Genomic DNA, 112,139 nt, shown 5'->3' with positions numbered 1-112,139 from the left:
CAGACCATGCTTACTGAAGGCATCGCCAGGTCCTGGAACACCGGAGCCGAAAACCTCAGCAGCGCCGACGGCGTCCAGGTCATCGGCCAAGGCACTCCGGGCCCCACCGAGAACGCCCCCGCCCCCACCATCTTTGGCACCGGCGTTACGGAATTCACCAGCAACCGCGTCCTGCACGAGGAAATTTTCGGCGCCGCATCCCTGGTGATCCGCTACACCTCCGTCGAGGATCTGCTGCAGGCCGCCACCCGAATCGAAGGCCAGCTCACCGCCTCGCTGCAGCTCACCGAAGAGGATTACCCGACGGCGGCACGCCTCCTTCCGGTCCTTGAGCAGAAGGTGGGCCGCATTATCGTGAACGGCTGGCCCACGGGCGTTGAAGTAGGCCACGCCATGGTCCACGGCGGCCCCTTCCCCGCTACCTCCGACTCCCGCACCACCTCCGTGGGAACCCTCGCCATCAACCGTTTCCTGCGGCCCGTCGCGTACCAGAACCTCCCCCAGGAACTGCTCCCGGAGGCGCTGCAGGATGCCAACCCCTGGCACCTCAACCGGCGGATCGATGGCGAAGTAGTAGCTGCTGCAGAAAAAGCCGAGGTCAGCGCATGAACAACCAGCCCACCGTTGCCCGCGTAGAAGTAGTTCCGGTTGCCGGCCATGACAGCATGCTGATGAACCTCAGCGGCGCTCACGGCCCCTTCTTCACCCGCAATATCGTCATCATTACCGATTCTGAGGGCCGCACCGGCCTGGGAGAGGTCCCGGGCGGCGAGAAGATCCGCACCACCATCGAGGAAGCCGGCGCGCTGATCAACGGGAAACCGGTGGCCCGCTACCGCTCACTCCTCCGGGAGGTTGCGGCCGAGTTCGCTGACCGCGACGCCGGTGGCCGCGGCCTGCAGACCTTCGACCTCCGCACCACTGTCCACGCCGTCACCGCCGTCGAATCGGCCCTGCTGGACCTGCACGGGCAGTTCCTCGGTGTACCCGTGGCGGAACTGTTGGGTGACGGGCAGCAGCGCAGTTCGGTGCCGATGCTCGGCTACCTGTTCTTCATCGGCGACCACGCCCGCACGGACTTGCCCTACCTCGTGGAGGACGCTCCGGCTGACCGCTGGGAAAAGCTCCGCCGCCAGGAGGCAATGACGCCGGACGCCGTCGTCGCGCTGGCCGAAGCTGCCCAGGAACGCTACGGCTTCAGCGACTTCAAACTCAAGGGCGGCGTACTGTCCGGCGACGACGAGGTGGATGTTGTCACGGCGCTGGCCAAGCGCTTCCCGGACGCCAGGGTGACACTGGACCCCAACGGCGGCTGGCTCCTGGACGAAGCAATCCGGCTGGGCAAGAGGATGCAGGGCGTCGTAGCCTACGCAGAGGACCCGTGCGGCGCCGAAGGCCGCTTCTCCGGCCGCGAGGTCATGGCCGAATTCCGGCGTGCCACCGGGCTGAAGACGGCCACGAACATGATCGCCACGGACTGGCGGGAGATGTCGCACGCCATCCGCAGCAACGCCGTGGACATCCCGCTGGCCGATCCGCACTTCTGGACCATGCACGGCTCGGTCCGGGTGGCCCAGATGTGCCACGAGTTCGGCCTCACCTGGGGATCGCACTCGAACAACCACTTCGACATCTCGCTGGCCATGTTCACCCACACGGGTGCCGCCGCTCCTGGTGAGATCACGGCACTGGACACGCACTGGATCTGGCAGGACGGCCAGGGCCTTACCAAGGAACCGCTGCAGATCAAGGACGGCGCCATCGAGGTTCCGGACGCCCCCGGCCTCGGCATCGATCTGGACCGCGAAGCCCTGGACAAGGCCCACCAACTGTACCTGCAGCACGGCCTCGACGCCCGTGACGACAGCATCGGCATGCAGTACTACATCGACGGCTGGTCCTTCGACCCCAAGCGGCCCTGCCTGGTCCGCTAGCAGCGGTCAGGCAACCAGCCGGGCAGCAGCGTTCGGGAACTGACTGCTGCCTGCCGTCCAGTAAAGTAGTGGGGTCGCTGTGACCGGCCCCACTACTTTCAGGAACCCGCAGCCGGCCTGCGTTACCTATTCCAAAGGAAACATTAAATGATGTCTGTGGACAATGCTGTCGCGGACGTGGCCTCGGCCACGAAGAAGTTCTTCAAGCGCGTCCTGCCCATCATGCTGGTCATGCTGGTCTGCAACCAGCTCAACCGGTCAAACATCGGGTTCGCGCAGGAACACCTCCAGGCTGACGTCGGCATCGGTGCCGCCGCCTACGGGTTCGGCGCCGGGCTGTTTTTCATCGCCTACGCCATTTTTGAACTTCCCAGCAACGTGATGATGGAGAAGTACGGCGCCAAGGTCTGGCTGGCAAGGATCATGGTCAGCTGGGGCATCGTTTCCTTCCTGATGGCGTTCGTGCAGAACGAGACCATGTTCTACGTCCTGCGCTTCCTGTTGGGCGCGGCCGAAGCCGGGTTCTTCCCTGCCGTCATCTTCTACTTTGCCCGCTGGGTCCCCGCCGGCCAGCGCGGCAAAGCGACCGCGATCTTCATCGCCGGCTCGTCCATCGCAGCAGCGCTGTCCGGCCCCATCGCCGGTATGCTGCTCAGCCTCCACGGCGCCTTGGGCCTGCGCGGCTGGCAGTGGCTTTTTGGCTTCGAAGGCGCCCTGTCCGTCGTTGTGGGCATCACCGTGTTCTTCCTCCTGGACGCCAAAATCAAGGACGCCAAGTGGCTCACCGCCTCCGAAAAGGATGCCCTGTCCACGGCCATAGCCGATGAGGACGCCCAGCACACCACGGCCGACAGCGGAAAGATCAACCGCTGGAAGATGCTCCTGAACCCGCAGATCCTGCTGCTGTGCGGCATCTACTTCTCCGTACAGCTGTCCATTTACGCCAACACCTTTTGGCTGCCCAGCATCATCAAGCAGATCCCCGGCACCACCGACCTCACGGTCGGCTTCCTGTCCTCCATCCCCTGGATCTGCGCCGTGTTCGCCATGTACTTCGCCGCCAAATGGCAGGACAAAGCCAAGTCCAAGCGGCCGCTGCTGGTGATTGCACTCCTGGTCGCCGCAGTCGGCACCTTCGCGGCAGCCATCGCCTCGCCCGTCATGGCCCTGGTGTTCCTGGCCGTTGCCGCCATGGGTTTCAAGAGCGCTTCCCCGCTGTTCTGGACCATCCCGCAGTCCGGGCTGCACCCGCTGGTCCTGGCTCCGGCCATCGCCATCATCAACTCGCTGGGCAACCTGGGCGGATTCGTTGCCCCGTTCGGCTTCGGCATCATCAAGGAGCAGACCGGAAGCGTCATCCCCGGCCTGTTTGCGCTGGCCGCAGCCTCCACCATCGCTGCCGGCCTGGTGTACTTCGTGAAGGAACGCCGCACCGAAACTGAGCCGGCCGCCGAGGACCTTAGCGTGGAGGCGCGGGTTCCGAGCCGGGCCTAGGGACGGACCGATTGCGCCGGAGTCGCCGGAACGGTGCCGGGACGCTGTAGCGTTCGGGCGTCCCCGCACCGTTGCGGCGACCGGCTGAACCGTCCCGGGCGTTTGGGCTACGAGCCCGTAATCACCAAAGCAACGCTGTGCCCGCCGAAACCGAAGGCGTTCACCAGTCCGGCCGGGGCATTGTCGGGCTGGAGCTGGCGGACGTCTTCGGTGACGACATTAAGGTCCACCTCGGGATCCAGCTCCTGGACGTTGAGCGTTCCGGGGAGCATCCCGGTGCGCAGGGCCTCAACCACCACGACGGCCGCGAGCGCACCGGCTCCGCCCAGCAGGTGGCCGGTATGGCCCTTGGTGGACGTGACCGGAATGCCCGGGCCGAAGATCGCATTGATGGCCTGGCCCTCGAGCCGGTCCCCTACAGGTGTGGACGTGGCATGGGCATGTATGAACCCAATGTCTTCGGCAGCCAGGCCGGCGGACTCAAGCGCCTTCTGCATGACCCTCCGCTGCATGGCAGGATCAGCGGCCACAATATCGTTCGCGTCGGACGTCACCGCTCCGCCTGCCACGGCACCCAGCACTGCTGCGCCACGGGCACGGGCGTGCTCTTCACTCTCCAGCACCACCACGCCGGCGCCCTCCGCGAGGACAAAGCCGTCGCGGCCGCCGTCGAACGGGCGTGACGCACGCTGCGGATCCCCGGGGCGGGTGGACAGCGCACGGATCTGGGAAAAGCCGGTGATCACCAGGTCGTTAACCGAGGCGTCAACGCCGCCGGCAATTACGACGTCGGCTGCACCGGAGCGGATCATCTCGGCTGCCTGGACAATAGCCTCCGCCCCGGACGCGCAGGCGCTGACCGGGGTCCGGGCGCCACCGCGGGCACCGAGGTCGATGGAAACCCAGGCCGCCGGGCCGTTGACCATCAGGCGGGTGAGTGTGTGCGGCGAAACCTTGCGCGGGCCCGATTCCGCAAGGGTGCGGTCCTGCTCCAGCGTGGAGCCGAGCCCGCCGTAAGCGGAGCCGATCACCACGGCGAAGCGCTCGGGATCCACCTCAGGGGCGCCTGCCTGTTCCCAGGCTTCGCGGGCGGCGATAAGTGCAAGCTGCCCGCAGCGGTCCATGCGCTTCATCTCGCGGGTGCTGAGGTGCCCGGAGAGATCAGTGGTGACCTGCCCTGCAATCTTCACGGGCAGCTGTTCCGCCCACGGATCCTTGAGCGGTGCAATGCCGGACTTGCCGGCAACCAGCGCGGACCAGGTTGCGGCCACGGAGGAACCGAGCGGATTAATGGTGCCGGCGCCGGTGATCAATGCGCGGGGTTGAGCTGCGCCGGGTTGCACTGGGTTCACGGTTCCTACTTTGCAGGGTTGTGCGTGCCGATGGGCACGAGGGTGAGGTCCGGGTGGTTTTTTTCGATCCGGCGAAGGGCCCAAACATCGTTGAACAACGCCAAGTACTCGCCGTCGGACCGCAGGAGCACCTCGGCGCCCGGTACGTTCGCCAGCGCGGGCATGGCGTCCGCCGTCGAGATCCTGGCCAGGGAGTAGGGCAGGCGTTCCAGCCGCATGGGTGCGCTGAAGTCGTGCGCCATCCGGTCCTCCACCACTTCGAACTGCATGGGGCCGACGGCGGCGAGCACCGGCGCCTGGTCCCCGCGGACGTCGGAGCGGAGCACCTGGATAACGCCCTCGTGTTCGAGCTGTTCGATGCCGCGGCGGAACTGCTTGAACTTGCTGGGGTCCTTGGAGCGGGCCACCTGGAAGTGCTCCGGGGCAAACAGCGGGATGGCGGGGTATTCCACGGCGTCCTCGAGGAAGAGGCTGTCTCCCACACGCAGGGAAGATGCGTTGACCAGGCCCACGACGTCCCCGGGGTAGGCCTCGTCGATGACTTCACGTTCCCGGCCGAACACCTGCTGCGCATACTTCGTGGCGAAGGATTTTCCGGTGCGGGTCTGGGTCACCACCATGCCGCGCTCGAAGACGCCGGAGCAGACTCGGATGAAGGCCACGTGGTCCCGGTGGGCCTTGTTCATGCCGGCCTGGACCTTGAAAACGAAACCGGAGAACGGGGACGCCACCGGACGCAGGGAGCCGTCGACATCCGGCCGCGGAGCTGCCGACGGAGCGAAGTCCACCAGCGCGTCCAGCAGTTCCTTGACGCCGAAATTCAGCGCGGCGGAGCTGAACAGGATGGGGGTGGCCTTACCGGCATGGAAGCTTTCGACGTCGAACTCCAGGTTCGATTCGATGACCAGACCGGCCTCGTCCACCGCGTCGGACCAGTTGCTGCCCTGGCTTTCGGCTGCTTCCTGCGGGGTGAAGTACTCGGTGAGGGCAATCTGCGCGCCGGCATTGTTGCGCTGAAAGCGGGCGAAGCGGTCATTGCGAAGGTCCCAGACGCCGCGGAAGTCGCCGGAGATGCCCACGGCCCACGTCAGCGGCATGGGCTGCAGCCCGGTGCGCTCGGTGATTTCGTCCATCAGCGCCAGCGCATCCAGGCCCGGACGGTCCCACTTGTTGATGACGGTGATGATGGGCAGGTTCCGCTGCTTGCAGACCTCGAACAGCTTCATGGTCTGGGTTTCCAGGCCCTTCGCCGCGTCCACGAGCATCACGGCGCAATCAACGGCCGCCAGCACCCGGTAGGTGTCCTCGGAGAAGTCGGCGTGGCCGGGGGTGTCCAGGAGGTTGATGACGGTGTCCCGGTAGGAGAACTGCAGCGCCGCCGAACTGATGGAGATGCCGCGGTCTTTTTCCATCTGCATCCAGTCCGAGACCGTTTCCTTGCGGTTGGCCTTGCCGCTGGAGGCACCGGCGGTGCCGATGACTTTGGCGTGCAGCGCGAGCGCCTCGGTCAGCGTGGACTTGCCGGCGTCAGGGTGCGAAATAACAGCAAAGGTCCTGCGTCGGCCCGCTTCTTTGTGAATCTCCGAGATTCGGGCGGGGGTGAGGACATCTTGGGACACGGTGCTACTTTCGCTGCGGTTTGGGCAACCCCGGGCACTGCCTCATCAGGCGCTGCGGCTGGGGGCCGGGGAACGGGCTGGCGAACAGCCAAGTTCCAGTTTATCGCAGGGCTGCAACCGGCAGCGGCAAAGCCTTATGCTCCACCCGCTCCCACTCCGCCCGCCTGTTCCCCCCGGCCAGCAATCCGGCTGGAAACCGGCACCATGATCAGGGAATGAGCTTCTCTGCCCGGTAGCGGTCGAAGAGTGCGGTGAACGCGTCCAGCGTCCGCCGGTATCCGGTGAACCCGGCATCCCGGCTCTTGCCCATGTCTGTCACTACCTCGATGTTGCGTCCCAGGTCGCCGTCCGTGTGCCACCAGGACGCCAGGCGATCCAACTCCGGCTCGCTGAGGTTGTAGCGCCCGGCAAGTTCCCTCCACTGGTTCTGGCGCCCTGCCATGGACTGTTCAAGGGTCCGGGGTTTCCCCTCGAACCCCTCCCACTCCACACCGAAGTAGGCCGCAAGCTTCGGCCACATCCAGCGCCAGCGGAACACATCGCCGTTGACGATGTTGAAGGCCTCGTTGGCGGCCTTCGGTGTGGTGGCTGCCCAGATCATATGCTCGGCGAGCACGCCGGCCTCCGTCATGTCGGTCAGGCCGTTCCACTGCGTCTCGGATCCTGGAAAGACGAACGGCTCTCCGTTCTCCCGGCAGAGTGTCGCCTGTGCGGCGAGGGTGAGGCCCATGTTCATGGCATTGCCCACCGCGTGCCCGATGACCGTATGCGCGCGGTGCACGGACCAGGTAAATCCTTGATCAGCCGCTGCGGCCCAGAGCTCATCCTCCTGCGCGTAGTAGAAGTTCCGCACCGGCAGGCGCGGCTCCTCCTCGTGGAAGGGCGTGTCAGCCATCTCTCCGGCTGCGTACGCCTCAAAGGGTCCGAGGTAGTGCTTGAGCCCGGTCATCAGCGCAACGTGGGCCACGTCCTTGCCACGGAGTGCCGCGAGGAGATCACGGACCATGCCGGCATTGACGGTGATGTTTTCTTCCTCGGTGTCACGCCGCGACCATGCCGTGAAGAAGACATGCGAGGGATTCTCCGGCCCCAGCACGGTTGTCAATGACTCAGCCGAGGTCAGGTCTGCGGAAAGCCAGCGAACACCGGGACGCTCCGCTCCGGGGTTGCGGGACAAGGCAAGGACGGACCAGCCCCCGGCAGCCAAGTTGTCCACAAGGGCTGACCCGGCGATGCCGGTGGCCCCTACTACGAGAGCCGTGCGCCCGGTACCTGTTGTTGTTCCTGTGCCGAAATCCATGGTGCTCCTACTGGTCGGTGCCGCTCGTGCCCCACCTCAGCCAGGTGGTCAGGCTCCGGCGGGGACGAACGCGGCGGGCACGGCAGTGGTAAGCCGCCGTCGGTCTAATAGCGACAAGGCGCTGACCCCGGCAGATATTCCTTGCCGCCGGCGCTGCTGCACGGCATCCCGGGAGGTTTGGTTCCTTGGGGCGGGAACAGGCGGCAAGCCAGGATCTGTTCTGCCACGGTAAATTTATGGGCCCCTTAACACCCGCGAAACAGGAAGTTCAATGCCGCGAAATCCCGCCCGGCTAGCGTGGCCGCATGATGACGTACGGCAGTCCGATGCACCGCCAAGTTAGGGCCTGAGCAGCAGTGCAGGGCGTTTCCTTCTCCGGCACCCTGTTTTTTGATCCTTTGGCCACCGGCCTGGCTCCCGCCAGAATCCAGGTCCGCAGCGCCGTCCGGCCCGCGGAAACCTCCAGGCTGCGCGGGACCCAGTCAGCTGCCGAACAGAAGGCCCTCAGGGCAGCGTCCCTTACCGAGGTCAGCAAAGACCTGGAGCGGATGCTCGAGGAGCGGACCCGCTGACTCCCCGCGGCAAGCCCACGAAGCGGATACCCAAAAGTACCCACCCAGCCACCCGCCGTCGAACACGTTCCCGGCCACTTCCGCACGTCCCCTAATGGGGCACTTTAGGGCCTGACCGTGCGGAAGTTGGCTTTCTTACCCCTATCATTGAGCTTGCGGGAAAATGAGTACTTTTGTTCCTGCCGGCCAAGCGTGAAAGCCGGCATTTTCTGCGGGCGCCAGTCCGCACCTTTGAAGGGAAACACCTAATGGCGCGGAGCCCCGAAGAATCTTTAAGGGCAACTCTGGGCAGGGTGGCACCCGGAACACCGCTCCGCGACGGCCTTGAGCGCATCCTCCGCGGGCGGACCGGGGCGCTGATTGTATTGGGCTCGGACCGGACCATCGACTCCATCTGCTCGGGCGGTTTCGACATCGGCATCGACTTCTCCCCCACGCGCCTGCGCGAGCTCGCCAAGATGGACGGCGCCATCATCTGCGACAAGGACGCCGGCAACATCCTCCGCGCCGCCGTCCAGCTCGTCCCGGACTCCAGCATCGAAACCCACGAATCCGGCACCCGCCACCGCACAGCCGAACGCGTGGCCATCCAGACCGGAGTGCCCGTCATCTCCGTCAGCCAGTCCATGCAGATTATTGCCCTGTACGTGAACGGACTGCGCCACGTCCTGGAAGGATCGGAGACGGTCCTCGCGCGCGCCAACCAGGCCCTAGCCACACTGGAGCGCTACCGCTCACGCTTGGACCAGGTCACCAGCTCACTGTCTGCGTTGGAAATTGAAGCGATGGTGACCGTCCGGGATGTGGCGGTCACCCTGCAACGGCAGGAAATGGTCCGCCGCATCTCGGAGGAGATCTCCCAGTACGTCCTGGAACTGGGCGAAGACGGCCGCCTCCTCTCGCTCCAGCTTGATGAGCTCACAGTGGGCCGCGGCCCCGGAAGCGACGTCATCATCCGCGATTACGCCTCGCCCCATGCATCCCCTGAGGACATCGAAAAAGCCGTCAGCGCCCTGGTGAACCTTGGGCCCACCGAGCTGATTGACCTCGGCAAGATCTCCGGGATCGTCGGCTTTGCGGGCGGCGAGGCAAACCTCGACGCCGTAGTGCAGCCACGCGGCTACCGCCTGCTCTCGGGACTGAAGGCAGTTCCCAAAGCCGTTGCCGACCGCCTGGTGGACCACTTCGGCGGTCTGCAGTTCCTGATGGCGGCCACCATCGATGATCTGATGACGGTGGACGGCATTGGCGACCAGCGCGCGCGGACGGTGCGGGAAGGCTTGAGCCGGATGGCGGAAGCAAGCCTGCTGGACCGCTTCCTCTAGTCCCCAGTGGCCTCCTCGCGGGCCCACCGCAGCACCCGTCAGTTCAGCTGGAAGACTGCCTCCGGACTGGCCCTGGATCCGAGTTTGGCCGTGAAGATGTAGTACGCCCCGCCGCCTCCGGGTTTGGCTTCCACGGGCTGGCAGCCTTCAATGCTGCGGTTCCGGGACCACGGGAAGTTGGCGGTTTCGCTGGCGCCGGGCCCGATGATTTTCACCAGGTCCTCGCTCTTTGCCTGGCAATCCCGGGACGAAAAGATCCGGTCCGGCCCGCTCGTCACCAGGTACTCCATCTGGGACGTTCCGATGTTGACCTGGCACGGCATGGTGCCGCCGTTTGTCACCTTAAGCGTGAGCAACGGATTTTCCCCGGGCCCGTAGGCGGCCTTGTCCGTGGACGCGGAGACTGTGACCAGATTCTGGTTGCAGGTGGGCGTGGCTGAGGGCGTTGGTGTTGGTTCCGGGGCCGACGGCGAGGCCTGGCTGGAGGGATCAGCGGACGCCGTCGCAGCGGCAGCAGGATCCGTGGCGGACGCCTGTTCGGATGTGCCGCTGATGGCGCCGGCCAGGGCAAAGCCGCCGGCCACCATCGCGATGACCATAAGCAGCGCCGCGCCGAGGAACAGCCGACGCCGGCGGTACACAGCGGGGCTCGGCTTGCGGACGGTGCTCGAACCGGATACTGCCGCCCTGCCACGTGATGCTGAATCGCCTTGCCTACCCATCCTTCTAGGCTAGAGAACGGGCGCGGATCTGCTTCACCACCACGCCGCCGCCCTGGCAACGCTCTGGTCACATCCCGTTTCCAGCCCCGCAGGCGGATCAATTACAGTGTTGGGATCGACACTCAAGCCCCCACCACCGCTGCGCCTGCCCTCGTTCCCGCCGGGGCGGAACTGCAGATGCTGCACAGCCAAATCAACAACTGGTTCGCGGGGATCGCCCGGGACCTCCCCTGGCGGAAACCTGAATGTTCACCCTGGGGCGTGCTGGTCAGCGAAATCATGCTGCAGCAAACGCCGGTGGTGCGGGTGCTGCCCGTCTGGCAGGAATGGCTGAGGCGTTGGCCCACTCCCGCAGGCCTGGCCGGCGAACCAGCCGGCGAGGCCGTACGTTCCTGGGGCAGGTTGGGCTACCCCCGCCGCGCGCTGCGGCTGCATGCGGCGGCAGTGGCCATCGTTGAGCACCACGGCGGCAGGGTGCCGGACAACTACGCCGAACTTCTGGCGCTGCCCGGTGTGGGCAGTTACACGGCCGCGGCGGTGGCTGCATTCGCTTATGGACGCCGCGAAACGGTGGTGGACACCAACATCAGGCGGGTCCACGCCCGCCTTGTTTCCGGGGCTGCGCTTCCCGCCCCTGCGCTGACCGCAGCGGAAATGCGGCTGGCCGCCCAGCTCCTGCCGGACGACGACGGCACCTCCGTGCGCTGGAACGCTGCGGTGATGGAACTGGGGGCACTGGTCTGCACGGCCCGGGCACCCAAGTGCAGCGACTGCCCGGTCCGCGACTCATGTGCGTGGCGGGCAGCAGGCGAGCCCCCGCCGTCGTACGTCCCCAAAGGCCAGGCCTGGCACGGCACAGACCGCCAGGTGCGCGGGGCCGTGATGGCGGTGCTGCGCGAGGCCGAGGCGCCCGTGCCGGCGGAGATGTTCCAGCGGGAGCCAGCGGACCTTGGTTTCGCGCCCGCGGGGATTGGTGTGCCGCTGGGCGTTCTGCACCGCTTGAATTCTGCTCCCGAGCAGCTGGAACGTGCCCTTGCAGGGCTGCTCGCGGATGGCCTGGCCGAGCTGCACGACGGCGGATTCCGGCTCCCCGCCTAGGCCCGGCCGGGACCACCGTCCAGTTCACCGAGCATAACGATGTTTGCATCACTTCGCCGCTGGCTGCGGGGCGCCTCCGCCCCGGCCGTACCCTGAAGTATGGGCAAGCGCGGGCTGCTTTTGGCTCTCATCACGACGGCGGGACTCGCCTCCGCCTGCGGCCCCGGCCCCGGCGCGGTCCCCTGCCCGGCCATCGCACAGGCCACGGCCGTCTCCGTCACGATTTCGGCCAACTACGCATCGCAGGTGGCCACGCTGCACCTAAAGGCCTGCCAGGACTGCACGTGCACCGAAGAGGATGTGGAGCTTCACCCGGGCAGCGCCTCAATCGACCAGGGTTGCACTCCGGAAGGCGTCTGCTCCGCCACCGCTTCCCCGGACGGGACAAAGCTTGGTGTCCTGTTCCTGCAAACCCTCACCGAGTCGCCCATGTCGGTGACCGTATCGGCCACTGGCACGGACGGATCATCCCTGCCCGTGCGGACCCTGGACTTCCGCCCCCGGGGCAACTATCCCTACGGTGAGCAGTGCGGGAGGTTCGTCACCGCATCGGTGCTGCTCGACGCCGACAGCCTGCACGAGCAGACCTGACGGTCAGAACAGCGCCGGCTGGCTGAAGCTTTCCGCCGTCGCAGCCTCGTCTTCGCGTCCCCCGGCCCCTGGTTCAGGCCGCCACTCGAAACCCAGCTCGGCAAGGATTTCCTCAACGGACATCTGCCCCTCCAGCACTTCGATATCCGGGGAGTTGTCTTCGAGGTCGAGCCGTTCCATGGCATCGAGCATATTCGCAGGAGTCCCGTGCGGTGCTGTGAACACACCGCCCAGGCACCATTTGGGTTGTCCGGGCGCCCTAGGGTTCCCCGAAGCCCGCCTGCACCAGGCCCCCGACATAGTTCACTGCCCGTTCCGCGTCCGCTCCCCATGCTTCAACGTGCAGCACTGATCCCTTTCCGGCCGCCAGCGTCATTAGAGCGGTCATGGACGCACCCTCAACCCCGTTGACCTTCACCTCGGCGTCCAGCGACGACAGCCCGCCGGCGATTTTCGCAGCGGGACGCGCGTGCATGCCGGCTTGGTTCACGAGCTCAAAGTCCCCCGTGAAATCCGGGCCGGAACCGGTGACAGAGCCTTCCCCGACAGCCTGCAACGCCGGGCTCCCGGCCGGCTGGGCAGGGCCGCGCACAGCTTCCGCCGCCCGTTTGACCGCATGGACGTCAGCGCCACCCTGTGCAGCGACGGCAGCTGCCACCAGTCCCTCCACCAGGGGTGCATCCGCCAACATCATTTCGGACGCGTTTTCCGCAAACTCCAACGCGGATTCGGCGGTCATCACAGCGGAGCCCAAATCAGTCATGATCACCGCGCCATCACCGCTGGCCACCTTGTCCAGAGCGGCCAGAACCTTCTCCAGGCTCGTGCCGATCCTTCCGTCCATGGTGCCGCCCGCTGCCAGAAACACGACGTCGGGCGCCATCTGCGCGGCAAGCTCCACGGCGCCGTCGGCGATTTTTTCGCTATGGGAAACCACCACAATGCTGACGGTCACGCAGCCGCCTTCACGGCGGCCCGGAGGATCAGGGCGCTGGAAGCGGCACCGGGGTCGCGGTGGCCGGCGCTTCGCTCGCCGAGGTAGCTGGCGCGTCCCTTCCGGGCTACCAGCGGATCAGTAGCCACGGCGCCCGCTTCGGCAGCCTCTGCCGCGGCCACCAGAACGGTCAGAGCATCCGGACTGCCGTCTGCCGCGGCCTGGCTTGCTGCTTCTGCCGCAGGCGTCCAGGCATCCACCATTGTTTTGTCCCCTGGCTCCGCTTTTCCGCGCGCCACTATCCCGTCACGCGCGGCAGTCAAGGCACCCGCCCAGGCGGCAGGCGCTATTTCCGGAGAGTCCCCGAGGGACGTGGCTGCACGAAGGAAAGCCGTGCCGTACAGCGGGCCCGCCGCACCACCCACTTTGGACATCAGGGTCATCGCGGTCAGCTTCAGCGCAGCGCCGGGCGTTTCCGGCGGGGAGTCGGACAGCTTGTCCAATACCGCCTGGAAGCCGCGGTCCATGTTTTCGCCGTGATCAGAATCCCCGATGGCCCGGTCCAGTTCGATCAGCTCCACCCTGTGCTCCGCCATTGCCTGCGCGCACAGGGTCAGCCACTTGACGGTCCAGTTCACGTCCAAAACCACAGCTACACGCCCCAGCGCAGTGCTGCAGTGTGCACCGGCGCGTCCCAGAGTTCGGTGAGTTCGTCATCCAGCCGCAGCACGGAGATGGAGCAGCCCTGCATCTCCAGCGCCGTGATGTAATTTCCCACCAGGGAGCGCTCGACGGCGACTCCCCTGTCCGCGAGCACCTGGGCGGCCCGCCGGTAGACGATGTACAGCTCGCTCAGGGGGGTACCGCCCATTCCGTTTACGAACAGCAGCACCTTGTCCCCCGAAGTGATCCTCAGATCAGTCAGTACGGGCTCCAGCAGGCGGTCCGTGATGCCGTCTGCGTTTTCCATCGCAATCCGGTGCCTGCCCGGCTCGCCATGGATTCCGATGCCGATCTCAATTTCATCCTCGGCCAGGTCAAAGCTGGGCGAGCCCGCGTGGGGTACGGTGCACGCAGTCAGCGCGACACCCATGGTGCGGACGTTGCTGTTGACGCGTTCGCCTATTGAGGCCACGGCGTCGAGGCCGTCCCCGCGCTCAGCAGCGGCTCCGGCGATCTTTTCGACCAGCACCGTCCCGCCCACTCCACGCCGGCCTGCTGTGTACAGCGAGTCCTCTACCGCAACGTCATCGTTGACCAGGACGGTGCGGACGTTGACGCCTTCCGCTTCGGCGAGTTCGCCTGCGGTCTCGAAGTTCAGGACGTCGCCGGTGTAGTTTTTGACAATATGCACGACGCCGGCGCCCGAGTTCACGGCGAGCGTCGCCGGGAGGATCTGGTCCGGTGTCGGCGAGGTGAACACCGCGCCGGGCACGGCGGCGTCCAGCATGCCGCGCCCAACAAATCCGGCGTGGAGCGGTTCATGGCCGCTGCCGCCGCCCGAGACGAGGCCTACTTTCCCACTGACGGGCGCGTCTTTGCGCGTGATGTACGTGGGATCGGCGCTGACGGTGACAAGGTCTGCATGCGCCTGGCCGAAGCCCTGCACGGATTCGTCGACTACCGACTTTGGATCGTTGATGAGCTTCTTCATGGCGGTACTCCTGGTTTGCTTCCTGGAGGATGACATTCCGACCCTACTACCGGCATGCGGGGCGGCGGTAGGGCTGCCCTTCCGTCGAGTACGGAAAAGGGACAGCCCCCAATGACTGTCCCTTTCCTTGGGCCCCCAATCCCGGCCGGAGACAGTTTATCCATCAAATCGAGTAAAAGAAAGTGCAGTTCAGGCCTGTTTTGGCGGTGCTCCGCAAATCCGAAGGGTTAGAGGAACTTGATCATGCGCGTGTTTCCGAGGGTGTTTGGCTTTACCCTCGCCAGATCGAGGAACTCGGCCACACCTTCGTCGTGGGACCGGAGCAATTCCGAGTACACCACGGGGTCCACGGCGGACTGGTCCGCCATCACGTCGAAGCCGTGACGCTTGAAGAAGTCCACTTCGAACGTAAGGCAAAAAACGCGGGCGACACCCAGGGCGCGCGCCTCCTCAAGCAGGCTCTCCACCAAGACGTGCCCCACGCCTTTTCCCCGCCAGTCCGCAGAAGCGGCAAGGGTCCGCACTTCGGCCAGATCTTCCCACATAACGTGGAGCGCCCCGCAGCCGATAACGTCGCCGTCCGCGGACTCTGCGATCCGGAACTCCTGCAGGCTCTCGTAGTAGGCCACCGTCTCCTTGGCCATCAGAATCCGCTGCTCCGCCAGCGGCGCCACCAGTCTCTTGATCGCGGAAACATCACCGGTACGCGCTGGGCGGATATGGAAGGAGTCAGTCACAGAGCAATCCTAGTTGGCCCGGTTGTAGACACACGCGAGGGCATAGTTCGGCGCCGTCCGCCAGACATTTGCCGGCGCCTGCTCGTTCCTCGCTTTGACGGCGTCTACACAAATGCCTGGCACCCAGCACCTCGTGCCATTGTCACCAAACGGAGGCAAAGGAGGCTGGGACATTTATATAGCGTGCGTCAAAGCGACGAAGGAGCAGCACGCGGGAAATGTCCCAGCCTCCGAGTCGGACCGAGCCGGCGCGCCCCGCGCTACAGCCCCAGCTCACCGGGGACAGGCAGGTCCTGGTCCAGGACATTGCGGGCCAGGAAGCTCTCCACGACGCCGTACCAGACCTTTGCGTGCTGCGGCTGGAGGACCCAGTGGTTCTCGTCCGGGAAGTACAGGAACCGGTGCGGCGTCCGGCCGTCCTGGTCAGCCGCCAGCTGCGACTTGGACAGCAGCTCGTACCAGAGCCGCAGGCCTTCCCCAATAGGTACGCGGTAATCCTTGTCCCCGTGGATCACCAGCATGGGCGTACTGATCTTTTCGACGTGAAGATGCGGCGAGTTCTCCAGCGCCATCTCCTCAGTCATTTCCTTCAACCAGTACTGCGAGGCGTCCGTGGTGGGACCGAACTGGTCCAGCGCCCAGAGGCTCGCATGGGTCACTATGGCCTTGAACCGGTCCGTCTGCCCGGCAACCCAGTTGGCCATATAGCCACCGAACGAGCCGCCCATGGCTGCTGTGCGGTCGGCATCAATATCAGGGCGGTCCACGGATGCATCAGTCACGGTCATAAGGTCGGTAAACGGGCCTTTACCCCATTGGCCCCAACCACGTTGGATGTAGTTCTGGCCATAGCCTGTGGAGAGGGCAGGATCGGGCAGGAGCACCGCATACCCCTTCGCGGTCAGCAGCCAGGGGTTCCAGCGCCAGGTCCAGGCGTTCCAGGATCCCAGCGGGCCGCCATGTATCCAGAGCAGCATCGGCGCCGGGGAATCCGCAGACGCACCCTCCGGCAGCGCGAGGTACGCCGGGACACGTGAGCCATCCGCTGCCGTCGCCGCAATCCGTTCCAGCCTGCCGGGACGGGTGGGCCGTTCCGCCGGCGCCGGCAACCGGGTGGTTTCCCCGGTTTGCAGGTCGATGCGTACAGCCTCCGGCGGGAACTCATAGGAACTGCGGAGGGCGTAGGCGCTGCGTCCCTCAGGCGAAACCACGACGTCGGTGTAGGCCGCCGCGTCCTGCGTCACCCGTGTGACACTCACTTCAGCGGCAGATGCCGGGACGCTGATCCGGAAAACCGGCGACGCGCCGTCGTCGTCCGCTGTAACCAGGAGGGCGGAACCGTCGGGCAGCCAGGCGGCCGGCTTGGCCCAGCGGTCCCAGTCATGCGCCAGGGGCGTCAGTTGCTCACTGCCGGACGAGGATGACGCGGAGACATCCAGGAGGTGCAGCTTTACCTGGGGTGCCTGGTGCGGGGTGGTGTCGCTCTCGCTGAGCACCACCAAGGTGCTGCCGTCCGGGCTGACCGGACCGGGAAAGTAGCTCAGGCCCTCGTGGTCCAGGAGCACCCTGGTGTTGCCAGAGTCCACGTCGATGGCCAGCAGGACGGAGCGGCTGTCCGCCCTGGCCAGCGGTTTGGTGTAGCTCGCGTAAATGGTCCGGCCGTCGGGGCTGACGGCAGTTTCCGCCTCGCGCAACCGCGCACCTGCAGCGGGCGTGAGGTTCCGGAGGTCCAACGGGGCCGTGGCGTCCACAGTGGCGGGTTTGCCGGGATCCTTTTCCTTCCCGGGCTCGACAGCGAAGATCCGCGGCTGGCCGGGCCCAAGGTCAGCGTCCCAATACCGAACCGGATATTCGCTGTGCAGGATGGCTGAGACCTTGTTGTCCTTGCGGGACTTCCGCCGTTCCGCATCGTCATCTTCATCGGCCGAGCCCGCCAAAACCTCCGCAACAACGAAGGTGGCGTCCGCCGACTTGGCTGTCATCACGGCACCGACGCCGCCGGGCCGGTTCAGTACCACGCGCGCCTCGCCGCCGTCGGCGGGCAGGAGCCAGAGGGCGCTGACAGGGTCGCCCTCGGGGCTGTCAGGATCGGGCCGGGCGGAGGTGAAGTAGACGTCGCCGTTGGCCGCGAACGCCGCTCCTGCCTCACCCTTGGCGCTGCGGGTGATGCGTCGCGCCTGCTTCTGCCCTGCAGGATCAAGCTCCCACAGCGCGGTGCCGAATTCGGTTCCCTTGCCGTTAAGGGTGGCCACGGTAGTAACCAGCCGGCGGCCGTCGGGGCTCATTGCCAGCCCACTCACCCGCGGGATGGACAGGTAATGGTCAAGGTCATGGAAGGGGGTCAAAGGTTGCTCGTCCGGGATCGCCGGATTCAGATTAGCCATGCCCCCGATTCAACCCGAACTGTGCTCCCCGTCACAACCACTTCACTACCGGCGAAACGCCAGGACTGGGCCTCGGGACCGGGCGAAGGGCAAGCGAAAGCCCCGCCGGCTCCTTGCTGGGAGCGGGCGGGGCCTTCGTTTTAGCGCTTAGACGCTCGGAGCGATTTCCGGGATGCGCGGCTTGGCGTTACCGGCGAACGTGAACTTGGCGTCGTCTCCGTCGCCTTCCACGTCCACTACAACGATGTCGCCGGCGTGGATTTCACCGAACAGGATCTTCTCGGACAGCTGGTCCTCGATCTCGCGCTGGATGGTGCGGCGCAGTGGCCGGGCACCCATTGCGGGATCGTATCCGCGGGTTGCCAGGAGCACCTTGGCCTTGGGCGTGAGCTCGATGCCCATGTCCTTGTCCTTGAGGCGCTTCTCGAGGCGTCCAACGAACATGTCCACGATCTCGATGATCTCGTCCTGGGTGAGCTGCGGGAACACCACAACGTCATCCACACGGTTCAGGAACTCGGGACGGAAGTGCTGCTTGAGCTCCTCGGTCACGCGTGCACGCATGCGGTTGTAGCCGGTCTGCGTGTCGGTGCCGGACTGGAAGCCGGTGGCGACACTCTTTGAGATGTCCCGGGTGCCCAGGTTGGTGGTCATGATGATCACGGTGTTCTTGAAGTCCACCACCCGGCCCTGGGAGTCGGTCAACCGGCCGTCTTCCAGGATCTGCAGGAGCGAGTTGAAGAGGTCCGCGTGGGCCTTCTCCACTTCGTCGAACAGCACCACGGAGAACGGACGACGCCGGACCTTCTCGGTCAGCTGGCCGCCTTCCTCGTAGCCCACGTAGCCCGGAGGGGCACCGAAGAGCCGCGAGACAGTGTGCTTCTCGGAGTACTCGGACATGTCCAGCGTGATGAGGGCGTCCTCTTCACCGAACAGGAATTCCGCGAGCGCCTTGGCGAGTTCCGTCTTGCCGACGCCGGTGGGGCCGGCGAAGATGAACGAGCCACCCGGACGCTTGGGGTCCTTGAGTCCTGCACGGGTGCGGCGGATTGCCTGGGACAGTGCCTTGATGGCCTCGTTCTGGCCCACGACGCGCTTGTGCAGTTCGTCTTCCATCTTCAGCAGTCGCGAGGACTCTTCCTCGGTCAGCTTGAACACGGGGATGCCGGTGGAGTTGGCCAGCACCTCGGCAATGAGATCCTCATCCACCTCAGAGATGTCGTCCATGCCGCCGGACTTCCAGTGGCGTTCCTTCTCGGAGCGCTCGGTGATCATCTTCTGCTCTTTGTCACGGAGCGCGGCTGCACCTTCGAAGTCCTGCGCGTCAATCGCGGACTCCTTTTCCATCTTGAGCTTGGCGATGCGCTCGTCCATGGCCTTGAGCTCCGGCGGAGCGGTCATGCGGCGGATGCGCAGCCGTGCGCCGGCTTCGTCGATCAGGTCGATCGCCTTGTCCGGCAGGAAGCGGTCAGAGATGTAGCGCTCGGCGAGGCTGGCAGCCGAGGCGAGGGCGCCATCGGTAATGGTGACGCGGTGGTGCGCCTCGTAGCGGTCACGCAGGCCCTTGAGGATCTCGATCGCGTGCGCAACCGAGGGCTCCTTGACCTGGATCGGCTGGAAGCGGCGCTCCAGGGCGGCGTCCTTCTCGATGTGCTTGCGGTACTCGTCCAGCGTGGTGGCACCGATGGTCTGCAGTTCACCGCGGGCCAGCATGGGCTTCAGGATGGACGCAGCATCGATGGCTCCTTCGGCGGCACCGGCACCGACAAGGGTGTGGATTTCGTCGATGAAAAGGATGATGTCACCGCGGGTGCGGATTTCCTTGAGGACCTTCTTCAGGCGCTCTTCGAAGTCACCGCGGTACCGCGAGCCTGCCACCAGGGAACCTAGGTCCAGGGTGTACAGCTGCTTGTCCTTGATGGTTTCCGGGACGTCACCGCGGACAATCGCCTGGGCAAGGCCCTCGACGACGGCAGTCTTGCCGACACCAGGCTCACCGATCAGCACCGGGTTGTTCTTGGTGCGGCGGGAGAGGACCTGCATAACGCGTTCCATCTCCTGCTCGCGTCCGATGACCGGGTCCAGCTTGTTCTCGCGGGCAGCCTGGGTCAGGTTGCGGCCGAACTGGTCCAGGACAACTGATCCCGCCGGCGTACCCTCGGGCTGGCTGGAGCCGACGCCGGCGCCGCTGGTTTCCTTGCCCTGGTATCCCGACAAGAGCTGGATGACCTGCTGGCGGACCCGGTTAAGGTCTGCGCCGAGCTTGACCAGCACCTGGGCGGCAACACCCTCACCCTCGCGGATGAGTCCCAGCAGGATATGCTCCGTGCCGATGTAGTTGTGGCCCAGCTGGAGGGCTTCGCGCAGCGAGAGTTCCAGCACCTTCTTGGCACGGGGGGTGAAGGGGATGTGGCCGGACGGCGCCTGCTGGCCCTGCCCGATGATCTCCTGCACCTGCTCGCGAACGCCGTCGAGCGAAATGCTCAAGGACTCAAGAGCTTTGGCGGCAACGCCCTCACCCTCATGGATAAGACCCAAGAGGATGTGTTCGGTACCAATGTAATTGTGGTTCAGCATGCGTGCCTCTTCTTGGGCAAGCACAACTACGCGACGGGCACGGTCCGTAAATCGCTCAAACATTTCGCCACACTCCTAGCTACGACGTACTTTGATGCTACGTGGCCTGCCCATACTTGTGGAGCGTGTTCGCCACGGGGGAAACCGCGATGATCTATTCGCGTGTATCAGTCACCAGCCAAGCCGGCTTCGGGGGCCGCAGGGACGGACTGCCGGCGGCGGTATTCCTGGGGGCTCACGCCGTACCTTTTCTTGAAAGCCGTGCTGAAACTGAAGGGACTGGCGTAGCCGACCTGGCGGGATATGGCGGCGAAGGTGAGCCGCTTGTCGTCCATCATGTCGGCCGCCTTGGCAAGCCGCCACTGGTTCAGGTAGGCCATCGGTGGTTTACCCACCCGATCATGGAAGCGCCGGGCCAGTGATGCCCGTGAAACTCCTACCCGTCGAGCCAGGGTTTCCACCGTCCATGGCCTGTCCGGCGAGCTGTGCAGCAGCCGGATGGCCTGCTGGATTGCCGGATCCTGCTCTGCCGAAAGCCAGTTATGGTCCGTACTGGAAGGCTTACCTGTCCCCTCACGGACGGCGTGAATCAGCAGGAGGTCCAGAAACCGGTCGAGGACGCTCGCGTGGGCAATGCCGTTGCTGTCCATTTCCTCCAACAGGAGGCTGACAATCGGATTGCTGGCCTGCTCAACCACGAGGTGGGGTGGCAGTGAGGACAGCAAGATGTCGCCCACTTCCCCACTGCTTCGATAAGTTCCAACCAGCATGACGTCCCTGCCGTCGGCGTTATTGCCCCAGGTCCGTAACCCTGTACGCAGTTCCTGGGCCAGATCTCCTCCGTTGGAACCTGAACAGGTCTGGTCAATTCCGATGAAGTAGGTGGGCTTTTCATCAGGACTAGCCGACAGTATGTATGGGGAGGAATTACGGATTAACAGCAGATAGCCCGATTTGAGGAGCACAGACCTGCTGTCCCGCTGCCGGAAATGCGCTGAACCGCGCAGCATGGCGACGACAGTCAGCGGCGCATCGTCCTCAACTTTGATGGACCACGGCGGGGACATCTTGACCTGCAGTAGAAAGGCATTGCGGGCCCTTGGCCCGTCGAGGAAATCTGCAAGGGGATCCATAAGCCCGATTTCTGGACGCTGGGGCATGTAAATGAGTGCCAGGATCATGGCGGGTCTTCGCCCACCCTGCCAGGCTTGACTCTAGCTAAGGACCCCCGAGCAGGAGAACCATATGGCATCCGTCCCCAAGTTCCTCGTTGTTAGTGCCGGCATGGGCTCCTGCGCCGTCTGCAGCGCTGCTTCCGCGGCTGCGCCCGATGCGGGCAGGGCGTGAACATGCTGGTAATCACTCTTCTCATGACCGCCTCCACCGTGGCCCTTGCCGGGATCGGGGGGCTCTATTACTCCTACGCCTGTTCAGTGATGCCCGGACTGCGGACATCCGATGACGCCACCTTCATCAGCGCGATGTCCCGGATGAACGCCGCAATCCAGAATCCGATGTTTGCGCTGAGCTTTTTCGGTGCATTCCTGTTTCTGTCGGGCGCGGCAATATTTTCCTGGGCTAATGGGCTGGGCAGTGCAGTACCCGCGTCCGTGGCCCTGGCGTGCTACACAGCCACGCTGGCCATCACCGGCAGCATCAACATCCCCTTGAATAACCGGCTTGCCCAGGCTGCGGTGTCTGAAGATACCGCAGTCGCCAGGCGTTCCTTCGAAGGCCCTTGGACCCGATGGAACCTTTATCGGACCTGGCTGTGCCTGGCAGCCCTCGTAGCGCTGTGCGCCGCATGGGTGGCCTTGGGGCAGTCGTGAGGTAGCGATAAACCGGGACTTGTCCGCAAGTGCTCCCCGGCGTCGTTGCCGAACGGGGAAAATACGGCACTGCCCGCTCTTTCGGGTCGGAAACCGAAAAGGCCCTGCCTCCCAAAGTGGGAAGCAGGGCCTTTTGGCCGATAGCGGCTGATACTAGGAATTGGCCTTTTGGTAGGCTTCCTGGATTTCGGCCTGAATTCGGCCACGGCTGTTAACGGTGTAGCCGTTATCCCGGGCCCATTGCCGAATCTGTGCCGAATCGTGGCTGCGGCCTCCGCTCGATGCTTTGGTGCGTGTAGCCCGGCCACTGCTGCCCGAAGCCTTACGCGAAGCACCGATAAACCGTTCCAGTGAGGAACGGAGTTCCGCGGCATTGGCGGCCGATAGATCAATCTCATAGTTGACCCCGTCAAGGCCAAACTTTACATTCTCGTCTGCGGATCCCCCATCCAGATCATCAACGAGGATGATGTTTACTTTCTGTGCCATTTAAAGTCTTCCTCTTGGAAAGGGTTCGGTTTGCAGAAAAGCAGGATGTTTCCTAAAAAGTATGACCCTCTTTATGGCAACGCGTCAAAGCGTCAATTGGTTCCTGGGGATAAAAGCGGAAAGTTTGGGGGTTTATCTATTCGATTCGGGGTCGGTGCGGTCCCCCGGAGATGCAGCCTGCGCTTCGGCTTCAGCCTGCGCCTGGGCTTCCGCCTGGCGTTCGGATTTGTCCGCGTTGAAGATCGATTTCATGGCGAACCAGAAGAGCAGGCCCACCACCAGGGAAGGCAGGAGTACAGCTACATACTCCATAATCAGTGCCCTTCCGGCTTCAGCAGCGGGAAGAGGATGGTTTCGCGGATTCCGGCACCGGTGAACAGCATCACCAGCCGGTCGATCCCGAGCCCAATGCCGCCCATCGGCGGGGCGCCGTATTCGAGCGCGCGCAGGAAGTCCTCGTCCAACTGCATGGCCTCATCATCGCCGGCGGCTGCATGGCGTGACTGCTCGGTGAGCCGTTCCCGTTGGATAACGGGGTCGATCAGTTCGGAAAACGCGGTGCCGCGCTCCATGCCGCCGATAATGAGGTCCCAGGCCTCGATCAGCCGGCCGTCCTCCCGGTGCGGGCGGGCCAGCGGCTGGGCAGAAGGCGGGTAGTCGTAGACGAAAGTGGGGTTCAGCAGGGTGGGCTCCACAATTTCGCCGAAGAGCTCCACCGCCAGCTTCTCGGCGTCCCACTTGGGATCAACCTTGACCTCGTGCTTTTCGGCAATTTCGCGCAGTACCTCCAGCGAAGTCTCCGGCGTGACTTCCTGGCCAACGGCGTCGGACAGTCCGGGGTAGACGGAAACCCAGGCCCAGTCGCCGTCGAGGTTAATCTCCCCCGCTTCGGTCTGCAGGACGCGGCCGGCGCCCACGGCGTCCGCGGCGTCGAGAATGATTTCCTTGATGCGCTGCGCCATAACGAACTGGTCCGCCCACGCCTCGTAGCACTCAAGGGTGGTGAACTCGGGGCTGTGGGTCGAGTCCACGCCCTCGTTCCGGAACACGCGTCCCATATCGTAGACGCGGTCGATGCCGCCCACCACGGCCCGCTTGAGGTAAAGCTCGGTGGCGATGCGCAGGGTCATCTTCTGGTCGAAGGCGTTCATGTGGGTCTCGAACGGGCGTGCCAGCGCACCGCCGTGGACCAGCTGGAGGATGGGGGTTTCAACTTCCACGTAGTTGTGGCGGAAGAGCGACTCACGGATAGAGCGCGTGATGGCGGCACGGGTGTAAACCATTTCGCGGGCTTCGTCGCGGACCATCAGGTCCACGTAGCGCTGGCGGACGCGCGTTTCCTCATTCAGCTCTGCGTGGAGTACCGGCAGCGGGCGGAGCGCCTTGGAGGCCATGGACCAGGAGTCGGCCATCACTGACAGCTCGCCGCGGCGGGAGGAAATGACCTCGCCCCTGATGAACACGTGGTCACCGAGGTCAACCAACGCCTTCCAGTCGGCGAGCGCTTCCTCACCCACGTTGGCGAGGCTGAGCATGGCCTGCAGGCGGGTTCCCTTGCCGTCGGTGCCGCCCTCCTGGAGGGTGGCGAAGCACAGCTTCCCGGTGTTGCGCACGAACACTACGCGGCCGGTGACGCCGACAATGTCGCCAGTGGTGTCGTCCGCCTCGAGGTGGGCGTACTTTTCGCGGACCTCCGCGAGCGAATGCGTCCGCTCCACACCCACCGGGTACGCCTCGGCGCCGCGCTCGATCAGTTTGGCGCGCTTCTCCATGCGGATCCGCATCTGTTCGCTGGAGTCGAGCGGCTCAGGGGCGTTCTTGGGCGAGGGGGTGTTTTGGGAAGTCACAATCATCAAGTTTACCGGGAGTTGGGCAGGCCCGGCTTCGCAGGCGGCAACGGGCTGCTGCCTAGGATGGGGTGGTGAAAGAACAGGTACTTCCAACGCACGACGGCGGCCGCCTGGCCTTATACAGTTCCGGCACGGAGGACGCGCCAGGAGAGCGCCGGGTGCTCCTGATCGGCGGAGCGTTCCTCACTGCCCTCATTTACCGCCCGTTTTCTGTCGCGCTGGCCAAAGGCTTGGGCGAGGGGTGGGCGGTGGACGTCCATGACCGCCGCGGGCGCGGGAGCTCCTCCGAGCAACCGGCAGGCTACTCCATGGCCACTGAGATCGCCGACGTGCGTACGGTCCTGGACGGGACGGGGGCCAGGAACATCCTGGGCCACAGCCTGGGAGGCTCGGTGGCCCTCAACGCAGTACAGGAGTTCAGCGGAACGCCTTACGTGCCGGACAAACTCGCTGTGTACGACGCCGCCGTCAACTTCGACGGCAGCATCGATACCGACTGGCTGGACGGCTTCGAGCACGCCGTGAACAGCGGCAAGGTGGGCCACGCCCTTGCGCACATGAAGAAGGCAACGAGCCCCGGTTCGGCGATGGCGAAGATCCCCGAACCTGTCCTTGCCGGTCTGATGGCATTGTTGTCGCGGACCAAGGTCAACAGGATGTTCCGCGAGGTGATGCCGAGCGGCGTTGGCGAACTGCGGGCCGCCTACAACGAAGCGGACCACGCCAGGGATTTCAGCGTGCTGCCTGCCAACACTCATTTTATGGCCGGTGGCAAGAGCCCCAGCTACTACAAGGCCACGGCGGAGCGACTGCACGCGGCCGTTGCCGGCAGCACCTACGAGCTCTCCCCCAAGGGGTTCCACGGCTCCATCCCCGCTGCCGTGAACGAACTGGTTACCGACATTTCCGAATACTTCAAGGGCTAGGTTTTTCCGGTGGCGCGGGCGGCGCCCGGGTTGAGAGCCGCTGGCGCCGCCTCCCGCCCGAATCACCCCCGTTCGCCGCGGCTGAAGCCAGCGAGGGCGGCCTCCCCCAGGTTCTGCCACACGTTGCGGGGCACGTGCTGATCGTTCCGGCTGGCGGGCTTATTCCGGTCTGCCAGCCAGTCGCCGTAGCGCGTGATGTCTTCCCCGTGCGCCGCCGCGACAGCATCGCAGGCGAACCCGACAGCCTTCGAACCATCCGCCAGCTCCACCGACCCGAGCAGCATGGGTTCGGGGAGGGAAGCCAGGAACGACCCCAGCCCGGCTTCGGACACCAGCCAACGTTCACCTACAAGCTCGGCGCCGTCGTCGTCGGAGCGGTACACCCCCGGCTTGGGCGGCACAGTGTGGAGGGACACCATCCGGTAGCGGGCAGCAGTCCGCACGGGGCCGACCCAGGCAGCTCCAAGTCCCTCCAGCTGCGGCGCCAGCGGCTGCCCCTTGCGGTGTGCGCCCACCACTACCAGCGGTACAGCGACGGCGCCTGCAGCTACAGGCCACGGGCCCGACGGCGACTGGCGCGACGGGTGCGCTGCTGTTGGTGCCGCGCCCTCGGCGAAGAGCGCAGGCGAGTCCGGAGTGACCTCAAGCAGGCGGGCAATGTCAGCGGCAACAGCGTCATCGAAGGTGCGGCCCACCACTGTCAGGCCGAATTGGGCGCCGTCCACCCCGCCAGCCGGGACAGCAACGGCACACAGGTCGAACAGGTTGCAGAAGTTTGTGTAGGTGCCCATCCGGGAGTTCACCCCCACCGGGTCCGCCGCCACCTCCGCCAGTGTGGGGTGGAAGGGGGCGGTGGGGATCAACAGGGCGTCGAAGCCTTCGAGCCCTGCCATCGCCTTGTGTTTCAGGTCTTCCAGCTTGGCGGTGTCTGCGACATAGCGGTGGGCAGGCACCTGGCCCGCTGCTTTGATGATGCGCTCCACAGTGGGGTCGATGCCCGCCTGCGTCTCCGCCCCGCCGTCGGCAGCTTCGATGAAACCACCGACGGCGGCGTATCGCTCCGCCACCAGGCCGCCGTCGTACAACAGCCGGGCAGCGTCAAGGAATACATCGAATTCGATGGATACGGCTTCCACCCCCACAGCCTGCAGCCGGTCAACATGCCGGTGGAACTCCGCAGCCCAGGCTTCGGGCAGCGCCGGTAGTGAGGCCGGGTAGGCGACGCGCGGCTTTTCCGGTGCGGCCAACCGGATGTCGGCGGGCCATGCCCGCGCTCCCCCTGCCATCACGCCCATGGCGAGCTCGGCGGTGGACAGGTTTCGGGCGAAGACGGTGACGGCGTCCCAGGACTTGCAGGCCGGCACAACCCCTGCGGTGGACACAACATGCAGGGTGGGCTTGATGCCGACAATTCCCTGCAGCCCGGCGGGCACTCGGCCTGAGCCTGCCGTGTCCGTCCCGATGGCGATGTCCACGAGCCCCAGGGCCACGGCCACGGCGGAACCGGAGCTGGAACCGCCGGAGATGAATGCCGGCCGGCGGGAATCGCGCACAGCACCATGCGGGCTCCGGGTGCCCACCAGGCCTGTCGCGAACTGGTCCAGGTTGGTGGCTCCGAGCACCAGGGCACCTGCGGCACGCAGCCGTGCCACCGCTTCGGCGTCCTCCTCAGGGAAGTAGGCGAATCCGGGACACGCCGCCGTCGTTGGGATTCCTGCAACGTCAACGTTGTTTTTGACGGCGAGCAGGAGGCCGGCGAGCGGCAGGTCCGCGCCGCCCGCGACGGATGTGTCGATGGCAGCAGCCTCGGCCAACAGTTCGTCTGCCACGCGGAGGGTGATCCAGATTTCCGGGCGATCGACGGTTTCCAGGGCGGCGAGGGCAGCCTGGGCCCGCTTGGTGGCCGGGCCTGCGGCTCCGTTGCTCATACTGATGCCTCTTCCAGTTCCTGTGCTTCCAGTTCGCCACCCGGAGCAACGGGTTCAAGCTCAACACCCGCGCCGCCCAGCACCACTACTGCCTCGCCCGCGACTACCTGGGATCCCGCCGTCGGCAGGACCTGCACCACCACGCCGTCGCAGGGCGCTTCAAGCACTGTTTCCATCTTCATCGCTTCGAGGGATACCAGCGGCTGGCCCTGCACCACCCGGTCACCAACCTTCACATCGACTTTCCAGACGCTCGCCGCGAACGGCGCGGCGACGAGGGAACCGCCGTCCGGCACCGTCACCTCGTCCGCAACCGGTGACACGACGGCGGCAAGCGCTTCGGCGCGGTCAAACTCTCCGGCGTCGGCCCATGCCTGCCGTTCCACTGCGAACGCCGCGCCCTGCTTTTCCCGGAATGCCGTGATGGACTCCCGGTTGTCCTCAAGGAATACCTCGTGCTCTGCCAGCGAGAACGTGCCGTCTTCGATCTCCACTCCGCGGCCCCTGCCGGCGGCCATGTCGGCGCGCAGGTCCAGGAGTTCCTCGGGGCTGACGGGGTACCAGGAGATGCGGTCAAAGAAGCGGAGCAGCCACGGCGAACCCGGTTCAAACGGAGCGGAGTCTGCGTAGCGCGACCAGACCTGCGTGGTGCGTCCAACGAACTGGTAGCCGCCTGGTCCTTCCATACCGTAGATGCACATGTACGCGCCGCCGATGCCCACCGCGTTCTCCGGCGTCCACGTGCGGGCCGGGTTGTACTTGGTGGTGACCAGCCGGTGGCGTGGATCCAGCGGGGTTGCCACCGGGGCGCCCAGGTAAACGTCGCCCAGTCCCAGGACCAGGTACTCGGCGTTGAAGACGGTATCGAACACGTCGTTCACCGAGTCCAGCCCGTTGATCCGGCGGATGAATTCGATGTTCCAGGGGCACCAGGGAGCGTCGTCGCGGACACCTGCCATGTAGCGCTCGATCGCTTCACGGGTAGCGGGGTCGTCCCAGGACAGCGGCAGCCGGACGGTGCGGCTGGGAACCACCAGCTCTGAACTTGCCGGCAGCGCCGCTTCGATCTCTTCGACGATGTCCAGCAGGCGCTTGGTGGACAGCACGGAGGGATCCATTTTGATCTGCAGGGACCGGATGCCCGGGGTGAGGTCCACGATTCCCGGCACCCGAAGCTGCTCGATGTGCTGGTGCAGGGCGTGCACCCTGGCGCGCAGCCCGAGGTCCAGCACCATCTCGCCGTACTCCACCAGCAGGTTGTCATCGCCGGACCGGCGGTAAGTGACCGCGGGCCTTCCGGCGCCTTCCGGCACCCGGCCCAGCACGCCGTCGTCGCCATCTCCCCGCGCAAGGCGGACAGCGGGAGCCGAGGCGACTGCCGATGCGGCCGCGGTGACCGCGGAGATGTCACCGGACCACCCGGCGTCGCCCGGCAGCACCAGCTGACGGCCGGGTCCAAGATCCCGGGCCGACGGCGCCTGGCTGACGCGGATGGGAACGAACCGGACCTTGTCCCCCGGCCGAAGCTGCCCGAGCTTCCAGCGGTCCGCCGTCACCACGGTGACGGGGCAAACGAAGCCGCCCAGGCTGGGCCCGTCGGGGCCGAGCAGGATGGGCGTGTCACCCGTGAAGTCGAGGGCGCCAACGGAGTACGCGGTGTCGTGGATGTTGGACGGGTGCAGGCCCGCCTCGCCGCCGTCGGTCCGGGCCCAACGCGGCTTGGGTCCGATCAGCCGGACTCCGGTGCGGGCGGAGTTGAAGTGCACTTCGTACTCGGAGGCGTAAAGCTCCTCGATGTCGTCACGCTGGAAGAATTCCGGGGCACCGTGCGGCCCTTCCGCCACGCTCAGTTCCCACGTGGAGGTAAGGGCAGGCCTGCTGTCCAGCGGGACTGCTGCCGCCGGCGCTTCTTCGCCGGAACCTGCCCCAGCTTCGGTAGTACCAGCCGACGTCACTGCACGGAGCACGTCACCTGCGCGGAGGACCCGCCCGGCGTGGCCGCCGAACTGGCCGAGGGTGAAGGTGGAGGCACTGCCCAGGTACTGCGGTATGTCCAGGCCGCCCTGGAAAAGGATGTAGCCGCGGAGCCCGTTGCCTCCGGCCGTGCCGACGTCGAGCGTTCCTCCCGCGGGGACGGTGACGGGAGCCCAGGTGGGCACCTTCGTCCCGTCAACTGTCACGGTTACCTCCGCGCCGGTAACGCAGATGGTGGTGGGGTGGGTGAAGGTCAGGCTGGGGCCGGTCATGGTGAATTCCAGGCCGGGGGCGCCTTCCTCGTTACCGAGTGAAGTGTTTCCGAGCCGGAAGGACACGTCGTCCATGGGTCCGCTCGGCGGTACACCGATCTGCCACAAGCCTGTCCGGCCGGGCCAGTCCTGGACGCTTGTCTGAAGGCCGGGACGGCCCACGGTGATGCGTGGCTCGGGGTCGCCCACGTTGTCCAGGGTGCTGGTGGAGTGCTGGACGGTGCGGACCACTTCCAGCCCGGTGGCGGCGCGGAGCATCCCGAGGTTGGTCTCGATCCCGTCGATCCGGGTGCCGGCGAGCGCGGCGGCAAGCCGGTCAAGGGCTTCGCTGCGGTTTGCGCCGAAGGTGATGATCTTGCCCAGGAGGGGATCGTAGTTGGTGGAAACTTCGGTTCCGGTTTCGGCCCAGGCGTCCACACGGACGTCCTCCGTGGCGGGGTAGACCGCGTTGGTGACGGTCCCGGCGCTTGGCTGGAAACCACGGGCAGGATCCTCGGCGTAAACCCGCGCTTCCACGGCGTGGCTGGAAACAGGCAGGCTGTCCGGCAGTCCTTCGAGGACACTTTCGGCCTCGCTGCCGCCTTGGGCCAGGCGCAGCATCCACTCCACCAGGTCCACGCCCGTAACGGCCTCAGTGACCGGGTGCTCCACCTGGAGGCGGGCGTTGACTTCAAGGAAGGAGGCCTCGCGGCGGGCGGAGTCGTAGACAAACTCGACGGTTCCCGCGGAGCGGTAGTTGAGGGATGCGCAGAGTGCACGGGAGCTGCGGTGAAGTTCTTCGCGCAGTTCCTCCGGCAGGTCCGGAGCAGGTGCCTCTTCCAGGACCTTCTGGTGGCGGCGCTGGAGGGAACAGTCGCGGTCCCCCAGGCTGACAACGCGGCCTTCGCCGTCGCCGAAGATCTGGACCTCGACGTGGCGGGCATTCTCCACGTACCGTTCGGCGAAGACACCGGCGGTGCCGAAGCTGGCACCGGCCAGGCGGGCGACGCGCGGAAAGCTTTCCACGAGCTCGGCCTCGGTGCGGCAAACCGTCATGCCGATACCGCCGCCACCGCCGGTGGCCTTGAGCATCAGCGGGAAACCAATCGCGGCGCTTGCCGCGACGGCGTCGTCCACGTCCGCAAGAAGCCCGGAACCGGCGATCATCGGCACTCCGGCGGCCCGCGCTGCGTCCCTGGCGGTGTGCTTGGTGCCGAAGATGCGCAACTGCTCGGCGGTGGGGCCAATAAACACAAGGCCTGCAGCTTCCACAGCCTCGGCAAAGGCGGCGTCCTCGGACAGGAACCCGTACCCGGGGTGGATGGCTCCGGCCCCGGTGGACCTGGCCGCTTCCAGGAGCGCGTCCACCCGCAGGTAGGACTCCTTTGCCGGAGCGGGTCCCAGGAGCACAGCTTCGTCCGCCAGCCGGACATGCTTGGCGCCCCGGTCCGCTTCGGAGAACACGGCGACCGTGCGGAGTCCGAGCTTCTTGGCAGACTCAATAATGCGGCAGGCGATCTCGCCGCGGTTGGCAATCAACAGGGTGTCAAAAGTACTCACTTGTCAGCCTCCGGCCGGGTGACGATCATGCGGACGGGGGTGGGGTTGAAGCCGTTGCAGGGGTTGTTGATCTGCGGACAGTTGGAGACGAGCACCAGGGTGTCCACTTCTGCCCGCAGCGCAACGCGTTTTCCGGGTGCCGAGAGGCCGTCCACAATCCCTAGTGCCCCGTCCGGGTCCACGGGTACGTTCATGAACCAGTTGATGTTGGATACCAGGTCCCGTTTGCCGAGGCCCCAGCGTGAGCCCTCGATCAGGAAGTTCTCCACGCAGGCGTGCTGTTCCCGGGTGTGCTGCCCGTAGCGGAGCGTGTTGGATTCCTGCGAGCAGGCGCCGCCGATGGTGTCATGCACACCCACCTCGTCTGCAACGACCGTCATGAGGGGCGCTCCCGTTTCCGCGCGCAGGACGGAACCGGCGGTCAGGACGATTGACTGCTGCCGGGCTACCGTGACCGCGGCGGAGTAGCGCACGGCGGTGTCGCCGGCGGCGTACAGCAGGCAGTCCACGGCCTGGTTGCCTTCGAGGTCCACGATGGTCAGCACGTCTCCGGCTGCCACGACGGCGGACCAGGGGCCGCGGGCCTCGACAAACTCGTCCAGGACCACGTCGCCGGGTGTCAGCGCAATGTCGCGGGCAGCCGCGATGGGATCGGTGTAGGTGGCGGTGTTCATCGGGCGTTCCTTGCGGTCAGGTCGTGTTCGGTGTTGTGCAGTGCCTGCAGGTGTTCAGGAGCCAGGGTGCCGGTGAGCGTCCCCATTTCGAGTGCTGCCAGGTCCTGCGGGGCGTGCCAGGCGACAATATCGACGGCGGTGCCGGTAAAGGCGGCGCGGGGGTCCAGCGGGTGGGCGGTGTTGGCGAGGACCAGCACCGCATCCATCTGGAGGAGAAGTTCGACGGCGGCACCCGGCCCGGCGCTCCCGGTGAAGGTGATGCTGCCGGCCGGGTCCACGTTGATGCCCTTGAACAGGGACAGCGACGGGGCCACGTCACTCGGTCCGAGCCCGCTTTTGAGGGCTCCGAGCGTGAGCAGTTGGCGGGCGGCGGGTGACGCGCTGTGGGCGGTACCGGCGCCGTACCGGGCCGTGTTTCCCTCCAGCGTGGTGGCACCGGTCAGGGCGTCGTGGCGGGCGGAAGTGTCGGCCACAATCGTGGCCATCAGGCGGCCGGCGTCGGAAACGAGCGGGTGGCCAGCCGCCGGGTATGCCTGCCAGGGGACCTTGACGGTGTCCGCAATATTGAGCCGTTCGTGCAGGGCTCCGGCGCGGTAGAGGAGGGTGTGGACACAGGCATCACCGGCGGTGTCGGTGAGCCTGATCCTGGTGCCGCGGGCCAGGTTCAGGGTGGTGTAGCGGCCAAAGGCGAGGGATTCGGCCCAGGTGAGATTGGCGGTTGCTTCTTCAGCCAGGCCGGCCGTCAGGCGTGCCGGGGCGGTAGCGGCGGGCACGTAGCGCATGGTGTCCACTGTCCTGCCGTGCTGCTCCCTGGCGTGGGCGCGGGCGCCTGCCGTCGTGGCGGTGCCGGCTGTTGCTGGACTTTCGGTTACTTGTGTCATGTCGATCCTGTGTTGGTTCTGACGCTCGGTTGGTATTGAAGAGGGTGATGCTGTGGAAGCTTTGTGCTGCTCAGGCGTTGGCTGCCATGTTGCGGCGGCGGACCCAGAGCCCCAGGAGCAGGACCACCGTCACCATGAGCGGTGCGGAGTAGAGGAGAAGTCCGTTTTCGCCGGAGGGGTCGTAAACCTCGGGCCGGGGCCAGGCGAGGTTGACCACCATCAGGGCCCCGTACAGGACGGCCAGGATATTGACGGGGAGGCCCCAACGTCCGAGCGAAAAGAGTCCCGCCGGAAGCGTCTGCCCCACGCGGTTCCAGTCCCCCCGGAGCCGGTTGAGCAGCTGCGGCACGGTGACCAGCAGGTAGGCGAGGTAGACCATCACGATGCAGACGCTGGTCAGGGTGGTGAACAAGGCTGCGTTGCCGACGTTGATGGCCAGCACACCAACTGCCAGGGCGCCGATGACGATCGACGGCCACATGGGTGTCCCGCGGGTGGGGTGGACGGAGGACAGCAGCGCCGAAGCGGGAAGTTTGCCGTCGCGTGCCATGGAGAACACCAGGCGGGAACCGGCCGTCTGGATGGCCAGTGTGCAGACGAAGATGGCGATGGCTACATCCACCAGCAACACCTTGCCCCAGAAGGTGCCCAGGACGGCGGTGAGGACGTAGGGCAGGCCCTCGGTGGCGAGCCGGCCGTCGTCGAGGCTGGGTGCAGCCATCAGCGCCGTGATGATCATCAAGGCTCCTCCAATGCCGGAGATGAGCAGGGCGGAAAGGATGGTCCGCGGAGCCGTCCGGCGCGGGTCCTTGGTCTCTTCGGAGAGCTCACCGGCGGAGTTGAAGCCCACCATGACGTAGGCGGCCATCAGGCCGGAGACCAGGAAGGCTCCCACTGCGCCAAGGTCGGAGCTCTGCAGCACGGTGGTATCGGCCACGACGTCCGGCCCGCGCTGGGCAGCGCTGATAAGTGCAAGGATGACGGCCACAACGCCGACGATCTCGCAGGTGACGCCGACGGAGTTCACGTGGGCCATGAGCTTGACGCCGAGCGAGTTGATGATGGTGGTCGCCACCAGGAGCCCTGCACCGAGGATCACGGCGTTGGCCGCTCCGGACACGGTGTTGAGGGCTGGATCGCCACCCACTACCTGGAAGCCGTCCCACAGTTGGGGCAGCACCACCTGCAGGGCGATGGCGGCGGCCGCTGCCGTGACCACTTGGGCGATGGCCATGAACCATCCGGCGAACCAGCCCACGCCCTCTCCCCCAACCCGCCGTGCCCACTGGTATACCGCTCCGGAAAGCGGGTAGCGGGCAGCGAGTTCCGCGAAGTTCAGTGCAACGAGCAACTGGCCCACCAGCACTACCGGCCAGGTCCAGAAGAAAGCCGGGCCCGCGAACGAGTAGCCGAAGGCGAACAGCTGGAAGATGGTGGTGAGGATGGACACGAAGGAAAAACCGGCGGCGAAGGAAGCGTAGCGGCCGAGTTTCCGGTGAAGGGTGGGCTCGTAGCCAAGGGACGTCAGATCCGCATCGTCCGCATGGACGGTGGGAAGAACGGTTGAGGTCATCGGATTCTCCGGGGGCTGGAACGGCATCTGGATCGAGCTTCCCGGCAATGCAGCACCCGGCCGAGGGCTGCGGAATACCGGTCACTTGATAGTTTTCCAGTGGGATGTCCCCAAACAGTTTCGCCTCTGTAAAAGGCGCATAGACATCTTGTTTCCGCTTCATTTCCTTCCCCTCACCGTCCAGGTAGGCGCCGCGGAGGCTGGAAGGAGAGTGTAAGAATGAGGCGGTGACTTCAGCCGGACCAGGGAGACCCCGCAGCCAGCAGCCCTCCAGGCCGGGGGCCACCGCCCGCGACGAGATCCTGGACGCAGCGGCAGAGCTTTTTACCACCCAGGGGTTTGCGAACACCTCCACCCGTTCCATTGCTGATGCCGTGGGAATCAGGCAGTCATCCCTCTATCACCACTTCAAGACCAAGGACGACATACTCGAGGACCTGCTTGAGGGCACGGTGCTGAGCGGACTGACGTTCGCACGCGCGGTGGCGGCCCTGCCGTTGACTGAAGGCCCGGACGCGGGCCGGCTTCACGCCGTCGCGCTCTACGACGGAACGCAATTGTGCAGCGCCCGCTGGAACCTCGGCGTCCTGTACCACCTGCCCGAGGCCCGCAGCGCGCGCTTTGCCCGTTTCCTTGCAAACCGGCAGGAGCTGCGCAACCTCTACGGGGATCTGGGAGCGGCACTGTCCCTTGCCGGCCCGGCAGTCGAATTAGGGGCCAATCCCGGCGACCTTGCCTTCCGTCTCGTCGAATCCCTCATCAACCTTCGGGCAGACGGAATGGCCACGCCCAGCTCTCCGCTGCAGGCGGCCGATGCCGGACTTATCCTCTGCGGGCTTGGCCGTGAGCTGCCCGCCATCCGCGAGCAAAGCGCGGCGCTCATCAAAAGTTTCGCCTGACAGTCCATGTGCGGCGTCGGGCCGCGGGCGACGCCATGGTGCCCGCGTTCAGGTTGCTCGGCTAGGCTCGGATCATGACGCGTGAGAACATCAGGACCCCCGACGGCGGCACTCTGGAGCTCTTTTCCACGGGCACGGAGCTCGCTTCCGCCGGTTCGGGCGTTGTTATTGTCGTGCCCTCCATGGTTACGGCTGCGGACTATACCAAGTTTGCCCAGAAGTTGAGTGCAGCGCTGGGCCGTCCGGTCCACACGTTCAACCGGCGGGGCCGCGGATCCTCATCCCCCCAGCCGGAGGATTACACCCTGGACGTGGACATCCGCGACCTGGCTACGGTCATGAAGCATACGTCCAGCACGGACGTGTTCGGGCACAGCTTCGGCGGCGCCGTCGCCCTCCACGCCGCCCGCACGCTCCCGGTGGAACGGCTCGCTGTCTACGACCCCGCCGTCTCCGTGAACCACAGCGTGAAGGCCGACTGGACCACCGAGTACGAGCGCGCCGCCGCTGCCGGGGATGATGACCGTGCCCTGGCAGTCCTGCAGCGCGGCCTCGAGGCCGGCGGCGCATTCTCGTCCCGCATGCCGCTTTCCATGCTGACCCTGGCCAACAAACTTACGGCCGGGACGTCAGAGGGCAAGCAGCAGCGCGAGCTGATGAGGACCGGTGTCCGGGAAATCAAGGCGATCATCGCGGCGGACATGCCGGCGGAGCCGTTCCTGGAACTGCCGCTGGAAACCCTGATCGTGGTGGGCGAAAAGAGCCCGGCGTACTTCGGGGTGGCCTGCGGCCAGATCCACGACGTCCTCTCCGGCTCCAGTTACACCATCCTGCCCGGGCACGGCCACGACGGTGTCATCAAGGCCCCGGACAGGCTTATCAAGGAGCTCGCAGACTTCTACGCCGGCTGACCTGCCGCCACTCCACCCAAGTAGCTCGCAGTTGACGTCGCGAAAAAGGGTTTTCGCGACGTCAACTGCCAGTCAGTTGGGCTAGTGGGCGCCGTGGGCCGGGCCGTCGCCTTCGGTCTTGCGCATCATTGCTGAAAGTACGACGGCGGCGAGGGCTATGACGGTCGCCGTCAGGAAGGCTGCGCTCATCCCGGCGACGAGGCCTGACGCCGCTGAAACCACCGCGAAGATGGATACAAGCAGGGCAGTGCCCGCGGCGCCGGCAACCTGCTGGGTGGTGCTCATGATCGCGGAACCGTGCGAGTAGAGGTGCGGCGGAAGCGGGTTCAGGCCGGTGGTGAACGCCGGAGTGAAGAGCAGCGCCAGGCCGAAACTCAGCCCCACGTGAAGGGTGACGATCCACGCGATGGAGGTGCCGGCGTCGAGCATTGAGAACTGCCAAAGGGCCACCACCATCAGGATGGACCCGGTGACAGTAAGCGGCAGCGGCCCTACCTTGTCGAACAGCCGGCCGATGACCGGTCCCAAAAGGCCCATCGCCAGGCCGCCGGGAAGGAGCGCCAGGCCGGTCTCCAGGGACCCAAGGCCGCGGACTTCCTGCAGGTAGAGCGGCAGCAGGATAACGCCGCCGAACAGCGCCATCATTGCCACCACCATCAGCAGGACCGAAACGGTGAACATGCGGATCTTGAACGCGCGCAGGTCCAGCAGCGGGGCTTCGGCCTTCTGCAGCCGCAGCTGGCGAAGGACAAAGGCCGTGAGGCCGGCAACGCCAATGACCAGCGCGGTGATCGCCACGGGACCCGGGCCGGCCTGGCCGCCGTGGCCGCCGCCGATCTGGCTCAGGCCGTAGACCAAGCCGCCGAACGCCGGGACGGTGAGGACCACCGAGAGCGCGTCAAGCTTTGTCTTTTCCGTTTCGCCGATGTTGGTGAGGTACTTCGCGCCGATGGCGAGGGCAGCGAGGGCCACCGGGAGGACGAACACAAACATAAAGCGCCACGTGAAGTGCTCGAGGATCAGCCCGGAAACTGTGGGGCCCATGGCCGGCGCCACGGAAATGGCGATGCTGACGTTACCCATTACCGCGCCGCGCTTGGCCAGCGGGACCAGCGTCAGAATAGTGGTCATCAGCAAGGGCAGCATAATGGCTGTGCCGCCGGCCTGGACGATGCGGGCCAGCAACAGGATCTCGAATCCGGGAGCCACTGCGGCAAGTGCAGTACCACCGGCAAAAAGCCCCATGGCCAGCATAAACACGGCACGGGTGGACAGGCTCTGCAGGATAAACCCGGTGGTGGGAATGACCACTGCCATGGTGAGCATAAATCCAGTGGAAAGCCACTGGACCGTGGGCGCATCCACCTGGAGTTCCACCATGAGCCGCTGCAGGGCGACGTTCATGATGGTTTCGTTAAGGATCACCACAAACGTCGCCACCAGCAGCGTGCTAATGACGGTCACCGATTCGCGGGACATCTTCTCCGGCGCAGCGGGCTTGGTTCCGGGAGCTTGTACGGACTGGCCGCTGGCGTTCGGAGAGACTTCGGTAGACATGCGTGTTCCCTCAGGGAGTTGTGTAAGTGAGTGGTGCGCGATCAATGCCGCTGCAGACTCCAACACTCTACCGCTTGGAGTAATTCCTCCGAGCGGGATTTTTCTTTAACCCTGAGGGAACAGTGGGGGGTCAGGAGGGGCTGCCGAGGCTGCCCGCGCCAGACTGCCTAAACCGTCTGACCGGCGTGCTGACCCTCCGATATTTCTTCCACCAGTTTGTTGTTGAAGGCCGGGAGGTCATCCGGGTTGCGGCTGGTGACCAGCCCCTGGTCCACCACCACTTCCTCGTCGGTCCAGTTGGCGCCGGCATTCTTCAGGTCCGTGTGGAGTGTGTGATAGGACGTGAGGTTCCGTCCGCGCACCACGCCCGCTTCAATGAGCAGCCACGGTCCGTGGCAGATGGATGCAACCGGCTTGTGTTGTTCGAAGAAGCTCCTGGTGAAGCTCTGGGCGTCCTTGTCCACGCGGAGGGGGTCTGCGTTTACAACGCCACCGGGGAGCACCAGCGCGTCGAAGTCCGAGGCGTTCGCCTCTGCGACTGTCAGGTCGACGTCGAACGTGTCGCCCTTCTCAGTCCCCTGGAATCCCTGCAGCTTGCCGCTTTTCAGGGCAACCAAAGTGGGCTGGCCTCCGGCGTTCTTCACTGCATTCCACGGGCTGGTGAGCTCAACCTGCTCGACGCCGTCGGTCAAAAGGAATGCGACTTTCTTCCCTGCGATGCTGTGTTCTGACATTTTTCCTCCTCGCTTGAGACGGATTCCCACTCGTCAGCTGTGGCGTGCGCCGGGACCGCTTAGAGAGTTGTTTGCCTGACACGTCAAGCCTAGGAAGGGGGAAAGTAATAAGCAAGCTGAGTATTTTTGCGGTGCCCGGTTTTGACGAGCTCAACCACCGGGGGTCAGTTCCGGTGGTGCTCGATCAGCCAGCCTGCCATCTGCTGGGCCCGCTTGGCCGCGTGCATGTCACCCTCGGTGGCGGAGATGATCGACCCTTTCATGAGGATGTGCCAGGATCGGGCAAACTCCTCCGGCCGCCGGAGCCCGGCTTCTTCAGCCAGGGCCTGCACGTGCCCGCGGATCCTGGCGAGGTAATCGATGCTCGCCTGGCCCAGCGGATGGGCGGGCCCCATCTCCAGCAAGACGTTGATGAAGGAACAGGCTTCGAAATCCTCGCGCAGGAACCAGTCCCCGAAGACGTCGAAAATGGCCAGCAGCTGTTCCGTTGGTGTTTCCCCCCGGCGGCGCGCCTCCGAGACTATGGCGTCCACGGTCCACTGCTTGTCCCGCTGTTCGAGGAAGGCAAGGACCAGGGAGTCCTTGGACGGGAAGTGCCGGTAGAAGGTGGCCTTGGCCACCCCGGACCGTTCAATCAGCTCGTTGACGCCCACGTCACGCACGCCGCGGCGCGAGAAGAGCTCATAGGCCACGGACATGATCCTGGCAACGGACTTGACGGCCGAAGTTTCCGGCGCAGGTGCTTCGGCCACCATGGGTGAGGGAGTCACTACGGAGGGCATGGCTGACGGTGCGTGGTCAGTCGCACTGGCCGGTGGAAATTCCTCTTCTGGATACATGGCATTTCCAGCTTACCGCCGCAGGGGGAAGACAGACCGGTCTTTCCCCCTGTAATGTCTCTTCTAGAGCAGTGCGTACGACACCGCAGGGGCCCCGGCCGCTTCGGATTGGTGCAAGGAGGCCCCGATGTCAGCAGAGCGGATGTTCAAGCGTGTGCCCTCGGACCCGCGTCCCTGGATGTCCAGTGATACGCCGGTCGAGATTCGCCAACTCGCCCTCGAGTCGCTCCGGTGGCAGGCCCAGGAGATCATCGACGAAGTGCTCTGTGACAAGTCGCCCGGCGAAGAGCTGGCACGGGCAAGGTTGCGCCGCTGCGTCGCACGGCATCCGGGTGAACCGGAGCAGGCATTGCTGGAGCAGCTGGCGTACAACCGGGATCTGCCGAGCATCTAGTTTTCAGGCTGTCCGGCCCCCTACGACCTCAAGGGCATGTTGTCGATCAAGCGCACCGGCCCCACCTTGGCAGCTATTATCGCCAAGGCTTCACCGCCGAACGGGGTCTCGCGGCAGTTCTCGGCCAGTGGGTCCAGGGTGTCCGGATCCACCACATCGAAGTAGTCCAATGCCACCAGCGGCTGGGACTCCACCAAAGCCTGTGCCGACTCCAGGTCGAGCGGTTCCCGGGATTTCGCCCGCTCCTCAAGCAAACGCAGCGCACGGGACAGCACCAGCGCGGCCTCCCGCTCATCCTCATCGAGGAAACGGTTGCGGCTGGAGAGCGCCAGCCCGTCCACCGCCCGGACGGTGGGCACGGCCACGATGTCCACCGGAAAGTTCAGGTCGGCCACCATCCGCCGGACCAGAGCCAGCTGCTGGGCGTCCTTCTGGCCAAAGTAGGCGCGGTAGGCCGGAAGGCCGCCCTGGTTCATTTCGGAAGCCGGCAGCCCCGCCCCCGGAATCCCATAATGCAGCAGCTTTGCCACTACCGTCAGGGCGCCATCGAAGTGGCCGGGACGCGAAGCGCCCTCCCACTTCTCACCGAGCATCCCGGACGTGACCCGCACCAGCGGCTGGCCGCCCGGGTACACCTCGTCCACCGACGGGGCAAAGACGAGGTCCACACCTTGCTCTTCCAGCAGGGCAACATCGGCCTCGAGCGTACGCGGGTAGCGGTCCAGGTCCGTGGCGTCGCCGAACTGCAGCGGGTTGACGAAGATGCTGGCCACCACAACGTCGTTCTGTTCGACGGCGGTGCGGGCCAGGGCCGCGTGCCCCGCGTGCAAAGCGCCCATGGTGGGGACGAGGCCCTGGGAAGCGCCGCCTTTCGAAGCGAGGAGCCGCGCGCTTTCCGCGCGCAGGTCAGCAACAGCAGTAACGAGTTTGATGGGCATCTTCAGTCTTCCTCCGGTTCCAGGGCCTTGCGCAGCTCCCCCAGCTGGTTCGGTTTCAGCAGCCCGCGGCCCTCGGCGCGCAGTGCGGTGGCGCGCGCCATTGCCAGGTAGGCCGCCAGCACATCGCCGTGCCCGCCGCCATCGAACTCCCGCAGTGCCTCCGCGTGGGCTTCCACCGTTCCTATGTCGCCGCGGGCCACGGGTCCGGTAAGTGCGGACTCCCCGGAGGCCAGCGCGTTCTCGAGTGTTGCCCGCAACAGCGGACCCAGCATGCGTTCGGGTGCCTCCACTCCAACCTCACGGAGCAGCTCGGAAGCCTGCGCCACGAGGGTCACGAGGTGGTTGGAACCGTGCGCCAGGGCTGCGTGGTACAGCGTCCTGTCCGCCTCGGCAATGGCCACGGGCTCGGCCCCCATCTCCACCACCAGCGCCTGCGCGATCGGCAGCATGGCCGCATCCGCGGTGACACCAAAAGTGCAATCCAGCAGGCGGGTCAGGTCAAGGCTCATCCCGGTGAAGGTCATTGCCGGGTGCAGGGCCAGCGGAACTGCGCCCGCGGCCCGCACCGGGTGCAGCACCCCCACACCAAAGCGGCCGGAGGTGTGTGCAACCAGTTGGCCCGGCTGCCAGGCACCCAGTTTCGCGAGGCCGTCCACCAGGCCCGGCAGGGCGTCGTCGGGCACTGCCAGCAGCACCAGCTCCGAGCGCTCCATGATCTCCTGGACTTCCAGGATGGGCACGCCGGGGAGCAGGGTCTCGGCCCGTTCACGGCTCGCTTCGGAAACGGCTGAGACTCCGACGACGGCGTGCTCGGCCGCGCGAAGTGCTGCGCCGAGCACGGCGCCCACCTTTCCGGCACCAATGATTCCGACGCCGAGGCGTCCGGGTTTAGCCATGCTGCTGGCCTTCCTGCGTTGGGGCCGGGGCTTCGGCGGGCATCAGCTCCGGGGCGCCTGGTGCCACCTGGGCCAGCCACTGTTCGGTGGTCTGCCGCTTCCGCGCCAACCGGGCGCGGGCGGATTGTGCGTCAAAAAGCGCCAGCGCCTGCTCCACGCCTGCCTGCCGAAGGCGCGGCACAACGGGTCCGGCTGTGGTGTGCAGCACCAGGTCAGCCACTTCGAACCGGCGCGCCAGCGGGCCCTGGTGCAACGCCATGGACTGGGTCCGCTGATGCGGCACCACCACGAGCTCGCGCCACCAGCGGCCGGAGCGGATCAGCAGGGCGGTGTCTGTGGCGGTGAATCCGTTCCGGCGCCATCCCAGCGGTGCCAGGAGGCGGGCGCGGCGCGGAGTGGTGACGAATCCACCGTCCGAATCCAGCCCATGGAGCCCGGCACCGAACACAACCGCGGGCTGCTGCGTGCCTGGGTCCGGGAGCACCAGCGCGAGGATCGACATCACATCCTCGAGCCTGCCCACCGGCAGGAGCGTGGTCCGGCCCGAACCCTCGCCGGCACCCTCAAGGGCGCCGTATCCGGCCACGTTCACGTGGATCCGGTACCAGCCCAGCGCCCGCCACATCGGCGGCTGGGCTACCTTCAGCGCCTGGATCCTGCCGGGCGGAAGTGTTTGCGCCTGGGTATCAAGCAATCCGTAACGGAGCCGGATGCCATCGGGCGAGATGGCCGCGGTGAAGTTGTACCCCTTGTTGAACAGGCCCCAGTAACTGGCGGCCAGGCCGAGGGCGGCCGGGATCAGGTAGAGGTAGAACGCGGCGTTGCCGGTGGTGGCGGAAAGGACCACTGATGCCACCGCGCCCACCACCACAAAGATGCTCTGTTCACTGAGCAGCAGGGAACCGACAAGGCGCGACGGCGGCACGGACAGTACCGGAAATTCCGGCGCCTCGGGTGCCGGCTCCTGAGGGCGGGACGGGTCCAGGGTCACCCCGGCGGCCCGGGCCAGGATGGTGGCGCGGAGCTGCCGGGCGTCGTCCATCTTCAGGTAGGCCAGCCGGACGGCGGACTCCCCCGCGTCGGCCACCTCGAACTTGAGCTCGGCCAGGCCGAAGATCCGGGCCAGCAGGGGCTGCACGATATCGATGGCCTGGACGCGGTCCAGCCGCGCCTGGCGCTGCTGCCGGAAGATGAAGCCGGTGTTGACCCGGACGTAGCCTCCCGACACCTGGTACTTGGTGAAGTACCAGGTGAGGATAAAACCCAGCACCGCGATGAGCAGCACCACTGCGCCCCCGGCCAGCAGCAAGGGCGCCCGGCCCGCAAACTGGTCTTCAAGAATGGGCCGGCCCTGCAGCGCCCGCTCGAAGACGTCCCGGCCGAAGAAAAAACCTATGGCGGCCAGGGCCACCCAGCCCCGCACGAAAGGCGACGCCGGGTGCACCCGCAGCCATTCGCCGTCGGCAGCGGTCCCGGGCGAAGGGTTCGGCGCGCCATTTTCGGAAGCAGGGGCAGTGACAGGGCCCCCGAGCTCCGGACGCGGCCCCTCTGCCGTCACAGTCCTGCCAGCCTGGCTTCGCCCCGGGCAGCGAGTTGCTCACGCAGCCGTGCGCCCTCGGCCGCCGGCAGCCCGGGGATCTGGGCGTTGGTGCCGGGCGAGGCCGTGTGCAGCTTCAGGGTGCACAGGCCGAGCCCGCGTTCCACGGGGCCAACTCCGATGTCCACGTACTGCATCCGGCCGTAGGGAACGGCCATGGTGCGCTGGAAGAAGATGCCGGTCCTGATGAGGAGGTCGTCGTCCCGCTCGGCGTAGCCGATGGCCCGTACCTGGCGCGGAATCAGCACCAGCCGCCAAATGGCGAGCACCAGCGCCGCGGCCGGCACGGCAACGGCCAGCCACAGCGGCGGCCAGGCCCAGACGTCCAGGAGGACAAGCAGCAGGGGCAGGGACAGGACAAGCACGGTAATCAGGTTCCCCAACGCCCACTGCACCAGCCGGACAGTGACGTACTTGGGTGACACCCGCTGCCAGGCGATTCCCGGCGGGTCAATCGCCTCGGTATGCATATTCGCCTTCCCCTGTGGCTTCGCCGCGTACCCCGCGGCCCGTTTTGCCGTCTGCGCCGTTTGTGTCGCCGTCCTCGGGCGGGATCCGGCAGAACCGCTCAACCAGCAGGCCCACTATGATCATCAGCAGCCCGCCGCCGGCCATGGCCAGCGCCAGCCAGGTGATGCCCTGGTTGCTGCGCAGGCTCCAGATCCGCAGCTGGTCCAGGAAGATGCCCACATGCCAGCCGAGCAGGACCGTGCCCGCGTAGGCGCATGCCTGGGCCAACACCAATGTGCGGGCTGCCAGGAGCGGATCGAGGACCCGTTTCTTTTGCTTGCTGTTGGGCTTGATGCTGTTGCGCCACCTCAGGACCCTGATGCCGAGGACAAGGGTTATGACAACTATGACGGCCATGGTGGCCAGCGCCGTGAGCGGAAGGACCGGAGTGGCCATACCGTAACGGCTGGTCACCACAGTGGCGGACCAGCCCGCGACCGCCAGGATGAAACCGATCAGCAGGAGACGCAGCGGATTGAGGGGTTTCATCGCTCCTCCACCGTCCCCGCGGTGGGCAGGCCGTCAAAGTCACCGAATCCGTCGAACGGGGCAAGGCCGCCAAAATCCTCCGCCCGCGCCGCCAAGGTGCTGATGCGTTCACCGTTCAGGGTGGCAGCCGGCTCGATCAACGACCAGGGGTAGAGGACGAACGCCCGGGAAGCCGCACGGGGATGGGGAAGGGTGAGGGCAGGGTCATCGCTGCGGAGCTCGCCGTAGGTGATGATGTCGACGTCGAGCGTGCGCGGCCCCCAGCGCACCTCCCGCACGCGGTGGTGCATGTTTTCCACGGCCTGGCAGTGTTCCAGCAGTTCGTACGGCGTGAGGTTGGTTTCGACAGTGATGACCATGTTCAGGAAGTCAGGCTGGCCGGGGGGACCGCCCACGGGTTTGGTCTGCACTATCGGCGAAACAGCGAGGAGGCGGATTTCGGGCGGGTCAACGAGGTCCGCAACCGCCTCGGTCAGGGTCTCGTTGCGCTCACCCAGGTTGCTGCCCAGGGCCAGTACCACTTTGGAATAACCGAAGTTCATCGCGTCTCCCCCTGGACTGGTCTCTCCCCGTTGCTCCTGGCACGGTGGACGCTGACGGCCACGTCGCCGAAGGGCACCTCGATGGGTGCCTCCGGTTTGTGCACTGTGACGTCCACGGCCTGGAGCCTGAATTCGCTGAGCAGGCTGTCCGCGATCCGGACGGCCAGCGCCTCGATCAGGTTCAGCGGCTCCCCCGAAATCCATTCAGTAATACGCTGAGCCACCTCGCCGTAGTGCGCGGTGTCCCGGACGTCATCGGATTCCGCCGCTTTGGCGAAGTCCAGATAAAGCACTGCGTCCACAACAAAAGGCTGTCCCTCGCGGCGTTCAAAATCAAAGACGCCGTGATGGCCGACGGCGGTGACGCCGGTCAGCGTAATCCTGTCCATGGCCGGGCCTACTGGGTGGTTCTTGGGGCGGCCATGCGCGCCGCAACCTTGACGGCGTCGAGGCTGGGGCCGACGTCGTGCACGCGTACGGCCCAGGCGCCGCGGGACGCGCTGATGGCAGTGATCGCAGCGGTTGCCGCGTCCCGCTCCCGGGGAGCGGCAGACTTGCCGGCCACCGTCAGCAGGGTGCCGAGGAAGCGCTTGCGGGAGGCGCCGACGAGGATCCGGTGGCCCAGGCTTTCCAGCTGGTCCAGGTTCTGCAGGAGCTCCCAGTTCTGGGCGTCATTCTTGGCGAACCCCAGGCCCGGATCGATGATGACCTGCTCCGGGCTGACGCCCGCGGCGTAAAGCTTGTCCCGCACTCCGGCCAGTTCGGCCACCACCTCGCCGGCAACGTCCTTGTACTCCGCCAGGGAGTTCATGGTGCGGGCGTCACCGCGGCGGTGCGTGAGGATGTAGGGGGCTTTGGAGGACGCCACGAGCTCGGCCATTTCCGGCTCCAGGGTGAGGCCGGAAACGTCGTTGATGATGGCGGCACCGGCGCTCAGGGCTGCAGCTGCTGTAGAGGCGTGGATGGTGTCGATGCTGACCAGCGCGCCGGCCTTGACCAGCGCCTCGATCACGGGGAGTACGCGCTTTTGTTCCTCTTCGGGGCTGACGTCCTCAGCGCCCGGACGGGTGGATTCTCCGCCGACATCGATGATGTCCGCGCCTGCGTAGAACATCCGTAAGCCAGCGGCGATTGCGGTATCCGGTGTCGCGTGCTGGCCGCCGTCGCTGAAGGAGTCCGGGGTGGCGTTGACGATGCCCATAACCAGGGTACGGCCGGTGGGCAGGTCTTCGAACCGCGCCGCCGGGCGCGGCTTGCGGAGGACAGGCAGTGGAGAGGTTGCGGGGCCGGTTCCCGGCGCTGCAGCTAGTGAATCCATGGTCTGATGATTACCTTCCGAGGATGAGGCTCATGGCTTCGGCACGGGTGGCCGGGTCATGAAGCTGCCCGCGGACCGCACTGGTGACGGTCTTCGCTCCGGGCTTGCGGATACCGCGCATGGACATGCACATGTGTTCGCATTCAACTACCACGATCGCGCCACGGGGCTTGAGGTGGGTGACCATCGCTTCGACGATTTCCGTGGTGAGGCGCTCCTGCACCTGCGGACGGCGGGCGTAAATGTCCACGAGCCGGGCGAGCTTGCTCAACCCGGTGACCTTGCCCTCATGCGAGGGAATGTAGCCCACGTGGGCCACGCCGTGGAACGGCACCAGGTGGTGTTCACAGGTGGAGTAGAAGGGAATGTCCTTGACCAGGACCAGTTCCTCGTGGTCCAGGTCAAAGGTGGTGGACAAGACGTCGGCGGGGTCGTGATGCAGCCCGGCAAACACCTCGGCGTAGGCCTTGGCCACCCGCCTTGGGGTATCCACGAGGCCGCCGCGGTCCGGATCCTCTCCGATGGCCAGGAGAATCTCACGGACGGCTGCCTCGATCCGGGGCCGGTCCACTTTTAGGTGTTTGGAGTGGTGGTCGCCGCCCTCCGCCGGGTATCCGGAGGAGGCGGGAACGTCGTCGTCGTCGAAGTGGGTCACGTAAGAAGCTTAGCCGCGAAGGGTGTCAGGCCCCGAGTCGGGGATCCCTCCCTGGAACGGAGCGTCTTCCGGAACTCCCTGCGGATGCGGCGGCTGGGCGTCCAGCGGCTCATCCAGCCTTGCCTGCTTGGCTTCCTCCTGGGCCTCGCGCTCCGCCTTTTCCAGTCGGGATTCCACCGGGCCGGCCTTCTGCACCGGACGGGTTTCCTTGGAGAGCCACACCTCACGGAAATCGCGCTTGCGGATGTCACGGAAGATGTCGGCGATCTCGGCCTGGTTCAGCGTTTCGCGTTCCAGCAGCTCGAGGGCCAGGCGGTCCAGGACTTCCCGGTTCTCGATGAGGATGGCGTAGGCCTCGTCATGGGCCTGGTCGATCAGGCGGCGTACTTCCTCATCAACCACGTAGGCGATCTGGTCCGAGTAGTTGCGCTCGTGCCCGGCGTCACGGCCCAGGAAGGGTTCGCCGCCGCCCTGGCCCAGCCGGACCGCACCAACGCGTTCGCTCATGCCGTATTCGGTGACCATCTTGCGGGCGGTGCCGGTGGCCTTCTCGATGTCGTTCGAAGCGCCGGTGGAGGGGTCGTGGAAGACGATTTCCTCGGCGACGCGGCCGCCCATGGCGTAGGCCATCTGGTCCAGCAGCTCGTTGCGGGTCACGGAGTACTTGTCGTTTTCCGGGACCACCATGGTGTAGCCGAGTGCCCGGCCGCGGGGAAGGATGGTGATTTTGGTGACCGGAGCGGAGTTCCGGAGTGCGGCTGCAACGAGGGCGTGGCCACCTTCGTGGTACGCGGTGATCTTGCGCTCGTGTTCCTTCATCACGCGGCTGCGCTTCTGCGGGCCGGCCATCACGCGGTCGATTGCCTCGTCCAGGGCGCGGTCATCGATCAGGTTCGCATTGGAGCGGGCGGTCAGGAGGGCGGCCTCGTTAAGGACGTTAGCCAGGTCCGCGCCGGTGTAGCCGGGGGTCTTCTTGGCAACGGCTTTGAGATCCACACCGGGCGCCATGGGCTTGCCCTTGGCGTGAACCTGCAGGATCTGGTCGCGGCCGATCAGGTCCGGCGCGTCAACACCGATCTGCCGGTCGAAGCGGCCCGGACGCAGCAGCGCGGGGTCCAGCACGTCCGGACGGTTGGTGGCGGCGATCAGGATGACGTTGGTCTTGACGTCGAAGCCGTCCATCTCCACCAGCAGCTGGTTGAGGGTCTGCTCGCGTTCGTCATTGCCGCCGCCGATGCCGGCACCGCGGTGGCGGCCGACGGCGTCGATCTCGTCCACGAAGATGATGGCCGGCGAGTTGGCCTTGGCCTGCTCGAAGAGGTCGCGGACACGCGAAGCGCCCACGCCGACGAACATTTCCACGAAGTCCGAGCCGGAGATGGAGAAGAATGGAACGCCTGCCTCGCCTGCGACGGCGCGGGCCAGGAGGGTCTTGCCGGTGCCCGGAGGGCCGTACAGCAGCACGCCCTTGGGAATCTTAGCGCCAACAGCCTGGAACTTGGCGGGTTCCTGCAGGAATTCCTTGATTTCCTGGAGTTCTTCCACGGCCTCATCGGAGCCCGCCACGTCAGCGAAGGTCACCTGCGGCATGTCCTTGCTGACCATCTTCGCCTTGGACTTGCCGAACTGCATGATCTTGGAGCCGCCGCCCTGCATGCGGGTCATCAGGAACCAGAAAAGGGCACCGAGGAGGATGACCGGGATCAGGAGGGAGAGCAGGCCGGAGAACCAGTTGCTTTCGATCGGCTGGTCCGTATAGCCGCCGGTGGGAGCGGAAGCGGTGACAGCCCGGACAACGTCCTGGGCACGGGCGTCAACGAAGAAGAACTGGACGCTCTTGCCCTTGTCCTGCCCGTCCTGCTGGTAGTTTTCCTTCAGCACCAGGTCAACGCGGTTTTCACCATCGAAGATCTTTGCCTGCTCAACGTTGTCGCCGGCGAGCAGTTCGAGGCCCTTGTCAGTGTCAATCCGTGCGGCACCGCCGGGAGCCAGCGTTGCAAAGGCCACCAGGAGCATGCCGATCACGACAACGATCCAGATGCCCGGGCCCTTGAAGAAGTTCTTAGCTTTCATCTGTTCGGGGGCTGGCCCCGTCCCTCCTGGTAGTGCTGCACGGCGAGTAGTCTGCGCGCGTGATGGTGCTGCGTCAGCTTCTAGCTATACACCGTCCGGAGTAGATCACGCATGGTGCGGGGCAAAAGTTCCCTCTGGGCGTAGTGGCCGTCGCCGCCCGGGCCGGGGCCCGCGCTGGGCTTAGATCCCGGGCCCGGCCACGGAGCCGCGGGGTACCAGGGGACAGCCAAGCAGGACTGGTTCCGGGACCGCCCCGCCCTGCCCAGTCGTTCCTTCCACCGTTTCGATCAGTCGTTCAGCGGCCCACGAACCCATCTCATAGTGGGGCAGGGCAACGGTGGTCAGCCCGGGGTGCAGGTTGGCAGCGATCAGTTCCTGGTCGTCGAAGCCAACAACGGAGAGGTCCCCGGGGATGGCCAAACCCAACTCCGCCGCCGCACGGTAGGCACCCATCGCCATGCGGTCGTTGTAGCAGAACAGGGCCGACGGAGGGTTGGCGCCTTCGAGGATCCTGCGTGCGGCCTCGTATCCCCCCTTTGCATCTGGGGAGGCTGCCTCCACAGGTGCCGTCCCGCCGTCGAGCCCAGCGCCGGTGAGGGTTCCGCGGAAGCCGCAGAGCCGTGCACGGGTTGAGGGTGCGGCCGCGGCGTTGTTGATGAAGCCGATACGGGTGTGCCCGGCGGCAAGCAGGGTTTCGACGGCGGTGCGCGCGCCGGCGTACTCGTCCGGGACCACCGACGGGAAGCCTTCACCGGCGCTGACGGCACCGACGAGGACAGACGGCACCTTGCACAGGTTGACCGGGGCATCCACGGTCCGGTGGTACATGGTGGCGTAAAGGATGCCGTCCACCTGCCGCTCGAGCAGCGTCTCCACGTCCGCTTTGCGTGAGGCCGGGCTTGCCGTTCCGGACGTGTTGATAACCATCAGGGTGTAGCCGCGGGCCCGGGCAGCATCATCAGCACCCAGGATGATCCGCCCGGCGTGCGGCGTGGTGGCAATATTTTCGCTGACCAGCCCGAGAATCCCGGTGCGCCTGCTGCGGAGGGCCTGCGCAAGGCGGTTCGGCCCGTAACCCAGTTGCCGGGCGGCGGACCGCACCTTGTCCCGCGTTTCGGTGCTGATTCGTGCGTGGGCAACATCGTTCAGGACGTGGGAAACGGTGGTGACGGACACCCCGGCGGCGAGGGCCACGTCCCTTATCCCAACGTTTTTGCGCAAGGTGGCGTGGGGCGCAGCCTACTCGTAAACGTGCGGAGCGAGGGTTCCCACGAAGTCGAGGTTGCGGTACTTCTCGGCGTAGTCCAGGCCGTAGCCCACCACAAATTCGTTGGGGATGTCGTAGCCAACGTACTTAACGTCGATTTCCACCTTCGCGGCGGTGGGCTTGCGGAAAGCCGTGCAGATTTCAACCGAGGCGGTGCCGCGCGATTCCAGGTTGGTCTTCAACCAGGACAGCGTGAGGCCGGAGTCGATGATGTCCTCGACGATCAGCACATCCTTGCCCATAAGGTCCGTGTCCAGGTCCTTCAGAATCCGGACAACGCCGGAGGACTGGGTGCCGGAGCCGTAGGAGGAAACGGCCATCCAGTCCATGGAGATGTGGCTGTGGAGTGCACGTGCAAGGTCAGCCATGACCATAACAGCGCCCTTGAGGACGCCCACGATGAGGATTTCGCGGCCCTCGTAGTCCTTGTCGATCTGCGCAGCGAGCTCGGTGATCCGCTGCTGGATCTGCTCCTTGGTGTAGAGAACGTGCTTGAGGTCTGCCTGGACGTCGTTTGAATCCACCAATGGCTCCTGTGTAGATGCGGGGTGCGACTATTTTGCGGGCGGTTTTTGAGGCCGGAATACTAGCTTCCCACAGCGCGCGCCTCCGCGGGGACCGGGTGTGCCCTGATCCGCAGCGGCAGGGCGGTCCGCGGCCGGAACGTCTTCCAGCTGCGCGAGCGACAACCTGTACACGTTCACTCCCCCGGGCAGCTCTACCGGGCCTGCCGAGCCCTGCCGCCGCAGCAGCGCTTCCGCCGCCAGAAGGCGCTGGTAGCTGGGCTGCTGCCCGCCGACGTCGGCCGCTGCCTTGGCGATCACACGGAACCTGATGGCGGGGGCCAGGGCGCGCAACGCGTCCTCCGGAAGGTTCAATTCCCGGCCGTCCCGCTCCACCAATGACGTGAAGGTGGCTTCTGCCACATCCTCCAGGTAGTCGGCGTCGAGCTGCAGGATGGAGGCGGTGCGGGCCAAGGATTCCGCGACGCCGGGCCCCAGCTTCTCCTCGAGGTGCGGCAGCACTTCCACCCGGGTCCGTGAGCGGGCGAATGCGGGGTCAGAATTGCTGGGATCGTGCCACGGCTGCAGTTCCTCGACGGCGCAGATCTCCTCGGTGTCAGCCCGGCGAAGTCCCAGGAACGGCCGCAGCAGCATGCCGCGGGCGGGCCGCATCCCGGCCAACGAACGGGTACCCGAACCACGGGCCAGGCCCAGCAGCACCTGCTCGGCCTGGTCGTCCAGGGTGTGGCCCAGCAGGATGGCGTCAGCCTGCTGATTCGTTGCGGCAGCTTCAAGTGCTGCGTGCCGGGCTTCCCTCGCCGCAGCTTCCGGGCCGAGGCCTGCGCCAGCCACCGTTACGGTCCGGACTTCCACGGGGGCAAGACCCAGATCCTGCAGGACGCGCGCTGTTTCCGCCGCCACCTGGGCCGAACCCTCCTGCAGCTGGTGGTCCACCACCACGGCGCCCACAGTGATGGGGTGGCCGTCAACATGCCCGCGGCGGGCGAAGTAGGCGGCCACTGATGCCAGGGCGAGGGAGTCCGGGCCGCCACTGCACGCCACGAGGACGTGCTTTGGATAACCGGCCTGGACCAGGGCGTCCTGCAGCATTTTGCGCGCTGCGCCGACGACGGGCGCCAACCTTCCGGGCCGGCGTCGTCCGCTGGGTTGGGCGGATTGGCCAGGTTGGGGAGCGGTGTTAATCAGAGTCCCATCCGCTCAAGCCACAGCTTGGCGTCGTGGATTTCCGGTTCGGTGGGGAGGTGGTCCGCCGACTCCCACACCCTGTTGAAGCCATCCATTCCCGCGACGTCCACCACGGCACGGACGAACCGGGCGCCATCGGAGTACTGGCGCATTTTCGCGTCAAGGCCCAACAGGCTGCGGATGAATTTTTCCACCACGCCGCGGTCCTTGCCGCGGTCGTTGAACCGCTGCCGGATGGTTTTCACCGACGGCACGATGCTGGCGTCAACGGCGTCCATCACCACGTTGGCGTGGCCCTCGAGGAGACTCATCACGGCGGTCAGGTGCGAGATGGCAGCCTTCTCCTCCGGGTCCTGCAGGAGGTCCAGGATGGCGCCGCGGCCCGGCACATTACCGTTGCCGGTGCGGTCCTTCAGTGAGCGGGCAGCGGCGGTGGCCCGCTCCATCAGGGTGTCAACGTTGCCCAGCAGGTGTGCGCTGAGTTCGTCGATCTGTTCGAGCATATGGTGCCGCAGCCAGGGTGCGGCCGCAAACTGGACCCGGTGCGTCTGTTCGTGGAGGCACACCCACAGGCGGAAATCCTCCGGGGCGACGTTCAGTTCACGCTCCACGGCCACGATATTGGGCGCGACCAGGAGCAGCCGGCCACCCGACGGCGCCGTGGAGCCTTCGGCGAGCGCGGCAAAGGGATCGTACTGGCCCAGGACCTTGCTGGACAGGAAGGCCAAGACGGCACCCAACTGGCTGCCGGTGATGGCGCCGCTGACGCTGGCGGCTGCGGGACTCAACGTGCCGCGCCGGCTTTCAAGCATCTTTTCCATGGCGGGCTTCAGCATTACCGCGAAGCTTTGGGTGTTGGCCTTTGCCCACGAGGCACGGTCCACCACCAGCACGGTGGAGTCGCGGAGGTCCCGCGCCGCTTCCAGCCCGGTGATCTCGTGGACATGTTCTACCGAGGCGTCGGCGAGCCGGCGCAGGCTTTCCACGGCGTCGCCGATGGCGCCGTGGCTCAGCACCGGGCCGGCAGGAGCCAGCCGCGCCGCGGTGGAGGCGGCGAGGTCCCAATTGATCAGGGACGATGCCTGGCTGGACAACGTCTGGGCTGACGACTCACCTGCAGTGGACTCCATAGTTCCCATCAGAACACAGCAGGCCGGGGATAGTCCTTAAGTTCGCTGACCGGCGAACCTCGGCAGCCCCCGGCTCCCCCGGCCCGCTGACCCCTTAGGAACGGCCCGGAACCCCACGAGCGGTGCTGGCCGGAATTCTTCATGCGGGGCAGAGCCGCGCTCCGGCGCCTGCCAGAAAGAAACCACAGCGGCAGCGCTACCGGCAACCACAGGCCGCGAGCGCAGTAGCCGCGCGGTCCAAAGCCACTCTGTTGCCCGCGGCGCCCGGTGTAAGCCCGTTGCCAATGAAGGAGAAGACCAGGAGGCGGCCGTCGGCGTCAACCACGTAGCCGCTGAGCGCCAGCACCGAATTCAAGGTGCCGGTCTTGGCCCGGACCAGCCCTGCGCCCCGGGCTGTTGAGTCATCGCCGTAGCGGGTATCCAGGGTTCCGGTGAGGCCGGCCACCGGAAAGCCGTCCAGCGCCGAGCGGAGCCTGCTGTCAGTGCCGGCGGTGATGGCCCGTACCACTTCGGCGAACTGCCGGGCTGAGACCTGGTTGCCCATTGCAAGGCCGCACACATCAACGAGATTCATGGCATCGGCGGGAACTCCAGCGTCGGCGAGCTGCGCGCGGACGGCAGCCGTGGCGCCGTCATTGCTGCCCGGTTGGCCCGCCGCTACCGAGGCCATCCGTCCGAGGACTTCCGCGAGGTAGTTGTCCGATTCCTGCAGCATAAGGTCCACCTGCTCGGCCACCGTGGCCGACTCCACTTCGGCCAGGACCGCCGGCTCCCCTGCAGCATCTTCCGTTGGTTCACCCGCGGGTTGCCCCGGCCGCGGGGAACGCTCGACGGCGGCGGCCGTGGTCAGCCCCGCAGCCGCACCAGCCGCCCGCAGCCGGCTCGCGAACTCCTCCGCCACTGTGATTGCGGAGTCCTGCGGGCGTGGGCCGGTAGTGACGTCGGGATCGTAGCGGGCCGAGTTCAGCGCCAGGGGATACAGCGGCGCCACTTCCCCGGCGGCCACGTCCCCGGTTTCCCAAGCCGGATTCAGGGCCGGACCGGAAAACACTGAATCGTCCACAAGGATTTGGATCTTCCCCGCAGTTCCGGCGGCCTTTAGTGCCTCGACAGTCGCGGCTGCCAACGTGGCAAGGCCGGCGTGGCCCATTACCTGGTCCACGTTCGAATCCCCGCCCGTAAGGAGAACATCGCCGCCCCCGACGAGCACTATCTGCCCGGCGGCCGGACCTGCAATGACGGAGGTGGTAAACCGGTGCTCGGGACCAAGGGAGCGCAGGGCAGCCACCGCCGTCAACAACTTCAGGTTGGAGGCCGGCACCCTGTTCTCGGAACCGCCACGGTCAAAGAGAACCTGCCCAGTCAGCGCATCCTGTACCAGCCCCGTGAACGTTCCACCGCCGTCGGCCTTCAACAGAGGCTCCAACTGCGCAGTGACGCTGGACGCCAGCGGGAGCGCAGCTCCGTCATCCAGCGGGGCAAGTCCCTGCTCAGGCGCCAACGTGGTTGGAGCCTGCTGCCATGCCGGTACCGGTGGAGGGGGCGCAGGGGGTTCGGGCCCCAGAAAACCCGGGGCGACCAGCAGTGCCGCAGGGACCAGGAGGACCACCAGGAGCGCCGTCAGCAAAAACGTTGGCCAGGACCGCCGCAGGCCGGTGACGCCGGCACGGACACTGTGGCGGACATGTTCCAGCCCAGGTTCCGCGGCAGTTGGTTTGGTCATGCTGGTGCTGGTCCTCAAGTCCTGAAATATCCCCACAAGTTCCTGATTCCAGGGCCTCTCGCTATATCCTCAATAATAGTCGGCGGCACGGACACTCCTATGTGGTGAGCCGTCAAGTGTGCCGCGAACCCCCTGCAATTGCCGAGGAGCATTCCATGAAGCATGACGTGACCATCGAGATCCCCAAGGGATCACGCGTCAAGTACGAAGTTGACCACGAGACCGGCCGCGTCCGCCTGGACCGCGTCCTCTTCACCTCCATGCAGTACCCCACGCACTACGGGTTCTTCGAAAACACCCTGGGCGAGGACGGCGACCCGCTGGACGCACTGGTGCTCCTGCAGGACTTCGACCTGCACCCGGGCGTCATTGTTGAGTCCCGCCCCATCGGCGTATTCAACATGACCGACGACGGCGGCGGAGACGCCAAGGTCCTGTGCGTCCCGGTCGATGCCCGTTTCGACCACATCCAGGAAGTAAGCGACGTCAGCGACTTCCTGATCAAGGAAATCGAGCACTTCTTCACCCGTTACAAGGACCTGGAGCCGGGCAAGTGGGTCAAGGCCGAGGGCTGGGGCGACCGTGCCGCCGCCGAAGCCGAGCTGGAAGCCTCCATCAAGCGCTACGTGCCCACGGGCCACTGATTTAGTAGTCACACCGACGGCGGGTGTCCGGTTCGCGCGAGCCGGGCACCCGCCGTCGTCGTCTGTCATGACCTCCCAGCAAGATATGAAACTCTTGGTGCGTGAACTCCGCACCAACTTTCACCCCGCCCTGCGGCCCCGTCACCGGCTGGCGGGACGGCGACGTTATCCGGGCCACCGGCATCCCCTACGCCAAGGCTGGGCGTTTCCAGGCTCCTGTCCCAGCGTCGGACTGGAGTAGGCCATTGGCCGCAACCTCCCTGGCTCCCGCCTGTCCGCAGGGGCCGGTGCCCTTCCTCGACGACGTCCTGGGCACCCGTTACGGGGAACTTCCGGGCAGCGAGGACTGCCAGAACCTGTCCATCACCATGCCGGCGGACCTCGCCGCCGGGGAGGAGCTGCCCGTGATGGTATGGATCCACGGCGGTTCCTACACCACGGGATCGGGCGACCTGGCCATCTTCGACCCGGCCGTACTGGTGGCCGAGACCCGTGTGGTGGTGGTTTCCGTGACCTACCGGCTGGGGTTGTTCGGATTCCTGGCCACCCGCTCGGGCCGGCCAGGCAACCTGGGCCTGCTGGACCAGCTCGAGGCGTTCCGCTGGGTGCAGCGGAACATCGCCGCATTTGGCGGCGACCCCGGCCGCGTGACCGCCTTCGGCCAGTCCGCCGGCGGCGATGCCATCGCCCATCTTATGGCCACCCCGGAAGCACCATCGTTGTTCCAGCGGGCCATCATCCAGAGCGCGCCACTGGGTATCTCGCGCGGACGGGCCAGGATGAACCACGCCATGGGCATCGCCGCCGAAGCGGTCTCCGAGGAAACTCCTGCGATGGAAGTAGTGGAACGAGAGGATCATGTAGCGCAGGTGGCGCGGAAATTCGGAATGCTGGCTGCCATGCCGTTCGGGACCCAGTACGGGCACGAGCCGTTGCCGGAAGAACCGGACATTGAACCCGCCTGGAACCGCTCTGCCCCCGGCATTGAAGTACTGATCGGGCACACGTCGGAGGAGGCGCGGCTGTTCCTGCCGCGCAGCCCGTACCTAAGCCGTTTGGCCCGGATTCCCCTTGCGGGTGGCGCCGCTGTCCGGGCCGTCGACTGGGTGGTCACGGAGACCGTCTATGGCAGGGCGGGCCGGAAATTCGCCCGGCGGCATGTCCAGGCGGGCGGAAAGGCCCACCGCTACGTGCTGCACTGGCACGCGCCCGGCAACATGTTCGGCGCCGCGCACACTATCGACCTGCCGCTCCTTTTCGGCAACCGGAACACGTGGGATGGCGTGGGGCTGATTGCGGGAGCCAACTGGGAGGACGTGAACGCAGTGGGGCGGGAGTTGAGGAGCTTGTGGGCAGCCTTTGCCAGGGGAGAAGACCTTGGCGGGAAGGGCGGGATTCCGGGTGCCCTCAAGCTCACATCAGGGCGGCCCGCGGCGCGTCAGCGTCCCGGCGTACTGGCGACCGTGTTGCGGATGGCTTCCACCAGGATGTCCTGGCGCTGGAAGTAGGCGTTGTGGCCGGCGTCCTCGACTACCAGGAGATGGGCTCCGTGGACCGTGGCGGCAACGTGTTCAGCGCCGCGGCGGATGCGTGGCCTTTCCTCGTCTCCGATCAGTACAGTCAGCGGGCTGGTGACTGATTCCAGTCCCTGCTGGAACCAGTCAACGTCCAACGGCTCGGCGCTCAGGAACTCCCCCTGGCTTTGCTCGAGACTGCGCGGGTGGCGCGCGGCTTCAATGGCAGTGGCGGTGGAACGCACCCTGATGTAGCGGGCGTGGTCCTTCGGGTTCTCCGCGAGCCAGCGATCCGTGAACGAGTTTCCAACGCCCAGCCAGATCCGTTCGTCGGAGTCCAGGGAGCTGAACACTTCGAAATCCTCCGGCTGGCCGGGTTGTCCGGGAGGCGGCACCACCAGCGGCCAGCCCATGCCGCACACCACGAGGGCAGCGGCACCACCGGGATTCCGGACGGCCCACCGAAGCGCAGTCATGCCGCCCATGGACTGCCCCACAATCACAGGGTTCTCCAAGCCCAGCGAGTTGAGAAAGTGGTCCAGCTCCGCAGCCCGGTCAACCAACGGTCCCTGCCGCGGCGAGTTGGAGGACCAGCCGTGATCGTAGGTGTCGTACGCCAGCACCCGGAAGTCCTGCTCCAGTTCAGCGATGATCGGCTCCCAGCAAGCCGCCGCCGATGCGTGGCCGTGCAGCAACACCACTGGCTGCCCTTGGCCGGCGTCCGTGTAGTGGATGTCGTTGCCGAGCACATCAAGCCATGGCATGCGGATGGTCCTTTCGGGCGTGGTCTGCCGGGTGGCCCACCAGGCACCAGCGTTGCAGAACCGGGGCCGGGAGTCATCCCCGGCGTCCCTTGGCGCAATACAAGGCCCACTGCAGCCGGACGCGGGGCAGCCTGCCCGCTGGCAGCCGAGGTAAAGTCTGGTCCGTGAAGACGCTGGGGGTTGACCTTGCGGCAGCGGCCAAAAAGACGGCCGTGGCGGTCATTGAATGGGGCGAGGGCTCCGCGCGGTTGGTACACCTCGCACTCGAGGTGGATGACCACGAAATCGTGGATCTGTTCGGTGTCACCGACATGACCGGGATCGACTGCCCCGTGGGCTGGCCGGAGGCCCTGATCCCGTTCCTGACCGGACACAAGAACTTCGACGCCGGCCCCGTCCTGGCACACGACGGCATCGCCGGCAGGCGCCTGCTGGCATACAGGGACACGGACCGCTTCGTTACTGCCCATACAGGCCTGATTCCGCTCAGCGTCTCGGCGGACCGCCTGGCCCACCCGGCCATGAGGTGCGCGGTGGTCCAGGCGAAGATCGCAGGCCTCCACGGTGCCCAGCCGAGGGACGGATCAGGGCAATTGGCCGAGGTCTACCCTGCTGCGTCGCTGAAGCTCTGGGGACTGAACGCCCGCGGCTACAAAGGGCGCGGCAGCACCGAAGCCGAACGCCTTTCGGTGCTGCTCGCGAACCTGCGGGAGCAGGCACCTTGGCTGGACCTTGCCGGCCACGAGGAGCGGCTGGCCGGCTCAGACGACCTGTTCGACGCCGTCATCGCTTCCCTCACCGTTCGCGCCGCCGCCGTCGGCCGGACACTTCGCCCTGATGAGGCCCACGCCGAAGCGGCCCGCAGCGAGGGCTGGATCCACCTGCCCGAGGGCGGACTGTCCGGACTTACCGCCTAGCCGAGTTTCCAGTTCCTGATCTCCTCGGGATCCTCGCCGTGGGTACGGGTGTGCTCGCGGGCGCGGATCCTGCTGTCCTGAAGCTCCTGCCGCAGCATCGAGTGCTTCTCCGCCAGGCCCGGCACACGGTCGATGGCGTCGATGGCCAGCTGGAACCGGTCGATGCCGTTCAGCATGGCCATGTCGAAAGGCGTGGTGGTGGTGCCCTCCTCCTTGTAGCCGCGCACATGCAGGCCCTCCTGATTGCTGCGGCGGTAGGCCAGCCGGTGAATGAGCGACGGATAGCCGTGGTACGCGAAAATGATGGGCTTGTCCGCGGTGAAGATTCCGTCAAAGTCCCGTGCCGGAAGGCCGTGCGGGTGCTCTCCCTCGTCCTGAAGCCGCATCAGGTCGACCACGTTCACCACGCGGACCTTCAACCCCGGCGCGCCTGCCTTCAGCAGCTCGGCTGCGGCCACCGTCTCCACCGTGGGCACGTCGCCGGCGCAGGCGAGGACGACGTCGGGCTCCTCCCCAGGGACCTCGGACCCCGCAAACTCCCAGATGCCCAGCCCCCGCTGGCAATGGGTGGCGGCGTCAGCGGGCCCAAGCCACGTGGGTGAGGGCTGCTTCCCGCTGACCACAATGTTCACGTAGTCCGTGGACGCGAGGCAGTGCTCCATCACGGACAGCAACGTGTTCGCATCCGGCGGCAGATACACCCGGATGACCTCGGCCTTCTTGTTCACGGCGTGGTCGATGAAGCCGGGGTCCTGGTGCGAAAACCCGTTGTGGTCCTGCTGCCACACATGCGAGGACAGCAGGTAGTTCAGCGAGGCCACCGGCTGGCGCCAGGGCAGCTTGCGGTGCACCTTCAACCACTTGGCGTGCTGGTTGAACATCGAGTCGACGATGTGGATAAAAGCCTCGTAGCAGCTGAAGACGCCGTGCCGGCCAGTCAGGAGGTAACCCTCGAGCCACCCCTGGCACAGGTGTTCGCTGAGCACCTCCATCACCCTGCCGGAACGCGCAAGGTGCTCATCGACGTCGTCAATCCGGTACTGCCACACCTTGTCCGTGACCTCGTAAACGTTCTGGAGCCGGTTCGACGCCGTCTCGTCCGGGCCGAACAGCCGGAACGTTTCCATGTTGAGCTCGATGACGTCCCGCATCCAGGAGCCCAGCGTGATCATCGGGCTGACCCGCTCCGTCCCCGCCCGGGCAACCGCGACGGCGTGGTCCCGGTAGTCCGGCAGCTTCAACGCGCGCCTCAGCAGGCCGCCGTTCGCATGCGGCGTGGCGCTCATCCGGAAATCACCCGTGGGCGCACCCTCGGCGACGTCGGGCCGGAGCCGGCCGTCGCCGTCGAACAGTTCTTCGGGGCGGTACGACTGCAGCCACTCCTCGAGCAGCCGCAGGTGGTCTTCGTTGGTATGGACCTCGGACAATGGCACCTGGTGGCTCCGCCATGTGCCCTCAACCTGCAGCCCGTCCACCTCACGGGGTCCCGTCCAGCCCTTCGGCGAGCGCAGCACGATCATCGGCCAGCGGGCTGCTTCGCTCTTATGCTCGTGCGTCCCCGCCGGTGGCGTCCGCCGGGATTCCTGGATGGCGCGGATGCCGGCCATGCAGCTCTCCAGCGCCTCGGCGAAGTCCCGGTGTGCCTGCCCGGTGTTGTCCGGGTCCTTCACCGTGACGAAGTAAGGCTCGTGGCCGTAGCCGCGCAGGAGCTGTTCCAGCTGCGCTTCGGGCATGCGCGCCAGGATGGTGGGGTTGGCGATCTTGTACCCGTTCAGGTGCAGGATGGGCAGCACCGCGCCGTCCGTGGCCGGGTCCAGGAAGTTGTGCGAATGCCAGCTGGCCGCCAGCGGACCCGTCTCCGCCTCGCCGTCGCCGATCACGACGGCGGCCACCAGCTGGGGATTGTCCAGCACCGAGCCGTAGGCGTGGGCGAGGGAATACCCCAGCTCGCCGCCCTCGCTGATGGAGCCTGGGCTCTCCGGAGCGGCGTGGCTGGGAATGCCGCCCGGGTAGGAAAACTGGCGGAACAGCTCGGCCATGCCGTCAGCGTCGTTGCCCACGTGGCCGTAGATTTCGGAGTATGTCCCTTCCAGCCAGGCATTGGCGACGACGGCGGGTCCGCCATGGCCGGGACCCGCCACAAAGAGCATTTCGACGGAGTCCCGGCGGATGACGCGGTTCAGGTGGGCGTAGACGAAGTTCAGACCGGGCGTGGTGCCCCAGTGGCCCAGCAGGCGGGACTTGGTGTGTTCCGCCTTCAGCGGTTCGCGCAGCAGCGGGTTGGAGCGGAGGTAGATCTGGCCCACCGAAAGGTAGTTGGCGGCGCTCCACCAGCGGTCTACAAGTTCGAGTTCGTCCTGCCCCATGCTCCTGGTCATAACCATCCTCACGTCGCGTTCGCCACCAACGGCGGCCGTCGGTCCATCGCATCAGATGGCTCCGGGCGAGGCAACCCCGCTTGCCTGCGCTCTGCTACCAGCGGGTAGTCTTTGGTTCAGTGTTCACGCTGACTATCAACCAAACGGACAGCCGGCGCGATGGTGACCGGGTGCCGCAGTTGCTCAAAGACCTGCGGCATATTCCTGCGCGCCTGGACTTTGACCGGTCAGTGGAAGACGAGGTCCAGGGCATCGTGGACTGTCCGCACCAGGCTGTGGAGGCTGCGCTGATCGCACTGCGCTGTGGGTCCTGGTATGTCGGGATCGGCGTCGGGCCTGTCAACGAGCCGTTGCCCAACCAGATCAAGGACGCCTCCGGCCACGGGCTGGTGTACGCCCGGCGGGCGGTGGACCGGCTGCGAAACAGCAAGGAGCGGGTTCCGGTTGCGGTGGAAGGGCCCCTTGCCGATGTCGCCCACGACGCCGAGGCCGTGCTTCGGCTCCTGGGGCACATCGTCCGTGACCGTTCCGACGCCGAGTGGCGGGTCCTGGACCTGCTGACCCCGGGCGTCCGCGGCCAACAGAAGGCCGTGGCCCAGGAACTGGGCATCACCACGCAGGCGGTCAGCAAGGCAGTGGCTCGGGCGCAGTGGAACGAGGAGCATGCGGCCCGGCCGGCTGCAGCCAGGCTGCTGGCGCTGATCCTTGAGGCGCGGTAGCGGCTTTTGGAAGGTGTATTACAAGGCTTTTTCGTTGTGGGCATGGTGCTTTTTGCGGGCTACCTGCTGGCCCGTTACAACGTGCTGGGGCAGCAGGGAACCAAGGTTCTTTCGGCCCTCTCGTTCACCGTGGGCCTGCCGAGCCTGATGTTTTCCATGATCGCCACCCGGCATATCACAGAGGTACTGAGCGCCACTGGCCTTATTTCGGTGGTCACTGCCGTCGCCTGCATGACGATCTTCGCCGCGGCTGGAGCACTGCGCCGGTGGGGCACCCGGCGAACCGTCATCGGGGCGCTGACCACAGGGATAGTGAACTCCACCAACCTGGGCGTCCCGCTCTCCGTCTATGTCCTGGGCAGCGCCACTTACGTCACGCCGATCATGCTGTTCCAGCTGGCCTTGCTGACACCGGTTGCCCTGACCATCCTCGACCTGGCAGACCCCAAGGGACACAAGCTGTCGGTCCTGAAAGTCGTCACCACGCCCTTCCGCAACCCCGTCACCGTCGCCGCCATCCTGGGCATCCTCCTGAGCGCCCTCGAGGTGGAAGTACCGGAGCTCGTACTCGCCCCGATTTCCTTGGTTGCCCAGATGACCGTCCCGCTCATGCTGATAATTTTCGGCATGTCCCTCCACGGGCTCAGCCTGCGCGGCGGTACCGGCGATTTCGCCCCCACCACCCTCGCAGTGGTGCTGAAATCAGCGGTCCAGCCGGCATTGGCCTGGGTGCTGGCGGCTCACGTGTTTCACTTGGACCAATTCAGCACGTTCGTCGTCACCGCGTGCGCGATTCTCCCCACAGGACAAAACGTTGTGCTCTATGCCATCCGCTATAACGTCGGTCAGGCGCTCGCCCAATCAACCGCTGTCATTACCACAGTGCTGTCCGTCCCGCTCCTGCTCGGAGCCGCACTGCTTTTTGGGTAATGTCCCGGCCGGGACCACTGGCGCGGGTCAGCGCTGGCTCGCCGCCATTACCGGCTCGCCGTTGAAGTATTCGAGCTGCCAGCCGTCGATCGCGTGGTGGTGCGCGAGGTTCAGCACGGCGTTGTCGATGCTCTTCAGGGTGCTCCCGACTGCACGGCTGAGGCTTACGCGCAGCAGCGTCCCGTGCGCGACGACGAGAAGACGGCGGCCGCGGAACTCCTCGGCCAGTGCCTCCAACGCGGCCAGTCCCCGGTCTGCTGCCTCGTCCTCGCTTTCGGCGCCGCGGAAACCACCGGGAATGCGCAGTGCGTCCAGTTCCGGCCCGGCCTGCATGCCCTCCGCGGGCCCGAAGCTGCGCTCGGTGAGCTCCGGCACGCGGCGGACCTCGGTGAGGCCCAACCCTGCGGCGAGCACATCGGCAGTCTCGGCGGCGCGGCTCAGCGGCGAGGACACAATGGCGTCCCATTCGTAGGCGGACAAAACGGCGACGGCGTCACGCGCCTGGGCCCGGCCGACGTCGTTCAACGGAATGTCTGTGGATCCCTGGAGCCGGCGCTGTGCATTCCAGTCAGTCTGGCCATGGCGGATGAGGGCGAACGTCGTAAGGGTCATGCTTTCCATTCTCCCCGACGGCGGGCGTCCCCTGGACGCAGGGCTCAAGTGAGCTGCCTGCAGGGAGATCAGTTGACGGCGAGAACCAGATAGGCGATGGCAAGTAAAAGCGCCACCGGCGTCATAACGGCGCGCTCCGGTTTGCTCCGCGATATTGCGTTCATCAGCACACCCAGCACGAAATAGCCTGTCAGGACCCAAGCGATGACCGACGTGGCGGTCTCATTGCCGAGGGGCGGCACCATGTTTGCTTTGGCGAGCGCCGCGTATCCGAAGGCCGCGTACAGGACGATCGACACTGCACTGCCCACCCGCAGCCCGGCGGGCAGGACGTTATGCTGGCCACCCCAAGCGAACCTGCCGAGCGGGGCACCGGTCAGCAGTGCGGCCTGGAAAACGGCCAGCCCGGCCAGTACCGCGCAGGCGGCCAAGGCCGCAATCTGAACCAGAAGCACCGGAAGTCCCCCGGCAGCTTAGAGGAGGCTGCGCAGCACGTGCGCGGCGCCGTCGTCGAACACCGAGTGGGTGACCTCGTCCGCGGCGGCGATCACTTCCTCGGGAGCCTGGCCCATGGCAACACCCCGTCCGGCCCAGTTGAGCATCTCGATATCGTTGCGGCCGTCTCCGACGGCAACTGTAAGGTGCGGCTCGATGCCGAGGCGGCCACGCAGGCTTTCCAGGGCGCTGGCTTTGGTCACGCCGGCAGCGGCGATGTCCAGCCAGGCCGTCCAGCCCACCGAGTACGTGACCCCGGCAAGGCCGATGTGCTCGATTGCCTCGGTGAACTCTTCCGGCGTGTTTTCGGTGCTGAAGACCACCACCCGCACGGCAGTGGCCTCGAGCATGGTCTGGAAGTCCACGCCAACGGCCTCGACGCCGAAGCTGGGGTCCTGGAAGCGCTCGGTGGAAAGGAAGTTTCCGTCCTCGTCCTCCAGCGCGTACTTGGCGGACGGAAGCCGTTCGCGGAGTGCACGGAGCGCAGGAGCCGGATCGAAGGTCGCCTTATGGATGACCTCGTAGCCGGATTCAAGCTCCGGGTGGAGCCGCAGGGTCACACCGCCGTTGCAGCAGACCGCGTAGCCGCGCTCGATACCGATGTTCTCGATGATGGGCAGCATGGCGTTGAGGGAGCGGCCGGTGGCAATCATGACCTCGTGCCCGGCGGCTACTACTGCCTGTGCCGCTTCGCGGACGGCCGGGGACATGTGCCCGTCGTGGTCCACCAGCGTGCCATCCACGTCCAGGGCGACCATGAGCTTTTGGTCTGTGTTGTTGTTTTCGTTCTCTCGCCGGTCATCGTTGCCGGCGACTGAGGTTTCAGTCAGCGTTGTCATCCATCAAGTAGAGCAGACGCCCCCAAAAACCTCCTAGGACGCGCGCCACAGTGTTATTGAACAGTTGGTAAATACCCACACGTTGTCCCGGGCGTGAGTGCTAACCGGCTTCAGGTACTGAACACAGGAGCTTGTTCGCGAATTGCACCCGCCCACAGACAAGGCACCGGTGAGCGCGCCGGTGCAGGGACCGTTTCGCGGTGCTCCTGGTGATCTGTAGTTGTCCACATGGAGCAGCATCGAGCTGTACGTCCCTCCAGCTTGCGGTGACTCTGAGGGCATGCAACTTATTGATGCCGGCCATGTCCGGCGCAGTACCGGGGACGCCCGATCCCTCAGCAGGCGATACGCCCGCGGCGAACTGGTCCGCGTCCGGAAAGGCGTATACGCCGCAAAGGACGAGTGGATCTCGCTCGCGCCTTGGGAGAGGTACCGGCAGACAGTCCATGCAGTGAACCTTGAACTACCTCAGTCCAGGTTCTGCCTCAACACCGCCGCCTCGTTATGGGACTTGGAACTGCTTGATGTACCTAGCCACGTCCACCTGGCCGGTGCGTCGAGAGGCCATACCGGCCGCAGCCTGCCCACTACCTCCGCTGCTCTGATGCCGTCCGGGTTGTCCGGTCTTGAGGGGGTCACTGCTTACGGTCTCGCTCGCCACCGTCCCAAGGGAGAAACCATCCCGCACGAAGGGCTGCTACTAACGCCTATGCCGGAGACGGTAGTGGCGGTCATCGCCAAGGAAAAGTTCGCAGCCGGGGTGGTGCTGGCCGACCATGCCATTGGGGCACGGCGGACCTCCGGGCCGCGTGTGAGCAAAGATTTATTACTCGAGCATGCATCGCGTCTCACGTCAGGAGCGCGACGACGCTGGGCTGAGCAGGTGCTGGAATTCGCAGCTACTGAATCTGAGTCAGCCGGGGAGTCTTTGAGCAGGGCACAAATGCACCTCTTGGGATTCCCTGCTCCCCTGCTGCAAGCGACCTTCCGGGCAGGAGGACAGTTCCTGGCGAGGACCGACTTTTTCTGGCCTCAGTATCGCCTGATCGGGGAGTTCGACGGCGACGCGAAGTACCTGCGCGACGAGTACCTCGGCGACCAAACGGCACGCCAAGCCGTGTTGGCCGAGAAGAAGCGCGAAGACAAGCTGCGTGCAGCGGGATTCAAAGTGGTGCGGTGGGACTGGGCGACGGCCTCCGATGCAGCCCGGCTGGGCGCGCTGCTACGCCAGGCAGGTCTGCCCAACAGCAGATACAAAATCAAAAACACCCCCTGACGGACCGTGCACCCGCAGATTTGCGGGTGCACGGTCCACCGGAGGGTGCGAAGCCAATAGCAGGGAAACCTACAGGACCGGGAGGACCTCGAGCCCGCCGATGTACTTCTGCAGCGCCTTCGGAACGTTGACCGAGCCGTCCGCGTTCTGGTGGTGCTCAAGGAGCGCCACGATCCAGCGGGTGGTGGCCAGCGTTCCGTTCAGGGTGGCAACAGCCCGGGTGCCCTTCGCTACACCCTCTGAGTTCACCGCGCGTTCGCGGATGTTCAGGCGGCGGGCCTGGAAGGTGGTGCAGTTGGACGTGGAGGTCAGCTCGCGGTACGCCCCCTGGGTGGGAACCCAGGCTTCGCAGTCGTACTTCCGGGCAGCGGACATACCAAGGTCACCGGCGGCGGTGTCAATAACGCGGTACGGCAGCTCGCACTTGGCCAGCATCTCCTCTTCCCACGCCAGCAGGCGCTGGTGCTCGGCAGCTGCTTCCTCAACCGTGGTGTAGATGAACATTTCCACCTTGTTGAACTGGTGCACGCGGATGATGCCGCGGGTGTCCTTGCCGTGCGAACCGGCCTCCCGGCGGTAGCACGAGCTCTGGCCGGCGTAGCGGACGGGGCCGGCGGAGAAGTCCAGGATCTCGTCGGCGTGGTATCCGGCCAGCGCAACTTCGGAGGTGCCCACAAGGTAGAGGTCGTCTTCGGCGAGGCGGTAAATCTCGGCGTCATGCTTTACGTCGAAGCCGGTGCCCTGCATCGTCTCCGGGCGCACCAAAGTGGGTGTGATCATCGGGACGAAGCCGGCCTCGATGGCCTGGTCCATTGCCATCTGCAGCAGCGCCATCTCCAGCCGGGCACCCACGCCGCGGAGGAAGTAGAAGCGCGCGCCGGATACCTTGGCGCCGCGTTCCATGTCGATCGCGCCGATCAGCTCACCAATTTCCAGGTGGTCGCGCGGCGCGAAGTCGGAAAATTCGCGGGGCGTGCCGACGGTCTTGACCACCACGTAGTCGTCCTCGCCGCCTTCGGGAACGCCGTCCTCTATGAGGTTGGGGATGGTGCGCAGCCGTTCTTCCTGCTTGGACTGCGCGGCGTCGGCCTCGGCGGACGCTGCCTTGACCGAGTTGGCCAGTTCCTTGACCTCGGCCAGCAGGGCCTTCTTCTCGTCACCCTTGGCCTGGGCCACCTTTTTACCGAAGACGTTCTGCTCGGCGCGGAGGTTTTCAAAGCGGATCAGCGCCGCCCGGCGTGCAGAGTCCGCGGAGATGATCGCGTCCACCACCGATTCGTCGGCGCCGCGGGCGCGCTGGCTGGCTCGGAACTTCTCCGGGTTTTCGCTGAGGTCTTTTACGTCGATCACCACATAAGGGTATCCAATCGGAGGGAGTACGACGGCGGCCGGCCGGCGGGCGGGACCGGCGCACCTGCCGCCGGGATACTGTTGAACCACCATGAGCGACCTGATTCTCTACCTGCTGATCGCGGTGGCGCTTGCCTTCGCGGTCTCCAGCTGGTGGGGAGTCCGCAGGCTTAAGGCGCTTCATATGCGCAGCGCGGTTGGTGAGGACGCGCACGAGCCGGGGCTCAACCAGCAACGGGTGGCGGTGATTCTCAACCCGATCAAGGCCCGCTCGGGCGAAGCGAAGGCCACCATCCAGCGCGCCTGCCTGACGGCTGGCTGGGACGAGCCAGTGTTTTACGAGACGACGGCGGAGGACCCCGGCTTTTCGCAGGTGCAGGCGGCATTGGGGCATAAGCCCGACGTCGTAGTGGTGGGCGGCGGTGACGGCACCGTCCGGGTGGTGGCTGAGTCCCTTGCCCGCACCGGTGTTGCGATGGGCCTCATCCCGCTGGGAACCGGCAACCTCCTGGCCCGCAATGTTGACCTGGACGTCAACGACCTCCACGGCAACGTTCAGACAGCCCTCTTCGGCCACCAGCGCTACATCGACACCGCCCGGATGGGCATCGAGAACTCCTGGACCGGCCACTCGTCCGAACACGCATTCCTGGTGATCGCGGGTATCGGCATGGACGCCGAAGTCCTGGCCGACACAAACGCCGGGCTGAAAAAGACGTTCGGCTGGCTTGCCTACACCGAGGCGGGCATGCGCCACCTGCCCGGCCGGCGGAAGAAGATCTCCATCTCGATGGACGGCAGCCCGGACCAGGTCCGGAACGTCCGCAGCATCCTTTTTGCCAATTGCGGCCTGGTTCCCGGCGGCATCGACTTCATTCCCCAGGCCATGATCGACGACGGCATGCTGGACGTGGTGGTGATGAGTCCGCGCAGTGCGATCGGCTGGGTGCTGATGTACGTAAAAATCATGTTCAAGCACAGCGGGAAACTGCCCGTCATGACCGTTTACAGGTCGGGCAGGGTGGTCATCAAGTGCCCCGAGCCGATGCCCACGCAGCTAGACGGCGACACGGCCGGCGAAGCCACCAAGGTGACCGTGCAGGTGGAGCCGGGTTCGTTATTGATCAGGGTAAAGGAGCAAGGCTGACTGGCCTGACGCACGAGGTTCAGGCGTGGGCTTCCTTGTGTGCCTCGGCGGCGGCCTTTGCGGCGGCCCGGGCCTCCGACTGTTCACGGATCATGGCCTGCTCCTCTTCGAAGCGGAGGCGGTCCGCCCGGTCGGCCTCGTCGCCGTCCCAGTCCTGATTTTCGGCGGTGGGGCGGGGATTGACAATCATCCCCTGGCCATCGTTGTCAGAGCCGCTGCTACTCATGACCCGCTCCCTTCGTTAAGGGCCATCCCCCCAATGTGGATCAAGTAAGCATACGCATTGTCCACAGCCCGCGGAAGTGGTATGCAGGGCAATTACCTACGCTGTGGGCGAAGCGGCGGAACCGGTTTCCCGGCGCCGCCGCAGCCCGTCCACCCACTTCTGCGCTGCTTCGAAGGCATCATCAGAAGTATGCGGCTCCACCACCGTCTCCTGGTTGTCGGCCCGCGCGTAGGAGCCAAGGAAACGGGTGGCCGGGCTGATGCGGTGGAGTCCCGCCAGGGCATCCGCTACACGCGCATCTCCGAGGTGGCCGTCGGCGTCGATACTGAAAAAGTAATGCCCCAGGTACTGTCCCGTGGGCCGGGATTCGATTCGGCTGAGGTTCACGCCGCGGCTGGCAAACTGGTCCAGGATCTCCATCAGGGCACCGGGGCGGTCTTCGGGCAGGGGCACCACAACGGTGGTCTTGTCCGCTCCGGTGCGTTCGGGCAGATTGCCGGGGCGGCTGACCAGGATGAAGCGGGTCACGGCACCGGGGTTATCGCCAATATCCTCCGCGAGGGCGGAAAGCCCGGGCTGTTCCTGGGCCACGAGCGGGGCGCAGATGGCGGCGTCGTAGTGGCAGTCCTCGTCCAGCAGCCCCATGGCTGCAGCGGCGGTGGACGATCCCGGCACGTACTCGGCCCCCGAAAGGTTCGCGTCCATCCAAAGCCGGCACTGCGCCCAGGCGTGGCCATGCGTCGAGACCCGCCGGATGTCCTGCAGCCGCACGCCCGGCCGTGCCACCAGCACAAAGCTGATGGGCACCAGGACTTCCCGGATGATCCGCAGTTCCGGACCGATGGCGATGGCATCGAGGGTGGCCGTTACGCCGCCTTCCACCGAGTTTTCGATCGGCACCATAGCAGCGTCAGCGGACCCCTCCCGCACCTTGTCCAGTGCCACGTTCACGTTCGACGCCGGTACGCGGCGGGCCTGCGCCGCGTCCGGAACCTTCAGCAGGGCTGCCTCGGTGAACGTACCTTCCGGCCCGAGGAAGGCGTAGGTGGCAGAGGGCGCAGGCATAGGTATTCCTTCGGAGGCATGGGAGCGCCCTTGGCGCGGGCACACGGAAACGGAAGCGGGTACTAGAGAACCAGGGGCTTCAGCCCGTTGTCCGAGACCAGGGGCTTGCCGGCCTCGAGCCACTGGTCCATGCCGCCGGAGACATTGATCGCGGTGTAGCCCTGGCCCGTGAGCCACTGCGCGGCGCGGAAGGACCGGCCGCCGGTGCGGCAGATGATGTACAGGTCCTGGTCAGGATCGAGTTCGTCCAACCGTGCGGGAAGCTGGTCCAGGGGGATGTGAAGGGCCCCCTCAGCATGCCCGGCCACCCATTCGTAGTCCTCACGGACGTCCAGAATGGCGGCGTCAGCAGGAAGGTCGTTGACGCGGACGGTATCAAAATCGCTCATGTGAAGTCCTGTCTGGCAGATCGGTTCAGCGTTAAGCCTAGTGCCCACGGCCCCGCGTGCCCGAAGTACAGCAAGTTAGGCTTCTGGAAAGACCCCTAGGAGGAACCCTTGCCTGCAGAGCAGCCCACCATTCTTGCAACCTCGGGCGGTTTTAAGCCCGGCACACGCACCCGCCTGAAGTTCGACCGGTTGCTGCACCACGCCGTCGAACTCTCAGGGGTCAGCGGCAGGGCACCGAAGGTGACGCATATCGGCACCGCTGCGGGCGACCAGCGCGCGTTCAACGCTGAAATGGATGAGGCGGCATGGCTGGCGGGGTTCGACTTCAGCCACCTGAACCTCTTCACCATGCCTAACCATGCTGATCCCGAGGCACATCTGCTGGACCAGGACGTCGTGTGGGTGAACGGCGGCTCGGTGGTGAACCTGCTGGCGGTGTGGCGGGCCCACGGCTTGGAAAACATTCTGCACAAGGCATGGCAAAGCGGAGTGGTTCTGGCAGGGGTGTCCGCCGGGTCCATCTGCTGGTTCCAGGGCGGCACCACCGATTCTTTTGGGCCCGAACTGCGCGCCGTAACCAACGGCCTGGCCTTCCTGCCCTTCGCCAACGGCGTGCATTACGACTCGGAGGAGCGCAGGCGGCCTCTGGTTCACCGGCTGGTGGCGGACGGGACCCTGGGCGAGACGCACTGCACGGACGACGGCGTCGGGCTGGTTTACCGCGGCACGGAACTGGTGGAGGCGGTGGCCGAAGTCCCCGGCAAGGGCGCCTATATCGTCACCGACTCCCAGGGTGGGGATGGCGTTGTTGAGGAACGCTTGGAGCCGCGGTACCTTGGCTGAGCTCCACGACCTTTCCGCCGTCGCCCTCCGGGACAGTCTCCGGAAAGGGGAGGTCTCATCGGCGGAAGCGGCAGCGCATTTCCTGGCCCGGATCGAACAGCAGAATCCCCTGCTCGGAGCGTTTGTCACGGTAACGGCCGAACAGGCCATGGCCAGTGCCCGCGCGGCCGACGCGCTCCGAAGCAGCGTTCCTCCTGGCGAGTTGCCATTCCTGCACGGCATGCCCCTGGCCTTCAAGGACCTCACGGACGTGGCCGGCGTGGTGACCACCCACGGCAGTTCTGCCCTGGACCACAGGCCCGCACTCAGTGACGGGCCGCTGGTAGCCCTCCTCAAGGGCGCCGGAGTGGTTTCCCTGGGCAAGACACAGGTGCCTGAATTCGGGCTGACCGCCTACAGCGAAAACCGCGTGGCGCCGCCGTCGCGCAATCCCCACGCACCCAGCAGAAGTTCCGGGGGATCATCCGGCGGAAGCGCCGCGGCGGTGGCCGCCGCCCTCCTTCCGTTCGCGCCCGGCACGGACGGCGGCGGCTCCATTCGCATACCGGCCGCCGCGTGCGGATTGGTGGGCCTGAAACCGGGCCGAGGGCTGGTACCGGCCGGGGAAAGCCTGGGCGACCCTGCCCGACTGGTCGTGGCCGGCCCGCTGGCCCGGAGCGCCGCCGACGCCGCGCTGATGACGGACGCGCTGGTCCCCTCGCCTGAGTCCGTGCGCGACGGCGGCTACCTCGCGCGGGTGCACCAGGAGCCGCCGCGGCTGCGGATCGGCGTCACCCTGGACAGCCCTTGGTCCGGCACCTTTCCGTTCACTCCTGACCAGGAGGCGCTGGACGCGCTCCGGACGGGGGAGAAACTTCTGGAGCACGCGGGCCACTCGCTCAGCGAAGCGGGCATCCGCTACGACAACCGCTACCCCGATGCCTTCACCACCGCCTGGACGGCGCCGGTGGGCGCGGCCAGGATCAGCCCCCACCGCGAAGCGCTGCTGGCGCCGCTGACGCGGACCTTCCGCCGTCGGGCCCAACAGCGCAGTCCGGCAAAGTTGAACGAAGCGCTCGCGTTCCTGCGGCAGTTCCAGCGTGACACCGTGACGCAGTACGCTCAGTGGGACCTGCTGCTGATGCCGGCGCTCGCCCAGGCTCCGCGCCCGGTGGGCTGGTTCACCGGGACAGCCCATGGCGGCGACCGCTGGCCGGCGGCGCAGTGGGCAGGGGATGCCGACGGCGACTACCGGAAACAGTGCGAATTCGCGCCGTGGTCCTCGATGGTCAACGTGTGCGGCCTCCCCGCCATCACCATTCCCGTCCACTGGACCGGCAACGCCCCCGGGCTTGGGCTTCCGCTGGGGATCCAGCTGGTAGGGCCCATGGGCTCCGAGGCACTCCTGCTGCAGGTGGCCAGGGGATTGGGGTACTAAAGCTTTGCACTGGGGCTTGTTGACCTGCATCTAACGCGGGTTTAATTCTGCCGTAACCGTATTGCATAAGACTGGCAGGATCCGCACGGTTTCCGTTCCACCCAAGGCCAATACTCAACGAGGAGTTGCCCCAATGAACGCTGAACGCCCCACCACCGCCAGCGATGCCTCCCGCCAGCTGCACCTAGGCAGGCCTGACCTCAGCAATGCCAACGTCAGGGAGGACCTGGCCAGGACCGGGCGCTGTGCACTGGTGCATTTGCCAACTGGACGGATCTGCCTTCTCCCGCTCCGGCACCACGGGCCCTGCGAGTTCCACCGGCCGCAGGATGCCGACGACGTCATGTCCGGCCGCACCTAATCTGCACCCACCCTGGTCTGCCCCCACCAGATCTGCACAGGGGTGGACTCCTCGACTCCGTGGGCGAACAGGAGGACGATTAAAGGGCAGTCACCAAGAGGAGGCCTGTTATGTGTTATTCCTACAACAAGGACTTCGGGCGGAGCACCAAAAAAGAAGCTGACCGCCAGCCCGAGGCCAAGCAGGAAACCCCGGTAGAAACGCCGGAGAAGCCGGTCAAGGCACAGGACTTTATGTTCTGGGCATTCCCTAACTGGCGCAGGACACCAGCCCCGCGCACCCCGTCAGCTGAACGGAGCGAGGAGAGGGTCTGACGCCTGCACTGCAAATGACAACGGAAGGGACTCCAGTGGAGGCCCTTCCGTTGCTTCGAGGCGCGGCGGCATGGTGTTGATGCTGGATTGACCGTCGGACTCCTCACAACGGGTCCGGGGGATCTGAGCGCCGAGCAGGCGGAACACGCAAGCCGCGTTGCGGGCACGTGGCGCCTTTCGGGGCACAGCGCCTCTCCCGCGTTGTGCTGCAGGAAGACCTCCTACTAGGGTAGGACCATAAGCATGCTTAGTATTCACATCCCCAGGAAGGGAAACAGCATGAGCACCGGAAACTACCCGCCCCCCGCACCGGACCGAGAGCCGGAACCCGGCAACGGAAACTACGCCGAGGCGCCGTCTACGGCGGGGACCTCCTCCGCCGCTGGTTCCCCGGCCCCCGGGACCGGCGTAAGCCCGCCGGCTACAGAGGCCGCTCCGGCGACTGCACCCCGACCTGTCGCTGACCAGCCGGGTGTGACCCGAGCCGGAGTGGTGTGGGCCGCCGTCGTCGCCGCCCTGGTACTCCTGATCCTGCTGATCATCTTCATCCTGCAGAACCAGGACCAGGTGGCCGTCCGCTACTTCGGGCTCGAAGGATTCGTCCCGCTGGGAATGGCATTATTCATCGCAAGTGTTACTGGCGGGGTACTGGTTGCCGTAGCCGGCGGAGCCCGCATCCTGCAGCTTCGCAGGAACGCCCACCGCGCCCGGTCCCCGCAGCGGAAATAGCACGACCGCTGCCCAAGTCTGCTGCGCCCATCAGCAGAACCAGCTCGGCCGGGACGACGCCCGGACGTTGAATGACAGGCAGGTCAGCCGGCGCCCAGGCTCCGGTACTTCGCCGACCGTGCCGCCACGAGCTCCGTCACGGGTGTGGCGGCAACTGATGCCAGCTCGTACTCAATAGCGAGCGCCATCCGCCGGCAGAATTCCTGCGGTTCCCGCGACGCGTCGTCCCGCTCATCCACGATGTGGTCCACCAGTCCGTGGGCGTAAAGGGAAGCGACGTTCACTCCCTGTGCCTGCGCCATTGCGGGAGCATGGGCGGTGGTCCGGTGGACGATGGCGCTGGCCCCTTCCGGCGGCAGCGGCGAGAGCCAGCTGTGTTGGGCCGCGATGGTCCTGTCGGCCGGCAGCAACGCCAGGGCTCCTCCCCCGGCACCCTGGCCGAGCAGTACAGAAACAGATGGTGCCTCCAGCCCAATGAGCTCGTGCAGCGAGCGCGCGATCTCCCCTGCCAGCCCGCCTTCTTCCGCCTCCTGCGAAAGCGCTGCTCCTGCTGTATCGATGACCGTAAGCAACGGCAGCCGCAGCTCCTCGGCGAGCTTCATTCCGCGCCGCGCCTCCCGGAGCGACCCGGGGCCCATGCCGGCCGCGTCCCTGCGCAGCGGGCGGGCATGTCCCAGGACGATGCAGGACTGTCCGCCGAAGCGGGCCAGTGCCAACAGGAGCCCGGGGTCCTTCTCCCCCTGCCCGGTTCCGTTCAGCGGCAGTGTGTCGCTGGCACCGTACTTCAGGAGCATGCGCAGATCAGGCCTGCGGAGGCGCCGCGAAATTCCGATGGAGGTCCAGGCATCCACGGCCGCCGGCCGAACCACCATCGTCGCGGGTGCCTCCGGCCGCGCACCGCGCCCGGCGCAGAGGATGTCCAGGGCCCTGGCCACCAGATCGGCAAGATCCCCGGGTTCCACCACGCCGTCGATGAGCCCCTTGTTGAAGAGGTTTTCCGCCACCTGCACGTTCTCGGGAAAGGCCTCCCCGTGCAGCGCCTCGTAGACCCGCGGGCCCAGGAATCCGAGGAGGGAGCCTGGCTCGGCGACGTTGATGTGGCCAAGCGATCCCCACGAGGCCATAACGCCGCCAGTGGTGGGGTGGCGGAGGTAGACCAGATAGGGAAGGCCGGCCTGGCGGTGTGCCCGCACCGCCCCGGTGATCTTCACCATGGACAGGAAGGCCAGCGTCCCCTCCTGCATCCGGGTGCCGCCGGATGCAGGGCCGGCCAGGAGCGGCAGCCCCTCGGAGGTGGCCCGTTCCACGGCGCCCACTATCCGCTGCGCCGCGGCGTGGCCGATGGAACCCGCCAGGAAGGAAAATTCACTGACGATCACCGCCACACGACGTCCGCGAATGAGTCCTGCGCCGGTGACGACGGATTCATCGGTCCCACTCCGTTCCCGCGCTCTGGCCAGATCGCGGAAGTACTCATCCGACAGCGCGGGCTCCTGCGCCGGCGCATCCCAAGAGACGAAGGAACCTTCGTCCACCACAGTTTCCAGCAGTTCCGTGGCGCTCAGGTGCCGAACTTTTTCGGTTGTCGGCATGCTATTTCACCCCGGCGGCAACGGCTGCCAGTCCCAGCCATTCACGAATGGACTGCCCGTCCTCGTCCAGCAGCGGCGGTGCATCGTGCTCGGTGACGGTGGTTTCCGCACTGTCCCCGGGCGCAAAGAACCTCAGCGGGGGGCCGGGCAGGCTGACCTTGCCGAGCACTGGGTGCTCCACATCCACCACGAGGCCCTGTGACGCCACCTGCTCCCACGCGTACACCTCATCGAGCGAGCGCACCTTGCCTGCCGGGATCCCGGCGTCGTTCAGTTTCTGCAGCAGCTCCGCTGCCCCGTAGTCCGCAAAGACGCGTTCGACGGCGGCGATCACGCCCACGCGGTTCCGCACCCTTTCAGCGTTGCTGGCAAAGCCCGGTGCCGCGGGGTCGAGGCCGAAGGCCGCGGCGAACGCGGCCCACAGCTTTTCGCTGCCGACGCTGATTTGCACGCTTCCGTCCCTGCAGGCAAACAGGCCGTAGGGCGCGATGGACGGATGGTGGTTCCCCTGTGCCTGCGGAACTTCCCCCGCCACCGTGGTGCGGGTGCCCTGGAAGGCGTGCACTCCGATCAGGGAGGCCAGCAGGGAGGTGCGCACCACCTGCCCGTGGCCGGTCCGGTCCCGTTCAACGAGTGCTGCCAGTACCCCGAACGCCCCGTTCATGCCGGCGAGGAGGTCCGCGATGGGGACACCGACGCGCTGGGGATCGTCCGGTCCGGAACCGGTAAGGGACATCAGTCCCGCCTCGCCCTGGAGGATCTGGTCATAGCCACTCCGCTGGGCCTCCGGCCCGTCATGCCCAAAGCCGGTGATGGAAAGAATCACCAGCCGCGGGTTCAGCTCGTGCATTGCCGCAGGCGAGAAGCCCAGCCGGTCCATGACCCCGGGGCGGAAGTTCTCGATCACCACATCCGCGCGTTCCAGCAGTCCTCGAAGCACCGCCTGCCCATCGTCGTTCTTCAGGTCCAGGCTGATGGACTCCTTGTTGCGGTTGCAGGACATGAAGTAGGTCGACTGCAGGTCATCGGCGGGACCGACAAAGGGCGGGCCCCAGCCCCGGGTGTCGTCCCCGGTTCGGGGGTTTTCCACTTTGATAACGCGGGCACCCAGGTCCGCCAACATCATGCCGGCGTGTGGTCCTGCAAGGGCCCGGCTCAGGTCAACAACAAGATGGCCGGACAGCGGTCCTCGTGTGTTCTCGGTTCTGCTCACGTGCTGGTTCCTTTTCTCAAACAGGCGGGGAGGTGCGGGGTGGTGTCCGGTCCGCTACAGCCAGCCGGGGACCACCAGCGCCAGCCAGGCCAGGAGGGGCCCGGCCACGATCACGATGCCGCTGTAGCCAAGGATCTTTTTGTAGAACTTGTCCTTGTCCACGCCTTCCGGCGCGTTGGCCAGCACAAGCGCACCGTTGGTGGAGAAGGGCGAAACGTCCACGATGGTGGCGGAGACTGCGAGGGCGCAGATCACGCCGACAGCGCCAATTTCGCCGGTGGAAAGGAACGGCACTGCGAGCGGGATGAGTGCCGCAAGGATGGCAGTGGACGAGGCGAAGGCGGACACGACGGCCCCGATGTAGCAGATCAGCAGTGCCGCGACGAGTGGCAGGCCCATTCCGGCAACGCCGTTGGAGACGAACTCGATGGTTCCGGCTTCCTCCAGCACGCCAACAAACGTCAGCATGCCGCAGATCAGCAGCACCGTGGACCAGCTGATCTTGTTGATGGCGCCCTTCTGGGCTGCCGGTGAGACCAGCGCCAGCACGATGGCGATGGTGATGGACACAAAGCCCACATCCACCTTGAACCCGAGGGCTATAACGGCCAGTGCGATCAGGCCGGCGATTGTCACCAGCTGCGGGATGCGTTCGGAGCGCTCTTTGGTGGCCGTGACGCCGTCGCCCGCGGGGTCGCGGGGACCGTACATTCCGGAGCCGAAGCCCTTGAAGGGCACGTCCTGGCCGCCCTTGGCCCCAACGCTGACACTCATCCGCGCCTCTGCCGCCTGCTCCACAAAGTGGCTCACCCGGGAGGACAGCAGTCCCCGCCCGCCCAGGACAACAAAAAGCACAAGGGCGATGATGAGGTTGAAAACCAGGCTGGACAGGAACAGGGCCGTTGGGCTGAAGTTCAGGTCGGTTTTCGCCAGGATGCCGTTCACCGTAACGCCGTAGACGGCGATGGGCGAGAAGCCGCCGGCCTGTGCACCGTGGATCACCATCATGCCCATCAGCAATGGGTTGATCCTGTACTTCCCGGCGAAGCTGAGCGCGATGGGCGCAATGATGGCGACGGCGGCCGGAGACAGCGCGCCGACGGCCGTGATCACCGCGGTGATGGCGAACATCACCCACGGGATCAGGGCAACGCGGCTTCCCACAAGCCGCACGGCGCCGCGGACCAAAAGGTCCACGGTGCCGTTGTTCTGCGCAATGGCGAAGAGATATGTGACTCCGACGATGGTCAGGAAGAGTCCGCCCGGGAAATTGGCCAGGATGTCGTTACTGGACATTCCCAGGACAACGCTGCCAAGCAGGAAAGCGCCAACGAAGGCCAGGGCGCCCATATTCAGGGGCAGGACAGTAGCGAGCAGGAACATCGCCGCCAGGATGATGATCGACAAAACAGGAGCGGACATCGTTGGTCCTCCGATAGACAAAAGTGTGACGTGGGTTACTGGCTCACTGGACTAGCCTCCTAAACAGTGAGTCTATCTGTCAATAGAAGCTGGCCTGTATTCTGAGGGGACCTACGACTTAGCGAGGGCTTTGTGGAAAAGACAGCACGGCTTGGACTGGAGCGGGTAACCCGCCCCCGCCTGTACGAACAGCTGGTGGAGCAGATCCTCGCCTATATCGAATCTGCCCAGTTGCGGCCGGGCGATCTCCTGCCGGCGGAACGGGACCTGGCCGAGCGCTTGGGTGTTTCCCGGGCCACCCTTGCCCAGGCCCTGGTGGCCCTCGAGGTGCTGGGCGTCATTGACGTCCAGCACGGGACGGGCGCCGTACTGGCGCGGCGTCCCAGCGTAGCCTCCGTGATCAAAGGGTTGCGCGAGCATCAGAGCCGGCTCCCCGAGATTGTTGAGGCCCGCAGCACGCTGGAGGTCAAACTTGCTGCCCTCGCCGCAGCCCGCCGCACCGACGAGGACCTCGCTGCGATTGACCACGCGCTGGAAGTTATGGCCCGGGAAATCAGCGGCGGCGATCGCGGCGCCCACGGCGATGAGCTGTTCCACGAGGCCATCACCGGAGCAGCGCACTCCGCAGTGCTGGCGCAGCTCATGGCATTTATCGCCGAAATGATCCTCGAAACAAGGATGGAATCCCTGGGCCAGCCGGGGAGGCCCGAGCAGTCGCTCGCCTCGCATCGCAAAATTGCAGACGCCGTCCGGGCAAAGGATCCCGAGGCGGCAGGCGAAGCGATGCTGGCCCACATCGAGCTGGTGTCGGACGTGGAACTGCTCCGCTAGGGTTTCACACAGCCCGACCCACCAGAACCTGCCACCCAGTCTCCTACCCCAGACAGCATGGCCCCATTTCCGGTTCTCCTTGCCCGCCTAACCCGGTGTGATGGAACTTACGTTCTTCACAAGGAGTTGGCCATGGCCGCAACAAGCAGTGCCGTAGAGGCACGATCGATTGAAATGATTCCGCCCCGCGAGCGCCACGGCCACCCGCGGGGGCAGTTCACGCTCTGGTTCGGCGCCAACGCCCAGATCACCGCCATCGTTGACGGTGCCCTCGCGGTTGTTTTTGGTGCCGATGCTTTCTGGGCGATTGTTGGGCTGCTGGTGGGCAACGTCGTGGGCGGCGCCGTGATGGCCCTGCACTCAGCCCAGGGACCCAAACTCGGCCTGCCCCAGATGATTTCCAGCCGGGCCCAGTTCGGCGTCTACGGAGCGGTCATTCCGCTGGTCCTGGTGATCCTGATGTACGTGGGGTTCGCCTCCACGGGAACGGTGCTTTCCGGCCAGGCCATCAGCCTGATGCTCGGAGTGGAAGCCCCAGCTGTCGGCATCCTGATCTTCGGCGCCGCAACCGCCCTGCTCGCGATCCTGGGTTACAAGTACATCCACGCCCTGGGCCGCATCGCCACCGTGGTGGGCCTGGCGGGATTCCTGTACCTGACCGTCGCCGTCGTCACCAAGTTCGACGTCACCCAGGTGATGATGGTGAAGGGCTTCGAATGGCCTACGTTCCTGACTGCCATCGCCCTCGGTGCGGGCTGGCAGCTCACGTTCGGCTCGTACGTGGCCGACTACTCCCGCTACCTGCCCGCCGACACCTCCGAGCGCAAGACCTTCTGGTACACCTTTGCCGGGTCAGTCGGCGGCGCTCAGTGGGCCATGACTTTGGGCGCCATCGCCGGCGGGCTCTCCGCCGCGAAGCTTGGCGGCGACTTCCTGAAGAACCAGGTGGGCTACATGGGCGACCTTGCCGGCGGCGGCTTGATTGCAATCTTTATCTACCTGGTAATCGTCACCGGCAAATTGACCGTCAACTGCCTCAATGCCTACGGCGCCTTTATGTGCGGAGTCACCATCAGCACCGCCGTCAACCGCCGGGACTCGGTCTCCAAAACCATGCGGATCGTCTTTATCGTGGCGGTGATCGCGGCCAGCGTCCTGATTGCGCTTTTCGCCAGCAAGGACTTCCTGAACCTCTTCAAGAACTTCGTCCTGTTGCTGCTGATGGTGTTCACACCGTGGTCCGTGATCAACCTCGTGGACTACTACAAGATCTCCCGGGACCGGCTGGACATCCCCGCGCTCTACAACCCGGACGGCCGCTATGGCCGCTGGAACGCCGCGGCGCTGGTGTCCTATGGGGTCGGCGTCGTGGTCCAGATCCCGTTCCTCGCGCAGGCGCTGTACACAGGACCCGTGACGCGCTGGCTGGGCGGCGCTGACATCTCGTGGCTGGTGGGGATCGCCGTCACCCTCGCGATCTACTACCCGTGGGCGAAGGCCACCAACCGCGCGCCGGTCGAATCAATCTATCCGGACAGCCCCGTGGAAGGCCTTCCACTACCGGCCGGGACCAAAGCATAGAGGCGCGGCGGCGGCCCCGGCACGTTAGCCCGGGCCGCCGTAGGCCGCTGGTTCAGAAGGTGGAGGTGGTACCACTGGTGGTTGTACTGGCGACGGCCAGCCCGATAATGAGCAACAGCCAGAACGCGCCGTAGCCCAGCAGGCAGAGGTACCCCAACACCAGGCCGGTGATGGACATGCCTTTGCCGGACGGCTCGCGTTTGAGCGCCATGTGGCCGGTGATGATTGCGGCGATCTGCGGCAGGAGGAGGAAGCCCATGATCACCGAGGCAATGCCGCACACCATGCTCGCGATGCTGAGTGTCTTCGGCTCGGGCATGCCGTAATACCCGGGCTGGCTGTAGGGAATCCCCGTTTGGCTGTAGGGGCCCGCGGGCTGGTTGTAAGGGCTCGGCGGCTGCCCATAGGCTGCACCGTACTGGCCGGAGCCTCCGTACTGGTTTTGCCCGTAGCCGCCCTGTTCACCACTGCCCTGCCCATAACTGCCTTGCCCGTACTGCGGCTGGGACGCGTGCTCCCCACCGTGGGGCGGGGCAAACCTGGGCGGTTCAAAGCCCGAGGGCGTGCTGCCGTCAGGGCGTTCGGGTTCGGGCCGGTGGGCGGGCTGGTCAGTCAAAGTTTCCCCCTGGGAGTTTTGCTCTCCAGCCTACCGGCGGCTGGTTTATTGCCCCCAGTACGGCAGCACGTACACGGCGAAAATGACAAATGCCGCCAGGAGTGCCAGTGTTCCTGCCCCCGTTGTGCCGTGCTGGCGGGTCTCCGGGTTCCGCCTGCCAGCGGCTGTTTTCGGCTCGTTCCCCCGGACCTTGGATCGGGGAGGGATAGGACGGGGAGACACCGGACGGGCAGACGACCGCCGGGCAGGGACGGGACGAGGCTCCCTATCGCTATTCGTGTGCGCTCGACGCGGATCGGCCGGCCTTACCACCGTGCCCGGCCTAACACTACGGAACGCCGTAATGCCCGGTTCCTGTTCATGCGTGAGCTGCTGTCCGAGGTGTGCATAGAGCCCCACCACGGTCTGCTGGTCAAGCACCGGGGGCAAGGCCTCGATGGCCCCCACAACGCGCTGGGCGCCGGCCACGGGCACGTCCGCGTTCGTCACACCAAAAAGGTCCGGCTGCGCAGCCATACAAATGAGCGGACGGACCAACCTGCGGTGCGGCGGCGCCATTACGGAGGCGACGGCGGCGCACTGGGCCAGTGCGCCCTCTACCGCCTGGGTGCGGGCGTAGCGGCCCTGCCACAGCACACCGGAAGCGACCCGGACTTCGCCGGTCCAGTTCTTGGCGTCCACCACCACCACGCCGCCCGGCCCCACCAGGACGTGATCCAGGTTGGCCTTTGGCCGGCCCGGCCAGTGCACGTCGTGCAGCACATACCAGCCGCGCGGCACCAGCTCGCTGAGCTTTTCCTCCACCACCCGCCCGCCGGGGGCGCCGGCGTCCCAGGCCTTGGTGGAGCACTCTGCCTGGTCGAGCTGGCGCTTGAGCCTCGCGACCCTTTCCGCAGCCAGCCTGGAATGCTCCGCTGCCCCGTCCCCTGCCCCCATGGCCGTCCCTGCTTTCCGCACTGGAATACCGACGGCGGAAGGCCGCCGTCGTCCTTTTCTTCGGACATTCCGCCCGATTTTTCGAAAGTAACAGGGCGCAAAGGCAGCGGTATATAGGTACTTTTGCGGTCCGGTACTCAGGTGGGCTACTTAGTTGTGACGTTGTTCCGTCACAGGGGCCGGACAAAGTGGCCGGATTGTGGACGGGTCGTTTTGACTGCGGCCCGGGTCTGGCATGCTGTAGCCATGGCTAGCCGCGCGGGTACAGTTGCCCAACCCCAGGACCTTGTTGACATCACTGCGCTCCTTGACGCGTATTACGACATCACACCGGATCTGGGTGATCCAGGCCAGCGCGTGGCGTTCGGCACTTCGGGTCACCGCGGCTCGAGCCTCAAGGCCTCATTCAACGAGAAGCACATCGTGGCCATCACACAGGCCATCGTGGAGTACCGGGCGGGGCAGGGCATCACTGGCCCGCTGTTCCTGGCCAAGGACACCCACGCCCTCAGCGAGCCGGCGCAGAATTCCGCGCTCGAGGTGCTGGCTGCCAACGGCGTCCAGGTCCTCATCGACGCACGCCACGGTTACACGCCCACCCCGGCCCTGAGCCACGCCATCCTCACCTACAACCGGAACGCCGGTGCCGGCGCTCCCCAGGCTGACGGCATCGTGGTCACCCCCAGCCACAACCCGCCGGCCGACGGCGGCTTCAAGTACAACCCACCGCATGGCGGGCCCGCCGATTCGGATGCCACCGGCTGGATCGCCAACCGCGCCAACGAGCTGCTCGAAAACGACCTGCGCGGTGTGAAGCGCATCCCGCTGGCAGACGCGCTGGCCGCCGATACCACCGGCAAGTTCGACTTCCTCAGCAGCTACGTGGATGACCTGCCTTCCGTCCTGAACCTGGATGCCATCCGCGAGGCCGGCGTCCGCATCGGCGCTGATCCGATGGGCGGCGCCGCCGTGGACTACTGGGGGGAGATCGGCGAGCGCCACCACCTGAACCTCACCGTGGTCAACCCCTCCGTGGATCCGCAGTGGGCCTTTATGACCCTGGACTGGGACGAGAAGATCCGGATGGACTGCTCATCTCCCGCCGCCATGGCCTCGCTGATCCAGCGTATGGCAGACGCGTCGTCTTCCGGCCAGCCCGCTTTCGATATTGCCACCGGCAACGACGCCGACGCGGACCGCCACGGCATCGTCACACCTCTTGTTGATGGGGTGGGCGGGCTGATGAACCCGAACCACTACCTCGCCGTGGCCATCGATTACCTGTACCGGAACCGCAGCGGCTGGAACCCGAATTCCGTGGTGGGCAAGACCCTCGTGTCTTCCTCCATCATCGACCGCGTGGCGGAGAGCCTGGGCCGCAAGCTGGTGGAGGTTCCGGTCGGCTTCAAGTGGTTTGTGCCGGGGCTGCTCTCCGGGGAGGGTGCGTTCGGTGGCGAGGAATCGGCCGGCGCCTCGTTCAACAAAAAGGACGGCAGCGTCTGGACCACGGACAAGGACGGCATCCTGCTGGCCCTGCTCGCTTCCGAGATCACCGCGGTCACGGGCAAGTCTCCGTCGCAGCTCTACAAGGGCCTCACGGACCAGTTCGGCGCGCCCGTTTACGCCCGCATTGACGCAGCAGCCACGCGGGAGCAGAAGTCGGCACTGGGCAAGCTGTCGCCGTCGGACGTTACGGCAACTGAGCTGGCCGGAGAGCCGATCATCTCCAAGCTCACCGAAGCACCGGGGAACGGCGCGTCGATCGGCGGGCTCAAGGTGGTCACGGAGAACGCCTGGTTCGCCGCCCGCCCGTCCGGCACCGAGGACGTCTACAAAATTTACGCCGAGTCCTTCAAGGGCGAGGAGCACCTCACGCAGGTGCAGGCGGAAGCCAAGGCCCTGGTGGACGGCGTTATCGCCTAAGCGGTTTCTTCCCGGCTCCACAGTTTGAGGATGCGCCGGACGGTTCTGTCACCGTCCGGCGCCATGTCCACCAGCGCGATCCGGTCCAGCACGACGGCGTCGCCCGGGTTCAGCCGTTTGTCACCGTGGTGTGAGACGTGGGGCCGGTAGCCGGACATGGTGTGGGCCGGCGTGAGGACCTTGCCACCGAGGCTTTCGACTGCTTCAACCAGCTGCTGGTGCAGGGCCTGGAGGTCCGCGTGCGGCTGGATGAGGCTGACCGGCACTGACCCGTTCCGGCCAAACCTTGCGTCCTCCCCGACGGTGAGATTGGCACCCAAGGCCACCCCAGCGTGCGGAGCCGCCACCGCGGCGACCTGCTCGGCAGCACCGTCACTGTCGACGTCGAACCTCACCAGCGTGACGTGCAGGGGCCAGTGCGGCCGCGGGAAAACCAGCCCATCCGTCACGGGCTCGACAAAGGCAACCAGGATGAGGTTCCGCATCTGCCCAGTCTGCCACCGCGCACTCCCCCAGACGCTCTCTCAGTTAATGCGACTTAAACGCAGACGCTCTCTCACGGGTGAGAGAGCGTCTGGAAAAAGGGTGCTTTAAGTGATGGAGCGTTAGACGGTGCGGACGACGTCCTGGTAGGAAAACTTGGGCTTGGCTTCGCCCCAGGCGTCCACGGCGGGCTGGCCGATGTTGACCACAAGGAAGCTTTTCTGGTCGCCCGTTGGGAAGAACGCGGCGTCAATGGCGCCGAAATCTGCGCCGGTCATGGGACCCGCGGCAAACCCAAGGGACCGCACGGCCAGGATGAAGTAGCCGGCCTGCAGGTGTGCGTTGTTGTTGCCCGTGGATGCTGCGAGCTCCGGGTTGGCGTCGTACATGGCCTTCGGAGCGTTGTAGCCGGGGAGGAAGCTGTCCCACTGCTCGGCCCAGTCGGTGTCGTAGCTGAGGATGGCCACCAGCGGCGCGGAGGCGGTTTTGGCCTTGTTCCCGTTGGAGAGGGCGTCAACGAGCGTGGCGCGGGCTTCGTCGGAGCGGACGTAGGTAACGCGCAGGGGCTGGGAGTTGAAAGCCGTGGGGCCGAACTTGGTCAGCTCGTAGATGGCCTGCGCCTGCTCTTCGGTCACCTCTCCGGTGAAGGAGTTGGCAGTGCGTGCCTGGGCGAAAATGGCGTCCACGGCGGCCGAATCGATGACTGCTTCTTCGTGGGCAATGGTCATTGGCTTACCTTTCGCTGCGCCTCCCCGCTGCTTGGGGCGGCCTCGATGCTATCCATAGTTGCAACTTCAAGTAGCCGGGTCCTCTTCCCATGACGGCAGGTGACATCGAACACAGCTGACCGGCAGCAAAGGCGGGCGGTATTCTGGAGCACGTTGATCTTCGCCCTCCCCGGCATTCCCTTTTGAAAGGCCTCCCGCCCATGAGCATGCTCGGAATCAAATGGAAGCTGCATGGCACCGGTAAGTCCATCAAGCCCGGCCACGTTGTGGCCCCTGATGAGCGGCTCGCCTGGCCGCTGACCATCGGCGTGGGCATGCAGCACGTGGTGGCAATGTTCGGCGCCACGTTCCTGGTGCCCATCCTCACCGGCATGCCGCCCGCCACCACGCTGTTCTTCTCAGGTATCGGCACGCTGCTTTTCCTGGTGATCACCAAGGGCCGGGTGCCCAGCTACCTCGGCTCAAGCTTCGCGTTCATCGCTCCCATCATGGCGTCCCAGCAGCAGTTCGGCGTGCCCGGGGCCCTCGGCGGCGTGGTGCTGGCGGGCGCAACCCTGGCCGTGGTGGGCGCCATTGTGCAGAAGTTCGGTGCAGGCTGGATCAACCGGCTCATGCCGCCGATCGTCACCGGTGCCATCGTGGCGCTGATCGGCCTTAACCTGGCCCCCGCCGCGAAGAACAATTTCGACGCCGCCCCCGTCACCGCCGTCGTCACGCTGGCCACCATCATCCTGGTGAGCGTCCTCTTCCGTGGCATCCTGGGCCGCCTGAGCATCCTCGTGGGTGTGGTGGTGGGCTACCTCGTGGCCATGCTGCGCGGCGAGGTGAGTTACGGGAAGATGGACGCCGCCGCCTGGGTGGGGCTCCCACAGTTCCAGACCCCCGAGTTCCATGTGGGCGTCCTGGGCCTGTTCGTACCTGTGGTGCTGGTGCTGGTGGCCGAAAACATCGGCCACGTGAAGTCAGTTGCCGCAATGACCGGCCAGAACCTCGACGGCGTCTCCGGCCGCGCGCTGATGGCCGACGGCGCCGCCACCGTCCTGGCCGGCTTCGGCGGCGGTTCCGGAACCACCACCTACGCCGAAAACATCGGCGTTATGGCCGCCACCAAGGTCTACTCGACGGCGGCCTACTGGGTGGCGGGCGTCTTCGCCATCCTGCTGAGCTTCTCCCCCAAGTTCGGCGAACTCATTGCCACCGTTCCCCCGGGTGTTTTGGGCGGCGCCGCCACCATGCTGTACGGCATGATCGGCATCCTGGGTGTGAAGATCTGGGTGCAGAACAAGGTGAACTTTTCGAACCCGGTGAACCTCACCACCGCAGCCGTGGCCCTGATCATCGGCATCGCCGACTACACGTGGACCATCGGCGACCTCACGTTCACGGGCATCGCACTCGGTTCCGCCGCCGCCCTGGTGATCTACCACGGCATGAAGGCCATCGCGAAGGCCCGCGGCACCGTGGCGGAGCCTGAAACAGAGCAGGCCGGCCTGCCGCCGGCAGCCAAGGCGGCCATGAACGCAGCAGCCAAGCGCACGCCCAAAAAACGCTAGCGCCACATCAGCTAGGCCACTTCCCCGGCTTCCTCAGCGTCCTCAGGTCCGTCCCCGCCCTCCAGCCCGGAGGTGGTCTGGAGCCCGAAGCCGCCCGCCGTCGGCATACCATCCTCTGGCAGGTTCGCCATGCCCATTCCGGCCGGATGGCCGGGAGGGAACGGACCAGGCAGGCCAAGGCCGAAGACCGGGCCCGCCTGCGGCCGCTTCGCCGCCAAAGACTCAACCGGGTGGGGCCGCAGCCGGTCAAGGACCCAAGGAAACAGGTACTGCCGCGCCCAAACCAGATCATCCGCCCTTGCCTGTTTCCAGCCATGGGACGGAACAGGCCGCGGCTGCAGGGTCTTGAGGGCATGCGGCACCCCCAGCGCGTCAAGGGTGGCGACGGCCACCACGTGGTGGCCCAGCGGCGAAAGGTGCAGCCGGTCCCTGTCCCACATCCGGGCGTCGTGAAGCGCTGGCAAGCACCACAGGTCCACCATCACCGCGTGGTGACGCAGTCCGATTGTGTGGAGGTGCTCGTTGTAGACGGCCAGCCTTCCCCGGATCTGGCCGAACATCGGCGTACTGCCCCAGTCCGGCCCGGCGAACAGCAGGACGGTGCCGCCGTTTTCAGTCAGCTGGCCCACGGCCAAGTCCATCTTCTCGGCCAGCTTGTCAGGATCGCCGCGGTGGAAAACTACATCGTTTCCGCCGCCGGACATTGCTGTCAGGTCCGGTTTGAGGGCAAGGGCCGGCTCGACTTGCCGGTCCAGGATCTCCTGGAGCACCATTCCCCGCACGGCAAGGTTGGCGTAGGCGAAGTCGCTCTGGCCGTTGCTGAGTTCCTCGGCGGCCCGGTCAGCCCAGCCGCGGAGCCCGCCGGGGCTGCGGGGCTCCGGGTCACCGATTCCTTCGGTGTAGGAGTCGCCAAGGGCTACGAAGCGGTGCCACGGGTGCCGTTCGGCCGGCGGCCGTCCAGGGCGCGTCTCTTGCTCTTCGATGGTCATGCCGGCCGTCCTTTCGCCGTCGTCGTCGTCGTGGAAGGGTAGGTTTCCGGGGCAGCAACTGCCTCGAGCGGCTGGTCCAGCTCCGCCGGGGCCATCAGGCGGAAGTCCTCCAGGTCATCGGCCAAGTCCCGCCGGGGCGCGGACGGATCCCGGCCAGGGCCAGGAGCAACAACATTCAGGGCCGCATCCCGCAGGCCCCACTCGTGGTGCGACGCCTCCCTCTGCAGGAAGCGCAGGGCACCTTCCCGGCTGAGGCCGTACTCGTCCATGAGGCTGCGCACCGCCAGATCCACCAGGACCAGCGAACTTTGGGCGACGGCAAGGCCCGCCGTGGCCTCCGCCCGCTCGGCCACCCTGACCACTACGCGCAGCGAGCGCGCCACCTGCTGCACGTAGCTGCGGCTTCGGAGGAGGTCATCGCTGGTAAACGCATGCGGCGAAGATGCATAAAGATTGATGGCTGCGCTCGTCCCACCCTCGGACACGATGGGCACTGACAGGAGGGACTGGACACCGTGACCGGCCGCCGCACTCGCGTACCCAGGCCAGCGCCGGTCCCGCCCGACATCGGAAAGCAATACGAACTCGCCGCTGCGCAGCGCTTCGATGACCGGTCCGTCAGCAAACGAACACTGTTCCCGGTCCGCCTCGAGCGCCCGGTCGGTGCTTGCAGCCAGGGTGCGCGCCTTCCCGAGGCGGAGGAGGGTGGCGGCCCAGCCGATACCGCGGATTTCGCCCTCAATGTCCGTCATGAACTCGCGGGTGACCTCCCAGAGGTAGTTTTCGACGTCCTTGCTGTCGAAAACCGGCTCCGGGGGCAGTGGAGGCGGTCCCCATCCGACCTGCTCCGTGGGTCCTGCGGCCATGTTGCATGCCTTGGTTGAAGCGCTGGCGGCCTACTGCAAAACCTGGTTCTAAGGATACGTCCCGCGCCGTGCGCGCGGGAGGGGGCAGTGCGGTTGCATGCCTAGTCTGATTCGCCGGCGTTCCCTGCGTACGCCTGCGCGTTTGCGGTTAGTACGACGTCATATGCCTCCACCTGCCGGTCCGTCACCGTGGTGGGGGACTCCAAATGGACAGCGCCCGAGGGCAGGATACCGGCAGCTCCGTATCTCTCCATGACCTCCCATTGGGCCACAACGTCCTCGCCCGCGTGGTCGACCGGAAGGCTTGTCCAGAAAGCAAAGCCGCCAGCGGTGTTCAGGGCTTCCCGCCGGTAGAGCACACATCCGCCAAGCCAGGCCACGCGATAGGGCAACCACTCCCCCGGTTGCAGGGAAAGGTCAGCGCTGAGGTGGCTGAGATTTGCGGCGTTATGAAGCGGCCAGCGGTCAAATTCAGGGGCGCCGGGCCGGATGCGCTCAGCGGTGACGGGACCGTCCCACGCTTCAAAGCCGGCTGTCTGCTCCGGCCGCCTGTCGTCAAGGTAGGACAAGCCCTGCGGAGCCATCCCCACAAAACCGCAGTCCAGCTCGTCGAGCGACCGGCTGAGCCGTTCCAGCGCTCCCGGTTCCAGCCAGATGTCATCATCAAGGAAAAGGCTCTGTTCGGCCGTCGACTGATCCAGCAGGAACTGGCGGTGCTCCGCCAGTCCGCGCCGGGGCAGGTGCCGGAGCAGCGTAACCTGGCGGCCCTGTGCTTCGAGGACGCGGACCATCGCCGCCGCGGCCGGATGTTCCCAACCGGGAGTATCCGTGGACTGGTCGCTGACCACCACGCGGAAGGTCGGATCGGCCTGTCCTGCCAGTCCGGCCAGCGTCACGGCCAGTTCTGCCGGGCGGTTGCACGTGGGAATCAGCACGTCCACTGCAACACTGTCCGGCACCTCAACACGCCGTGCCCACTGTTCTGATGATCTCCTGCTCACACCCAACCTCCTGGCGCCTGCCTCGGCATTGATAGTGAATGGGGTTCGTCGTGTGCTGTACCCACTTCAGCTTCCATGTATGCCCGGGCACGGCGAAGGCCTCCGCCCGGTGCCACACGGGGGCAGCAGGGGGAGGCCTTCAGCGATCAGGTGCACTCTCTCTTAGGGAGCGGCACCCGACGGGTTATCCGGCGTCGAAGCTCTCGCCGCCGTCGTCGTTCGGTGACTTTTCCTTGGGCAAGTCGTTGCCGCTGCCGTCCGGGATCCCGGTGGCTTCCTGCCCGGGCTCGGAGGACACCGGGGCAGAGCCCTGGGAGTCGTCGTTCGACTCATCCAGTTCAGCTTCGCCGGAGGGAAGGTCCACGTCCCGGGGCACGGGGTCCCCGCCGGTGCCGGACTGCGGCTCATTTGTGTCCACTCCGCCCGTGCTGCCTGCGGCCGAGCCGTCTACGGAGCCCTGGGCTCCTCCCATTTCCTGCTCAGCGGTGGGGGTGCCATATCCACCGGGGTCCGACTCCGGCTGGGCGTGCTGGTTTTCCTGTGTCATGGTTCCTCCTGTTGTGCGTTGAATGAAAGCTGACCTCGGAGGCTGCTCAGAGCCCCTTTCCACCAGTGACCGGCAGTACGGCGCCGGAAATGTAAGACCCGTCCTCTGAAGCCAGCAGCACGTAGGCCGCGGCAAGCTCGGCGGGCTGGCCCGCGCGTTCCAGCGGGGTGTCCTGGCCGAACGTCGGAAGCTTCTCCGGCCATTCAGTCGCGGGAATCAGCGGGGTCCAGATCGGTCCGGGAGCCACGGCATTGACCCTGATGCCCTTCGGGCCAAGTTCCTGCGCAAGCGCTTTGGTGAATGCCACCTGGGCCGCCTTGGTCATGGCGTAGTCGATCAGGCCGGGCGAAGGATTGAAGGCCTGGATCGAAGCTGTGGTGATAATCGAGGCGCCCGGCTTCAGGTGGGACACGGCCGCCCGCGCCGTCCACAGCAGCGAGTACAGGTTGGTCTTGAAGACCCGGTCGAATTCCTCGGTGGGCAGTGACTCCAGGCTCTCGCGGTTCTTCTGGTACGCCGCGTTCAGGACCACCACATCAAGGCGCCCGAACTCGGCCGCCGTTTCATTGGCGATCCGGGTGCTGAACTCCTCTTCGCGGCCGTCACCGGGAAACAGGAGGACCCGCTGGCCCGCTTTCCGGATCCAGTCCGCGGTGTCCTGGGCGTCTTCCTCCTCTTCGGGCAGGTAGGAGATGGCCACGTCAGCGCCCTCGCGGGCGAAGGCGATGGCGGCTGCCTTGCCGATGCCCGAATCGCCGCCCGTGATGAGGGCTGCCTTGCCCTGCAGCTTCCCGTGCCCCTCATAGCTGAGTTCCCCGTGGTCCGGCTTGGGCTCCATGGGCGCCGTCAGGCCGGGCTGCTTCTGCTCCTGCTCAGGGAACCCACCTGCGTGGTAGCCGCCCCGGGGGTCCTTTGGCTGGTCTGTCTGCTTTTCCGTGTCGCTCATAGTCCGCCTACTCACTGTGTCGGTTTCCGAGGGCCCAGACGTGCACCGGCCCTTCGAAGCTATCCCGGCCCGAGGAGCAAAGTCCACCGTTCCGTGCGAATAATCAGTAAACTTATCAAATGTGGGGCGCGGCGCAACGTTGTCCTTGTTTCTGGGTACTTGGGGAGTGGCAAGGCTGCCAGAGGCTGGGCGGCGCAGAAAGGAGAAGCAATGTCGGATGTGGAGGATTACACCAGCCGGACAGGCAGGAATGAGACCCGTGAAGAACAGCTGGACCGCAATTGGGCGGAACTGCTGCAGGAGATGCGGGTGCTGCAGATGGGCGTACAGATCCTGGGCGGCTTCCTGCTCACCCTGCCCTTCCAGGAACGGTTCGAAGACCTCGATGACTTCCAGATTGCCCTCTACCTGACCAACGTAATGATCGCTGCGCTGACCACAGCACTCATCCTTTTGCCGGTCAGTGTCCACCGGCGGCTCTTCCGGAAGCGGCTCAAGGAGACCCTGGTTTCCAGTGGCGACACCATCGCCAAGATCACCCTTGCCGGAATCGCGCTGCTGAGTGCCGGCACAGCGGCCCTGGTGTTCGACGTGACCGCAGGACGCACAGCCGGCCTCACTGCCGGCGTAGCGTTGATGGCCGTGATGGTGGTTCTGCTGGTCTACGTGCCCATCCACCTGAACAGGCGCGCCGAGGCCGGCCGGTAAGCCACCACCCGTCGCCCAGCCGCACAGCCGCCCTGCGGACGGCTCCCGAGCCGGTCACCCACTCTTTCCCCCAGCAACAACCATTTGCCTTTACCAGCCCCGCGGCCGGACACCCGGCCGCGGACAACGACAGGAGAACCCTATGAAAACACTTGTGAGAACCGCCCTGGTGGCCCTGCTGCTGCTTGCCGCACCGGCACTTTCGCTCGGCGCCGCCCACGCGTCCCCACCTGCGGACACAACGGCAACCACCGTTGCGCTGTCCGCCGCTTCCCCCACGCCTTCTCCCGGCGACACCGCATCCAGCGGCCCGGCCAATCCGGGCACGGGCGAATCCGCTGAGAACGAGTCCTCCCGGACCGACAACACACCCTGGGTCATCGGCGGGATCATCCTGTTGACGCTGATCGCGATCCTGGTCTGGAACCGCCTCAGGGGCAAAAAGACCATCGTTTAGCTGCTTGCCGCCTGGTGAAGCGCAGCACTTACCTAAGCGCCCTCGAGTACCTGGCTTGTTGCCCAGGCCAGGTACTTGGCGGCGTTGGCCACCGCATCTTCCGGGCTTGACGCCACGTCCAGCAACTGGGCAGCGGCAACCACTCCGTGCCCTGCAAGGTCCTCGGGAGTCACCAGGATCCTGCCGGCCACCACGATGACCGGGATGCCGCGTTCCCGAGCAGCATCGGCGAGCGCGATCGGGGCCTTGCCGGTCAGCGATTGGTGGTCCATGGATCCTTCTCCGGTGATCACCAGGTCGCTTTCAGCCAACTGCCCTGCCAGACCCGTCAGTCCCGCCACCAGCGCAAACCCGCCTTCCAGCGCGGCGTCGGTGAAGGCAAGGAACGACGCCGGGAAGCCGCCGGCGGCGCCTGCCCCCTCGATGTTGACGTCCCGGCCCGTAGCTTCGCGCAGGAGGGACGCCCAGTTGCGGAGACCGGCGTCGAGTAGTTCCACGGCCACCTGGTCCGCGCCCTTTTGCGGGGAGAAGACGTGCGCGGCGCCCAGCGTGCCGTAGAGCGGATTCCGTACGTCGACGGCGATACGGAAGCGGGTGGCGGCCAGCCGGGGGTCCAGTTCGGAGGCATCCAGCGCGACGACGTCGGCAAGTGAGCCGCCCCCCAGCGGCACCACATTCCCGGCCCGGTCCAGCGGCTTCAGGCCCAGGGCGCGCAGGGCGCCGCTGCCGCCGTCGGTCATCGCCGATCCGCCGAGTCCCAACACAATTTCGGTGGCGCCGGCGTCGAGCGCCGCCGCAATCAGCTGACCGCATCCGTAGCTGTGGGCCCGGAGCGCGTTCGCAGGCGTGGGCTCCATCTCGGCCAGGCCGGAGGCCTGCGCGGTTTCAATGACCGCGGTGACCGCGCCGCCGTCGCCCTTCCGGATGGCCCAGGCCGCACCGACGGGGGCAAGGATGGGCCCCACCACCGCGTTGATCCGCTCCTCGTAGCCGGCAGCGACGGCAGCATCGAGGGTGCCCTCGCCGCCATCGGCGATGGGGAACTGCGTGGCGACGGCATCCGGGTAAACGCGCAGGGCGCCCTCCGCGATGGCAGCAGCCGCTTCTGCAGCCGTGAGGGAACCCTTGAATTTGTCCGGAGCTATAAGAATGCGCATGGGCTCCATCATGCCAGCACCGTCCAGGAAAGCGCTTGCCCTTGCCGACATGCGAGCAAGCTTTTTCCTTCAAGCGGTCCGGCTTGAAGCTCCTACCCTTCGCGCCATTCGTGACCGGTAATGTGCGAGCCTCCCTGCGGGCCCATCTGCAGCATCCCGCCGTCCACTGCCCAGGAAGCGCCAGTGACGTAGCTCGAAGCAGGCGATGCGAGGAAAGCAATCACGGCAGCCACTTCCCGCGCGTCGCCCGGCCTGCCCAGTGGCACCCCTGGCCGGTCCTTCGCCGTCGGGTCCACATCCTCCTGCCCGGTCATGGGCGTGGCTATCTCACCGGGGGCAACGCTGTTGGCGGTGATGCCATGCCCGGCGAGTTCCAGGGCCAGCGTCTTCATCAGGCCGCCCAGGCCATGCTTGGAGGCGTCGTAGGCGGACGATCCCACCCGCGGCTGGAACTCGTGCACGCTGGTGACGGCAATTAACCGCCCTCCCCTGCCGGCCTGGACCATACGCCGGGCGGCCGCCTGCAAGCACACGAAGGCGCCGTTGAGGTTCGTGTCCAGGGTTTGCAGCCAGGTGTCCACGTCCAGGTCCAGGAACTTGGTCCCGTCGCCGGTGCCGGCATTGTTGACGAACACGTCCACCCCGCCGAGATCCTCGGCCAGTTCCTCGATCACCCCGCCAGCAGCCCTGAGGTCGGTGGTATCCAACTGCCGCACCACGGCCCTACGTCCCAGGTTCCGGATTTCCTCGGCTGTCGCTTCGGCGCCCGCCTTGTCCGAATGCCAGGTCACGCCCACATCCATGCCCGCCTTGGCAAGCGCAACGGCTGTGGCCTTCCCGATTCCGGAGTCTGACGCGGTGACAATGGCGGTGGTGGGGCTGAACCCGGTGGTGTCATGCATGGAGGCTCCTTCGTGTTCAGGCAGGGCGGCGGAGTTCCGGCGGCGAGGGGTAACCGTCACCGTCGGAGTCGCCCGGGGCGTCCCGCATGGTCAGGAGCGGGACGGCAAAGGTAACCACGGGACGGGCGTGGGCGTCGTCAGCCGACTTGACCGTCAGGCTCCTGGTTCCGGGCGGCACCGAGGGGGTAAATACCTGGAGATTGCGGGAGCCCAAATTCGCCGAGTTACGCAGCGAGTACTTGGTACCGAAGTGGTCCTGGAGGATGATGTTTGGCTCCGGCCCGTCGTCGGACGCCATCTGGATGTTGACCACCAGGCCGGTGGTCCAGATCTCAACGGACAAAACGGTGAATGCGGTGCTGTCCGTGACGTGCCGGCCGTAGGTTGGCGGCAGCAGCATCCCGCGGAGGGAACCGGAAGGGATAAGTTCGCGCATGGTTTGTTCCTGTTGGTTTGCGTCCGCCGACGACGGGACGGCGCCGGAGGTGGTCCGGTGCTGGTCTTGCGGGGTACGGCTGGACGAATGCGGCTTAGGCGTCTTCCCGGCCAGGGTTTTCCAGCCGGAAGAAGTTTGATTGCTGGCCGTCGCTGCGCTGTTCCTGGTATATGAAGTTCAGCTGGCGGGAGTCAAAGGTTTCAAACCATTCCTCCCAGCTGACGTGGCGGAGCTTGTTGTTTTCGCCACCGAAGTCGATCCGCAGCACACCAAGGTGGTCACCGTGCTCGGTGCCTTCCACCGTGGCGGGAACGCCGTGGCGGTCCTCTGCCCACTGCCTGATGACTTCATGGTGCGTGGTGACCAGGCTCCGGCCCTCGCGCTCAGGTTCGTCTTCCGTTGAGGTGACCTCCTGGGAATACTTCAGTGATTTGGATGATTCCGGTCCAGTGCGGACCTTCCCGTCGTCCGGTCCTGCGCCCAGGTCCTCTTCGTCCTGGTCCGCTTCAGCCTCGCGGGTGTTATTGCCTTTGTCCTGCGCCATAGTGGCCATCCTTTCCCCTCTGGCTAACTAGTAAGTCTACTTACTATGTAGCCTCCCGCTCCGCCTCCCTGTCAAGGGGGCAGGACCCTGGGACGGGGCGGATGAAGATTGTACCTCTACCCCTCTTGTGCGGCTAGGTCCGGGGTCGCGCCACCGCATAATAGCCGGGGATAAGGCTCTGCGCGGCCACGTCGGTCATCGGGTTCGTCTGGATGGCGACTGCGCCGTCCTCAAGGAGCTCCCACGTTACCCCGGGTAGGACACGGGCCCGTTCGGCAGGGCCAAAATGGCCAGGCATGGGCAGTTCACGGATGGCCCGCTCCAGCGGCGCCGGAATGCCCCTGGTTGTTGCGCCCAGGTGCGAGACATAGTCCACGGGGTTTCCCTGGAAGTTGGTTTCTGCGAGGAATACCGTGCCGCGCCTGCCGGCCAGGAGCCACAGGTTTTCCGCCAGTGCCATCTGGTCATCGGTGCTCAGTACGTGGAACACGCCGCGGACAAAGACGTTCGCCCCGCGTTCGCCTGCCAGCCCGGTTGCAGCACCGGGGGCTGTCATGTCCCGCACCTCGTAGCGGACGCACCCTGCCCCGTCGCCCTCCTGTTCGGATTCAGACCGTGCGCGTTCAATTGCGTGGGCTGAGACGTCTACGCCTATTACGGCAGGGAAGACTCCGGCGAGCGCACGCGTGAAGCTGCCGTGCCCGCATCCCACGTCAACCGTTGGAAGCTCCGGGTCCAGGTACCGCACAAGCACCTCCTTGTACCCCAGGAATTCGTGGTCCCCGCCGGAGTCCCAGAGAACCTCGCCACCCGCGCCGGTCACGTTGATGCCTGCCCAGTACCTGTCCCACGCCACCGGCCGGTCTTTGTGCGCGGAACGGGACAGGCGGACAAGTTTGGGAATCATCAGGTACTTCTGCCAGGCAGAGCGCACTGATTTCGCTGGAGAGGGCACGGATCAAATATATGGTGCGCGCTACCAATCCGTCGGCCAAGCGTCCTGTTTGGTGCTGCGGCGGCGGTCCGCGCTCGGGTTGTTTCGTCACTCTTGCCGGATGTTCAACTTCTTCGGGTTCATCCAGCCTGCGTCGCCCTACAATGTACTCAACTGGGAGCGAAGGGGGCATTGTGACGGCTGACATGCCGTGGGACTCAGCTGTGCCTCGCACCGCTGTTATGGCGGACCCCGACGGCGGAAGGCTGGCGGTCAACGCGATGGCACTGCGCGACGCCGGCTACGAGGTACGTACTGCCGGGGATGCGGGCGGGCTGGCAGCCCTGCTCAAGGCAGGCGAACCCTCGATCGTCGTCGTTGATACATCCTTGTCCGCGGTGGAAGCAGAAGCCCCCGTCCTGGTGATGGTGGACCTGGACAGCGCCGCTGAACTTGCGGCCATGCAGCCGCCAGGCATCCACGACTGCGTAGCTAAACCTGTGCCGCCGAAAGAACTGGTTCACCGTGCCACAGCCCTCATCAGGCAGGTGTCCCGGCGGGCCGCCGCCCGGCAGGAAGCCGAAGGCCTCCGTGAGCAGCTGCGCCTGGTCTCGGCTGCCGTCCGCGGCACCAATGATCCGCAGGAAATTGCCCACCTGGTAGTCGAGGGATTCGGCAGGACGTTCAGGGCGGACCACGTCCGGCTGACCACTTTCGAGGACGAACGGGTTCCCCCGATTACCGCAACATGGACCAGGCCGGGGCTCGACAAGCTCCCGGCAGAAGCGCTTCCGGATGAGGACTCCGCCCGGCAGACCGCCAATATGCTCTGGGCTGCGGCTGAAACGCTCTCCTTCGACGGGTCCGAAGAGGACACGAGGGCAGGTGAAGCATCGGGCGCCCCGCGCCTTGCCCCTGCCGCCTCCCTGCTGGCCGTGCCAATGGGTGATGGAGGCTCCTCGCTCGGCATCATCTGGATCGTGATGCTGGACCAGCCGCGGCAATGGTCACGCGCCGAGCTGGGACTGATCCAGCACGTGGCGGGCAACGCCGCCCACGGCCTGATCCAAAGCCACCTGATCAGCAGCCAGCAACAGGTGGTTAAGCAGCTTCAACAGCTCGACAAGGCGAAAACCGACTTCCTGGCCACCGTCAACCACGAGTTGAGGACGCCGCTGACGTCCATCATGGCGTACCTGGACATGATCCAAGAAAGCACTGACCAGCCAGTCTCTCCCGAAGTCCACCAGATGCTGGACATCGTGGTACGGAACACGGAGCGGCTCCGGATGCTGATCGAAGACATGCTGAGCGTTTCCCGCAACGGGCTCGATGACAACCTGATGCATCTCACCCCGGTGCGCCTGGGACAAACCCTGAACCTTGTTGCCGGCGCGCTGCGACCCCTGGCCCAGCTGCAGAACGTAACCATCGCCGTCGACCCCCTCCCTGACGATCCGGAAATCCTGGCGGACGAGGTGCAGCTGCAGCAGGTGTTCACCAACTTGGTGTCCAACGCCATCAAGTTCACCCCCAGCGGGGGCCGGATCGAGGTGGGCAGCGAGTCGCGCGCGGCGGCCGACGGCACCAGGTGGGCCACCGTCAGCGTCGCGGACAACGGCATCGGCATCTCCAGCGAGGAAATCGACCACGTCTTCACCCGGTTCTACCGCGCGTCCAACGCCATGTCCGGGGCCATCCCCGGAACCGGGCTGGGCCTGGCCATCACCAAGGACATCGTGGCGCGCCACGGCGGCCGCATCGACGTGGCGTCCACCCTGGGCGCGGGCACAACGGTCACGGTCAGCCTCCCGCTGGATCCCTGCCGCAGCCAGGCCAACTGAGCGGGGGAAGGAGGACCGATGTTTGCTGACAACGACCCCCGGCTCTCCCAACTGCTGGAGGGCATTGTCCGGCTGGCGTCGGGGGACCTCACCTCCCGGATCGAGGTCTCCGACGCCCGCGATGAGCTCGACGCCATCATCATGGGCACCAACCTCCTGGCCGAGGACCTGCAGATTATTTACGAGGAACTCGAACAGCGGGTGCAGGTGCGCACCCAGCTGCTGCACGAGGCCCACCTGGAAATGCAAAAGATGGCCATGCAGGACCCGTTGACCGGCCTGGCGAACCGCTCGGCGCTCATCGAGGCTTTACGCTCGGCCATTGATGACGACGAGGCCGATGAGGGGCCCGTCATCCTGCTGCTGGACCTCGATGCCTTTAAATCCATCAACGACAGCCTGGGCCATACCGCCGGGGACAACGTCCTGATCACTGTGGGGCAACGGATCCGCGGCGCAGTCCGCGCCACCGACGTCGTCGCACGCCTTGGTGGGGACGAGTTCGCGATCGTTATGCCGGCGGTCTCGGCAGACCAGGCAGCCATCGTGGGGCACCGCATCCTTGCGGCCCTGAACGAACCGATTGAACTGCCGGGACGAAGCGTGCGCTGCGGCGCGAGCATCGGGCTAAGTGTCGGCGGAGCCGGCCAGACCCCCGAGGACATGCTGATGGAGGCCGACGTCGCCATGTACGCCTCCAAGGCGGAAGGCCAGAACAGGCTCCACCGGTTCGAGCCAGGCCTCCTGCTGGTCCGCAGGCTCCGCAGCCAGTTGGTGGAGGACCTACGGGCGGCGATCAAGAGCGACGGACTCACCCTGCATTACCAGCCGGTGGTGGAACTAAGCTCCAGCCGGATCGAAGGCGTGGAGGCCCTGGTCCGCTGGAACCACCCGACGCGCGGACTCATCATGCCGGATGAGTTCATTCCACTGGCCGAGGATGCCGGCCTGATCTCCGAGCTTGGTTTGTGGGTGCTTCGCACGGCAGTGCGCCAGCTTCGGCAATGGATTGACGCCTCCCTGGTGGACGGCCACTTTTCCGTCCGGATCAATATCTCCGCCACCGACCTGCAAAGCCTGCAGTTCATCGAGGATGTGCGGAATGTCCTGAAGGAAACCCTGGTCCGGCCGGAGCAGGTGGTCCTGGAACTGACGGAAGTGGCCATCGTCAAGGGCAACGAGCTGGACCGCTACTCGCTGGGCGGGCTGCGCGGCCTTGGCGTGGGGATCGAGATCGACGACTTTGGAACCGGCTACTCGTCCATCAGCTACCTGCGCCGGCTGCCGGTGGACCGGGTGAAGGTGGATCGTTCCCTCATCTCCGGCCTCGGCACCGACCCCACCCAGCCCGCCCTGGTGGCTGCTGTCCTGCAACTCGTCCGCGCGTGCGGCCTGGAGGCTGTCTGGGAAGGCGTCGAGACGGCGGAGCAGGCGGAAATACTCCGCGCACTGGGGTGCCTCAGCGCCCAGGGCTATTACTTCAGCCGGCCTGTCCCACCCGAAGAGGTTCCCGGATTACTCGCGGCCCAGCCGGAAAGCGCGAAGCAGTAAAGCGAAAACTACTGCACTTTTGTTCGCCTCGATATACGATCATCGTGCTGGGTCTGTTTTTCGTCGCCGTGAGCATCGCGGCCTGCCAGCAGCATGGAACTTTAGAAGCGGTTGGAAATTGAACAAAAAAGGGCCATTGGGTCATTACTTCGTCAACTGGGGGCGTAGCTAATGTCGGTTCGTGTACAGGCGTGGGGAATCATCGCCGCTGTGCTGGCGGATCCGGATCCATCCGGGGCCGCTGTCCGGCAGCGCCTTAGCAACAGCCTCGATGAGAATCCTGGCGTGCCCGAACGGGCCTTGCTGGAGTACCTCCTGGAAACGCGGCGCAGCGACGCCAATACCGTGGAAACGATCGACAGCGCCCGCAAAATGCGCCTCGAACCGACGGCCATCCCACCGAAGCTCGCTGAACAAATCGATGCGATCCGCAGCATGTCACGCATCAGCGCGCTGCTCGAGAGCCAGATGCTGATGACGGCTTTCCAGCCCATTTACGGGCTGTCCGAAGAAACCGTGGTGGGGGTCGAGGCACTGTCCCGGTTCGTCAGCGATGACGGCGCTGCCGCGGAACTGTGGTTCGCGGAGGCGGCAGCTGTGGGCCTGGGCGCAAACCTCGAGTTTTCGGCCCTCGGATCCGCCGCTGCTGCGGCCAGGGACCTTCCTGCGGATCTGTATGTTTCGCTCAACATTTCACCCACGTCATGCCTGGACCCGCGTCTGCCGGAACTGTTCCAGCACATTGACCTTCCCCTCAGCCGCGTGGTGCTTGAACTGACGGAAACCATCAGCGATGAGGAGTACCCGCAGTTCATTGCGGCGGTCAACCCGCTGCGCGAGAAGGGCCTGCGCCTCGCCGTCGACGATACCCACTCGGGGGCCGGCGCACTGAGCCGGATGGTGCACCTGCGGCCGGACTTCCTGAAGGTCGGCCGGAACGTCATCGGCGACGTGGACAATGACGGCATCCAGCGGGCCATGGTTGCCTGCCTGGTGGACTTCGCCGGGCAGATCGGCACCACCCTGGTAGCAGAGGGCATAGAGACAGTCGGCGAACTGAAGGTCCTGACGGAGCTTGGGATCAGCGCGGGCCAGGGCTACCTGCTGGGCAGGCCGTCGGTCCGGCCCCAGGACTGGACAAGCTGGAACACCAGCGTCGATTTGGACGGGCTGAAGCGCCAGCTCGTCGGTCCTGAGACGTCCGGCCGGGTTACTCCGCCCACCGATTCCCGCTGACATCCGGCTGGGCCGCCGAAGCCTCAGGCGTAACGGCGGCCCAGGAGTCTTCATGAACCGGCGCTATCCGCTGCAGACCAGCTATTCGTCGTGGCCCTGGTCAGCGCTCATTTGATCCTCCGCCGGAGGCGTTTCCCCGGGCGGGACTCCCCCGCCGGGTTCCAGCCCAGTGACGTTGCCTGCCGCCGGGTCCGGATTGGCTGAGCCGGCGGCGTCCCGGCCGCCCTGCTGGCCTGAACCCGCTTCCTTGGCCCCTTGCCGCTCGTTGCCCGGCTGGTCCGGGTTCGCGGGGTCGTTTTCTGGATGGTAGCTGCTCACAATACTCACCCTTCCTGCCTGGCCGTGGTCTGGTACCCCAGCTCTGGACTAATTGTAAGCATGCTGATAATTCTGGAAGGGTAATGGTCCGGAAGTCCACTGGGGGCACCGGCACGCAATGTCAGAAGGAGCAGTCACATGGGTATCGGCGACAGCATCGGCAAAGCAGCAGAGAACGCCATGGAGGACCTGGCAGGAACAAGCAAGCCCACTGAGAAACTGGATGTTCCGGACCCCTCGAATCCCAACGATGACGTGGAAGTCCACTCCTCCCTGAGTGAGGGATCCAACGCCATGGAAGCCGAGAGGCAAAAGGCTCCCGGCTTGAAGACCGGAGCAGCCCCGGACCCGGTATCCGAAGCTCCCCTGGGCGGGGACGTCGAGGAAGGGGAAGACACTTGGACGCCGCACAGCGCCCAAGGCGGCAGCGGGGCGGATGCAACCGGATTGACCGGCAACGCCTCTGCACCCTCCGGCGGCACGGAGGGAGTTCCGCGCGATGTTCCGGGATCAGCAGGCCTGCCCGATGGCGATCCGGACGAACTGCGCGCAGATCCTTCCGAAGGGGACCAGGACCCGTCGACCAGCACTGGCCGGGGCTAACCCTCCGGGTCCGGCCACTCGCCGCGCTCCAGCAGCACGTCCCGGAGGAGGTCCGCCCGGTCGGTCACGAGCCCGTCCACGCCGAGCTGGAGCAGCCGGCGCATCTCCGCCGGGTCATTTACCGTCCACACATGGACCACGAGCCCCAGGGCGTGAGCGCGGCGCACAAACCCCGGAGTGACCACTTCGATCGGCCCCTTCCGCACAGGAACCTGAAGCGCGTGGACGTCGTGCAGGATGCGGCGCATTACCAACCGGAAGACGGGTCCGGGCAGCACCCGGCCCAGCACAGTAAACAGGCCCACCGAGACAACCCCGGCCGACGACGCCACCGGACGGCTCAGCAGCTTCAGCACCGCCCGCCGTCGCCGGTCCGAGAAGCTGGTGACCAGGACGCGGGAGTGTGCCTGATGGCGTTCGATCGCGCCAGCGAGGCTCCGGACCGAGTTCCAGTCCTTGACGTCCACGTTCAGCCGTACGCCGGGCAGCCCGGTGACCAGGTCATCGAAGGTGGGGATCGGTTCGCGGCCATCAATGCGGGCGCGGGCCACCTCGGCTGCGGTGAGGCTGGCGACCCGTCCCGTCCCATCCGTCACCCGGTCGAGTGTGTCGTCATGGAAGACGAGCACCACCCCGTCCGCCGTGGTGTGCACGTCGGTTTCCAGGTACCGGTAGCCGAGTTCGACGGCGGCGCGGAACGCGGCCATCGAATTCTCCAGCCCGTCCGAGGAAAACCCGCGGTGGGCCATGGCGACAGGGGTCTGGGGACCAGCAACACCAGGGCTGCTGAAGAACGGCAAACTCACCCTGCGAGCGTACCGAAGGTCCAGGCCGATCCGGAGGGCCAGAAGGCGGGTCGCCCTAGATCTCCTCGGGGAAAACCTCCACGCCGTCGCTGCAGTGCAGCAGCGTGCGGCCGCGGCCGCCGTCGAGATTGATCCACACTGCCGTGTGGTCCCCGGTGATGGTGTCCACCAGGCCGCCGGCCTCGAATCCGGGCGAGAAAACCACACGGACGCGGTCGCCCTGGCGCAGCTGCTTCCAATGCGGCGCGGGGGTGGCCCTGCGCAGCGGCACATCAACAGCGTCATGCTTGACGTTTTTTGCCATCGTTACCCCTTGAGCCGTAAAGGGGAGGTGTCTGCTCCCCTCGCCCCACCGTACGGAGCAGAAGTGAACGCAAGGTGAGCGTCAGCTGTGAATTGAGCTCAGGGAAGTTTGACACCCAGCGACGCCAGGCGGGCCTCGAGAACCTGGGCCACGCCGTCATCGTCAAAATGGGGTGCCTGCTGCCCGGCGGCGAGTATAGCCTCCGGGTGGCCGCTGGCCATTGCGTAGCCGTGACCTGCCCAGCGAAGCATCTCGATGTCGTTGGGCATGTCTCCGAACGCCACAACGTCGGCGGCGTCGATACCCAGCGAGGTGGCATATGCGGCCAGCGTCACTGCCTTGTTGACGCCGGGAAGGCACAGCTCCAGCATGGACACTCCGGGCGATGAGTGTGTGGCGGCGGCCAGATGTTCGACGGCGGGCCGCACCTCGGCCAGGAAGTCGTCCGGAGTTCCCTCCCGGACGATCGCCAGGAACTTCACGACGGCGTCATCCGGGGTGAGCGTTTCGGCCAGCGGCGCAGGGGTGAATTCGGAGAGCAGTTCGCTGGACTCGTTTTCGATGAAGCCGGGTTCGAGGTGGAAGCCGGTCAGTGTTTCCGCGGCGAACAGCGCACCCGGCCGGAGCTCCTTGATGACCCGGCGGATCTCCAGCACGGATTCGATGGCCAAGGCGCGGGCTGACACCAGCTGTTCAGTCTCAAGGTCCCACACCACGGCGCCGTTCGAGCAGATGACAGTGCCGGCGTGGCCGAGTCGGTCCTGCAGGGGGTGCAGCCAGCGCGGCGGGCGGCCGGTGACAAAAACGAGTTCGACGCCGGCGTCCCGGCAGGCGTGGAAGGCGCGGACGGTGCGGTCACTGATCTTTCCATCGTGCCCAAGGATCGTTCCGTCAATGTCACTTGCTACCAACCGCATCATGCCAGTCTACGTGGCCACCCCGGGCACTCGTCCGCCCAGGCGCGCCGTGACCTTCCCGGCCGCGGCGACGCAAGATTCGCCGAGCGCCTGCAACCGGTCCTGGGAAACGCGGAACCGGGGCGCCGGGATCAGTACCGCGGCCACCACCTCGCCGCGGTGATCGTAAACGGGCGCTGCCAGACCCACTTCGTCGATGGAGGTCTCCCCGTAGTTGATGGCCCAGCCGCGCCGGAGGTCGTCCTTCAAACGGACAAGGTAGGCGTCCAGGCTGGACTCATCCAGTCCCGGGTACGAGATGGCGCCGCTGCTGATGAGGGAACGGACGCGGGGTTCCGGTTCCTGGGCGAGGAACACCTGCACGGAAGCGCTGAGGGCGTCGTTGTAGCGCGCACCGAGCGGGGTGGTGTGTTTTATCTGGTGGTGGCTGGCGATCTGCTCCACGCAAATGGATTCATCACCACTCCACACCATGAGCGCGCTGGTTTCGCCGGTCTGCTCGGAGAGTTCGCGCAGCACCGGGTAGGCAACCCGCCGCTCCTCGAGTTCCGCCAGCAAGGGTCCGGCCACGGCAATCAGCCCGAGGCCAAGCCGGAAGCGGCGGGTCTCCGCGTCCCTCTCCACCAGGTGTTCCTGCTCGAAGGTGGCCAGGATCCTTGAGACGGTGCTTTTGTGCAGCCCGACGCGGTTGGCAATCTCGGTGACCCCCAGGAGCGGCTCATCTGCCGTGAAGGTGCGGAGCACGGCGATTGCGTTGACGATGACGGAAGCACCCTTGCTGTCGCCGTTGCCTGTGGTCTCGGGTTCTGTTGCGCTCATGGTGGTACCCATCATTCCCTAAGGGTGGCCGAAAGCGGCGCCATCGAATTGATGGCGCCGCTTCGGGTTTCTGCCGAGCTTGCGAGGCGAGGGGACGGTTGGGCCTAGGCGCCGATGATGTTGTACTCGGGGCCGAACGGGAATTTGGTGATGTTCTCCGCGCCGTCCTCCCCCACCACCAGGATGTCGTGCTCGCGGTAGCCGCCGGCCCCCGGCTGGCCGTCCAGGACCGTGATCATCGGTTCCATGGAGACCACCATGCCCGGTTCGAGCACCGTGTCGATGTCCTCACGGAGCTCCAGCCCGGCTTCCCGGCCGTAGTAGTGGCTGAGGACGCCGAAGGAGTGTCCGTAGCCGAAGGTGCGGTTGGCAAGCAAGCCGTGACCGACGTAGATTTCGTTGAGCTCCGCGGCAATGTCCTTGCAGACCGCGCCAGGCTTGATGAGCTCGAGGCCGCGCTTGTGGACCTCCACGTTGATGTTCCACAGCTCCAGGGACCGGGCATCCGGTTCGCCGTAGAACAGGGTCCGCTCCAGGGCCGTGTAGTAGCCGGAGGTCATGGGGAAGCAGTTCAGGGACAGGATGTCGTGTTCCTGAATCTTGCGGGTGGTGGCCCAGTTGTGCGCGCCGTCAGTGTTGATGCCGGACTGGAACCACACCCAGGTGTCGCGGATTTCGGAGTTGGGGAAGGTCCTGGCGATCTCGTGCACCATGGCCTCGGTACCAATCAGGGCGACCTCGTACTCGGTGATGCCGGCGGTGATGGCATTGCGGATTGCCTCGCCGCCCAGGTCGCCAATGCGTGCGCCGTGCTTGATGACCTCGATTTCCTCGGCGGACTTGATCATGCGCTGACGCATAGCTGCTTGCGCCACGTCCACCAGGGTTGCGCCGGAGAACGCTGCCTGGATCTTGTTGCGGTTGTCCAGGGGCAGGGAGTCGTCCTCGACGCCGAGGCGCCGTGGGTTGATGCCCCGGGTGCGCAGGACTTCCTGGATGGCGAAGATGTAGTTGTCGCGGCGCCAGTCCGTGTAGACGATGTTGTCGCCGTAGCTCCGGCGCCAAGGCATCCCGGCGTCGATATTGGCGGTGACGGTGACGGTGTCATCCTTGGTGACCACCATGCCGTAGGAGCGGCCGAAGGTGGTGAAAAGGAAGTCGGAGTAGTACTTGATGGAGTGGTAGCTGGTGAGGACGACGGCGTCGAGATCCTTTTCCGCCATGATGCGGCGGAGTCCGGCGAGCCTGCGTTCAAACTCGGCGTCGGAGAAGGTCAGGGACACCTTCTCGCCGTTCTTGAGGACCTTCGTGCGCTCCAGTTCGGCGATGGTGGTTGCGTTCTCGGTGGTGGTGGTCATCGTGGTGGTGCCTTTCTCTAGTGCGTCTCGAGGGAAAGCGTGAAGAGTTGCATTAGATGCAACGCTGTTGCACTAGACTAAGGGTGGTCGACGCCACAGTCAATGGCTTTGGATGTCACCTTAAAGCTGGCTCTAAGTTGGTTCCGCATGCGTCAGCCGGTCCCAGCGTGGGGAGGAACATTGTCGCCAAGTTGCATTCACAGGTGCCGTGTTGCGTCCACGCGAGTTAATAGCTTGCGGACATGCCAGGACGGCCGCTCGTAGTACCGGCCCTCGTAGTACGTGGCGTTCTATTGACACTTGCTGTGACGGCTGACATATTTCCAGTACGCGCTATGTGCACCATGTTGTGCATTACGCAATTTGCTGCCTGACGGGTCAATCGTTCTGGGCGCGGAGCGGCTGCAATGAGAAGGTTGAACCCGGGCCGGTTTAACTGCCCGGAATACCGCGGCCAAGAGTCCCGGGACATAGGAAAGGAACACCAGTTCATGGTTCACAAAGTCAAGGCAGTCATCGCCAAGGAAAAAGATGCTCCGGTGTCGTTGGAAACCATCCTGGTTCCGGACCCGGGCCCGGGTGAGGCTTTGGTGGACATCCTCACGTGCGGGGTCTGCCACACGGACCTGCACTACAAACAGGGCGGCATTGGGGATGACTTCCCGTATTTGCTCGGTCATGAAGCTACCGGTGTGGTGTCTGCCGTGGGCGAGGGCGTCACCGAAGTTGCCCCGGGTGACCGCGTCATCCTGAACTGGCGCGCCGTCTGCGGTGAGTGCCGCGCGTGTGCCAAGGGCCAGCCGCAGTACTGCTTCAACACGCACAACGCCACGCAGAAGATGACGCTCGAGGACGGCACCGAACTCTCCCCCGCGCTGGGCATCGGTGCTTTCGCCGAGAAGACCCTCGTTGCTGCAGGGCAGTGCACCAAGGTCGACCCCGAGGCTGATGCTGCCGCCGTCGGCCTGCTCGGCTGCGGCGTGATGGCCGGCATCGGTGCCGCGATCAACACCGGCGAGGTCAAGCGCGGCGAGTCCGTGGCCGTGATCGGCTGCGGCGGCGTGGGCATCGCAGCGATCGCCGGGGCCAAGCTGGCCGGCGCCACCACCATCATCGCGGTAGACATCGACGCCAACAAGGTGGAAATGGCCAAATTGTTGGGCGCCACCCACGGCGTGGACTCCAGCAAGGAAGACCCGATCGAGGCCATCCGCGCCCTCACTGGAGGCAACGGCGCAGATGTGGTGATTGACGCCGTCGGCCGTCCCGAAACGTACAAGCAGGCGTTCTACGCCCGCGACCTCGCCGGCCGCGTGGTGCTGGTGGGCGTCCCGACGCCGGACATGAAGCTGGAACTGCCCCTACTGGACGTCTTTGGCCGCGGCGGTTCGCTGAAGTCCTCCTGGTACGGCGATTGCCTGCCCTCCCGCGACTTCCCGATGCTGGTGGCGCACTACAAACAGGGCAACCTGGACCTGAATGCCTTCGTCACTGAACGAATCACCATCGACCAGGTGGAGGAAGCCTTCGCCAGGATGCACGAGGGCAAGGTCCTGCGTTCCGTGGTTGAGATCGAGCCGGCGGCGGCTTCCTGATGGGCGTCCGGATCGAGAACCTGGTCACCTCGGGCACGTTTTCGCTCGACGGCGGCACCTGGGACGTGGACAACAACGTCTGGATCGTGGGCAACGACGAGGAATGCGTGATCATCGACTCCCCACACGACGCGGCCGCGATCATTAACCAAGTGCGGGGCCGGAACGTCCTTGCCATCCTGCTGACCCACGCGCACAACGATCACATCGGCGCCGCACGCGAGGTCGCAGACGCCGTCGGTGCCCCGATCTATTTGAACCCGGAAGACCACATCCTCTGGGAGCAGGTCTACGCGGATTCAAAGCCGGACCATGAGCTGGCCGACGGGGACGAGTTCCAGGTGGCCGGCGCGACAATGCGGGCGATCCACACGCCCGGCCACTCCCCCGGCTCCACGTGCTTTTACCTGGAAAGCGAAGGAACGGTCTTCACCGGGGACACGCTCTTTAACGGCGGCCCGGGTGCCACCGGTCGTTCCTACAGCGACTATCCCACCATCCTCACCTCCATCCGCCAACGGTTGCTGACGCTGCCGCCTGAAACCGTGGTCCGCACCGGCCATGGTGACAACACCACGATTGCGGCGGAGCGGGAGACACTGGCGAAGGTTTCGCAGTAGTCCGGCAGCTCAACAAGATGCCAGCGAGGCGCGCCGGGAAACCTGGCGCGCCTTCGCGGCGCACAACAAGCAGGCAGCTGGCCAAGGCAAGCAGTTGAACAAGCAGCCTGATAAGCAAGGCAAGCGATTACAAGCAGGACGTATGCCGGTAAGGAAGTTGGAACAATGAAGTTCGGCAAGCAGCCCGCCCCCGTGGCGGACATCAACGAGGACAACCTCGAAGTCCACAAGCCCAAAACGGAAGCGGCCGGCGTCAAGGCCGTGATGGTGGCGCTGGAACGTGCCGTAGCCCAGGCCGGGGTGGCGCGGACAACGCAGTCGCTGTTGCGGCTGAACCAGCGCGGCGGGTTTGACTGCCCGGGCTGTGCCTGGCCGGAGTCGGATAAGAAGCGCAAGGCGGCGGAGTTCTGTGAGAACGGCGCCAAGGCTGTGGCGGAGGAGAACACCCTCCGCACCGTGGGGGCCGAATTCTGGGCCCGGCATTCCATCGCCGAGCTCGCAACGAAGACCGAGTACTGGCTGGGCAACCAGGGCCGGCTGAGTGAGCCGGTGGTGATCCGCGCAGGCGAAAGCCACTACTCGCCGATCTCCTGGGCCGACGCCTTCGAGCTGATCGGCGAGCACATTCGGGCCTCTACTGCGGACCGCTGCGTCTTTTACACCTCCGGGCGCACCGCGAACGAGACGGCGTTTATGTACCAGCTGTTCGCCCGGGCACTGGGCACGAACAACCTGCCGGACTGTTCCAACATGTGCCACGAGTCCTCGGGCTCGGCGCTGAACCCGACCATCGGCATAGGCAAGGGCACTGTTTCGCTGGACGATATCCATGACTCTGAGTTGATCTTCGTGGTCGGGCAGAACCCGGGGACCAATCATCCGCGCATGCTGTCTGCGCTGAAGGAATGCAAGGATAAGGGCGGCAAGGTGGTGGCGGTCAATCCACTGCCCGAGGCCGGCCTGTTCAACTTCAAGGACCCGCAGACGGTCTCCGGTGTGGTGGGCGGCGGCACACCGCTGGCCGATGAATACCTGCAGATCAAAGTGGGAGGGGACCTCGCTCTGTTCCAGGCCCTGGGCCATCTCCTCCTGGCCGAGGAGGAACGGAACCCGGGGTCCGTCGTCGACCGTTCCTTTGTGGAAGCGCAGACGGACGGCTTCGAGGCCTACCGCGAGGCCCGCGCCGAGCTGGACTGGGCCGAAACGGAGAAGGCCACCGGCCTGTCCCGGGAACAAATCGAGATTGTGGCCGAAATGCTGATCCGGTCCAAGGCCACCATCTTCTGCTGGGCCCTGGGCGTCACGCAGCAGCCGCACTCGGTGGACACCATCAAGGAAATGGTCAACGTCCTGCTGCTGCAGGGCAACTTCGGCAAGCCAGGCGCCGGCGCGTGCCCGGTCCGCGGGCACTCCAACGTCCAGGGCGACCGAACCATGGGCATCTGGGAAAAACCCAAGGAATGGTTGCTGGAGGCCTTGGATGGCGAGTTCGGGATCCAGTCCCCGCGGCACCACGGCTACGACGCAGTGGAGGCCATGGAAGCCTTCGAACGCGACGAGGTGGACGTTTTCGTTTCGATGGGCGGCAACTTCTCGCTGGCCTGTTCAGACACTGAAACCCTTGAAGCCGGGATGAAGCGGATCGGCTTGACCGTCCACATCTCCACCAAGCCGAACAGGTCCCACATCGTCCACGGGCGTACCTCGCTGATCCTGCCCACCCTCGGCCGGACCGACAAGGACGACAAACACCCCAAGGGCGCCCAATTCCTGTCCGTGGAGGACTCCATGTCCGTGGTCCACTCCACCCAGGGCAGGCTGCAGCCGGTATCCGAGCACCTGCTGGCCGAACCGGTGATCGTGGCCCGGATGGCTGAGGCGACCTTCGGCCCGGACCACTCGGTGGACTGGAAAGCCATGGCGGAGGACTACGACGTGATCCGCGACCACATCACGCGCGTCCTGCCGGGCTTCGAGGACTTCAACACCCGGGTGCGGACCAAAAACGGGTTCGTGCTGCCCAACCCGCCGCGGGACACGCGTTCCTTCAAAACGGATGTCGGCCGCGGCCGCTTCACCGTCAGCCCGCTGGAATACCTCACCCCGCCCGACGGGCATCTGGTCCTGCAGACAATCCGCAGCCATGACCAGTACAACACCACGTACTACGGGCTGGACGACCGTTACCGCGGCATCTCCGGCGGCCGCCGGGTGATTTTGATCCATCCTGAGGACCTGGTGGAACTCGGCTTCGAGGACCGCGACCTGGTGGACGTGGTCAGCACCTTCCGCGGCCACGACCGGAAAGCAGACAAGTTCCGCCTCGTCGCCTACCCCACCGCCAAGGGCTGCGCTGCCGCGTACTTCCCAGAAGCCAACGCCCTGGTCCACAAGGAAAACGTCGCGCGGGAATCAAACACCCCCGGTTTCAAGGCCATGTTCGTCCGGTTTGTCCCGCACCTCGCGGAAAACACCGACGCGGAAGCTTCCGGGGAGCTCGCGCCGGCTACGGCGGGCTAGTACTGCCGCTGCCCGTCCAGCACAGATAACGACGGCGACATTCCGGAAGTGCGGAATGTCGCCGTCGCACTTTGTATCCCTCGGGTCCGCGCTTATATCGGGTTGTTGCCGTCAGGCTGCGCCTCGGGATCCAGTCCTTTGCCGTAGCCGGTGGCCGAAGCAAGCCCTCCCACCTGTTGTCCGGCGTTGGTTTGTCCAGGTGTGAAACCGCTGTCCTGGGCATCTTGGGGTTTCCCCTCGGACTCGGGTGCGACATCCTGCCGCAGGTGCTCGTCGTCAGGAATGTTCTTGGAAACCTCTTTATCAGCCATCCCACCAGCCAAGCACCGGCCGTAGGTGCCTGCAAGGGTTCAATTGGCCTGGGCGTGCAGGAACCGCTCGATGCCGTCTTCTCCGAGCGATAAACCGATGCGAACAAGATCCACGTCGCCGGGCGGAGGATCTCCACGCGCAGACTGCGATCGGCCGGGCCAGCGGGGTGGTTCCCAGTCGTGGTGTTCGGCTTTGTAGTGTCTGCCGGTGGGTGAGGTCCAGCCAGGTGGTGCTGTTTTGGTGGCCGCAGTTGGGGTCCAGCCGGTGGAATGTTTGAGGCGGTGGTGCTTGGGACAGAGTTGTGCCAAGTTACTGATTCCGGTGGTCCCGCCGTGTTGCCAGGCCTGTAGGTGGTCTGCCTCGTTATCCAGTGAGGAGTTGTTGCAACCGGGAAAGGCGCATTTTCCGTCCCGAAGGAGCAGCGCCTTTTTTATGGCTTTGGTGAGGCGGTAGCTGTCGCGCCCGATTTCCAGCGGCGCCCCGTTGCGGGGGTCGACGAGGACCCGGTAGAACGAACTGGCGCCATGTGCGACCAGGTCCCGGGCCATCGACGGCGGGATGGGACCGTACCCGTCCAGCATTGCTGTCTCGTCCGTGAGGCCCATCAGCGAGAACACCGGCACGGTGACCAGCACCTCCGCCCGGATCGACGAGGAATTACCAGCAGAGGTTCCTGCACTCTTCGTGTCACCGGTCCCGGGAGTGGTGGTTCCGGGACCGGTGGTGCCGGCGCCGGCGAGGAGCCACCCACCATACAAGTCCGTCCGCAACTGGGTGAGGGTACGGGCCTCCTCTGGTCCCTGTAGTCCCCGCGCCCCGGTGGTGAGTTTGTTCCAGATCGCCGTGGCGTGGTGGGCCGGCAGGTAGGCGGAGAGCCAGGCCATTCCGTCCTGGTCCGGCCGGTATTCCACCCGCCGGTCCGCGACGCCCTTGGCGTGGCGTTGCTCGATGGATTCGGCGTGGTGCCGTTCCCGCCAGGTCCGGGCCTTGTGGCGGAACCGGGACGCCGGTATTTCCCCGATCGAGGCGGCCGCGGGCGGCCGCGGTGTGTCCGGGTCCAGGAAGTGGGCCTCCAATGCGGCGGCCCCGGCCGGGTCCAAAGTGGCGGTCTCGTCGACCATCACTTTGGCGTGCTGCCAGGAGATGGTCCCGGCCTGCAACGCTGAGAGTGTCAGCGGCAGCTCCTTGGCCAGGACGTGGGATGTGGCCAGGAACGAACCCGCTGCCCGGGGGCCGAGGGCCAGCAGGGCGCCGATTTCTGCGGCAATGGCCATCTCCTGCGCCTGCACCGGCGCGTCCGGCGGCGCTATCACCTGGGCAGTGTCCGCGTACTTCACCGCAGCCCGGGCCTTCAGCCCGGCGAACCCGGCTTCCACCCCGGCCGCGCCGGCAAGGATGTCCAGGCAGCCATCGGCCAGGGCTGCCAGCGGATCAGCCTCCGAGAACGGCTCAGAACCACACCCGTCCACCTCAGCATTGAGCACGGCAAGGGCAACGTTGATGTCCTCATACGCCTTCGCCACCGCCGCTTTCCCCATAAACCAATCTTGCCAAGGGGGTCTGACAGTAATGATGGAAGTGGCTTGTGCCGCGGTGTGACTCTGGGTCTGACTGACGCCCGCTTCGTTGGTTT

At 65.7% G+C, this 112,139-nt stretch carries 109 protein-coding genes (1 of these 109 running past the window's edge); 37 read left to right on the top strand and 72 right to left on the bottom strand.

The genetic code is table 11. The features are described 5' to 3' along the window. The 3 genes from CXQ88_RS10840 to CXQ88_RS10830 all read left to right on the top strand — a co-directional run. On the top strand, positions 1-609 hold the 3' end of the coding sequence (locus CXQ88_RS10840) for an aldehyde dehydrogenase (NADP(+)) (RefSeq protein WP_104044178.1). It extends 996 nt beyond the left edge of the window; the window shows 609 of its 1,605 coding nt (coding positions 997-1,605); the start codon falls outside the window, past its left edge; the stop codon is at positions 607-609. Further along, entirely contained in the window at positions 606-1,934 is a 1,329-nt protein-coding gene (locus CXQ88_RS10835) for an enolase C-terminal domain-like protein (protein WP_104044177.1), read from the top strand. The genes CXQ88_RS10840 and CXQ88_RS10835 overlap by 4 nt, the downstream gene beginning before the upstream one ends. Before the next feature lie 147 nt (positions 1,935-2,081). Further along, a complete protein-coding gene (locus CXQ88_RS10830) occupies positions 2,082-3,428 on the top strand; it encodes an MFS transporter (RefSeq protein WP_104044176.1) in 1,347 nt (448 codons plus the stop codon). A gap of 107 nt (positions 3,429-3,535) precedes the next feature. Here CXQ88_RS10830 and CXQ88_RS10825 read toward each other — a convergent pair whose 3' ends face one another. The 3 genes from CXQ88_RS10825 to CXQ88_RS10815 all read right to left on the bottom strand — a co-directional run bounded on the left by CXQ88_RS10825 (position 3,536) and on the right by CXQ88_RS10815 (position 7,699). Next, on the bottom strand, positions 3,536-4,780 hold the full coding sequence (locus CXQ88_RS10825; protein ID WP_258061816.1) for a beta-ketoacyl-[acyl-carrier-protein] synthase family protein: 1,245 nt from the start codon (positions 4,778-4,780) through the stop codon (positions 3,536-3,538). 5 nt (positions 4,781-4,785) lie between these two features. Further along, complete coding sequence (locus tag CXQ88_RS10820) at positions 4,786-6,399, bottom strand: peptide chain release factor 3 (protein ID WP_104044174.1); 1,614 nt, start codon at positions 6,397-6,399, stop codon at positions 4,786-4,788. Positions 6,400-6,607: 208 nt separating this feature from the next. After that, positions 6,608-7,699 carry an SDR family oxidoreductase gene (locus tag CXQ88_RS10815; RefSeq protein WP_104044173.1) on the bottom strand — a complete coding sequence of 364 codons (1,092 nt, stop codon included), beginning with the start codon at positions 7,697-7,699 and terminating at the stop codon, positions 6,608-6,610. Positions 7,700-8,055: 356 nt separating this feature from the next. Between CXQ88_RS10815 and CXQ88_RS10810 the strand changes: the two genes are divergently transcribed. After that, positions 8,056-8,271 carry a hypothetical protein gene (locus CXQ88_RS10810; protein WP_104044172.1) on the top strand — a complete coding sequence of 72 codons (216 nt, stop codon included), beginning with the start codon at positions 8,056-8,058 and terminating at the stop codon, positions 8,269-8,271. 248 nt (positions 8,272-8,519) lie between these two features. Beyond that, positions 8,520-9,596 carry a DNA integrity scanning diadenylate cyclase DisA gene (disA, locus tag CXQ88_RS10805; RefSeq protein WP_104044171.1) on the top strand — a complete coding sequence of 359 codons (1,077 nt, stop codon included), beginning with the start codon at positions 8,520-8,522 and terminating at the stop codon, positions 9,594-9,596. A gap of 38 nt (positions 9,597-9,634) precedes the next feature. On the opposite strand, the gene CXQ88_RS10800 is transcribed toward disA, so the two are convergent. Next, entirely contained in the window at positions 9,635-10,318 is a 684-nt protein-coding gene (locus CXQ88_RS10800; RefSeq protein ID WP_104044170.1) for a hypothetical protein, read from the bottom strand. A 177-nt stretch (positions 10,319-10,495) separates the two neighbouring features. On the opposite strand from CXQ88_RS10800, the gene CXQ88_RS10795 reads away from it, so the two are divergent. Both CXQ88_RS10795 and CXQ88_RS10790 read left to right on the top strand, forming a co-directional pair. Beyond that, complete coding sequence (locus tag CXQ88_RS10795; RefSeq protein WP_104044169.1) at positions 10,496-11,416, top strand: A/G-specific adenine glycosylase; 921 nt, start codon at positions 10,496-10,498, stop codon at positions 11,414-11,416. 99 nt (positions 11,417-11,515) lie between these two features. Next, complete coding sequence (locus CXQ88_RS10790; protein WP_104044168.1) at positions 11,516-12,007, top strand: hypothetical protein; 492 nt, start codon at positions 11,516-11,518, stop codon at positions 12,005-12,007. Between the two features lie 3 nt (positions 12,008-12,010). Here CXQ88_RS10790 and CXQ88_RS10785 read toward each other — a convergent pair whose 3' ends face one another. From CXQ88_RS10785 to CXQ88_RS10750, 8 genes are all read right to left on the bottom strand, one after another. Continuing rightward, entirely contained in the window at positions 12,011-12,232 is a 222-nt protein-coding gene (locus CXQ88_RS10785; protein ID WP_146069190.1) for a hypothetical protein, read from the bottom strand. Positions 12,233-12,266: 34 nt separating this feature from the next. Beyond that, positions 12,267-12,962: a dihydroxyacetone kinase phosphoryl donor subunit DhaM gene (gene dhaM / locus CXQ88_RS10780; protein WP_104044166.1), complete on the bottom strand. Its 696-nt coding sequence runs from the start codon at positions 12,960-12,962 to the stop codon at positions 12,267-12,269. Then, complete coding sequence (gene dhaL / locus CXQ88_RS10775; protein WP_104044165.1) at positions 12,959-13,591, bottom strand: dihydroxyacetone kinase subunit DhaL; 633 nt, start codon at positions 13,589-13,591, stop codon at positions 12,959-12,961. Before dhaL ends, dhaM begins: the two co-directional genes overlap by 4 nt. A 2-nt stretch (positions 13,592-13,593) precedes the next feature. Continuing rightward, positions 13,594-14,595 carry a dihydroxyacetone kinase subunit DhaK gene (dhaK, locus tag CXQ88_RS10770; protein WP_104044164.1) on the bottom strand — a complete coding sequence of 334 codons (1,002 nt, stop codon included), beginning with the start codon at positions 14,593-14,595 and terminating at the stop codon, positions 13,594-13,596. A 227-nt stretch (positions 14,596-14,822) separates the two neighbouring features. After that, positions 14,823-15,332 carry an amino-acid N-acetyltransferase gene (locus CXQ88_RS10765; RefSeq protein WP_104044163.1) on the bottom strand — a complete coding sequence of 170 codons (510 nt, stop codon included), beginning with the start codon at positions 15,330-15,332 and terminating at the stop codon, positions 14,823-14,825. Between the two features lie 260 nt (positions 15,333-15,592). After that, positions 15,593-17,716, bottom strand: a complete 2,124-nt coding sequence (locus CXQ88_RS10760; RefSeq protein WP_104044162.1) for a S9 family peptidase — start codon at positions 17,714-17,716, stop codon at positions 15,593-15,595. A 147-nt stretch (positions 17,717-17,863) separates the two neighbouring features. Beyond that, on the bottom strand, positions 17,864-20,356 hold the full coding sequence (locus tag CXQ88_RS10755; RefSeq protein ID WP_104044161.1) for an ATP-dependent Clp protease ATP-binding subunit: 2,493 nt from the start codon (positions 20,354-20,356) through the stop codon (positions 17,864-17,866). Positions 20,357-20,460: 104 nt separating this feature from the next. Continuing rightward, a complete protein-coding gene (locus CXQ88_RS10750) occupies positions 20,461-21,426 on the bottom strand; it encodes an AraC family transcriptional regulator (protein WP_181037475.1) in 966 nt (321 codons plus the stop codon). Positions 21,427-21,642: 216 nt separating this feature from the next. On the opposite strand from CXQ88_RS10750, the gene CXQ88_RS10745 reads away from it, so the two are divergent. Further along, the gene (locus CXQ88_RS10745) at positions 21,643-22,122 is read left to right on the top strand and encodes an anthrone oxygenase family protein (protein ID WP_104044159.1); all 480 of its coding nucleotides are present in this window, start codon (positions 21,643-21,645) and stop codon (positions 22,120-22,122) included. A 153-nt stretch (positions 22,123-22,275) separates the two neighbouring features. Here the strand turns inward: CXQ88_RS10745 and CXQ88_RS10740 are convergent, their stop codons facing one another. The 3 genes from CXQ88_RS10740 to lysS form a co-directional block, all read right to left on the bottom strand. Beyond that, positions 22,276-22,611, bottom strand: a complete 336-nt coding sequence (locus CXQ88_RS10740) for a histone-like nucleoid-structuring protein Lsr2 (protein WP_104044158.1) — start codon at positions 22,609-22,611, stop codon at positions 22,276-22,278. A gap of 132 nt (positions 22,612-22,743) precedes the next feature. Next, on the bottom strand, positions 22,744-22,923 hold the full coding sequence (locus CXQ88_RS10735; protein ID WP_104044157.1) for a hypothetical protein: 180 nt from the start codon (positions 22,921-22,923) through the stop codon (positions 22,744-22,746). A 2-nt stretch (positions 22,924-22,925) separates the two neighbouring features. Beyond that, a complete protein-coding gene (gene lysS / locus CXQ88_RS10730; RefSeq protein ID WP_104044156.1) occupies positions 22,926-24,464 on the bottom strand; it encodes a lysine--tRNA ligase in 1,539 nt (512 codons plus the stop codon). Positions 24,465-24,532: 68 nt separating this feature from the next. Here lysS and CXQ88_RS10725 point away from each other — a divergent pair, with 68 nt between their 5' ends. Continuing rightward, positions 24,533-25,387 (top strand): alpha/beta fold hydrolase, encoded by an 855-nt coding sequence (locus tag CXQ88_RS10725; protein ID WP_104044155.1) that lies wholly within the window; start codon positions 24,533-24,535, stop codon positions 25,385-25,387. Between the two features lie 62 nt (positions 25,388-25,449). Here the strand turns inward: CXQ88_RS10725 and atzF are convergent, their stop codons facing one another. The 5 genes from atzF to CXQ88_RS10700 all read right to left on the bottom strand — a co-directional run bounded on the left by atzF (position 25,450) and on the right by CXQ88_RS10700 (position 34,228). After that, the gene (gene atzF, locus CXQ88_RS10720; protein WP_104044154.1) at positions 25,450-27,315 is read right to left on the bottom strand and encodes an allophanate hydrolase; all 1,866 of its coding nucleotides are present in this window, start codon (positions 27,313-27,315) and stop codon (positions 25,450-25,452) included. Next, positions 27,312-31,100 carry an urea carboxylase gene (uca, locus tag CXQ88_RS10715; protein WP_104044153.1) on the bottom strand — a complete coding sequence of 1,263 codons (3,789 nt, stop codon included), beginning with the start codon at positions 31,098-31,100 and terminating at the stop codon, positions 27,312-27,314. Before uca ends, atzF begins: the two co-directional genes overlap by 4 nt. After that, positions 31,097-31,774: an urea amidolyase associated protein UAAP2 gene (locus CXQ88_RS10710; protein ID WP_104044152.1), complete on the bottom strand. Its 678-nt coding sequence runs from the start codon at positions 31,772-31,774 to the stop codon at positions 31,097-31,099. Before CXQ88_RS10710 ends, uca begins: the two co-directional genes overlap by 4 nt. Beyond that, a complete protein-coding gene (locus CXQ88_RS10705) occupies positions 31,771-32,655 on the bottom strand; it encodes an urea amidolyase associated protein UAAP1 (RefSeq protein ID WP_104044151.1) in 885 nt (294 codons plus the stop codon). The genes CXQ88_RS10710 and CXQ88_RS10705 overlap by 4 nt, the downstream gene beginning before the upstream one ends. Before the next feature lie 70 nt (positions 32,656-32,725). After that, a complete protein-coding gene (locus CXQ88_RS10700; protein WP_104044150.1) occupies positions 32,726-34,228 on the bottom strand; it encodes an amino acid permease in 1,503 nt (500 codons plus the stop codon). A 227-nt stretch (positions 34,229-34,455) separates the two neighbouring features. Here CXQ88_RS10700 and CXQ88_RS10695 point away from each other — a divergent pair, with 227 nt between their 5' ends. Together CXQ88_RS10695 and CXQ88_RS10690 are read left to right on the top strand one after the other, a co-directional pair. After that, positions 34,456-35,127 (top strand): TetR/AcrR family transcriptional regulator, encoded by a 672-nt coding sequence (locus tag CXQ88_RS10695; protein ID WP_104044149.1) that lies wholly within the window; start codon positions 34,456-34,458, stop codon positions 35,125-35,127. Between the two features lie 74 nt (positions 35,128-35,201). Next, a complete protein-coding gene (locus CXQ88_RS10690) occupies positions 35,202-36,038 on the top strand; it encodes an alpha/beta fold hydrolase (protein ID WP_104044148.1) in 837 nt (278 codons plus the stop codon). A gap of 81 nt (positions 36,039-36,119) precedes the next feature. Here CXQ88_RS10690 and CXQ88_RS10685 read toward each other — a convergent pair whose 3' ends face one another. From CXQ88_RS10685 to CXQ88_RS10675, 3 genes are all read right to left on the bottom strand, one after another. Beyond that, complete coding sequence (locus CXQ88_RS10685) at positions 36,120-37,595, bottom strand: DHA2 family efflux MFS transporter permease subunit (RefSeq protein ID WP_104044147.1); 1,476 nt, start codon at positions 37,593-37,595, stop codon at positions 36,120-36,122. 167 nt (positions 37,596-37,762) lie between these two features. Next, entirely contained in the window at positions 37,763-38,329 is a 567-nt protein-coding gene (locus CXQ88_RS10680) for a type 1 glutamine amidotransferase domain-containing protein (RefSeq protein ID WP_104044146.1), read from the bottom strand. Positions 38,330-38,493: 164 nt separating this feature from the next. Then, entirely contained in the window at positions 38,494-39,084 is a 591-nt protein-coding gene (locus tag CXQ88_RS10675; RefSeq protein WP_258061826.1) for a TetR/AcrR family transcriptional regulator, read from the bottom strand. Positions 39,085-39,295: 211 nt separating this feature from the next. Between CXQ88_RS10675 and CXQ88_RS10670 the strand changes: the two genes are divergently transcribed. Next, positions 39,296-39,562 carry a hypothetical protein gene (locus tag CXQ88_RS10670; protein ID WP_104044144.1) on the top strand — a complete coding sequence of 89 codons (267 nt, stop codon included), beginning with the start codon at positions 39,296-39,298 and terminating at the stop codon, positions 39,560-39,562. A 20-nt stretch (positions 39,563-39,582) separates the two neighbouring features. Here CXQ88_RS10670 and panC read toward each other — a convergent pair whose 3' ends face one another. The 15 genes from panC to dacB all read right to left on the bottom strand — a co-directional run bounded on the left by panC (position 39,583) and on the right by dacB (position 54,409). Then, the gene (panC, locus tag CXQ88_RS10665) at positions 39,583-40,500 is read right to left on the bottom strand and encodes a pantoate--beta-alanine ligase (protein ID WP_104044143.1); all 918 of its coding nucleotides are present in this window, start codon (positions 40,498-40,500) and stop codon (positions 39,583-39,585) included. 2 nt (positions 40,501-40,502) lie between these two features. Continuing rightward, on the bottom strand, positions 40,503-41,396 hold the full coding sequence (locus CXQ88_RS10660) for a Rossmann-like and DUF2520 domain-containing protein (RefSeq protein ID WP_104044142.1): 894 nt from the start codon (positions 41,394-41,396) through the stop codon (positions 40,503-40,505). Further along, entirely contained in the window at positions 41,389-42,954 is a 1,566-nt protein-coding gene (locus tag CXQ88_RS10655; protein WP_104044141.1) for a PH domain-containing protein, read from the bottom strand. Before CXQ88_RS10655 ends, CXQ88_RS10660 begins: the two co-directional genes overlap by 8 nt. Next, positions 42,951-43,463 (bottom strand): PH domain-containing protein, encoded by a 513-nt coding sequence (locus CXQ88_RS10650; protein WP_104044140.1) that lies wholly within the window; start codon positions 43,461-43,463, stop codon positions 42,951-42,953. Before CXQ88_RS10650 ends, CXQ88_RS10655 begins: the two co-directional genes overlap by 4 nt. After that, positions 43,444-43,992 (bottom strand): DUF3180 domain-containing protein, encoded by a 549-nt coding sequence (locus CXQ88_RS10645; protein ID WP_104044139.1) that lies wholly within the window; start codon positions 43,990-43,992, stop codon positions 43,444-43,446. Before CXQ88_RS10645 ends, CXQ88_RS10650 begins: the two co-directional genes overlap by 20 nt. Further along, positions 43,989-44,534 (bottom strand): 2-amino-4-hydroxy-6-hydroxymethyldihydropteridine diphosphokinase, encoded by a 546-nt coding sequence (folK, locus tag CXQ88_RS10640; protein WP_104044138.1) that lies wholly within the window; start codon positions 44,532-44,534, stop codon positions 43,989-43,991. The genes CXQ88_RS10645 and folK overlap by 4 nt, the downstream gene beginning before the upstream one ends. Further along, positions 44,531-44,923 (bottom strand): dihydroneopterin aldolase, encoded by a 393-nt coding sequence (folB, locus tag CXQ88_RS10635; protein WP_104044137.1) that lies wholly within the window; start codon positions 44,921-44,923, stop codon positions 44,531-44,533. Before folB ends, folK begins: the two co-directional genes overlap by 4 nt. Positions 44,924-44,931: 8 nt before the next feature. After that, complete coding sequence (gene folP / locus CXQ88_RS10630; protein WP_104044136.1) at positions 44,932-45,852, bottom strand: dihydropteroate synthase; 921 nt, start codon at positions 45,850-45,852, stop codon at positions 44,932-44,934. Between the two features lie 10 nt (positions 45,853-45,862). Beyond that, complete coding sequence (gene folE, locus CXQ88_RS10625; protein ID WP_104044135.1) at positions 45,863-46,507, bottom strand: GTP cyclohydrolase I FolE; 645 nt, start codon at positions 46,505-46,507, stop codon at positions 45,863-45,865. Positions 46,508-46,516: 9 nt separating this feature from the next. After that, complete coding sequence (ftsH, locus tag CXQ88_RS10620; RefSeq protein ID WP_104044134.1) at positions 46,517-48,580, bottom strand: ATP-dependent zinc metalloprotease FtsH; 2,064 nt, start codon at positions 48,578-48,580, stop codon at positions 46,517-46,519. 180 nt (positions 48,581-48,760) lie between these two features. Beyond that, positions 48,761-49,801 carry a LacI family DNA-binding transcriptional regulator gene (locus CXQ88_RS10615; protein ID WP_258061815.1) on the bottom strand — a complete coding sequence of 347 codons (1,041 nt, stop codon included), beginning with the start codon at positions 49,799-49,801 and terminating at the stop codon, positions 48,761-48,763. 18 nt (positions 49,802-49,819) lie between these two features. Next, positions 49,820-50,371, bottom strand: a complete 552-nt coding sequence (gene hpt, locus CXQ88_RS10610; protein WP_041651844.1) for a hypoxanthine phosphoribosyltransferase — start codon at positions 50,369-50,371, stop codon at positions 49,820-49,822. Positions 50,372-50,401: 30 nt separating this feature from the next. Next, positions 50,402-51,460 carry a tRNA lysidine(34) synthetase TilS gene (tilS, locus tag CXQ88_RS10605; protein WP_181037474.1) on the bottom strand — a complete coding sequence of 353 codons (1,059 nt, stop codon included), beginning with the start codon at positions 51,458-51,460 and terminating at the stop codon, positions 50,402-50,404. Positions 51,461-51,552: 92 nt separating this feature from the next. Then, positions 51,553-52,686, bottom strand: a complete 1,134-nt coding sequence (locus CXQ88_RS10600; RefSeq protein ID WP_104044132.1) for a zinc-dependent metalloprotease — start codon at positions 52,684-52,686, stop codon at positions 51,553-51,555. A gap of 196 nt (positions 52,687-52,882) precedes the next feature. Further along, positions 52,883-54,409, bottom strand: a complete 1,527-nt coding sequence (gene dacB / locus CXQ88_RS10595; protein ID WP_104044236.1) for a D-alanyl-D-alanine carboxypeptidase/D-alanyl-D-alanine endopeptidase — start codon at positions 54,407-54,409, stop codon at positions 52,883-52,885. 155 nt (positions 54,410-54,564) lie between these two features. On the opposite strand from dacB, the gene CXQ88_RS10590 reads away from it, so the two are divergent. Then, positions 54,565-55,053 (top strand): inorganic diphosphatase, encoded by a 489-nt coding sequence (locus tag CXQ88_RS10590; protein WP_104044131.1) that lies wholly within the window; start codon positions 54,565-54,567, stop codon positions 55,051-55,053. Between the two features lie 101 nt (positions 55,054-55,154). Beyond that, positions 55,155-56,561 carry a carboxylesterase family protein gene (locus tag CXQ88_RS10585; protein WP_104044130.1) on the top strand — a complete coding sequence of 469 codons (1,407 nt, stop codon included), beginning with the start codon at positions 55,155-55,157 and terminating at the stop codon, positions 56,559-56,561. Here CXQ88_RS10585 and CXQ88_RS10580 read toward each other — a convergent pair. Further along, positions 56,492-57,331 carry an alpha/beta fold hydrolase gene (locus CXQ88_RS10580; protein WP_104044129.1) on the bottom strand — a complete coding sequence of 280 codons (840 nt, stop codon included), beginning with the start codon at positions 57,329-57,331 and terminating at the stop codon, positions 56,492-56,494. The two genes, CXQ88_RS10585 and CXQ88_RS10580, sit on opposite strands and share 70 nt — an antisense overlap. Before the next feature lie 164 nt (positions 57,332-57,495). Between CXQ88_RS10580 and CXQ88_RS10575 the strand changes: the two genes are divergently transcribed. Next, positions 57,496-58,248 (top strand): DUF429 domain-containing protein, encoded by a 753-nt coding sequence (locus tag CXQ88_RS10575; RefSeq protein ID WP_104044128.1) that lies wholly within the window; start codon positions 57,496-57,498, stop codon positions 58,246-58,248. On the opposite strand, the gene CXQ88_RS10570 is transcribed toward CXQ88_RS10575, so the two are convergent. Then, the gene (locus CXQ88_RS10570) at positions 58,245-60,626 is read right to left on the bottom strand and encodes a phosphoketolase family protein (protein WP_104044127.1); all 2,382 of its coding nucleotides are present in this window, start codon (positions 60,624-60,626) and stop codon (positions 58,245-58,247) included. The genes CXQ88_RS10575 and CXQ88_RS10570 overlap by 4 nt on opposite strands. A gap of 119 nt (positions 60,627-60,745) precedes the next feature. Between CXQ88_RS10570 and CXQ88_RS10565 the strand changes: the two genes are divergently transcribed. Further along, the gene (locus CXQ88_RS10565) at positions 60,746-61,345 is read left to right on the top strand and encodes a hypothetical protein (RefSeq protein ID WP_104044235.1); all 600 of its coding nucleotides are present in this window, start codon (positions 60,746-60,748) and stop codon (positions 61,343-61,345) included. Between the two features lie 42 nt (positions 61,346-61,387). Next, positions 61,388-62,275 carry an AEC family transporter gene (locus CXQ88_RS10560; RefSeq protein WP_258061813.1) on the top strand — a complete coding sequence of 296 codons (888 nt, stop codon included), beginning with the start codon at positions 61,388-61,390 and terminating at the stop codon, positions 62,273-62,275. Between the two features lie 27 nt (positions 62,276-62,302). Here the strand turns inward: CXQ88_RS10560 and CXQ88_RS10555 are convergent, their stop codons facing one another. From CXQ88_RS10555 to CXQ88_RS10545, 3 genes are all read right to left on the bottom strand, one after another. Next, positions 62,303-62,887 carry a histidine phosphatase family protein gene (locus CXQ88_RS10555; protein WP_104044125.1) on the bottom strand — a complete coding sequence of 195 codons (585 nt, stop codon included), beginning with the start codon at positions 62,885-62,887 and terminating at the stop codon, positions 62,303-62,305. Positions 62,888-62,955: 68 nt separating this feature from the next. Beyond that, positions 62,956-63,342 carry a hypothetical protein gene (locus CXQ88_RS10550; protein ID WP_306736713.1) on the bottom strand — a complete coding sequence of 129 codons (387 nt, stop codon included), beginning with the start codon at positions 63,340-63,342 and terminating at the stop codon, positions 62,956-62,958. 18 nt (positions 63,343-63,360) lie between these two features. After that, complete coding sequence (locus tag CXQ88_RS10545; protein WP_104044124.1) at positions 63,361-64,221, bottom strand: HAD family hydrolase; 861 nt, start codon at positions 64,219-64,221, stop codon at positions 63,361-63,363. A 280-nt stretch (positions 64,222-64,501) separates the two neighbouring features. Between CXQ88_RS10545 and CXQ88_RS10540 the strand changes: the two genes are divergently transcribed. Beyond that, entirely contained in the window at positions 64,502-65,497 is a 996-nt protein-coding gene (locus CXQ88_RS10540) for a hypothetical protein (RefSeq protein WP_104044233.1), read from the top strand. Positions 65,498-65,566: 69 nt separating this feature from the next. Here CXQ88_RS10540 and serS read toward each other — a convergent pair whose 3' ends face one another. Continuing rightward, positions 65,567-66,847, bottom strand: a complete 1,281-nt coding sequence (gene serS, locus CXQ88_RS10535; RefSeq protein ID WP_104044232.1) for a serine--tRNA ligase — start codon at positions 66,845-66,847, stop codon at positions 65,567-65,569. A gap of 91 nt (positions 66,848-66,938) precedes the next feature. Between serS and CXQ88_RS10530 the strand changes: the two genes are divergently transcribed. Continuing rightward, positions 66,939-67,994 (top strand): diacylglycerol/lipid kinase family protein, encoded by a 1,056-nt coding sequence (locus tag CXQ88_RS10530; protein WP_104044123.1) that lies wholly within the window; start codon positions 66,939-66,941, stop codon positions 67,992-67,994. Between the two features lie 19 nt (positions 67,995-68,013). Here CXQ88_RS10530 and CXQ88_RS10525 read toward each other — a convergent pair whose 3' ends face one another. The 3 genes from CXQ88_RS10525 to CXQ88_RS10515 all read right to left on the bottom strand — a co-directional run bounded on the left by CXQ88_RS10525 (position 68,014) and on the right by CXQ88_RS10515 (position 69,674). Further along, a complete protein-coding gene (locus CXQ88_RS10525) occupies positions 68,014-68,220 on the bottom strand; it encodes a hypothetical protein (protein WP_104044122.1) in 207 nt (68 codons plus the stop codon). Positions 68,221-68,316: 96 nt separating this feature from the next. Next, positions 68,317-69,285, bottom strand: coding sequence for a prephenate dehydratase (gene pheA / locus CXQ88_RS10520; RefSeq protein WP_104044121.1), 969 nt, complete (start codon positions 69,283-69,285; stop codon positions 68,317-68,319). Between the two features lie 62 nt (positions 69,286-69,347). Continuing rightward, the gene (locus CXQ88_RS10515) at positions 69,348-69,674 is read right to left on the bottom strand and encodes a rhodanese-like domain-containing protein (protein ID WP_104044120.1); all 327 of its coding nucleotides are present in this window, start codon (positions 69,672-69,674) and stop codon (positions 69,348-69,350) included. A 108-nt stretch (positions 69,675-69,782) separates the two neighbouring features. Here CXQ88_RS10515 and CXQ88_RS10510 point away from each other — a divergent pair, with 108 nt between their 5' ends. From CXQ88_RS10510 to CXQ88_RS21770, 5 genes are all read left to right on the top strand, one after another. After that, complete coding sequence (locus CXQ88_RS10510) at positions 69,783-70,517, top strand: peptidase E (RefSeq protein WP_104044119.1); 735 nt, start codon at positions 69,783-69,785, stop codon at positions 70,515-70,517. After that, the gene (locus CXQ88_RS10505; RefSeq protein WP_104044118.1) at positions 70,510-71,934 is read left to right on the top strand and encodes an amidase; all 1,425 of its coding nucleotides are present in this window, start codon (positions 70,510-70,512) and stop codon (positions 71,932-71,934) included. The genes CXQ88_RS10510 and CXQ88_RS10505 overlap by 8 nt, the downstream gene beginning before the upstream one ends. 133 nt (positions 71,935-72,067) lie before the next feature. Further along, positions 72,068-72,295: a hypothetical protein gene (locus CXQ88_RS10500; protein ID WP_104044117.1), complete on the top strand. Its 228-nt coding sequence runs from the start codon at positions 72,068-72,070 to the stop codon at positions 72,293-72,295. A gap of 110 nt (positions 72,296-72,405) precedes the next feature. Then, the gene (locus tag CXQ88_RS10495; RefSeq protein ID WP_104044116.1) at positions 72,406-72,609 is read left to right on the top strand and encodes a hypothetical protein; all 204 of its coding nucleotides are present in this window, start codon (positions 72,406-72,408) and stop codon (positions 72,607-72,609) included. A gap of 279 nt (positions 72,610-72,888) precedes the next feature. Beyond that, positions 72,889-73,338 (top strand): LapA family protein, encoded by a 450-nt coding sequence (locus CXQ88_RS21770; RefSeq protein WP_181037473.1) that lies wholly within the window; start codon positions 72,889-72,891, stop codon positions 73,336-73,338. An 83-nt stretch (positions 73,339-73,421) separates the two neighbouring features. Here the strand turns inward: CXQ88_RS21770 and CXQ88_RS10485 are convergent, their stop codons facing one another. The 3 genes from CXQ88_RS10485 to CXQ88_RS10475 are packed head-to-tail and all read right to left on the bottom strand — an operon-like array spanning position 73,422 to position 77,565. After that, positions 73,422-74,930, bottom strand: coding sequence for a carboxyl transferase domain-containing protein (locus tag CXQ88_RS10485; RefSeq protein WP_104044115.1), 1,509 nt, complete (start codon positions 74,928-74,930; stop codon positions 73,422-73,424). 1 nt (position 74,931) lies between these two features. Further along, the gene (locus CXQ88_RS10480; RefSeq protein ID WP_104044114.1) at positions 74,932-76,143 is read right to left on the bottom strand and encodes a CaiB/BaiF CoA transferase family protein; all 1,212 of its coding nucleotides are present in this window, start codon (positions 76,141-76,143) and stop codon (positions 74,932-74,934) included. 54 nt (positions 76,144-76,197) lie between these two features. After that, positions 76,198-77,565, bottom strand: a complete 1,368-nt coding sequence (locus tag CXQ88_RS10475; RefSeq protein WP_104044113.1) for an SLC13 family permease — start codon at positions 77,563-77,565, stop codon at positions 76,198-76,200. A 132-nt stretch (positions 77,566-77,697) separates the two neighbouring features. Here CXQ88_RS10475 and CXQ88_RS10470 point away from each other — a divergent pair, with 132 nt between their 5' ends. After that, on the top strand, positions 77,698-78,396 hold the full coding sequence (locus CXQ88_RS10470; protein WP_104044112.1) for a FadR/GntR family transcriptional regulator: 699 nt from the start codon (positions 77,698-77,700) through the stop codon (positions 78,394-78,396). A gap of 132 nt (positions 78,397-78,528) precedes the next feature. Beyond that, entirely contained in the window at positions 78,529-79,977 is a 1,449-nt protein-coding gene (locus CXQ88_RS10465; RefSeq protein ID WP_104044111.1) for a purine-cytosine permease family protein, read from the top strand. A 52-nt stretch (positions 79,978-80,029) separates the two neighbouring features. Here the strand turns inward: CXQ88_RS10465 and CXQ88_RS10460 are convergent, their stop codons facing one another. Beyond that, on the bottom strand, positions 80,030-80,593 hold the full coding sequence (locus tag CXQ88_RS10460) for a DUF4190 domain-containing protein (RefSeq protein ID WP_104044110.1): 564 nt from the start codon (positions 80,591-80,593) through the stop codon (positions 80,030-80,032). Positions 80,594-80,638: 45 nt separating this feature from the next. Next, positions 80,639-81,529, bottom strand: coding sequence for an NERD domain-containing protein (locus CXQ88_RS10455; protein WP_104044109.1), 891 nt, complete (start codon positions 81,527-81,529; stop codon positions 80,639-80,641). A gap of 246 nt (positions 81,530-81,775) precedes the next feature. Here CXQ88_RS10455 and pgm point away from each other — a divergent pair, with 246 nt between their 5' ends. Then, positions 81,776-83,452 (top strand): phosphoglucomutase (alpha-D-glucose-1,6-bisphosphate-dependent), encoded by a 1,677-nt coding sequence (pgm, locus tag CXQ88_RS10450; protein WP_104044108.1) that lies wholly within the window; start codon positions 81,776-81,778, stop codon positions 83,450-83,452. Here the strand turns inward: pgm and CXQ88_RS10445 are convergent. Together CXQ88_RS10445 and CXQ88_RS10440 are read right to left on the bottom strand one after the other, a co-directional pair. After that, positions 83,449-83,937, bottom strand: a complete 489-nt coding sequence (locus tag CXQ88_RS10445) for a 2'-5' RNA ligase family protein (RefSeq protein ID WP_104044107.1) — start codon at positions 83,935-83,937, stop codon at positions 83,449-83,451. The genes pgm and CXQ88_RS10445 overlap by 4 nt on opposite strands. 120 nt (positions 83,938-84,057) lie before the next feature. Next, entirely contained in the window at positions 84,058-84,663 is a 606-nt protein-coding gene (locus tag CXQ88_RS10440; RefSeq protein WP_104044106.1) for a malonic semialdehyde reductase, read from the bottom strand. Positions 84,664-84,863: 200 nt separating this feature from the next. Here CXQ88_RS10440 and CXQ88_RS10435 point away from each other — a divergent pair, with 200 nt between their 5' ends. Then, a complete protein-coding gene (locus CXQ88_RS10435; RefSeq protein WP_104044105.1) occupies positions 84,864-86,216 on the top strand; it encodes a uracil-xanthine permease family protein in 1,353 nt (450 codons plus the stop codon). An 11-nt stretch (positions 86,217-86,227) separates the two neighbouring features. Here CXQ88_RS10435 and CXQ88_RS10430 read toward each other — a convergent pair whose 3' ends face one another. The 5 genes from CXQ88_RS10430 to CXQ88_RS10410 form a co-directional block, all read right to left on the bottom strand. Continuing rightward, entirely contained in the window at positions 86,228-87,205 is a 978-nt protein-coding gene (locus CXQ88_RS10430) for an SGNH/GDSL hydrolase family protein (RefSeq protein ID WP_104044104.1), read from the bottom strand. After that, positions 87,202-88,071 carry a GAF domain-containing protein gene (locus CXQ88_RS10425; protein ID WP_104044103.1) on the bottom strand — a complete coding sequence of 290 codons (870 nt, stop codon included), beginning with the start codon at positions 88,069-88,071 and terminating at the stop codon, positions 87,202-87,204. The genes CXQ88_RS10430 and CXQ88_RS10425 overlap by 4 nt, the downstream gene beginning before the upstream one ends. 101 nt (positions 88,072-88,172) lie before the next feature. Continuing rightward, the gene (locus CXQ88_RS10420; protein ID WP_258061811.1) at positions 88,173-89,072 is read right to left on the bottom strand and encodes a glycosyltransferase; all 900 of its coding nucleotides are present in this window, start codon (positions 89,070-89,072) and stop codon (positions 88,173-88,175) included. 184 nt (positions 89,073-89,256) lie between these two features. Next, positions 89,257-89,619 (bottom strand): hypothetical protein, encoded by a 363-nt coding sequence (locus tag CXQ88_RS10415; RefSeq protein ID WP_104044101.1) that lies wholly within the window; start codon positions 89,617-89,619, stop codon positions 89,257-89,259. 46 nt (positions 89,620-89,665) lie between these two features. Next, positions 89,666-90,565 carry an SDR family oxidoreductase gene (locus CXQ88_RS10410; protein ID WP_104044100.1) on the bottom strand — a complete coding sequence of 300 codons (900 nt, stop codon included), beginning with the start codon at positions 90,563-90,565 and terminating at the stop codon, positions 89,666-89,668. Positions 90,566-90,775: 210 nt separating this feature from the next. Here CXQ88_RS10410 and CXQ88_RS10405 point away from each other — a divergent pair, with 210 nt between their 5' ends. Together CXQ88_RS10405 and CXQ88_RS10400 are read left to right on the top strand one after the other, a co-directional pair. Further along, complete coding sequence (locus CXQ88_RS10405; protein ID WP_104044099.1) at positions 90,776-91,273, top strand: DUF6328 family protein; 498 nt, start codon at positions 90,776-90,778, stop codon at positions 91,271-91,273. A gap of 142 nt (positions 91,274-91,415) precedes the next feature. Beyond that, positions 91,416-91,730, top strand: coding sequence for a LuxR family transcriptional regulator (locus CXQ88_RS10400; RefSeq protein ID WP_104044098.1), 315 nt, complete (start codon positions 91,416-91,418; stop codon positions 91,728-91,730). A 32-nt stretch (positions 91,731-91,762) separates the two neighbouring features. On the opposite strand, the gene CXQ88_RS10395 is transcribed toward CXQ88_RS10400, so the two are convergent. The 5 genes from CXQ88_RS10395 to CXQ88_RS10375 all read right to left on the bottom strand — a co-directional run bounded on the left by CXQ88_RS10395 (position 91,763) and on the right by CXQ88_RS10375 (position 95,676). Next, positions 91,763-92,887, bottom strand: coding sequence for a glycerate kinase (locus CXQ88_RS10395; RefSeq protein WP_104044230.1), 1,125 nt, complete (start codon positions 92,885-92,887; stop codon positions 91,763-91,765). A 92-nt stretch (positions 92,888-92,979) separates the two neighbouring features. Further along, the gene (locus CXQ88_RS10390; RefSeq protein ID WP_104044097.1) at positions 92,980-93,789 is read right to left on the bottom strand and encodes an SDR family oxidoreductase; all 810 of its coding nucleotides are present in this window, start codon (positions 93,787-93,789) and stop codon (positions 92,980-92,982) included. Between the two features lie 16 nt (positions 93,790-93,805). Then, positions 93,806-94,225 (bottom strand): hypothetical protein, encoded by a 420-nt coding sequence (locus CXQ88_RS10385; protein ID WP_104044096.1) that lies wholly within the window; start codon positions 94,223-94,225, stop codon positions 93,806-93,808. Between the two features lie 94 nt (positions 94,226-94,319). Further along, positions 94,320-94,769 carry a hypothetical protein gene (locus tag CXQ88_RS10380; protein ID WP_219816314.1) on the bottom strand — a complete coding sequence of 150 codons (450 nt, stop codon included), beginning with the start codon at positions 94,767-94,769 and terminating at the stop codon, positions 94,320-94,322. A gap of 133 nt (positions 94,770-94,902) precedes the next feature. Beyond that, positions 94,903-95,676 (bottom strand): class I SAM-dependent methyltransferase, encoded by a 774-nt coding sequence (locus CXQ88_RS10375; RefSeq protein WP_181037472.1) that lies wholly within the window; start codon positions 95,674-95,676, stop codon positions 94,903-94,905. Between the two features lie 233 nt (positions 95,677-95,909). Here CXQ88_RS10375 and CXQ88_RS10370 point away from each other — a divergent pair, with 233 nt between their 5' ends. From CXQ88_RS10370 to CXQ88_RS10360, 3 genes are all read left to right on the top strand, one after another. Beyond that, a complete protein-coding gene (locus CXQ88_RS10370) occupies positions 95,910-97,547 on the top strand; it encodes a sensor histidine kinase (RefSeq protein WP_104044229.1) in 1,638 nt (545 codons plus the stop codon). An 18-nt stretch (positions 97,548-97,565) separates the two neighbouring features. Further along, the gene (locus tag CXQ88_RS10365; RefSeq protein ID WP_104044094.1) at positions 97,566-99,098 is read left to right on the top strand and encodes a putative bifunctional diguanylate cyclase/phosphodiesterase; all 1,533 of its coding nucleotides are present in this window, start codon (positions 97,566-97,568) and stop codon (positions 99,096-99,098) included. A 171-nt stretch (positions 99,099-99,269) separates the two neighbouring features. Beyond that, a complete protein-coding gene (locus tag CXQ88_RS10360) occupies positions 99,270-100,334 on the top strand; it encodes an EAL domain-containing protein (RefSeq protein WP_104044093.1) in 1,065 nt (354 codons plus the stop codon). 81 nt (positions 100,335-100,415) lie between these two features. On the opposite strand, the gene CXQ88_RS10355 is transcribed toward CXQ88_RS10360, so the two are convergent. Continuing rightward, complete coding sequence (locus CXQ88_RS10355; protein WP_104044092.1) at positions 100,416-100,652, bottom strand: DUF6480 family protein; 237 nt, start codon at positions 100,650-100,652, stop codon at positions 100,416-100,418. Between the two features lie 138 nt (positions 100,653-100,790). On the opposite strand from CXQ88_RS10355, the gene CXQ88_RS10350 reads away from it, so the two are divergent. Next, positions 100,791-101,255 (top strand): hypothetical protein, encoded by a 465-nt coding sequence (locus tag CXQ88_RS10350; protein ID WP_104044091.1) that lies wholly within the window; start codon positions 100,791-100,793, stop codon positions 101,253-101,255. On the opposite strand, the gene CXQ88_RS10345 is transcribed toward CXQ88_RS10350, so the two are convergent. From CXQ88_RS10345 to CXQ88_RS10325, 5 genes are all read right to left on the bottom strand, one after another. After that, positions 101,252-102,061 (bottom strand): glycerophosphodiester phosphodiesterase, encoded by an 810-nt coding sequence (locus CXQ88_RS10345; protein ID WP_373637747.1) that lies wholly within the window; start codon positions 102,059-102,061, stop codon positions 101,252-101,254. The genes CXQ88_RS10350 and CXQ88_RS10345 overlap by 4 nt on opposite strands. 55 nt (positions 102,062-102,116) lie before the next feature. Continuing rightward, a complete protein-coding gene (locus CXQ88_RS10340) occupies positions 102,117-102,365 on the bottom strand; it encodes a hypothetical protein (protein WP_104044089.1) in 249 nt (82 codons plus the stop codon). 98 nt (positions 102,366-102,463) lie between these two features. Then, positions 102,464-103,282, bottom strand: a complete 819-nt coding sequence (locus tag CXQ88_RS10335) for an HAD family hydrolase (RefSeq protein WP_181037471.1) — start codon at positions 103,280-103,282, stop codon at positions 102,464-102,466. Between the two features lie 9 nt (positions 103,283-103,291). Continuing rightward, positions 103,292-104,101 carry an IclR family transcriptional regulator gene (locus CXQ88_RS10330; protein WP_104044228.1) on the bottom strand — a complete coding sequence of 270 codons (810 nt, stop codon included), beginning with the start codon at positions 104,099-104,101 and terminating at the stop codon, positions 103,292-103,294. Between the two features lie 104 nt (positions 104,102-104,205). Next, a complete protein-coding gene (locus CXQ88_RS10325) occupies positions 104,206-105,459 on the bottom strand; it encodes an aminopeptidase P family protein (protein WP_104044087.1) in 1,254 nt (417 codons plus the stop codon). A gap of 491 nt (positions 105,460-105,950) precedes the next feature. Between CXQ88_RS10325 and CXQ88_RS10320 the strand changes: the two genes are divergently transcribed. The 3 genes from CXQ88_RS10320 (at position 105,951) to CXQ88_RS10310 (ending at position 110,194) form a co-directional block, all read left to right on the top strand. Next, positions 105,951-107,054 (top strand): S-(hydroxymethyl)mycothiol dehydrogenase, encoded by a 1,104-nt coding sequence (locus CXQ88_RS10320; RefSeq protein ID WP_104044086.1) that lies wholly within the window; start codon positions 105,951-105,953, stop codon positions 107,052-107,054. Next, on the top strand, positions 107,054-107,674 hold the full coding sequence (locus CXQ88_RS10315; RefSeq protein ID WP_104044085.1) for an MBL fold metallo-hydrolase: 621 nt from the start codon (positions 107,054-107,056) through the stop codon (positions 107,672-107,674). The genes CXQ88_RS10320 and CXQ88_RS10315 overlap by 1 nt, the downstream gene beginning before the upstream one ends. 165 nt (positions 107,675-107,839) lie before the next feature. Continuing rightward, the gene (locus CXQ88_RS10310) at positions 107,840-110,194 is read left to right on the top strand and encodes an FdhF/YdeP family oxidoreductase (RefSeq protein ID WP_104044084.1); all 2,355 of its coding nucleotides are present in this window, start codon (positions 107,840-107,842) and stop codon (positions 110,192-110,194) included. 92 nt (positions 110,195-110,286) lie between these two features. Here CXQ88_RS10310 and CXQ88_RS10305 read toward each other — a convergent pair whose 3' ends face one another. Continuing rightward, entirely contained in the window at positions 110,287-110,505 is a 219-nt protein-coding gene (locus tag CXQ88_RS10305; protein ID WP_104044083.1) for a hypothetical protein, read from the bottom strand. 39 nt (positions 110,506-110,544) lie between these two features. Continuing rightward, positions 110,545-112,044, bottom strand: coding sequence for an HNH endonuclease signature motif containing protein (locus tag CXQ88_RS10300; RefSeq protein ID WP_104044082.1), 1,500 nt, complete (start codon positions 112,042-112,044; stop codon positions 110,545-110,547). Between the last annotated feature and the right edge of the window lie 95 nt (positions 112,045-112,139).

Origin of the sequence: Arthrobacter sp. ZGTC412, assembly GCF_002929215.1 — a bacterium.
Classification (GTDB): domain Bacteria; phylum Actinomycetota; class Actinomycetes; order Actinomycetales; family Micrococcaceae; genus Arthrobacter.
The sequence above is the reverse complement of the archived record's forward strand: the minus strand, read 5'-3'. Positions and strand labels throughout refer to the sequence as shown.

Coding starts and splice junctions, on each gene's coding strand:
- lysS (WP_104044156.1), bottom strand. CDS start 24,464: ATGATTGTGACTTCCCAAAACACCCCCTCGCCCAAGAACGCCCCTGAG.
- panC (WP_104044143.1), bottom strand. CDS start 40,500: ATGCCCATCAAACTCGTTACTGCTGTTGCTGACCTGCGCGCGGAAAGC.
- CXQ88_RS10500 (WP_104044117.1), top strand. CDS start 72,068: ATGAACGCTGAACGCCCCACCACCGCCAGCGATGCCTCCCGCCAGCTG.
- CXQ88_RS10580 (WP_104044129.1), bottom strand. CDS start 57,331: ATGCCATGGCTTGATGTGCTCGGCAACGACATCCACTACACGGACGCC.
- CXQ88_RS10735 (WP_104044157.1), bottom strand. CDS start 22,923: ATGGAGTATGTAGCTGTACTCCTGCCTTCCCTGGTGGTGGGCCTGCTC.
- CXQ88_RS10310 (WP_104044084.1), top strand. CDS start 107,840: ATGAAGTTCGGCAAGCAGCCCGCCCCCGTGGCGGACATCAACGAGGAC.
- CXQ88_RS10400 (WP_104044098.1), top strand. CDS start 91,416: ATGAAAACACTTGTGAGAACCGCCCTGGTGGCCCTGCTGCTGCTTGCC.
- CXQ88_RS10795 (WP_104044169.1), top strand. CDS start 10,496: ATGCTGCACAGCCAAATCAACAACTGGTTCGCGGGGATCGCCCGGGAC.
- CXQ88_RS21770 (WP_181037473.1), top strand. CDS start 72,889: ATGAGCACCGGAAACTACCCGCCCCCCGCACCGGACCGAGAGCCGGAA.
- folK (WP_104044138.1), bottom strand. CDS start 44,534: ATGAACTTCGGTTATTCCAAAGTGGTACTGGCCCTGGGCAGCAACCTG.
- CXQ88_RS10545 (WP_104044124.1), bottom strand. CDS start 64,221: ATGACAACGCTGACTGAAACCTCAGTCGCCGGCAACGATGACCGGCGA.
- CXQ88_RS10690 (WP_104044148.1), top strand. CDS start 35,202: ATGACGCGTGAGAACATCAGGACCCCCGACGGCGGCACTCTGGAGCTC.
- CXQ88_RS10360 (WP_104044093.1), top strand. CDS start 99,270: ATGTCGGTTCGTGTACAGGCGTGGGGAATCATCGCCGCTGTGCTGGCG.
- CXQ88_RS10325 (WP_104044087.1), bottom strand. CDS start 105,459: ATGACCACCACCACCGAGAACGCAACCACCATCGCCGAACTGGAGCGC.
- CXQ88_RS10555 (WP_104044125.1), bottom strand. CDS start 62,887: ATGACCCTTACGACGTTCGCCCTCATCCGCCATGGCCAGACTGACTGG.
- CXQ88_RS10560 (WP_258061813.1), top strand. CDS start 61,388: ATGGTGCTTTTTGCGGGCTACCTGCTGGCCCGTTACAACGTGCTGGGG.
- tilS (WP_181037474.1), bottom strand. CDS start 51,460: ATGCTGCAGGACGCCCTGGTCCAGGCCGGTTATCCAAAGCACGTCCTC.
- CXQ88_RS10340 (WP_104044089.1), bottom strand. CDS start 102,365: ATGGCAAAAAACGTCAAGCATGACGCTGTTGATGTGCCGCTGCGCAGG.
- CXQ88_RS10405 (WP_104044099.1), top strand. CDS start 90,776: ATGTCGGATGTGGAGGATTACACCAGCCGGACAGGCAGGAATGAGACC.
- CXQ88_RS10675 (WP_258061826.1), bottom strand. CDS start 39,084: ATGGTGGCCGAAGCACCTGCGCCGGAAACTTCGGCCGTCAAGTCCGTT.
- CXQ88_RS10800 (WP_104044170.1), bottom strand. CDS start 10,318: ATGGGTAGGCAAGGCGATTCAGCATCACGTGGCAGGGCGGCAGTATCC.
- CXQ88_RS10380 (WP_219816314.1), bottom strand. CDS start 94,769: ATGGCGCAGGACAAAGGCAATAACACCCGCGAGGCTGAAGCGGACCAG.
- CXQ88_RS10740 (WP_104044158.1), bottom strand. CDS start 22,611: ATGGCACAGAAAGTAAACATCATCCTCGTTGATGATCTGGATGGGGGA.
- dacB (WP_104044236.1), bottom strand. CDS start 54,409: ATGACCAAACCAACTGCCGCGGAACCTGGGCTGGAACATGTCCGCCAC.
- pgm (WP_104044108.1), top strand. CDS start 81,776: ATGGCTAGCCGCGCGGGTACAGTTGCCCAACCCCAGGACCTTGTTGAC.
- CXQ88_RS10375 (WP_181037472.1), bottom strand. CDS start 95,676: ATGATTCCCAAACTTGTCCGCCTGTCCCGTTCCGCGCACAAAGACCGG.
- CXQ88_RS10335 (WP_181037471.1), bottom strand. CDS start 103,282: ATGCGGTTGGTAGCAAGTGACATTGACGGAACGATCCTTGGGCACGAT.
- CXQ88_RS10685 (WP_104044147.1), bottom strand. CDS start 37,595: ATGTCTACCGAAGTCTCTCCGAACGCCAGCGGCCAGTCCGTACAAGCT.
- dhaK (WP_104044164.1), bottom strand. CDS start 14,595: ATGAAGAAGCTCATCAACGATCCAAAGTCGGTAGTCGACGAATCCGTG.
- CXQ88_RS10430 (WP_104044104.1), bottom strand. CDS start 87,205: ATGACCATCGAAGAGCAAGAGACGCGCCCTGGACGGCCGCCGGCCGAA.
- CXQ88_RS10760 (WP_104044162.1), bottom strand. CDS start 17,716: ATGGCTAATCTGAATCCGGCGATCCCGGACGAGCAACCTTTGACCCCC.
- CXQ88_RS10670 (WP_104044144.1), top strand. CDS start 39,296: ATGTCAGCAGAGCGGATGTTCAAGCGTGTGCCCTCGGACCCGCGTCCC.
- CXQ88_RS10710 (WP_104044152.1), bottom strand. CDS start 31,774: ATGAACACCGCCACCTACACCGATCCCATCGCGGCTGCCCGCGACATT.
- CXQ88_RS10660 (WP_104044142.1), bottom strand. CDS start 41,396: ATGGCTAAACCCGGACGCCTCGGCGTCGGAATCATTGGTGCCGGAAAG.
- CXQ88_RS10530 (WP_104044123.1), top strand. CDS start 66,939: ATGAGCGACCTGATTCTCTACCTGCTGATCGCGGTGGCGCTTGCCTTC.
- CXQ88_RS10495 (WP_104044116.1), top strand. CDS start 72,406: ATGTGTTATTCCTACAACAAGGACTTCGGGCGGAGCACCAAAAAAGAA.
- CXQ88_RS10515 (WP_104044120.1), bottom strand. CDS start 69,674: ATGAGCGATTTTGATACCGTCCGCGTCAACGACCTTCCTGCTGACGCC.
- CXQ88_RS10745 (WP_104044159.1), top strand. CDS start 21,643: ATGCTGGTAATCACTCTTCTCATGACCGCCTCCACCGTGGCCCTTGCC.
- CXQ88_RS10590 (WP_104044131.1), top strand. CDS start 54,565: ATGAAGCATGACGTGACCATCGAGATCCCCAAGGGATCACGCGTCAAG.
- CXQ88_RS10705 (WP_104044151.1), bottom strand. CDS start 32,655: ATGACACAAGTAACCGAAAGTCCAGCAACAGCCGGCACCGCCACGACG.
- CXQ88_RS10305 (WP_104044083.1), bottom strand. CDS start 110,505: ATGGCTGATAAAGAGGTTTCCAAGAACATTCCTGACGACGAGCACCTG.
- CXQ88_RS10465 (WP_104044111.1), top strand. CDS start 78,529: ATGGCCGCAACAAGCAGTGCCGTAGAGGCACGATCGATTGAAATGATT.
- CXQ88_RS10750 (WP_181037475.1), bottom strand. CDS start 21,426: ATGGATCCCCTTGCAGATTTCCTCGACGGGCCAAGGGCCCGCAATGCC.
- CXQ88_RS10680 (WP_104044146.1), bottom strand. CDS start 38,329: ATGTCAGAACACAGCATCGCAGGGAAGAAAGTCGCATTCCTTTTGACC.
- CXQ88_RS10790 (WP_104044168.1), top strand. CDS start 11,516: ATGGGCAAGCGCGGGCTGCTTTTGGCTCTCATCACGACGGCGGGACTC.
- folP (WP_104044136.1), bottom strand. CDS start 45,852: ATGGATTCACTAGCTGCAGCGCCGGGAACCGGCCCCGCAACCTCTCCA.
- CXQ88_RS10650 (WP_104044140.1), bottom strand. CDS start 43,463: ATGCATACCGAGGCGATTGACCCGCCGGGAATCGCCTGGCAGCGGGTG.
- CXQ88_RS10755 (WP_104044161.1), bottom strand. CDS start 20,356: ATGTTTGAGCGATTTACGGACCGTGCCCGTCGCGTAGTTGTGCTTGCC.
- folB (WP_104044137.1), bottom strand. CDS start 44,923: ATGGACAGGATTACGCTGACCGGCGTCACCGCCGTCGGCCATCACGGC.
- CXQ88_RS10385 (WP_104044096.1), bottom strand. CDS start 94,225: ATGCGCGAACTTATCCCTTCCGGTTCCCTCCGCGGGATGCTGCTGCCG.
- CXQ88_RS10320 (WP_104044086.1), top strand. CDS start 105,951: ATGGTTCACAAAGTCAAGGCAGTCATCGCCAAGGAAAAAGATGCTCCG.
- CXQ88_RS10485 (WP_104044115.1), bottom strand. CDS start 74,930: ATGCCGACAACCGAAAAAGTTCGGCACCTGAGCGCCACGGAACTGCTG.
- CXQ88_RS10455 (WP_104044109.1), bottom strand. CDS start 81,529: ATGGGGGCAGGGGACGGGGCAGCGGAGCATTCCAGGCTGGCTGCGGAA.
- CXQ88_RS10390 (WP_104044097.1), bottom strand. CDS start 93,789: ATGCATGACACCACCGGGTTCAGCCCCACCACCGCCATTGTCACCGCG.
- CXQ88_RS10350 (WP_104044091.1), top strand. CDS start 100,791: ATGGGTATCGGCGACAGCATCGGCAAAGCAGCAGAGAACGCCATGGAG.
- CXQ88_RS10645 (WP_104044139.1), bottom strand. CDS start 43,992: ATGAAACCCCTCAATCCGCTGCGTCTCCTGCTGATCGGTTTCATCCTG.
- CXQ88_RS10570 (WP_104044127.1), bottom strand. CDS start 60,626: ATGACCAGGAGCATGGGGCAGGACGAACTCGAACTTGTAGACCGCTGG.
- CXQ88_RS10415 (WP_104044101.1), bottom strand. CDS start 89,619: ATGACACAGGAAAACCAGCACGCCCAGCCGGAGTCGGACCCCGGTGGA.
- CXQ88_RS10600 (WP_104044132.1), bottom strand. CDS start 52,686: ATGGAGTCCACTGCAGGTGAGTCGTCAGCCCAGACGTTGTCCAGCCAG.
- CXQ88_RS10830 (WP_104044176.1), top strand. CDS start 2,082: ATGATGTCTGTGGACAATGCTGTCGCGGACGTGGCCTCGGCCACGAAG.
- CXQ88_RS10410 (WP_104044100.1), bottom strand. CDS start 90,565: ATGAGCGACACGGAAAAGCAGACAGACCAGCCAAAGGACCCCCGGGGC.
- CXQ88_RS10370 (WP_104044229.1), top strand. CDS start 95,910: ATGCCGTGGGACTCAGCTGTGCCTCGCACCGCTGTTATGGCGGACCCC.
- CXQ88_RS10365 (WP_104044094.1), top strand. CDS start 97,566: ATGTTTGCTGACAACGACCCCCGGCTCTCCCAACTGCTGGAGGGCATT.
- CXQ88_RS10445 (WP_104044107.1), bottom strand. CDS start 83,937: ATGCGGAACCTCATCCTGGTTGCCTTTGTCGAGCCCGTGACGGATGGG.
- CXQ88_RS10315 (WP_104044085.1), top strand. CDS start 107,054: ATGGGCGTCCGGATCGAGAACCTGGTCACCTCGGGCACGTTTTCGCTC.
- disA (WP_104044171.1), top strand. CDS start 8,520: ATGGCGCGGAGCCCCGAAGAATCTTTAAGGGCAACTCTGGGCAGGGTG.
- CXQ88_RS10700 (WP_104044150.1), bottom strand. CDS start 34,228: ATGACCTCAACCGTTCTTCCCACCGTCCATGCGGACGATGCGGATCTG.
- ftsH (WP_104044134.1), bottom strand. CDS start 48,580: ATGAAAGCTAAGAACTTCTTCAAGGGCCCGGGCATCTGGATCGTTGTC.
- CXQ88_RS10330 (WP_104044228.1), bottom strand. CDS start 104,101: ATGAGCGCAACAGAACCCGAGACCACAGGCAACGGCGACAGCAAGGGT.
- CXQ88_RS10395 (WP_104044230.1), bottom strand. CDS start 92,887: ATGCGCATTCTTATAGCTCCGGACAAATTCAAGGGTTCCCTCACGGCT.
- CXQ88_RS10440 (WP_104044106.1), bottom strand. CDS start 84,663: ATGACCATTGCCCACGAAGAAGCAGTCATCGATTCGGCCGCCGTGGAC.
- CXQ88_RS10540 (WP_104044233.1), top strand. CDS start 64,502: ATGCAACTTATTGATGCCGGCCATGTCCGGCGCAGTACCGGGGACGCC.
- pheA (WP_104044121.1), bottom strand. CDS start 69,285: ATGCCTGCGCCCTCTGCCACCTACGCCTTCCTCGGGCCGGAAGGTACG.
- CXQ88_RS10475 (WP_104044113.1), bottom strand. CDS start 77,565: ATGTCCGCTCCTGTTTTGTCGATCATCATCCTGGCGGCGATGTTCCTG.
- CXQ88_RS10815 (WP_104044173.1), bottom strand. CDS start 7,699: ATGGATTTCGGCACAGGAACAACAACAGGTACCGGGCGCACGGCTCTC.
- CXQ88_RS10435 (WP_104044105.1), top strand. CDS start 84,864: ATGAGCATGCTCGGAATCAAATGGAAGCTGCATGGCACCGGTAAGTCC.
- CXQ88_RS10425 (WP_104044103.1), bottom strand. CDS start 88,071: ATGGCCGCAGGACCCACGGAGCAGGTCGGATGGGGACCGCCTCCACTG.
- CXQ88_RS10525 (WP_104044122.1), bottom strand. CDS start 68,220: ATGAGTAGCAGCGGCTCTGACAACGATGGCCAGGGGATGATTGTCAAT.
- CXQ88_RS10300 (WP_104044082.1), bottom strand. CDS start 112,044: ATGGGGAAAGCGGCGGTGGCGAAGGCGTATGAGGACATCAACGTTGCC.
- atzF (WP_104044154.1), bottom strand. CDS start 27,315: ATGAGCAACGGAGCCGCAGGCCCGGCCACCAAGCGGGCCCAGGCTGCC.
- CXQ88_RS10835 (WP_104044177.1), top strand. CDS start 606: ATGAACAACCAGCCCACCGTTGCCCGCGTAGAAGTAGTTCCGGTTGCC.